The following is a 115,343-nucleotide window of genomic DNA, read 5'->3' on the forward strand; positions in this document are numbered from 1 at the left end:
TTCTCCACCAAGTGAAACAAATTTGCTTGCATTTTTTCTGAAGTCAGCTAAATCGGCATTAGCTGAGTTCTGACGAGACTCCTTAGAAACATTATAGTTGTCATGAGACAGATCTTTAACTCCATAGTTGAAGTTATGAGGACGGTATAACTTTACTTCAGCATATTGATATCCGTCCAATTCACCTCTAAACCATTGATCGTAATATTCACCATCAATTTCTCTAGAGTTTTGTGAAGGATCTGTAGTGTTAAAAGAGTTCTTATCAAAAGCTTGAGTAGAGGCCATATCCCCCCAATTATGATAAAGCGTATTGATCTCTTCACCGCTTTCATTTAAGATGATCATTTTTACATCATCTTTTACCACCTTACCATTTAAAGTTCTTAGTTGTAAATACTCAGAAAAGTGATGTGAGGTAAATACCATATTATCACCAGTTAGGGCAGCTCCTGTTACTCTACCTCCCATTTTTTCGGCGATTTTAGTATTTAAACCTCCAAAGATAGAACCAGCATTGAACTCTACTTTTAGATCATCCCAATCCCAATCCATGTTGTTAAGATAAATAGCTGTACCGCCTTTCCATTGAGAGAAAGAGATCAGTCTTTGTTCTTCGAAACCATCTGTTTCAGAAGAGTTTTGTGTGAATAAGATATCACCCCCTTGGAATTTCACTTTATTCAGTGCCTGAATCTCATTTTCTTCGAAGTAAGTATCATCTTCAAAGAATTGTTCGTCTTCTGAGCCTTCTACAGCAATATTTCCTGAGAATTGGAACTTTACAACATTTACCCATACTTGTCCTGAGTATTTTGTTCCTTGTAGAAAAGGATCTTTGTCATTCCAAATGTCTGATCCTCCATTTTTAGCAGGCCCCCAATCGGCTACTACTTTGTAAAACCCAGATTTTCCGGCAATAAATAAATATCCATCTTGATCGACATCGACTTGAGTAATCTTACCTCTAAATCTGTATTTCGAAATATTCGCTTTCATTTCTTGTTGTGTCACTTTAGGATTATATGCGAATAGCTGAATTTCTCTTACTTTTTTAGTAGCAATTTCTACCAAGTAGATTTTCTTTTTTCTACTAACAACTACTGTGATATAGTCGTTTTTTGGACTAATACACATGTGGCCACCTCTTGGGATGGTAAAAGGGCGACCATTTTTTGTTAGCTTCATTTCCGTTAGATAGGCTTCATCTTCTAGGCCTTGGAAATCATAATCAATCTCATAAATAACAGAGCCTTTGTTCGTAGAGTTAAGGAGATAGAGTTGTTGGTTAAAAGGCATTCTGATATTAGAGGCTTCTTGTTCGTTTACAGGTTCATCAATTTGTTTATGACAAGAAGTAATAGATAGAGCAATGAGAATAAAAACAAAGTTTATTCTCCACAGTAGGTTTTTCATTTGAGTCAAGTAATTAATTTAGATTGAATGAAGAACAATTTTAGATTTAATCGCAAGTACGAAGCATGTTAGTTTTTGTCGCTTTTTTTAATTGATAGGATAGCAATGTACTTGCAGTTGTCGTATTAATTGTCGCCCAAAGTAAGTTAAACTTTTTAACAACTTCAAATAAATAAAGAATTCAAATTGAGTGATTTATGTTAGTTTGTTCAATGAATTGTTAGAAAAAGTCTATTTTTTGAAAAAAGTTCCCACTTGGAAAAATTTAACTTAATGTAAGCTTATAGGTGTTTCTGATAATAAATTCCTAGATAACGGATCTATGCGCACATTTTTCTTATAAAACTAAGATTAATACAAGTAAGGTTAACGGTATTATTATAATCCTTAAGTGGAAATATCAATTCTTTACTATCTGTTATACTACCTAAAATATTGTCTTTTTAACCTATCATAAAAGTATCCGTAATTGAAATTAAACCTAACCCAAAACCAAATATCTATCTTTTATAGGTTTTATGTTACTGTATTATTTTTTAAGCGTGACTGCTTTTGCGATTAACTGAAGGACCATGATTAGATTATCATTTTTATTCGTTTTACAATTTTATTGTATAAACCTGTTTGCTACGTGTATCTCGCCACAAGATTTAAATTCTGACATGACTATTAGTAATAACTGTAGTGTTGTGTCTTCAAGTGGATCTTTTAAAGCTAAAGATAGCCATAGAACTCTTACTTTGGATAACAATTTTAGGTATGATGTTAATGGTAGTTTGACATTAACGGGGGATACCAAAAATGGTATCAGATTGTATGGAACAAACTTAGTAGTGAAAGACGGGGCAATTTTTTCAGTGAATGGAAATTTGATGCTGACGAACTATTCTACAATAAAAGTCGAAGCTGGAGGAATGTTAATTGTCAAAGGAGATCTAACCATTGGTGATAGTGACTCTGAAAATTCTGTTGATTCCAAAATTACTATTGAAGGCAATGGTGAAATCCATATTAGTGGCAATGCTAACCTCAATTATTCAACGGTTGATTTAAATGATAAAATGTATGTTTCTGGTACTTTGAGTATATCAGAAATCACAACTACAGAAATAGATAATGCGATTTCTTTTTGGCAAGGACTAAAAAGTTCTTTTTTAGGATTTATCCCCATACTAAATACTATTTTTCAGAATCAAATTGATAAAAACACTGCGTTAAAGAATGATATAGAAAACTACGAGCAAATTAAAAATGGAGGTGAAGAACTTAAAAGTAACAACACTTTAAGTAATGGCCCTTTTGGGAGTTTAGCATTAGATTTAGGAGCATCTGGAAGTAACGCTATCGGTGTTTCTGTAAATCTATGGGACAATTCACAATTGGATGGTCGAGAAAGCGATGCAGATCTAATTAGAGTTTCACTTTTGCCGTCTATTACTGTTAATTCAGCTTCGGGTTGGTATGGGAAATATTTAAAAGTAACGACTACAGGATTCCAGGAAAATGAAATTGTGATGAGTGATCAATCAAATGCATTGACTTCTTTAGAGGATATTCAAAGTATCTTACAATCCATAAAATGGAAAGTAATAGATTCTGATGCGAAACTTGGTTTAGATAGATACCATGATAATGGTAATAAAAACCATATGGAAAATGAGGATAAACTAAAACTATTAAATTACCTCAGTGCTGAAAGGACGATAACATTATCATTTGTAGATTCAAAAGAAGGCATTAGTTATACTAATAAATTTAGTCATGGTAGAGTAAAGGCAATTGAAAGTGTTGATCAGATTAGTATCACAAATAATACAGATGACCTTCCTATTGTACTTTCTTATTTCTCGGTATCGAAAGACGGTAGTCAGGTAGTTTTAGATTGGACAACTGCCCAAGAAATTAATAATGATTATTTTGAGATTCATAGATCCACCGATCAACAAAATTGGGAAATAATAGGGGTTGTTTCTGCCGAAGGGGGCAATAGTAATTATGCCATAGATTATAGCTTTTATGATGATTCGCCACTAGCTAGTGCTTATTATCGATTAGTTCAATATGATTTTGATGGTCAAAATGAATCTTTTGGTCCTATTCAAATGAAATTCTCACCAACCTTTACAAAGTTAGAATCGAAAATTTTCCCTAATAAAATAAGACGTAACGAATCTTCTCAGATCTCTATTGAAGGTGCCTTAAAAGGAAGTAATATATCTATCGAAATATTTAACCAACAAGGGTTGTTAATCGATAGAAACCAGATAGAGAATACTAATGCAGAAGTAGTTCTTCAACCGTTTGACTTGCCACTTCATTTACCTACAGGGATGTATTTTGTTGTAGTAAAGTCAGGACGAAATATTTCTAGAAATAAAATAGTTTTAGAGTAGCTCTAATAAAAAAGCATCACCGATTTATTATCAGTGATGCTTGTATTTTATTCTTTACTTTTCCAAGCTTCAATAGGGAGGTCGGTAGCAATAATATCAACACCTAAATCCCAAGCAGCTCTGTATTCTGATGTTCTTTTTTCGATATTTTTTTCTTTATCGGTCGTATGGAAAGTCGCGTTGATACAGAATATGCCTTCCTTATGTAATTTTTCATAGAGTGTTTTATCATTGAGACGAGTTCCTGTAAAAGCAATCATTCTATTGAAAGGAATTCCTGATGCTTTTGCTTTCTCCCAATGTTCGTCGTTCATAATAGTTACACTAATCATTAAATCAGGTGCGAGTTGATGTACTAATTTTGCATCTTCCCAATTGTAAGTAATTACTGCCGCGTACTTTTCTACTTTTGCCTTTTTAATAGCCTCAACAACCATTTCAAAAGGAACACCTTTTTTTACATCAACGGTAAGTACGGCATAACCTTTAGAAGTCCATTTTAATACTTTTTCGAAGGAATCAAACTTGAACTTTGTCAGATTCCCATCATCATCTTTTAGACGAATATCTTGTAACTCTTTCCAAGTATAATCTCTTACAGAGCCACTTCCTGTAGTTGTACGTCCTAGCTCGTTGTCATGCATTAAAAACATTACGCTGTCTTTACTCATCTCAACATCTAATTCAATAACAGGAGCGTAAATACTTTTAACAAGATGTTTAAATGTAGGAATGCAGTTTTCTGGATATCCAGGGTAAGGTCCACCTCTGTGTGCACTGACCAATTCTTTCGGGTTTTTCTTATAATCTAAGAATTGGTATAGATCTTCAATGGATTTGAAATTTAATTTTTGTGCCTGAAGTTGAAATGCACCAAATAATAATGTGATAATGATAATGGAACGTTTCACGATATTGGTTTTGATAATGAATAATTCAATAAGGGAAATAAAAGAAAAGCGTACGCCTATAAGCCGAGTTCTGTATCTCCATCACTATCTAAAAAAGAAAGTGATGTGATCCCTGTCATTTATCTAGACCTGCAATCACTCACAGGTTCCATCGACCTACCCATCTTACTTGTTTCGAAAAACTATGAAGCGAGCAACTTCACTCCCGAAGGAAAGTAAGACCTATTTGGTCTTTCATCTCACAAGGTTTACCATGCCATTTATGTCACCATAAACGCGGTGAGCTCTTACCTCACCATTTCACCCTTACCCGAAGGCGGTATACTTTCTGTTGCACTTTCTGTCATCCAAAAAAGGATGCCTTCCCGTTAGGAAGTGTGATGCTCTCTGATGCTCGGACTTTCCTCTTCAGTCAAGCTGAAGCGACAGAGCGGCGTACGCTGAGTGCAAAATTAGTAATTAGAAATTAGGATCTAGTAATTCGTAGAGATAATTAGGAAATAATTACAAGAGATGTGGAATAAAGAGCATTCATAAGGTGAGCTAAGGGATGATTTCAATGAAATAAGCTCTAGTGATCCAAATAATAGAACACAAAAAAGCCTTAACATTTCTGCTAAGGCTTATTGCTCCTCTTCTTGGACTCGAACCAAGGACCCTCTGATTAACAGTCAGATGCTCTAACCAACTGAGCTAAAGAGGAAGATATTCTTCCAAATATGTAATTTGTTGCTCTCCTTCTTGGACTCGAACCAAGGACCCTCTGATTAACAGTCAGATGCTCTAACCAACTGAGCTAAAGGAGAATGAATTTGAAAATAAGCTTTTGCTCCTCTTCTTGGACTCGAACCAAGGACCCTCTGATTAACAGTCAGATGCTCTAACCAACTGAGCTAAAGAGGAAGATATTTCAAACTCTACTTTTTAGGAGTGTTTTTCCTTAAAAGCGATGCAAAAGTAATGTGAGAAATTTAATTTGCAAAATCATTTCAAAAATAAATTGCAAATTAAATTAAATGTTATTGAAAATCAGTCTAAAAAAAACTGCTATTTTTCTTGTTCAAAGTAGAATTCATTAATCTGCTGAATATAATCAAGCAGATCTTTACAGCCTTGTCGGGTTTCCGAAGAAGTAATTAACATAGGAGGGAATTCTTCCCAAGTTTGTTTTAACACTCTTTTGTATTGAGCAATCATTTTTGAAGCCTTTCCTTGTCCTAATTTATCTGCTTTTGTAAATACAATACAGAAAGGAAGTCCATTTTCTCCCATCCATTGCATAAACGATAAATCATTTTGTAGAGGCTCATGTCTGATATCTACTAAAACGAAAGTATTTAATAAGTTTTGTCTTGTGGAAATGTAGTTTTTTACCATTCCCATAAACTTAGCTCGTTCTGTTTTGCTCACCTGAGCATATCCATATCCTGGTAAATCACATAAGTACCATTCATCATTAATTAAAAAATGATTGATTAGCTGTGTTTTTCCTGGAGTAGAAGATGTTTTTGCAAGTTTGTTCTGTTTTGTCAATGCATTTATAAGTGATGATTTCCCTACATTGGATCTACCAATAAAAGCATACTCTGGTCTATCAGGAGCAGGACATTTAGAAGCATCACTATTACTTACAACAAAAACGGCCTCTTTGATTTTCATAAACTCATTAAAATTTTTTGTGATTCACAAAGGTAATGAAGTACGAAGGAATAAATAATAAGTTCTTGTATAGAAGTACGATAAGGATCGTTAATACAATAAAAAATCCACTTTTTATCTTCAATTGGTGCTAATAATATGCTGAAATCAATAAAAATCAACCTTGCTAAATGATAATAGTCAATTCTAAAGAGATCCTCAGAAAACTCCTTACATCTTACTTCTTACTCCTTACTTTATTCATTATCTTTGCCTCCGCAAAATTGAAGAAATAACAATATTTGAATATATATATTTATGAAAGCATATGTATTTCCTGGGCAAGGAGCTCAGTTTACAGGTATGGGTAAAGACCTATACGATTCTAATCCAAAAGCAAAAGAGCTTTTCGAAAAAGCAAACGAAATCTTAGGTTTCCGTATCACTGACGTGATGTTCGAAGGAACTGCTGAAGAACTTAAGCAAACAAACGTAACTCAGCCTGCAGTATTTTTACATTCAGTAATTACAGCATTATGTGCAGATGAGTTTACTCCGGATATGGTTGCAGGTCACTCATTAGGTGAATTTTCTGCTTTAGTAGCTTGTGGAGCCTTAAACTTTGAAGATGCTTTATCTTTAGTAGCTAAAAGAGCTGATGCAATGCAAAAAGCATGTGAATTGAACCCATCGACTATGGCTGCTATCTTAGGTCTTTCTGACGAAGATGTTGAGAAAGTATGTGATGGTGTAGAAGGTGTAGTTGCTGCAAACTATAACTGTCCAGGTCAATTAGTAATTTCAGGTAGCAAGGAAGGTATCGAGAAAGCTTGTGAAGTAGCTAAAGAAGCTGGAGCAAAACGTGCTTTACCTCTTCCTGTAGGTGGTGCATTCCACTCTCCATTTATGGAGCCGGCAAGAGAAGAGTTACAAAAGGCGATCGAGGAAACTCAATTAAGCCAACCAACTTGCCCAATTTATCAAAATGTAAATGCTAAGCCGCAAACAGATCCTGAAGTAATTAAGGAGAACTTAATTGCTCAATTAACTGCACCTGTACGTTGGACACAGACAGTTCAGGCAATGATTGCTGACGGTGCTACAGAATTTATTGAGTGTGGTCCAGGAAAAGTATTATCAGGACTAGTTAAAAAAGTAGATCGTAAGATGCCAGTATCATCTTTATAAAAAGGTGAATTAGTATCGAAAGTAATATTTGTATAAATCCTTTTCGCAAGTAAGTGGAAAGGATTTATGCTATAGTCGCAGATTTTATAATTTCGCGTAGGTGCTTTTTATAAATAGGTGTACTTAGCGCAAATTCAACGCCCATACCTATAAGTTTCTTTCTTGCACCTGCTAAACTATAAGGTGTAGTACCCACTATAGTCACAGGATAGGAGATTCTTTGTTTAAGCTGGAAAATAGTATCCTCTAAATGTGATCCCAATGTTTCACTATCAAGGAAAACCATTTTAACTTCTTCCTCCTGAATAAACTGATAAAGTTGGATAGTATCCGATACAATAGTAATTTCCATCCCTTCATCTGCGAGCATTTTCTTTAAATAATGTGCGTTAATAATATTATTATCAACCACAATTGCTCTTTGTATAACTGGCTTGTCTAGGCCGTTTGCTAACGCCATCGTCATATATAATTGAATATTGGTCCTAAAAAAATCTAATCGCTTACTTTTAATAACGAAAAAACATACCAAAATAATATATGAGTATCATAAAAAAATTAAATAAAAGTGTAATTTATTATTTGTTGATTATTAGTGGGTTATCAATCTTATCAACATCTTGCAGCCCAAAAGGCGATGGTACTTGGGAAAAGGATAAAGAGGTACCTGTTGTGGTAGCAAATAACGACCTTGATTTCTTAGTCACGATACACACAGAATATGGTGAAATGAAGGTTGTTTTGTTCAATGATACACCACTTCATAGAGAGAATTTTATCAAACTAACTAGGCAACATTATTATGATAGCTTGCTTTTCCATAGAGTAATCAAAAACTTCATGATTCAAGGTGGTGACCCTGATTCTAGATTTGCTTCTCCCAATCAAGGTTTAGGTAGAGGCGAAATTGGTTATACCATACCTGCAGAAATAAAAGACAATCATTACCATAGAAAAGGAGCATTGGCCATGGCTAGGAAAGGTGAGGAAGTAAATCCTGACTTAGAATCTAGCGGTTGTCAGTTTTATATTGTTGATGGCAGAACTTATTCGAAAAGAGATTTGATAGATGCTCGACTAGATCATACGAAATTGAACAAATATTTTAATAGTATGATTGAAGACCCTGAATACTCTAAAATAGCATCATCTTACTCTTCATTAGGTGCCAATGGTGATATAGAAGGACAGAAAAGACTGATGAAGAAATGTATTCCAATGATTGAAAAGAAATACGATGTTGTATTATTGGATCGATTAAAAAGAGATGAGATTAAAGCATATACCACAGTGGGAGGAACTCCCTTCTTAGATGGGAAATATACAGTATTTGGTCAAGTAGTAGAAGGCTTTGAAGTGATAGATCAAATAGCTAATAAACAGGTGAATAGACAAAAAAGGCCAGTTGAAAGTGTTAAAATGTGGGTTTCTGTAGAAGAGATTCCTAAAGATGAAGTATCAGCAATGTTGAAAAGTATAAATATGTAATTCAACAGTCTTTTGCTCTCTTAAAAATAATAATGATTGGATTGTGAAACATATTTAACGGAAAAGGGTTTATTTTTTAAATTTTCGGAAAAATAAACCTTGGAAACTTTTTTATTGTTTGTGGTTTCCATATGTTTGCATTAGAAAAAGAAATACCTTTTAGAGAACTAGTTATACTTATCTACAAATCTGTTGGTTCGCTATCATTTTTTCTTTTTATCTGATACGAAATAATAAATTATCTCATTTTTAATAATCATTATCTAACTCATTTAAAACAATGGTGAACGATCAATTACGTATCCGAATCATTGAAGAAGCACGCAAACAATTCCAAACTTCAGGTATTAAGAGAGTTACAATGTCAGACATTTCCCAACAGTTGGGAGTGTCTAAAAAAACACTCTATAATGTATTTAAGGACAAGAAAGAACTCATCGATTTCACTTTAGAACATCATATCAACGAAGATATTGCTTTTGTTGATGCCGTATGGAAAGAAGATAAAGACGGTGTGTACAAGTTGGCAAGAATCTTCTTTTACTTCTACACGAGGATGAAGTCGATTAATCCGATGACTTTGTTAGACTTAAAAAAATTCTATCCTGAAATCTGGAATAAATTCGAATGTCATAAAAAAGGATGCTTCGATCAATCAATGATCAGTATTATAGAACAAGGTGTAGACGAAGAACTATTCTTTGATGACATGAACATTCCACTATTAGTAAGTATGCGTGTCTGGCAGTTGGAATCTGCTTTTGATTCTAACTTGTACGATCATTCCAAGTATTCTTTAGCGACAATACAAATGGAATTCTTCAAGCATTTTATTAGAGGAATAGCTACTGTCGAAGGTGTCAAATTACTAAATCAGTACCTATCAAGTTTTATTAAAGAAACTCAATCAACAAACATATGAAAACAACGGCCTTAAAATGGGTCACTGTACTAAGTCTACTCTTTAGTACAACTCAATTAATTGCACAAACAAATCCTGACCAGAATGGAGATTTGATGGACTTGCAAGACTGTATCGATTATGCTTTTGCAAATACAGGAACCATCAAAAATGCAGTAATCGAACAGGGTATCTCTCAAGCTAAAGTAGGTGAAATTATTTCAATGGGTCTTCCTCAAATTGATATGGAAGGTCAGTTGATCAACAATGCAAAAATCCAAAAATCGTATGTACCTGGAAATACATTTGATCCAGATGGTGACCCTAATGAAACCATTGGATTAGAATTCGGTACACCGTTTTTATCAAATGTTCAATTATCAGCAAATCAGCTATTATTTGATGGTACTTTCTTTATTGGTGTGAAAGCCGCTAAAGTTTACAATGAGTTATCAGCAAAAGAATTGATTAGATCGAAAATTGATGTTGTTGAAGCAGTAACACAAGCCTATTATTATGTACTAGTACAACAAGAGTATTTAGAGTTGATTAATAGAAATAAGGAAATTCTTGAATCTTTATATAACGAGACTAAAGCCACTTACGAAGCTGGTATGGTCGAAGAGATTGAATTCAACAGAATTGAGGTAACTTATAACAGTATCTTGATCCAGCAAACTCAATTGGAACAGATTCAAATTATTGCAAAGAAATTATTGAAATTCCAGATGGGAATGGATATAAATGAACCGTTGCAATTGTCACAATCACTAGAAGATTTTAGAGATTTTATCGTTACTCCAACAGATCTAGCTGAATCATCAAGAAGAATTGAGTATTCAATCATGATGACTAATATCAAATTGAATAACTATGATATTAAAGCTACAAAAGCGGAATACTGGCCTAAATTGTATGCTTTTGGTAACTATGGTGTCAATACAGCGAGTACTCAGTTTTCTGATTTATATGGAACAGCAGGAGATTTCTTATCAGTAGGTGTATCGCTTTCTTGGAAACTGTTTGATGGTTTTAATAGATCAAAAAGAATTGAGCAGAAGAAACTGAAAGGACAGCAGTTACAAAACACAAAAACTGATTTAGAGCGTCAGATTTCTATTGAACAGGAACAATCTAGAATCACTTACGAAACAAACCTGTCTACATTAAACTTACAGGAGAAGAATATGAATGTTGCTGATAAGGTATACACAAATACTCAAGTGAAGTTTAAAAATGGTGTTGGATCTTCATTAGAAATTACAACTTCGTCTCAAGATTATCAGACTGCTGCTAATAGTTTCTATACTTCTTTATATGATGTATTAGTAGCGAAATTAGCCTTTGAAAAAGCAAATGGTCGTTTGTTGAGCTATGTTGATGAAGAAGATCATAGCAAAGACGAGGAAGTTTTGAAAATGAATAACGAAAAAAAATAATCGAAGAATAAAATCATGAAACATAGATATAAATTTATTGCTCTTTTATCTGCGGCCAGCATTTTATCATCTTGTGGTGGCGATGATTTAGAATCAAAAAAGCAAGAGTTAAAAGACTACCAAACGGAGTTAGCTGACTTAGAAATTAAAATAGATAACCTTGAGAAAGAAATAGAGACTATTGAAGGTCCAAAAGAAGTAAAAGTTTCATTAAAACCTGTTACTATTTTTGATGTTCAAGAAATGACATTTAGTCACTTTGTTGATGTTCCAGGTGATGTTATCTCAAATAGAAACGTAGTGGTTGCTCCAGAGACTACTGGGCGATTAGTAAAAAGATATGTTGAGGAAGGTAACTACGTTAAACGAGGACAAAGAATTGCCAAGTTGGATGTAGAGATCTTACAGAAACAAATCGAAGAGGTTGAAACTTCTTTGGAGCTTGCTAACATTATGTATGAAAAGCAAAGTTCTTTATGGGAGCAAAATATTGGGTCTGAAGTTCAATATTTACAAGCAAAGAATAATAAAGAAAGCTTAGAGGCGAAATTAGCAAGTTTAAAAGAGCAAGAAGGAAAAGGATATATCTTGGCCCCAATTGCAGGTAAAATCGATGAAATCTATATGAAAGAAGGTGAAATGGCCCCAGCAGGTCAGCCTTACGCTAGAGTAGTTGATTTAAATAATATTGAAGTTGTAGCTGAAGTTTCTGAAAAGTACAGCCGTGATGTTAAAAAAGGAGACCATGTATCTGTGAAGTTCCCTATGCTTGATATCGAAAAAGATATGAAAGTGAGTATGGTCGGACAGACGATTAACCAGGTGAACAGAACTTTCAAAATTAGAATGAAGGTAACAGAAAGAGGTTTGAATCTTAAACCAAATACAATGGCTGTAGTTACTATTAATGATTACTCTAAAGATCATGCTGTAGCTATCCCTTCTAATTTAGTTCAAAAGAATACGAAAGGAGAAACATTTACATATATCTTGGCAAAAGATGGAGCTAAGAAAGATGTAGTAAAAAAGATTACTGTTCAGACAGGTAAATCTTATAAAGGAAAAACAATGATTACTGCAGGTATTGAACCAGGTATGAGAGTAATTGATAAAGGTTACTCTGAGGTAGTTGTTGGAGAAGAAGTTCGAGTTGTAGATTATCAAATCTAATTTTGACAAAAGATATGGAGTCAAATTTTAACAAAAACAGTAACGAGACGAAAGAGGAAAAAATCAAGGAATTTGGTTTAAGTAGCCTCTCGATCAATAATAGTACGTCCATTTTTATTCTTACAGTCATCATTGCACTGTTTGGAATTTTGGCGTACGTGGGTATGCCGAAAGAGCAATTCCCTGAGATTCGTATTCCGATGGTGTATATTAACACAATGCACCCAGGTAACTCACCTGTGGATATTGAATCACTAATTACTCGTCCGATTGAAAAAGAATTGAAATCGGTAAAAGGTGTAAAAGAAATTATTTCTACATCAGCTCAAGACTTTTCAGTTATTACTGTAGAGTTTAATGAAGATATAGAGACTTCTAAGGCACTTCAAGACACAAAAGATGCTGTAGATAAAGCCAAAAGTGAATTACCAACAGATTTGGATCAAGATCCAAACGTTCAAGAAATGGATTTCTCTGAGATTCCAATTATGGTAATTAACCTTTCTGGTGATTTCGAAATTCAAAAATTAAAAGATTATGCTGAAGATTTAGCAGATGATCTTGAAGAATTTAGAGAAGTATCAAGAGTTGATATTACAGGTTCTGTAGAAAGAGAAATTCAGATTAATGCAGACTTATATACAATGGATGCGATGCAAATTGCATTCTCAGATATTTCTGATGCAATTTCTCGTGAGAACGTAACAATGTCTGGTGGTGATGTTAAAATGGGTAATGGTTTCCGTAGATCATTACGTGTTGATGGTGAATTTAAAGAAGTATCAGAGATTCGTAATGTAATTGTGAAGTCTGAAGATCAAAACACAATTTACCTCAAAGACCTTGCTGATGTAGAAGATAGCTATGTAGAGCGTAAGTCATATGCTCGTTTAGCAACGAACTCTTTTAACGATAAAGGTGCATACCCAGTAGTATCATTAAAAGTGGTTAAAAGAGGTGGAGAAAACCTTATCGATGCAACAGATAAGATCAATGTTCTACTTGATGAAGCAAGAGCTACATATTTACCGCCAAACTTGGATATCGTAATTACTGAGTCTCAATCTAAAGAAATGAAGACTTCGCTAAACAACCTTGAGAACTCAATTATCTCAGGTATGATTCTAGTGGTAGTTGTATTATTATTCTTTATGGGATTAAGAAATGCCTTATTTGTTGGTATTGCTATTCCGATGTCGATGTTCTTGTCTTTCTTAATCTTGAGTGTATTAGGAGTGACAATTAACATGGTAGTTTTATTTGCACTGATTCTAGCTCTCGGTATGTTGGTGGATAATGCCATTGTGGTGATCGAGAATATCTACCGTTTGAGGGAACAAGGACTCTCTAAGAAAGAAGCAGCAAAACAAGGTACTGGTGAGGTAGCATTAGCGATTATTTCATCTACGGCCACAACTTTAGCAGCTTTCGTTCCTTTGGCATTCTGGGGAGGTATTATGGGTGAGTTTATGAAATACTTACCGATTACTCTAATTACTGTATTGGCCTCGTCATTATTCGTAGGTTTAGTGATTAACCCAGTGATCGCTTATCGTTACATGAAAGTGGACGATGAAGCTGCTTACAGAACAGTAAACAAAAAGAAAGTGACAGTTGGTTTAATCCTAATAGGATTATCAATTCCTGCTTATATTCTTCGCGATACTTATGCTTTAGGAAACCTACTAATGTTGGGTGCATTTATCGCATTATTAGATGGTATTGTACTAAAAAGAGCTGCACATTTCTTCCAACACAATATTTTGACAAGATTGGAGTCTGTGTATTTATCAACATTAGAATTTGCCTTAAAAGGTAAAACTCCATATGCTTTGATTATTGGTAATACATTTTTCTTATTCTTTGCGATTGCTTGGTTTGGTGCCCGTTTAGGTTCAGGTAATGTACCGATTGAGTTTTTCCCTGATTCCGATCCACGTTATGTTTACATGTATGTTGAGGCTCCTCAAGGTACAGATGTAGAAGAAACGAATAAGATTGCCTTAGATTTAGAAAAGCGTCTATACAAAGAATTACTTCCGTATAAAGACATCATTGAATCTATTGTAAGTAATGTAGGTGAAAATACGAATGACCCACAAGATAATGCTGGTAATTCTGTAACACCTAACAGAGCTAGAATCGCTGTAGGTTTTGTTCCTTACGAAGAAAGAGGTGGAGTAAGCTCTAAAGAAGTAAAAGCACTTTGTGAGCGTATTGCTAAAGATATTCCAGGTGTAGAAATTGTTACTTCTAAAGACCAGAATGGACCTCCAACAGGTAAGCCAATTAGTATTGAGCTGAAAGGAGAAGATTACATTGTCTTGATTGAAGAGGCAAATAAAATGAAATCTTTAATCGAGCAATCTGACATTGAAGGTGTAGATAAATTATCTGTAGATATTAGCGTGAGTAAGCCTGAATTATTAGTTAATATTGATAGAAATAAGGCTCGTCGTTTTGGTGTATCAACAGGTATGCTTGCAAACAACATGCGTACAGCTATCTACGGTCAGGAAGTTTCTAAATTTAAAGATGGTGAAGATGATTATCCTATTCAACTTCGTTTAAAAGATGAATATAGATATGATTTATCAACTTTAAATGATCAAAGAATTACTTTCAGAGATAATAAGGGAGCATTCCATCAGGTACCTGTTTCATCTGTGGCATCGTTGGATTACAGTACTACAGTAGGAGAAATCAAACGTAAAGATTTAGATAGAGTAGTTACTTTGAGTTCTAATATTACAGAAGGGTACAATGCACAGAAAGTTGTAGGTGAGGTAAAAGGTTTATTAGCAGAATATAAAATGCCTTCTCAATATAGCTACAAATTTGGTGGAGAGCAGGAAGATCAAGCAGAATCAATGGCATTCTTATCAAGAGCAATGATGATTGCGGTTTGTGCTATCTTCTTAATCTTAGTATCACAATTTAACTCTTTTGTGAAGCCATTCATTATTATTATTTCAGTAGTATTAAGTTTGATTGGTGTACTATTGGGATTAATTATCTTCAATGATCCATTTGTGATTATCATGACAGGTATTGGTATCATCTCATTAGCAGGTATTGTAGTAAACAATGCTATTGTATTGATAGACTGTGCAGATCAATTGGTAGAAAAGAAAAAGGATCAACTTGGTTTATTAGAGGATGAACGTTTACCTATTAAAGATTATATAGAATGTATTCAGCAAGCAGGTTTCACTCGTTTGCGTCCTGTATTGTTAACTGCGATTACGACTGTATTAGGTCTTATTCCTTTAGCTACAGGTATGAACATTGACTTCTTTGGTATGTTTGCACACTTCGATCCAGATATCTATTTCGGTGGTCCAAATGCAGATACATGGGGACCAATGGCTTGGACAGTAATCTATGGATTAACGTTTGCTACTTTCCTTACATTAGTAATTGTGCCTGTGATGTTATTATTAACGGAGAAAATGGGACAAGCTTTTGGAGGTTTATCAGCACCAAAAAAAGAAAAAAAGATCGTATAACTGGTCTAATCAGATAAAAAAAGAGCTGAAATCTTGTTGTGACAAGGTTTCAGCTCTTTTTGTTTATATATAAGTGAACTTATGCTTTCGACATTTCAGTTCTAGCTTCAATAACTTTTTCTAAACCATCTTCTAGTAATGTAAGAGGACGTTGAAGTACTTCTTTCATCTTTTCGATATCTGGTTGTCTTCTAGACATGTCACCTTCTTTTAAAGGATCTAGGTATACAATTTCAGAAGCAGAACCTGTAGTTTGAATGATTTTTTCTGCTAGTTCTTTAATTGTAGTAATTCGATCATTACCCACATTCATGACATCATTTACACACATGTCATTCTCAAGAAGTTGTATGGTCACTTCGATGTTGTCTTCAATAAAGCAGAATGTCCTCGTTTGGGAACCATCACCATAAATTGTAATAGGTTCGTTTTTAAGGGCTGCATCAATAAACTTCGACATTACAAAGTCAGTACTTTGTTTGGGGCCGTAAGTATTGAAGAAACGAAGAATAGTATAGTCTAAATCAAACTCTTGCTTGAAAGATCTGCAATATGCTTCTCCTAAGTTCTTAACAATTGCATAAGGAAGTCTTGAGTTTAATGGTGTAGTATGCTCATGTTGTGGTAAATGAACAGGTTCGCCGTACACCTCAGATGAAGAAGAATAGAAGACCCTTTTCACTCCTGTATTCTTGCATAATCTTAATACGTTTTCGATGCCTTGGATATCTTCCAGTACAAGTACAGGGTTTTCCAAAGTACGCTTTACGCCTACTACCGCAGCGTAATGAAATACGTAATCAAATTTATACGAAGTCATAATCGCTGCAATTTCTTCGTAACGATTGACATCACATTTAATGAATTTGCAGTTAGGATGTTTGGGTACTTTCCAAGCCTCGCCAGTAAGGAAGTTGTCAACACAGACAACAAAATTATCTGGGTTTTCAAGGAGTTTATCTGCTAGTGAACTTGGAACAAAACCAGCTCCACCTGTGATTAAAAATTTTCTCATATGAATGATGATAATGTGAGACTCTTAGCTTAAAGAAGCCTCTAGTATATTATTATGAGCTTAATGTGCTTAGCTATTTATTTCAATGAATTTCTTGATAGCATCTTTGGTTGCCAAGAGTACTAGTTTATCACCTTTTTGTAATGTGGAGTTAACTTCTTTTGGATTACGAATTAAGTGATCTCTATATTCGACAAAACCTAATGCATTGACCTCTTCATGTGTTCTTCTCAAGGCAATAACATCAGCTCCATAAGTGCCTTCTAAATCTAAATCATCAATAAACTTACCAATTGTACGTTTGGGCACAATAACTTCGACAACTTCATAGTCATCGGGTAATTTCATGAAAGATTGAATCTCTGGATTTAGAATCATTTCTGCGGTCATTTTACCAACCTCGTCCTCCGGGAGGAGAATTTCTGTTACCCCAAGCTTTTGTAAAATGATCTTCTGTTGATCACTTACAGCTCTTGCGATAATACGTTTTACTTTTAATTCTAATAGAAGTACAGTAGTTAGTAATAAACCTTCAACGTTTTCACCGATGGCTACCAAAACAGCATCCATTTCTGTGATTGATTGAGATTTTAACGCTTTTACGTCAGTTGAGTCTAAAGCAACAGCATAAGCTACATCGTCTTTGATAAGATCAACCAGTTCAATTTCTCTATCAATGGCCATCACTTCGGCTCCTAATGATGCTAAGTTTCTAGCAACTGAAGAGCCGAACTGACCTAAACCAATGATTGCATATTTTCCGTCTGCCATATTTCCTTCTTATTGAAAACTGAATTCTAACGGAAAATTATGACCTTATATCTTACCAAGCAAAAATGTTTTAACAACTTCTAAGGCTACATCGAAGTTTCTGTCATTTCTAACAATTAAATCGACATTTTCTTTATGAGGTTTGATATAGTTCTCATAAGCAGGCATTACGTGGTTTTCATAACGGTACAATACATCATTGATATCGTATCCTCTTTCCACATTGTCTCTTTTGATACGTCTACTTAGTTTTAGGTGAGCTTTAGCTTCAATAAAAAGCTTTAGGTCGATCATTTCTAAAACTCTTGGATCATGGAATACAAAAATACCTTCCAAGATGATTACTCTTTTAGGAATGAAAGTAAGCATTTTAGGTTCTGCCTCTGCGTTGTTGAAAGTATATTCTTTGATATGAACTTCTTCACCTTTCTTTAAACGCTGTAAATCTTGGTAGAACTTCTCTAAATCAATAGAATAGGGTGTGTCAAAATTTTTGATCCCTTTTGCATCTTCAGGCTGCTTTTCTTTTTCGATGTAGTAATTGTCTTGAGAAACTGTACAGATGTTCTCTTCGCCAATCATGTCCACTAGATTATTGATAAAAGTAGTTTTGCCAGATCCGCTACCGCCTGTGATACCAATGATAAAAGGAGTTTCCATTCTATTTTCTGATTCTAAAAGCTTTATGTTTATAATAAAGAGACAAAAGTAATCATTCATTTTCAGTTTATGTGTTTTCTATAAATATTCATTAGTAATTAAAAGGATAAATCTTAGTAATATTCAATTTTTAGAGATTGAAATATAACTTAATTAAGAAGGATGTACTAGACGACAGTGTATTGTTAAAAAAGTTTGAATCCCCAAATAGAAAATACCTATAAATGGTTATTGTTGTCAAAATCTGTTAACAGTACTTTTGTAGTGCAGGAAGGTTCTTTACCCTTAATTGTTTTTCCACAACTAGGAAAGGCAAAAATGCCAATGTTACTAATGTGTATAATTTTTTTAGCTAACAGATTATTTTTTGATTTATAACGTAATTACTATCACTAACGTAAACAAAAGAAACTAGGAGATCATTTGATGGTCTCCTTTTTTGTTTAAGAGCTTTTAAATCACTATCTTAAAAGGGAAATCAACAAGCCAACTACTACTATTTACTATGAGAAATCACTCTTTAATCAGGTGTCTGTTGGTGAATTTGCTATTCTCTATTTTCTCACCAATCGACCTTTTCGCCCAACAAGCACATCCTCATTTGAAAAATCTTGTATTTCAGAATGAGAGTAAAAAGTATGTGCAAATTCCTTTTACTATGGTTAATAATCTTATGGTTATTCAAGTAAGTATTAATCATTCAGATTCCCTTAATTTTATTTTTGATTCGGGAGTTACTTATCCTATCGTTAGTGACCCTACGATTATTGATGAATTAAATTTCGAACCCCGAAAAATTAGAGAGGTTGATATTAAAGGTTGGGGTACTGGTGAAGATGTACATGCATATCATACTTGGGGTAATACGATAGAAATAAAAGGGGTAGAAGGGCTTAATCAAGATATCATATATGCGAGTAAGGATGTGTTGTTGCTTTCTAAAAACATGGGTGTAAAAGTACATGGATTGATTGGAGCTACAATTTTTAATCACTTCGTTGTACAAGTGGATTATCAAAAAAAGGTAATAACACTTTACAAACAAGATTATTATGCATCCAAGAAAAGAATAAAATATAAAAAGCGATATGAGTGTTTTCCTGTGGAGATAAAAAGGAATAGATGTTATATGACAACGACAATATTCTCTTCAGAAACAAATTCGTTTGAAAATCTAAATTTATTAGTAGATACCGGAGCAAGTCATGCTTTATCAGTTTTTGAATCGGAAAATACGCCATTAAAAGCATCTTTAAAAGCAATTCGAGATCACCTTGGTGTGGGAATTAATGGAGATCTTTATGGTAAGGTAAATCGATTGGATCAATTAAAAATAGGAGATTTTCTTCTTGAAAACCCAATTGTGAAATACCCTGAATTTAACAGCCTTAATCAGAACCTGTTCGATAAAAGCAGACATGGAAGTATTGGTTCAGAGGTCTTAAGAAGATTTACTGTAGTTTTTGATTATCATAACAAGGAAATCCTATTAAAGAAAAATAATGATTTTAGAGATGAGTTTTCCTATAATCATTTAGGGCTTGAATTTAATAATCCATATCCTGGATTACCTTATTTTGAAGTTTCTCAGATTAGAGAATTATCCCCGGCGTTTAAAGCAGGAATTAAGAAAGGAGATCGATTGGTGCAAGTGAATGGCCAAGCGATATCATTAATGTCTGTAGATGAAGTTAGAACATTGTTTAGAGGTAAAGATGGTAGAAAACTATCCTTAGAAATCGAAGACAAATCAGGCAGTTATAAAGAGTATACATTAACGTTAGAAGATCCTTTCAAATAGCCTAATAGATGTGTTTTACTTCTTTGAAAGCATAGTGTTTTACTTCTTTGTTTTCTTTTGCAATAGAAATACAGCCATAATCATTCACGCCAAGAATTACTCCATTGAATCTTTCTCGAGTTCCATCAGGATTAACTTCTTCGAATAATCCTTCCTCTTGGAACCAAAACATATTATCGTAATACTCTCTTTTTAACCTATCAATCTCTCCATTTTTTAATTGATGATAGCGTTTGTCCAGATTCTCCAAAAGTAGCTGTGAAGCATAGTTCAGATTCATCTTTTTACCAGTTTCTATAAACAATGAAGTGGCAGGGAAGTTTCCATTAAAAGAGGTCTGATTAATATTTAAACCTATTCCAACGATAGAATTTGAAATTTTTCTACCACTCAAATAGTTTTCTATCAAAATTCCACATATCTTTTTATTGTCAATTAAAATGTCGTTCGGCCATTTTATTTTGACATTGCTTGAGTAAAGAGATGTTATAGTGTCATAAACACCAAGGGAAACTGCTATATTCATAGTAAATTGGTCCTTGGCTTCAATGAAATGAGGCTGAAGAAAACATGATAAAGTAATATTACTATCTGCTTGACATTCCCAAGCATTGCCTCTTTGACCTCTACCTTTTGTCTGATCAGAAGTAACGACAGTTGTTCCTTCTTCTATGACCTTATTAGAAATCAATTGGTTGAGGTAGTCATTTGTAGAATGACAAGACGGCACATATATGACACTTTTACCGATAATAGACGTATTGGCAGAAATTTTATACAACTATTTATTACTTTTGTTTAGAAATGACATGTAATTCAGCCTTATTAAATTTGAGTACTGAATTTGCAGTGCAATAATACAAGATTAGAAATTAAAATAACAAATCGGCAAATCCACCATTATCAGAAAAGATTTTATTGGGGGTAGCCCATTATAAAAATATGAGTAAAACAATAAATGTAGAGGAGTTAGCACATATCGTTGCTAAAGGGATGCAGGAGAAGAAAGCACAAAATATTGAAATATTAGATTTAAGAAAAGTTAAGAACGGAGTGACAGATTTCTTTGTAATCTGTACAGCTTCATCGGATACACAAGTAGATGCTATTGTTGATAGCATTGAAAAAGAAGTAAAAGATGCTAACGGAGAAAAGCCTTGGGCTACTGAAGGTACAGGTTCTCAAGGTTGGGCGCTTTTAGATTATGTGAATGTAGTGGCTCACGTTTTCCTTCCTAAGAAAAGAGAATTTTATGCTCTAGAAGAGCTTTGGGGAGATGCGAAAGTGTTTAAACTACCAACTGAATAAAAAGAATAATTAACATTTTAATATCAGTATTTTAGAATGGATCAGAACAAAAGGAATATTCCTAAGAATCCAATGCCGAAAAATAACTATCAAGTATGGATGCTTGTGGCACTTATTCTTGTAGTTGTGGGTTTGGCATACTTCAGTAAGAGCAGTACTACTGAGACAACAACACTTCATGAATTCAAGACGATGTTGAAAGATGGTGATGTAGAAGAAATCACTATCGTAAATAATAGATGGGTAGAAGTTGTATTAAATAACAAAGCCCTTCAAAAGTCAAAATATAGTAAAATCCAGCAAGAACGTAGTCCGTTTTCTGTAGTGACTAAGGAACCGAACTATCGTTTCCAAATCGCTTCAGCAGACCACTTTCTTAAAGAATTTGATGATACTCAAAGCGATATCCCTGAAAAGGATAAAGTGCCTTATAAAGTAGAATCAAGAGAAAGTTTTGGTACTTGGTTTATGAGTACAGGTTTCTTATTCGTACTACTTTTTGGTTTCTGGTTCTTAATGAGACGTATGGCAGGCGGAGGAGCAGGCGGACAGATTTTTAATATTGGAAAATCTAAAGCGCAAATGTTCGATGCTAATCATGTAAAAGTAACATTCAAAGATGTTGCAGGTCTTGATGAGGCAAAAGAAGAAGTAGAGGAAATCGTTGATTTCTTGAAAAATTCTAAAAAATATACTGACCTAGGTGGTAAGATTCCTAAAGGTGTTTTACTTGTAGGCCCTCCCGGTACCGGTAAAACGTTATTAGCAAAAGCAGTGGCAGGTGAAGCAGGTGTTCCTTTCTTCTCTATGTCAGGTTCTGACTTTGTTGAAATGTTTGTTGGTGTAGGTGCTGCAAGAGTTAGAGACCTTTTCAAACAAGCTAAAGAAAAAGCCCCTTGTATTATCTTTATCGATGAGATTGATGCAATTGGTCGTTCAAGAGGTAAAGGATCTATGCCAGGTTCTAATGATGAGAGAGAGAATACCTTGAACTCATTATTAGTTGAAATGGATGGTTTCGGAACTGATTCAGGTGTAATTATCCTTGCTGCGACTAACCGTCCGGATGTATTGGATAGTGCATTGATGAGAGCGGGTCGTTTTGATCGTCAGATTTCAGTAGATAAGCCAGATATTAATGGTCGTGAGCAAATCTTTAATGTTCATCTTAAGCCTATTAAAGTAAGCAAAGATGTGAATGCAAAAGAATTAGCGACACAGACTCCAGGTTTTGCAGGTGCAGAATTAGCCAACGTTTGTAATGAAGCCGCATTAATTGCAGCAAGAAATAACAAACCAGCTGTGGAGATGGATGACTTTATGGCAGCCATCGACAGAGTAATTGGTGGTCTTGAGAAGAAAAATAAAATAATCTCTAAAGAAGAGAAGCGTATTGTAGCTTATCACGAGGCAGGTCATGCAGTAACAGGATGGTTCCTAGAGCATGCCAACCCATTAGTGAAAGTAAGTATCGTACCTCGTGGTGTTGCTGCGTTAGGTTATGCTCAGTACTTACCAAAAGAGCAATACTTAAATACTACTGAAGAGATGATGGATGAAATCTGTATGACTTTAGGTGGTCGTGCAGCTGAAGAAATTATCTTTGGTCGTATCTCGACAGGTGCATTAAGTGATTTAGAGCGTACCACTAAAATGGCATACAGTATGGTGTCTATTTATGGTATGAACGATAAAATTGGTCACCTGTCTTTCTATGACCCAAATAGAAGTGAATTTAGCTCTAGACCTTACTCAGAAGCCTTAGCTGAAAAGATTGATGAGGAAGTGAAGAATCTTATTGATGCGATGTATAAACGTACATTGGCATTGTTAAGAGATCATTCAGATGCCTTAGAGTCTTTAGCACAACAACTTCTTGAGAAAGAGGTATTATATCAATCTGATCTTGTGAAGTTAATTGGTGAGCGTCCTTTTGATAAGAAGACAGTATACCAAGAGTTTACTGAAGGAACTGAAGAAGCAAAAGTTGTAGAAGTAGAAGCAACTGAAGTGAAAGCGGAACAACCTTCAGAGGTGAAAAGTGAAACTTCTACTGGAGAAGATTCAAAAGAAACTCCAGATACACCAAAAGAAGAAGTATAGTGATTGAAAAATCATAAAAGATATAAAGGTCATTCTAAGCAATTAGGATGACCTTTTTTGTGTACTAATGGTAGTTTTTTTGATGTTTTGTTCAAACAAAATTCGGAAAACTTGTTTTATTATTGAAATTATAGCTTATTGCGTGATTAACATATTTTGTTTAAACAAATACTATAGTACAAACAGCTATGTCGATCGAAACAGATATCAACCAAAAATCATTCAGAGATCCTTTTCAAAAGGCATACATAAATCTGATGTTTACCAACAACTGGCTTTTAAATCAGTCAAAGACTTGGTTTAAGAAGCAAGGTATTACCCACCAACAATATAATGTATTACGTATTCTAAGAGGAGCACATCCAAGTTGTATGAACCCTGGAAGTATAAAGGATGTGATGATTGATAAAAGCCCAGATTTGACGAGATTGATCGATCGTCTTATCGAGAAAGGTTTTGTTCAAAGAGAGACTTGTGGAAGCAATAGGAGGAAGGTAGATGTGATTATCACGCAATCTGGCCTTGATAAGCTCGCAGAACTTGATCCACATGAAGAAGAGGTGATGAGTTCGTTTAAAAATATCTCCGCAGGGGAAGCAGAGCAATTAAGCGATTTGTTGGATAGATTGAGAGGGTCAAATGACTAGAAAATATAAATGGTTGTGTAGTTCATCTTAATGTGAATTCACAACCATTCTTCTTGTAACTCTATTTGTGCCATTCAACACTGAAATAAAATATAACCCTTCAGAAACATTTGTTTTCGGCTTAAACTTAAAGTGTACTTGGTGTGAGTCTACAGATAAGTCCATACGATAAACTAAATTACCAATTGTATTGTATAATAGAATCTGAACTGAATATCCTCTGTCAATACCTTTGATTTCCATATCCACGTCAATATTGTTATTCTCTAAAACAACAGGATTGGGAAGAATTTCAAAAGAAAGAGGTTGGTTGTCTTCTACATAAATATTTTTTTGAGGTAAATCTAAGTTGCTTGCATTTGCTTGATGCAATGAGAAGATTCCAAAAAGAAATATCCACATGTAGTATTTTACGATGTTACGTGTTTTGAAAAAGTAACTTTCATGTGATTTCATAGTAATTAAAGCGTAAAAGTGTTGTATAGGCAGATTTCTTTGATGTTGATCTTTAATATCTGAAAAAACTCGCAGTTTTCAAACAAAAAAAGCCAACACATTGCTGTATTGGCTTTGTGATCCCGCTGGGGCTCGAACCCAGGACCCTCTCCTTAAAAGGGAGATGCTCTACCAACTGAGCTACGGAATCGTCGTTTTTCAACGAAATATTTTTTTGAAGTAATCTCTGTGCTCACGATTGGATTCGAACCAACACGGGATTGCTCCCACCACCCCCTCAAGATGGCGTGTCTACCAATTTCACCACGTGAGCTTGATATTAAATCATTTGTGATCCCGCTGGGGCTCGAACCCAGGACCCTCTCCTTAAAAGGGAGATGCTCTACCAACTGAGCTACGGAATCGTCGTTTTTCAACGAAGTATTTTAAAAGTGATCCCGCTGGGGCTCGAACCCAGGACCCTCTCCTTAAAAGGGAGATGCTCTACCAACTGAGCTACGGAATCGTCGTTTTTCAACGAAGTATTTTAAAAGTGATCCCGCTGGGGCTCGAACCCAGGACCCTCTCCTTAAAAGGGAGATGCTCTACCAACTGAGCTACGGAATCATAATTTTTCTAAAAGATCTACTTCAATTGTAAAAAATCAAAATGACCTATTAAATTTGAAAAACTCGTTTAGCTTTCCTTTTTTGCGAGTGCAAATGTAGAATGATTTTCAACATCAAGCAAATAATGAGATTAATTTTATCCTTAATAAGTTTATATATTCTGATATTCAGTCAGTTACTATTTGCAGAAACTTCAGTTAATTCGAAAATAGAAGAAGCTGATAATTTATTTTCTGAAAAACAGTACATAGAAGCCTTTAAAATTTACAATGATATCCTCGAAAAAGATAGAACTTTTTCTTCGAGAATGTTGTTGAGAATGGCATTTATCCAAGAAGGTCAAGGCAACTATTCTTCTGCACTTTATTTTCTAAACCTTCAATACCGTCTTACTGCAGATCGACAAACACTAAACAAGATGTCTAAGATTGCAGAAGAACATAATCTTTTAGGGTATCAATACTCGGATAAAGAGTTCTTCGTTTCAATGTTTAATAACATGCAGGGAGTTTTTGCTGCAGGTTTAATTATTTTATTGACGGCCTGTTTAGCATTGATGTACATTCGAAAACGACAAGACCATTCGATTACGACATTGACTTTCTTTGTAGTTATTTTTTCTGTGATAGGCTTATGGGCTTTTAATGGAGGGATTCATAGAGAGTTGGGAATTGTCAAAGGAAGTGGTGCAATTCTTATGGATGAGCCGTCTGCTGGAGGAAAAAAGTTGGTAGACCTAAGTGCCGGTGAAAGATTCCAGATTAAAGGAGAGAGTGATATTTGGTATAAAATAGAACTTCCTAATGAATCAGAAGGGTATATCAGAAAAGGACGAGTATTTGATATTCAATAACTCTTTCTTATGAGATCATAAAGAAAAAAGGCAGAAGTACGATGAAGTATTTCTGCTTTTTTTTGAATCATTTATTTTAAAGTGATAATCCATTTATCTTCTTCTTCAAAATAGAGTTGCTTGGTTTCTATTTTTAAGTTCAAGGAAGCACCTTTGCTATTCACAATCAAATGATTTTCTATAGCGTGTGATACTTGCCAATCGGTATTATCATTAAAATCAGGGATAAGTTCTCCTACAGGCTTTTGTTTTATATCTTCAACCTGATAGTCGAAATACTCGAGGAAAGACTGACTGCCAAACCAAATATTACCATTCGCTTCAACAATAATTAATCTACCCCCTGTAATATCTACAATTTCGTTCAACAGCTTTTTACTAGACTCCGTTTCTCGTCGTTCTCGAACAAGTTGCTCTTGAGTAGCCTGAAGCTCTTCCATATTTTGCTTCATTTCCTCCTCATTTGTCCTTAATTCATCTGTGAGGCGCTTACTGTCGTTATATAGTTTACTTACGTTAGAAGTATTCTCAGAAGTAACTACAGAGGTTGCTATGGCTCCACCTATCTCATTTAATAATTGTAATGATTTTGATTGAAGTGGATTGAAAGATGCCAATTCGATAATTACTTCTACCTCACCATGTGACTTGAATGGATAGATAGTTAAGGAATTTGGAGGAGCATCACCAAGACCTGAGCGTATTGTGATATAATTTTCAGGAATTTCTGTAAGATAAATCGGTTGAGCTTCTTGCCAAATTTCTCCGATAAGCCCTTCACCTAGTTTTACTTTCTTTTCATCAAATTCTTTGAATGTATCGAAGGCATATAAAGCAGCCAATTCCATAAACTCATCCTGTGTGATTGGATCTTTTTTGTGGATATAGAAAGCAGCATGAGAACAGTCCATAAAACGGGCAAGTTCTTTTACTAATGCTCTACCAAGTTCTTTTGCATCATTGCTATGGATACGTATCAGTTTATTGAGATTAGCAGATCCTTCATTTACCCATTCCCTTTCGCTTCTTTCTTCAGAGTTTTGCTGTAACCTTTTCTTTGTATCCATCAGTGAATGGATAAATGGGTCATCTTTATATTGGTCTTCGTTGATATTTTCGAATTCAACTTCGTAGTTTCCTTTACTAAATTCCATTACATAGACAGAAATATCTTGAAGCTTCTTTCTCATACTAATCAATGATTGCCTCATACGAGACATTTCCATAGTACCGTTATCATTAAATTCCACTTCAAGATTACCGTTGGCAATATCATTACTCTTTGCTGACAATTCTTGTAATGGAGAAATAATCAAACGGTTTAAAAGTATAGAAATAAGAATAACGACCACACAAATAAGAAAAATGGCAATTAGTATAAATCTTATTAGTTGATATTCAACTTCCTCTGAGTCGTTTACATATGCTTTTACAAGGTCTTGATTTACCTTAAGCATAGTACCTGAGTTTTTCTCTAAATAAGAAAGACTATTTCTTACCGTTGCATTTTCTTGTTCGAAGTGAGTTAACAAACCAATACTATCAGATTTAGCCAATTCTAAATCGATATTCATGTTGAATGAATAATTAGAGGTTTTTAGAGGCTCTTCAAGGATAGTTCTAATATTACTTCTGAAAGGTTTCCATACTTCTTCTATTCGTTCGATATAATCATCAACTCTATCACTAGCAGGTCTGATTTTTTTACTTTCCATTTCTGGTACAGTACCTCCATGTTTCATGACCAATAATGAACCGTCGTATAAGTTTAAAGCACTTTCTAGGTCTTGAAGAGCATTTTGATCGCCTGTATTGACATAAATGTTAGATAGCAGGACAATCCTTTGTGAGAGCATTGCATTTCGGGCTGATACATCCACTTCTAGACTTTCATTGGTATATAGACCAACCAATGTTAGCACAGTGAAGAGAATGGCACCGATGACAATACCACCAATCCAAAAGATAAGTTGCTTAATAGAAAATTGCTTAAAGTACTTATCAATCATTTTATTTGTAGCCCAGTATAGGGATGATTAAGGTCAAAAAAATGGAAACCGTAGGGTGGTTTCTTCTGAATTTAACAAAACTATAACGCTCAAATCCATCAAAATAATACATCGAATCGAGCTTTATTCTAAAAAATATAATGGTGTAAATTGTGTGCCAAACCGTTATCATTCTCAGATTAATAACTATTGATGTGGGTAATTTTGAATAAAATCTAGAATACCCACTAAAGCAAACTGAATTCCCATAGACAATACGATTAACCCCATGAATCTAGTTGTTACCTGATTAAGCATAGAAGGAGTATCGCTGGCATTTCTTGTTCGAATGGCAATAATAATCCATGTCAGCGCCAATACGGCTGCAATTGAAATAAGAGCGATCATAGGAACGGCGTCATCAGATTGGTTAATGGCAAGGGTGATAGTACCCGTAATTGTTCCTGGTGATGCGGCAAATAGAATAAGACGTATAATGTCTCTTTCTTCTTCAGAATGTGGAGTGACAGTATCTTTTTTAGATGGTCCTGTTTGTTTGCTTAACATACCAAACCCCATCCATGTAAGAACAATTCCTCCTGCTACCTGAAAGGCATCAAGTGATATTCCGAAAGCATGTAATAGTCGAGCTCCAAAAAATGCAGCACCTGCTAGGATAATCCCTACAATAAGAATCACCTTGGTTAAGTCTGTCAATTTATCTTTGAAAGACTTTCCGGATTCAATATGGTTAAATATCTGAGCACAGATGACAGGGTTCACTAAAGAGAAAATAGTTAAGAAACCTTGGAGGTAATGATCAATATGCATAGAATAAGTATCAATAAAAAAAGACTACTTCGTTGACACAAAGTAGTCTTAAGATAATATATTTTTAAGGGATTTACCTTTAAATCAAATTATGATTTTTTCTGATCACTGATTAATCCAACGCAAAGAGCTCCAATTAAAAGAATAACTCCAGCCATTGTTAATAGGCCTACTGCATTTCCGTTGAAGAACGTTGAAGCAATAGTACCACCAAACAATCCGGCAAAAATTTGTGGACCTGCAATTGTGATATTGAAAATACCCATGTAGATACCCATTTTCTCTGCTGGTAAGTTTTCAGATAAGATACTGAATGGCATTGCCAAAATTGCAGCCCATGCAATACCAACACCTGCCATAGAAGCAAATAATAGATATTTATCTTGAATAAAGTAGATACTGATAAGTCCTAAACCACCAAGGATTAAAGCAGTAGCATATACTGTTTTTCTATTTGTTGCTTTGATAAAGCTAGGCATAACCACAGAGAAGATAGCAGCTGCTAAACTGTACATCGCAAACATTAAACCTACCCAGTTACCTGCATCGTTATAGTCTGCTGAAGTCACATCTCCAGGAGCAGTGTGCCAGATATGTTGTGCAATAGCTGGAGTAGAATATACCCACATAAAGTAAAATGCTACCCATGAACATAATTGGACTGCAGCCAATTGGTACATCACTTTAGGTGATGAGCTTAATGTTTTGAAGAACTCAGAAATTGCATTTTTATCTTTTGCAGCTTCTTTTTCAGCCTTCTGTGCCTCGAAATCGATATTATTATATGCAGCATACTCTTCTGGAGGATACTCTTTTGTTCTTAAAGCAGTCCAAAGTACTGTTACCATCAATGTAGCTCCGCCAATATAGAATGACCAAACAACTGAGTCAGCTACTTTTTGTCCTTCAGCAGGTTCGTTGGCAACACCAATCATAGTTAAGATAAATGGTAAAGCAGAACCAACAACGGCACCTGTATTAATTAAAAATGATTGTACTGAATAACCTAAATCTCTTTGATTATCATTGACCATATCACCAACTAATGCTCTAAATGGCTGGAAAGTGATATTGAATGAAGCATCCATAATAAGAAGCATAGTTGCACCAAAAAGCATTGGAGGCATTAATGCGACAAAGAACTCTGAGTTTGGCATTAAAAACATTGCCAAAGTAGCAGCTATGGCTCCACCAATAATAAACGGTATACGACGTCCTAATTTAGTCCATGTACTGTCTGATGCTCCACCAATAATAGGTTGAATGATAATACCCGCAATAGGGGCAGCTAGCCAGAAATAACCTAAGTCGTGTACATCTGCACCTAAAGCTTGTAGAATTCTACTGACATTACCATTTTGAAGGGCAAAACCGAACTGTACACCTAAGAAACCAAAACTGAGGTTCCAAATTTGCCAGAACGATAAATCAGGTTTAGCAATTTTTGTTGACATATAAATAATGCTCTATTTAAGATTGTTGTTTCATACTTTACTAACAAATATATAAATGTAGAGGCAAGTTTTAGTATGACAATCGTTATGAAATCAGATAAATAACAGAATATTTTTACCGCAATCGGTTGATTCGACAAATAAAAAAAGTCTCTACTCCATAAAAATTGAAGTAGAGACTTTTAATTTAATCACTTTAAGAAGCCTTATGCACTAGCCTGCTTATTTTTACACTGACTAGGATCTTTACCACAGTAGCTGCAAGATTTTCCTTCAGGATTTAAAAATGGACTCTGAGATGCACAAGTTCCTTCAAACTTTCCATCTTTTTTGAAAATCAGCTTCACTGACATCAAAATGAAGAATAGACCTAAAACGCCTACACCTAGTAAGATAGTTTCCATAAATTATATATTATTGATGTCTATATAGACAAATGTTTTTATTCTTGATAGCACAAATGTAACTAAACTTAATGTTAATAGCTTTTCATGAGAGTGCTTTCATTTAATCTTTCTAACAAATTAACAAATGTTCATATGTTTTCCCTAATATTTTTAGCTAAAATGATGAAACATTGTACAATACACTATCTTAGTAGTTTCTTAGAAAATTGATCTATAACTGTTGCAATATCTTTAAAACCATCATGTTAGACCTATTTGATCTGGATTATATTTTTATTGAAATTTTTGATTATCCATTAAGTTATATCGAGCTTTTTGGTACTTTGATGGGAGTGGCTTGTGTTTATTATGCCTCTAAAAATAATGTGCTTACCTGGCCTACAGGCTTATTGAATGTCACCGCATCATTTATCATTTTCTATCAGGTATATCTTTATTCTGATATGTTTTTACAGCTATTTTTCTTTGCGACGAATGTTTATGGATGGTTGTATTGGAATAAACAAAGTGATACCACATCAAACCTAACTGTACTGTCAAATAATCAAAGAGTTGTAACGATTTTTACTATTGCTTTTTTGACGGTTTTGATAGGTTATTTATCAAGCAATTTGCATGTTTGGGCGAGCGAATTTTTTAAACATCCGGCTGCATTTCCGTACATAGATGCTTTTACAACAGGTATGAGTTTAGTGGCTACAGTATTTATGGCGAGAAGAATTGTAGAGTCTTGGGTGCTTTGGATTCTTATTGATATTGTAAGCTGTGTTTTATACTATCAAAAAGGCATATTATTTATTTCGTTGGAATTTGTGGTCTTTTTATTCCTTGCAATTTATGGGTGTTGGAATTGGATCAGGTTATATAGAAACGATCAGCTTAATCCAGTTTAGGTAGTGTAAGATGATATTTAATGGCTAATAAACGTATGCCAATCACTGTCGTAATACATGTCCATGTACAAATGGTATCATCAATATTGAATTGATGTAGGATAACGAATACAGAACCACCAACTAGACAAGCTGTAGCGTAGATCTCTTCTCTAAAAATTAAAGGGACGTCATTACATAATGTATCTCGAATAACTCCTCCTAAAACAGCTGTAAAAGTTCCCATTACAATACAAATTACAGGAGGAACACCTAATAACATGGCTTTTTGAGTTCCTATAAATGTGAATACACCAATACCAAGCGTATCAAATAGAAAAAGGGTTGTTCTAAGTTGAGCAACTATTTTTTTGAATAGGACTGAAAATGCAACAGCAACTGTTATAATAATTAAATAGTTGGGATCCATGATCCAGAAAACTGGTGTGGCACCTAAAATACTGTCTCTGGTTGTACCTCCACCAATAGCGGTAACACTTGCTACGAAAATAGCTCCGAAGATATCCAATTTCTTTTCCCTAGCAGCTAAAGTACCAGAGATAGCAAATACAAAGGTTCCGATAAGGTCGAGGACATTAATTAAAGACATATGATAAATTATTCAATCACGTTGGCGATTTTATTATATACCATTTCAGGTGTTACACCTTCTAAGCAAGCGTAATCTTCTCTGAGGCATGGTTTGTTACCAAAAACAGAACATGGTCTACATTCTAATTCATTGACTGATACTTCAGCTATATTATTTTCTGATTGTCCATATCCTAAGAAACCAGCATAATGATGTGTTGCTCCCCATACAGAAACGCATGTAGTTCCTCTTAAAGAGGCCATGTGCATATTGGCAGAGTCCATACTTATCATCACATCTAAATGCTCAATGATTTCTAACTCTTCCTTTAACTTAATATTACCGGCAAGGTTTACACTATTGGGAACTTCTTCCACACATTTGTCCAATATTTCTGCTTCTTGGCCAGGTCCTCCAAAAAATAGGATTTTTGCATTCAGTTTTTCTTGAAGCATCTTACTTAAGACTGTCGCTTTTTTCTCGCCCCATATTTTTCCTTTATGCTGTGCAAAAGGAGCGATACCAATCCAGGGTTGATTTTTACCACCTAGTAATTCTAACTCTGCTTGTTTTAATGCAGGAGAAGTTTTTTGAGGTAATTGATTTGATAAACTTACAGATAGACCAATTTTTCTAAATACATCGGCATACCTTTCAGGCATAGGTTTTAAAGGAGATAGAACTTTACCACTCTGTTTGATTAGTTGTTTCTTTGCTTTTCTGCCTTTGTCTAAGCGAACGACTTTTGTGCCAGTCGCCTGAAACATTGCATCAAGAATGAATGTACGAAGCACAGAATGAATGTCAGCAACTGCAGTAAAAGGCCCCATACCTTTTAGCATTTTATATAACTTTCTTAATCCTTTAAAGCCATTATGTTCACCATTTAAATCTGCTCCAACAAAAGATAACCTTGGGATATTTTCAAAAAATGGTTTTAAAAAAGGACGAGATACCATTACAATTTCAGTATCAGGGTTTTGCTCTAATACTTCTTTGAGTACAGGTACCGTCATGGCTACATCGCCCATGGCTGAAAATCTAAAGGCAAGAATTTTTTTCGACATATTTTATTTACTGATCTATCTTTATAATCAAAAATAAACGCTTTCTCTGTGAGTTTAATCAAAAAAGAAGTTGTTTCAAAACCATACTATTGGTATCTGAAACAACTTCTTTATCTATATCATTAAAGGATTACTTTCCTTCTTTGTACAATACAGGGTTCAATGAAGGATCATTGTACATTTTCATTTGCTTGTACACCTTCATGTATTTTTTGCCTGTTTCAATGTCTTGGATGAGTTCTTCGATGGCAGTAGATAAGTCTACTCGTTGCTCTAAAAGAATATCCAATTTAGTTTGACAAGCTGCTTTATGATCTGCAGAAGCATTTGGACGGTTTACTTCTTCTTGCATATGGTAGATTTTCAATGCAAGGATAGATAAACGGTCAATGGCCCAAGCAGGACTTTCAGTGTTGATTTTAGCACCATCAACGACCTTTACCTCTTTGTATTTATCCAAGAACCAGCTATCAATAAACTCAACCACATCTGTTCTTTCTTGGTTAGAAGCATCAATACGTCTTTTGATTTTTAATGCTTCATCTGGATTGATATTAGGATCTCTGATGATGTCCTCTAAATGCCACTGTACAGTGTCAATCCAGTTTTTCAAGTATAATAAATGTTGGATATCTTCTTTCTCGAATGGGTTTTCGATTGGAGTATCCACATGGTCTTTTATATGATATGTATCGATGCTTTGTGCAAAGATGTTATTACAATTTTCAGTGAACTGCATATTTTAATGTTTGTTGTTCTTGAATTACTGCAAAGATAGAAAAATCTATTATTGTCCGTTCATCATACGTTGTCTGTTTGCCTCAAAAATGATAATTCCTGCAGCAACACCAACATTTAACGAACTTACTTTTCCTTTCATTGGGATTTTAACCAATTTATCAGAAAGATGAATTAAATCGCTATTAATACCATCTTCTTCTGATCCCATAACAATTGCAGTAGGAACGTCTAATTCTACGTAGTATAAATCTTTAGAACCTTTTTCGGTACAAGAAACAACTTGAAGGCCACTTTCCTGAATCTCTAGCACTGTCTGAGTTAGATTATCAACTCTAGCTACAGGAATATGTGATAAGGCACCTGCAGATGTTCTTACAGCATCACTACCAATTTGAGCAGATCCTTTTTTAGGAATTACAATAAGGTCAACACCTGCACATTCAGCCGTTCTTGCAATTGCACCAAAGTTTCTAACATCAGTAACTCTATCTAAAATTAAGACTAAAGGTACTTTGCCTTCTTCGTATGCAGTAGCAATTACATTGTGAGGATCGACATAATCGATAGCAGGAACAAAACCGATAACTCCTTGGTGATTCTTAGAAGTAATTCGTTGTAACTTTTCTTGAGGCACTCTAGAAACTACGATTCCGGCTTTGTTGGCCATTTTATGAATCGCTGCAATAGATTCGTTTGAAGAGTCTCTTTGAATAAATAATTTTTCGAATTCTTTCCCTGCTTCTAAAGCTTCAAAGATCGGCTGAATACCGTACATAATGTCCTCGGCATTCGTTTTAGGACGTGGCGATCTTCTGAAATGTTTCTTTTTCTTGTCGTCGTACATTGTATTTAATTTGTCTTGGAAGAGAACCAAGTACATATTTAGCCATGCACGAGGTCCACAATTCTGCAAAGGTAATGGAACTTATTCAGAAGATATCATGAAAGTTGTAAACTTCTCATAATCATCAGCTCAAAATGTGGTTATTTTCTGCCTTATGATAAGTTTTAGTGACATAATGTGTTGAATACTAGTTCATCAAAGCATCACCAAAATCTGTGATCAATTGAAAGGCATTAGAAAAGTCACTGAGAGGAAGAGGTTGATCATCATAGATATCATGATAATGTGTCCATGATTTTCCCATTAAATAGAAAAAGAAACTAGGTACACCATTTTCAGAAAAGTAGTAATGGTCAGAATTAGCCGCTTTTCCTCTAGACTTTACAGCTGATAAATAGTGATTTTTAGTATTGATGTTAGATAAAAGTTCATATTGATCCGTATATACTTTACCATTAACAGCCATCATGCCCTCTTCTCCTGTTCCAAATAGATCGAGATTTACAAGAAACTTAATTTTCTCCAATGCTACAGTTGGGTTTTCTACATAGTATCTTGAGCCAATTAATCCTGCTTCTTCAGCGCCAAATGCTATAAAAACGACAGATGATTTAGGAGGGTTTGATTTGTAGTATTTCGCAATTTCTAACAACATGGCGACTCCCGATGCATTATCATTCGCACCAGCGAAATATTTTTGTTTTCCAATAGCACCTAAGTGATCGTAATGAGCTGTAAAGAAGATAAACTCTTTAGGGGTTTCAGTTCCTTTTATCTTCCCAATTACGTTCTGACTGATATAATTTTCTTTAAGTTGGGACTGAATGGTAAAATGACATGAATTGACGACTTCAGGCATTTTATTTCTTAACACATAAAATCTAGGCTTTGGCATTTGCCACCTAGCAACACCAAAGGTGAGTTTGTCATCAAAAAGAATAATAGATGCTTTCGCTTGAAGAATTTTTTCCATTAGTGGTCGACTCCATTGCATTCTTTTCTTCTCCTGTTCTTGGTCATATACAACGATACTATTACTTAAATCTTTTTTTGTAAATTCTTTAAGTGCTTCTTCATGCATAAAAATAGCATCATCCATAAAGAATAGTTCTCCATTGCTAGTTCCAGAACCAGAGTCTGTCGCAGGAATGTAATCAACGCCTACCTCTAATTTTATATCGTTAATGACTAACTCTACATTGTTCGGAAAGGTATTAACTGTAAGAGGAAAATTCTGGTAGTAGCTATTTTTTTCATTTCTTTCTAGTTCAATATCCTCAAATTTCTCTGCAATATATTCTGCTGCTTTTTTGTCGCCTTCAAAAACATAACCTCTGCCATGTAACTTAGGACTACACAATTGTTTTATGTTTTTCTTTACAGACTTTATATTTTGCCCTGATAATGTGAGTGATAGCGAAATAAAATAAAGGAAAAAGATTCGGTTTTTGTACACAGTTCTATTGCTTTCAGTTCGAAATTGTATTAGATTAATAAACAAATTAAAAGAAACGTTCGTTTTTTATAATAACTAATGAGGTATAAATCAATAATTTATTCTCTCAGTCCCGAAAAACCTGATATGATGTAACCCAATAAGCGAATGACTATTCTCTGTTTTGCTGATTTGAATAATTTATACACATCATACTAACTATACCAACTTTAAACACACATGGTACAACACACAATTGAAACACAAAAGATGATCGCCGAATCCGTACAGATGTTTGGCGAGAAACACATCGCACCTTTTAGAGAAAAGTGGGATGAAGAAGAACATTTCCCAGTCGAAGTTTTTAAGCAATTAGGAGAATTAGGCTTAATGGGTATTTTGGTTCCTGATCAGTACGGAGGTACAGGTTTAGGATATCATGAATATGTAACTGCTATTGCAGAATTAGCTTATTTTGACCCTGGTATTGCTTTATCTATGGCTGCCCATAATTCTCTTTGTACTAATCATATTCTTATGTTTGGCAATGAAGACCAAAAACAGAAGTGGTTACCAAAATTAGCTTCTGGAGAATGGATCGGAGCATGGGGACTAACCGAACCTAATACGGGTTCTGATGCGGGAAACATGATGACAGTAGCTGTCGAAAAGGATGACCACTGGGTATTAAATGGAGCAAAAAACTTTATTACACACGGTAAAAGTGGAAATGTAGCTGTTGTAATGGCAAGAACCGGAGAGAAGGGAGATAAGCATGCTATGACCGCTTTTGTTGTAGAAAGAGGAACTGAAGGCTTTGCAGGAGGTCGTAAAGAGAAAAAGTTAGGAATGAGAACCTCTGAAACTACTGAAATGATTTTCACAGACTGTAAAGTCCCAAAAGAAAACGTTTTAGGTAAAGTCGGAGAAGGTTTTGTTCAAGCACTTAAAATATTGGATGGAGGTAGAATTTCAATTGCAGCTTTAGGCTATGGTATCGCCAAAGGTGCTTTGAAGTGTTCTATTGAGTATGCAAAGGAACGAGAGCAATTTGGAAAGCCTATTGCGTCTTTTCAAGGTATCTCTTTTAAGTTGGCTGATATGGCTACTGAGGTAGAAGCTTCTTATTTATTGATTAAAGAAGCTGTAGAGAAAAAAATACGAGGAGAAGATATCAATAAAGCATCAGCAATGGCTAAGTATTACTCTTCAGAAGTTGCAGTAAGGACGTCCAATGAAGCAGTTCAGATATTTGGTGGATATGGTTTTACGAAAGATTATCCCGTAGAAAAATATTATCGCGATGCTAAATTATGTACGATTGGAGAGGGAACTTCAGAAATACAGAAATTAGTGATTAGTCGATGTCTAATTAAATAAAAAAATAAAGCGGTGAGTTTCGAAAAACTCACCGCTTTATTTTTACGAGCAATGCTCTTTTATTAATAGTAGAACTGATCTTCTTTTGGCATAACTAAAGCCATAACCAAATAGATCAATCCTGGAGATCCAAGACCGAAAACAAATGCACCGACAAAGCCCAAACGAACTAATGATACATCGATATTAAAATATTTGGATAAACCGCTACAAACTCCTGAGAAAACGGCATTTCGAGTAGAACGTACTAATTTTTTTGACATGTTGTTGATCTGTTAATAATTTAATTTGACACTTACTTTTTTATACGTAAATAAATGTCAAAGGGATGCAGAAAAAGCTAGTTTTTTCTTTAAAACCGGAGAATTATTTATTTCTGATATAATATACAATTTTAGATTCGGGCATAAAAAAAACCTTCAGAATTTCTTCTGAAGGTTTCCTGGCAGAGAGTGAGGGATTCGAACCCCCGGTACCTCGCGGTACAATGGTTTTCAAGACCACCGCATTCGACCACTCTGCCAACTCTCTGTGTCATTTTGACGAGTGCAAATATGCAAGGTTGAATTTAAATTTCCAACAACTTGATCAAGAAAAAATACAAATAATCGTAAATGAATTTTACCTGAACTCTTCGGGAGGATTAGCCTCAGACCATATTTGTGCTTCTTCTATGGTTGTATTGATTTGAAAACCAATTAATAAGATCATAGCAATAGTAAAAATCCAACCCATTAATCCCATAATTGCTCCAAGAGAGCCATAAAGAATATCATAAGAATTAAATGTGTCTAGATAAATTTCAAACAATATTGAAACGATTATTGACAAGATTGTTGCGACTATTGAACCCGGAGTAAATACTCTATTTCCTAAAATTTCACTTGGAGCATATCTAAATATCAAAGTGATATTAAAGAAAAAGATACCTACAACGATCAAAAACCTTAAGGATAACAGCATATATAGGGTAATCTCATTATTGAGGTATCCACTATCATGAAGGTATTCCAATAAATGTTTTCCACTAATCAATAAAAAGGAAGACAAGCATAGTGTGATGATAAATAAAAATGTCAAGTTTAAAGCGACTTGAAACTGTTTCCATAATGATCTTTTGTCTTCGAGATGGTAACAGCTATTGAAAGCATTCATCAGAGTTCTCATCCCAGTGGTAGCAACATAGGTTGCACCAATAAAACCAAAAGATAATAATCCACCTCTAGACCTTCCTGATAGGTCTTGAATGGGTCCTTCTATAGCTTGATAAACATATTCGGGTAACATTTCCTCTCTAAAAATCTTAAACATCATGTCTATAGATTCGAAAGGAATGTAAGATATTAAAGTAGAGAAAAAGATGATAAACGGTAACATGGCTAAACTAAAACTAAAAGCAATAGCCTGTCCCCTTTGAAGTAGGTCATTCTGATCCACTCTATGTATCAAAGCTATACCAAAAGTATAGAATGAGACTTCAGTGTGGGGAACTCTAGATGTAGATAGTTTCTCAATTATCTTTTTATAAAGTTCGTTATCCTCTAATTTCTTATGAAGATCTTTTTTAGTCAACTTTCTTTGCCGTTGGTTCAACAAAATACGGAGCAATTACCTCCATAAATCTTTGAGGAGCTCTGCATGGTTTATATGTTGATTTACTCATAAAAGCCAATTTTGTTTTGCCTGTATTGAGTAACTCACCTTCCTGATTAAACAATTCGTATTCAAACTGAATTTTAACTGTTGGTTTTTCAATTAGCTTGGTACGAATCGTTATCATATCATCGTATTTAGCAGGTTTTATGTATTTAGAAAAGTTTTCTAAAACGGGTAACATTACGCCATCCGCTTCCATTTCTTTGTAACTCATGCCTAAAGAACGTAATGCTTCTGTTCTGCCAATTTCATAAAATTTGGCATAATGACCATAATAGACAAAGCCCATTTGGTCGGTGTCAGCATAATTAATTCTTATTTGTGTTTCGTGAACTAGCATTGTGGAATGAGTTAACCTGATAAATTTGAATATCGTAAAGATACAATATTCGATTTTGTAGATATAAGCTTTAAGAAAAAAAAGCATTGTTCTTGACGATTCTCATCATAAGAACAATGCTTTATATATGAATTACTTCCCTCTATTATTGAGCGAAGAAGTCTTTCATTCTAGAGAAGAAGCTTTTACGCTTTTCTTCTTTATGTTCTGAAGTAGGGTTGAAATTCTTCGATTCTCTTAATTTCTTCAAGATGTCTTTTTCTTCAGAAGAAAGTTTCACAGGTGTGAAAACAGAGACATGAATCAATTGATCACCAACACCATATCCGTTAATGTCGCGGATACCTTTACCTCTTAAACGAAGTACTTTGCCACTTTGTGTACCTGCATCTATTGGAACTTTTACGTTGCCAGTTAATGTAGGAACTTCTACTGTAGTACCTAATGCGGCATCAGCAAAACTTAAATGAAGCTCATAGTGGATGTTTTCACCATCTCTATGTAAGTGCTCGTCTTCAATCGCTTCGATGACGATTAATAAGTCACCGGCAACACCACCACCTTTAGGCATGTTACCTTTACCTCTCATTGAAAGTTGCATACCGTCATCAACTCCTGGAGGGATATTGATCGATACTTCTTCTTCAGTATATACTCTACCTTCGCCACCACAATTATCACACTTGTGCTTGATGATTTTACCTTCACCATTACAAGTAGGACAAGTAGTATTAGATACCATTTGACCTAACATTGTGTTGACTACTTTTTGTACTTGACCACTACCATGACAAGTTTGACATGTGTCTAGGTCAGTACCATTTTTGGCTCCTGTACCATTACAAGTATCACAAGACGTATAACGTTTGATGCGGACTTTTTTCTCCACACCTTTTGCCATTTCCTGTAGTGTCAACTTTAATTTGATACGTAAGTTAGAACCTTTACGCTGACGGCGACCACCACCGCCACCTCCGAAGAAGTCGCCAAATGGGCTACCGCCACCACCAAAGATATCGCCAAAGTGACTGAATATGTCATCCATATTCATTCCACCTCCGCCGCCGCCGAATCCACCTGATCCGTCGAATGCTTGGTGTCCAAAGCGGTCATATTGACCACGTTTTTGGTCATCACTTAAAACTTCATAAGCCTCAGCAGCTTCCTTGAATTTCTCTTCAGCTTCACTATCACCAGGGTTTTTATCTGGGTGATATTTTATCGCAACTTTACGATAAGCTTTCTTAATTTCTCCACTGGAAGCATCTTTCGATACGCCAAGTACTTCGTAAAAATCTCTTTTAGACATTATTGGTGTTTCTTATTGTCCTACAACAACCTTCGCAAAACGAATAACTTTATCGTTTAATGTGTATCCTTTTTCAACAACATCAACAATTTTATCCTTAAACTCTTCAGTTGGAGCAGGGATTTGAGTGATTGCATCATGGTAATCAGTGTTTAACTCTTTACCGGTAGCATCTTCCATTTGTTTTAAACCTTGACCTTCCAAAGTTTTTAACATTTTGTCTTTAATCATCACTACACCGTCCAGTACAGGTTTTACCTCGTCACTGTCAGATTTAGTATTTGCAATAGCTCTTTCTAAATCATCGATAGTAGGGATAATTGCAGATAACACCTTCTCGCTTGCTGTTTTTGTTAGTTCAGATTTCTCTTTTAATGTACGCTTACGGAAGTTGTCGAACTCAGAATATAAACGAAGGTATTTGTCCTTCATTTCTCCTAATTCCTGAGTCAATTTTTCTACTTCAGTTAGTTCTTCACCTTCTGTTGTAGATTCTTCAGAGCTTGTAGCTTCAGTTTGATCCTCAGTTACTTGCTCTTCTTTATTTTCAATATTTTCGTTTCCTTTATTTTCTGCCATTTTGGTATTTTTTCTAGTTGAAATATACACTGCCGTTCAATCAACAATGTTGCCAACCGATTTTATAGGTCATTTTGTCGCGATTTTACTGACAAAAAGTAGAAATAGGAAGAAAATAAGTCAAATAACATCAAAATCAGACGAAAATATGACAGTTTTTTAAGAAAAGAAGCAGATAACGTATAGCTATCTGCTTCAAGTATATTTTATATTGTAGCTTGTCTAAGCTTGTGATTCTAGCTCGTTTACAGCTAACCAAGCCATTAATCCCACTCCAATTTCAAGAGCATCTTCATCGATATCAAAGGTAGGAGTATGAACAGAGGAAGTAATTCCTTTTGCCTCGTTTCTAGTTCCCAAACGGTAGAAACAAGCGTCCATTTCTTGAGAATAATAAGAGAAGTCTTCTGCCGCTAACCAAATATCTAGATCAACTACATTTTCTTCACCAAGATATTCAATTGCTGCTTTCTTATTTCTACGAGTAAGTTCTGGTTCGTTAACTAAGAAAGGGTAACCTTTATGAATATCCATCTCAACAGAACCACCCATACCTTCTGCAATTCCAGTTGCAATCTTGGTGATTCTTTCATGTGCTTCCGCTCTCCATTCTTCGTTCATCGTTCTGAATGTACCTTGAACTTTCACTTCATTAGGAATGACGTTAGTTGCACCAATAGCTCTAACATCACCAAAAGATAAAACTGATGGAATTTTTGGAGCTGCATATCTACTTACAATTTGTTGTAAAGCAACAATGATATGCGATGTGATAACAACTGGGTCAATATTTTTCTCTGGCATAGCCGCATGACCTCCCTGACCTTTTACAGTAAAGTAAATCTCGTCAGCACTTGCCATATACATGCCTTCTCTGAAGCCTACTTTTCCAGCGTCAATGAAAGGCATTACATGTTGTCCAATAATTTTTGAAGGGGATGGATTTTTTAATGCTCCATCTTTGATCATTAAAGATGCTCCTCCAGGTAATTTTTCTTCACCCGGTTGGAAGATTAGCTTAATAGTACCTTCGAATTGATCATTTAATGATTGTAATATTTTAGCAGCACCTAATAATGAAGTAGTATGTACATCATGACCACACGCATGCATAACACCTTCATTTTTTGATTTATAAGGTACGTCGTTTGCCTCAACGATAGGAAGAGCATCCATATCTGCTCTTAAAGCAATCACTTTTTTATCAGGGTTTTTACCCTTAATCAGGCCAACAACGCCTGTTTCAGCAACACCTGATTGTGTTTCAATACCATAACTCTTTAACTTCTCTGCTACAAACTTCGAAGTTTCATACTCTTGGTACGACAATTCTGGGTTAGCATGAAGATGATGTCTGATATTTACAATCTCTTCAATATTTTCTTTAACAGAAGATTTTATTTGTTCTTTAAGACTCATGATATTATGATTGCTTGTTGTTGTATCATTTTGTGATATTGTTAGTGATCAGTTGTTTTCTGTGTGAAAATCAAATAAATCACCTCGCAAATTTAATGATTTAATAAGAATCTATCATTACAAGAATATTGTAATTCTATCTTCTGGCATTTTTTGCAGCATTTCTGGCAGGGATAATCGATGCAAAAATAGTGATTGCAGAAACGGTAAGACATATCACTAAGAAGTCTTGCCATCGAGTTTCAACAGGGTAAGCATCAAGAATTCCATTGTTTGCACCAGTACTTATCCATTGAAATTTTTCTTGGGCAAAGCAGAATAAATATCCTGAAATAAGACCAAAATTAGCACCTGATAAAGCGACTAGGCCACCCTCATAAATGAATATCCTCTTGATCATGCCGTCTGTAGCACCCATTGATTTGAGAATATTCATATCATGGTTTTTCTCAATAGAAAGCATGGCAAGAGCAAAAAACACATTGAAAGAGGCAATGCCTAAAATCAATGCAAAAGTTCCATAAGTGAAGAATTTTTCAATCTTCAAAGCTCTTAATACTTGAGACTGTTGTTCGGGTCTTGTTTTAATGATGAAGTTATCTCCTAAAACTTCCATTAAATTATTTTTAACGGTTGTCGCCTTAAAACCTTCTTTCACTTTAATTTCTAAGCCAGTTCTTAATTGCCCATAATTCAATAATGAGTTGGCAAATTTTATAGGCACAATCACTGTTGATTGATCAAATTGAGGCTCGGCTACAAATACACCTCCTGCTTGAATAATCTTTTTATTAAATGCTTTTTCAGGATTTAAAGATGCTTTACCTTTTCTCTTAGGGTACCAGAATTGTAGCGGATACATACTGTCTCTTAATCGTAAGCCTAATTCTTGGTAAACTCCAGAGCCGACCAAAGCATATCGAGTGTCATTGTTATATAGGTTATTAGTACCTAAAACTACGGTAGTATCAATTTGTGTTTGAGTGGCAAAGTTCTCACTCACACCTTTCATTGTTACTACTTTTTGTTTGTTGTTGTATAGAATAAGGACTTTGTCTTCAATAACTTCTGTAATTGCCTCGACGCCTTCAACTTCTTCAATTTTATTTCTTAATGTCCATTCGTATGGAAAAGATTTACCTACATTAGATTCAATTTTTAACTCAGGATTGTGTCTATTAAACATACCTGTAAGCGTCCTTTCCATTCCGTTAAATAAAGAAAGTACAATCACTAAAGCTGCGGTACCAAAGCCAACGCCGACCATTGCAATATTGGATAAAGTCTGAATAAAGTTCTGCTTAATGAACTGTTCAGCCATCCCTTTATATGTTTTTCGGATCTTTTTAGGAGAAAAAGTAAAAAGCACTCCAATAGCTTTTCCTAAGAAAATAATTAATCCAAAAGTCATTTGAACCACCAAAACGAGTAGCATTAAAGGAATGCTCTTGATGTTACGTTGAGATAGAAAGTATCGTTTGGCGACAAAATATGGGAATCTTGACTTTGACATTAACAAATATGAGTTATAAATCTTTTTCCTGCCTTTGTAAAGTAATCAGACATGAAATTTTCACTACAAAGTTAACGGTAGAGTTGAATTCTCAACATAAATAATGAATTACTTCTTTTGATTTTTGAAAAGTTTGATAAAAATGTTCTTTAAGTTGATGATATTGCAACCCAGAGACAAAACAAACTTTATTGAAGAGAACAAGCTATTTTTATTCAATTACGATTTGAATCAATAGGTACGCGAAATATGAGGAGATTAGTACTGCTATTTATTATAAACTTGATACTTAATTATTCCTATGCCCAATCCTCAAAGCAATTTTGGAAATTGGCGGATAAAGGAGAGTACGAGAAGATTGTCAAGAAATTAGAAAAAGAGTCAGATCAGATAGATCGAAATATATCTTTAAACTATATATGGGGACTTTATTATGTGAGTAATGAGGCTGCATATAATTTAGATACTGCATACGCTTTTTTAGATAAAGCAGATAATTTATGGAATGATTCTTCGCCAACCCAAAGGGCAGAATGGGAGAAGTTATACGTAAACAATGATTCAATACAATATTGGAAACAAAATGTTGAAAAGTATGCTTTCAATGAATGTGTTGAAAACCTTAAAGAAGAGGACTTTATCACTTACTTGGAGAAGTTTCCTCACTCAGAATGGGTGCCGGAAGCAATATCATTACGAGATAGTTTAGGATATGAAAAGGCAAAACAAGAACATACCTACGAATCTTACCACCTATTTATAAGAAGTTACCCAGAAGCAAGGCAAGCGGAAGAAGCCCAAAATTATTACGAAAATCTTATTTATCATTCCAAAACAAAAGATGCTGACGAAAAAGCATTGAGTGATTTTTTAAAGGAGCATCCAAAAAATCAACATATCCATAAAGTAGAAAAACAACTTTATGAGTTGATTACAGAAGATAAATCTATTGTCGATTATTCTCACTTTGTTAGAGATTATCCAGAGACAATTTATGCCGATAGTGCAATTACTCAGATTTGGTTATTAAGTGAAGACAAAGATAGTGTTCTTAATACTTATAGAAACTGGGAAGAGAAAGCCTATTTTCAGGCATTAATGCTAAAGCAAAAGCAATTGTATTACCCTGTATTCCAGGAGGATTCTCTCTCGTTTATTAATGATCGTGGTAATGTAGTCTTTACTGAAGCCATCTCGGGAGTTAAAAAAGCATACAATTGTCATGGGACTTCAGACCTCTTTTTAGAGGTAGAAAAAGATGGGAAAAAAGGTTTAGTAGACCGTAACAATTCCATCGTTTTACCGTTCAATTACGATAAAATCAAACCACTTTTAGTAGGAGTATATGCCATTGAAAAAAATAATAAAGTAGGTGTTTATGCTCTTGGTGAAGGAGAATGGATTTCTCCAATCTATGACCAAATAGTCCCATTAAGTAGAAGGTTGTTTGGTGTTAGAAAACAGGCGAGATGGGGTATTGTTTCTGTTACTGGAGAGTTGAAGTTTCCGATAGAGGCAGGACAGTTAATCCATATTTCAGAGAATACCATTTTAGTAATGAAAAAAGGGCGTTGGGCTAAATATACTGAAAGTGATGTCTTTGGAAGTAAAATTAATACTGATGATGAGGAATTTATCTTTGAAGGGTATAAGCAATTAGAAGATCAATGGTTTGGTTTAAAAGAGAATTCTAAGTGGGCAATTTATACTCCTAATGGGAAAAAATATTCTCAGGATTATGATCAAATTGAAGATTTAGATAATAAACTAGGTTGGTCAGTGAGAAGTGACACCTTGTATCAGGTGATTAATTATGATAATGAACTTTTAATAGATTCTCTATTACTGCCAGAATTTTCAAAAGCAGGAGTTACTTCTCGTTGGAAAGATCAATGGGTAGCCTACAATTGGAAAGGAGAAAAGATATTTTTAGGGCAAGCGGATACAGTATTCTTCGATAAAATGTATCCAAATTTAATTCAACAAACTGATAAAAAGGAAAAAGTACTTTTCAAAGATGGAAATATTTTGGATCTCGAAAGATACTCGCAATGGAATGTAACTTATGTAACACAAGACTCATTAGTTCTTCCTTATATTGCGGCAATTAGTAGGAGAAACAAGAAATTTGCTTTGTTGGATCAAGGAGGAAATCAGATTATGACTCCACAGTTTTCGGATTTGAAAGTAGATGCAAACGGAATTGTCATTGCTAAATATGGTTCATTATATTATTTATATGGAACCAATGGTAAAAGAATCCTGCAAGAAGGATATACTCAAATAGTTGCTGATGGAACCTATTATCACTTAAAAGGTAAAGGGAAATTTGGTATATATAATATTAAAACTGGACTAAAAATTACACCTAGATATGAGGAACAATTACAACGAACAACTTTACAAAAAGAAGGAAACGCTTTATGGTTAGGAAAATATAAGGGGTTTGAAGGAGTTTTCTCGCTTTCTAATTATGAACAAGCTCGTTTTTATTATGAAGATATTAAGCTACTGAATCTAGATTCTACAAGTGTATTTGTCTTAGAAGATGAGAAACTAAAATTATTGGATGTGCAATCAAACGATATTAAAATGATTTGCGATTCTTATGAGGTAATAACAAAGTCACCTTCTAAATACTGGATTTTATATAAAAATGACGGTAGGTATGGTGCATATGTTTCCAATGTAGGAGATGTTATTTATCCAGAGTTTCAATCAATAGAAAATATTGGGTCATTGGAGCAACCTTTGTTTTTAGCTAAGCAATATATACAACAAGCAAAATTAAATATTCTATTATATATAAATGAGGAAGGGAATGTTGTATTTCAATCAATTTTAAATGAAAATCAATATAATGTGATAAGATGCGATTAACTTGAATGCTATTTACGAAATGATAAAATCGACTAAAGATTTGTTAAATAACTCTTAAGAGTTCGATATATAAACAGATGTTGAATTTAATCATTGTTTTTAAAATGGTTTATTTCCTAAAATAGCGAAACGAAAAAAATATAACAGAACAAACAATAGTGTGTATTTAAATTTCAACGAGGACTTTCTTAAAGATTAGCACAATCAACTTCACAAGTTAAAGTAGTGCGGGCAAGAGTATCATTGAGGTCACTTTGTTTTCGGTTTTGAAAGATTAAATTATAATTATGAAAAAAAAATTACTACTTCTAGTGGTAACGCTTATAGTAGGGCTTACAGTAGGAGTTTCGCCTGTATTGGCGTCTGGTGGCGGAGGACATCCTGAGGCTGCACCTTGGTCGGTTATTCCGTTTGCCACACTGTTAATCATGATTGCTACCGGTCCGCTTTTCTATGAAAAGTTTTGGCACCATAACTATCCGAAAGTGGCTGTTGGCTTAGCTGCAGTAGTGGTTGGATACTATATTTTTGGCTTGCATAATACGCACGGGCCTATCCACGCATTTTTCGAATACTTCCAATTTATAGCACTTTTATCTGGTTTATACATTGCCTCTGGCGGTATTATGATCAAAGTAGATCGTAAGGGTACACCAATGGTTAATGCAATTATCCTAGCGATTGGAGCTGTAATTTCTAATATTATTGGTACAACAGGTGCTTCAATGTTATTGATTCGTCCATTTATGAGATTAAATCAAGAGCGTTTACAGCCTTACCATGTTGTATTCTTCATCTTTATTGTAAGTAACGTTGGTGGTGCATTAACACCAATTGGTGATCCGCCATTATTCTTAGGTTTCCTAAAAGGTGTACCTTTTGAATGGACTTTGGTACATTCATTACCAATGTGGGTCTTTGCAATTATCGTCTTGTGTGTAATTTTCTTCTTCTTCGATAAGCGTTTTATCAATAAGACAAACTTATTATTTGATGAAGATGACAAGAAAGAATACTCTAATAAGATAACAATCACAGGTTCAAAAAACTTTGGATGGTTAGCAATTTTAGTTGCAGCTGTATTTTTTGATCCTTCAAAAATTGATTGGTTACCAGGTATTCTTCAGACTCATGAAGGTTTCTCAATTGGCTTTTTAAGTGATTTAGAACATCATGAAGGAGCAACATTATTCTCTTTTATTAGAGAGTTAATCATGTTAACTGTTGCTTATTTATCTTTCAAATTGGCTGATCAAGATGCGATTAAAGGAAACGAATTTAATTTCGAGCCAATTCGTGAAGTAGCATTTATCTTTATTGGTATTTTCGGTACCATGATGCCAGCATTGGAGTTGGTAGGTGGTTTTGCAGCATCTGAGGCAGGAGCAGCATTAATTAACCATAACTCATTGTATTGGGCAACAGGTGCTTTATCAGGTATATTAGATAATGCTCCAACTTATCTTAACTTTTTAACTGCTGCAATGGCATCTAAAGGGGCAGATATTGGCAGTGTTCAACAAGTATTAGACTTTACAAACGGAATTGTACAAGGTCAGCCAAATGCAGAAGCTGTGTTGGAATTAACAGCAATCTCTGTAGCGGCAGTATTCTTTGGAGCAATGACGTATATTGGTAATGGACCTAACTTTATGGTAAAATCAATTGCTGAGCAATCAGGTGTTGAAATGCCATCATTCTTTGGTTACATTGTAAGATATTCATTACCGATACTATTGAGTGTATTGGTGATCGTTTGGTTGGTGTTCTTCGCTTTTGCGGGATAATCAATTTTTAACGGATAAAAAACCTCTTGCATGTATATGTAAGAGGTTTTTTTGTATAATATTTGAATTACTTTTTTCTAGTTTTGTGATGATACATTCATATCATTCCATCTTAAAATTAAATCTACAATCAACTTTTCATGAGAACATTCAAACTATACCTGCTTTCGGTTCTTTGTCTAATGATGTTTACACAGTGTGATGATACCGAAAATCAAAAAGAAATTCCAGATGTTTCTAACATCAAAGTGAATGTAGAAGTAAGAAGATTAGAACAGGAAATTTTTCAACTAAAGACAAAAGATCAAATTGTTTCTTACTTGATTGAAAACCCGGAAATAGAAAAGAAATATTTCTTACAAGCAGGATTGTATCCAAACCGTCAAATATTAGTGGATGCTATTTTTGACTTTCTTTCTAAACCAGAGAATGATACATTAAAAATGGACGCAGACCGTGTTTTTGGAGACTTTGAAGGATATAAAAAACAGTTTGAGTCTGCTTTTAAGTATATCAAATATTATTATCCAGATTTTAAAGAACCAGTCATATATACATCAGTATCAGGTTTTGCGAACTGGGGTTTTGGTGGAGATGTATTGGATTTTGGAGATGCAATCGTAGTAGGATTAGATTATTTTGAAGGAGAAACAGCTACTTATAGAGTTCCTGAAGTGCCTGGCTACATCTTAAAACGTTATACACCGGAATATCTAGTACCATTTACTGTTCAGATGCTGTCTAATAGGTTTAATAATGTAAATGCAAACGATAGAACTGTTTTATCACATATGATTGCATGGGGGAAAGCCTACGAATTTGTAGACGATGTTATGCCATTTACACCGGATACAGTAAAGGTGGGCTACTCTTTAAGGCAATTAAAAGAAGTAGAATATAATGAAGGTTTTATATGGGGACATTTCGTAGAGAATGAACTACTATATAAATCCGAAAGAATGACAGTGAAACGTTATGTAGATGATCGTCCTGTTACTTCTGAAATTTCAGGTGATAGCCCTGGCCGTTTAGGTAGATGGTTGGGTTGGAGGATTGTACAGAGTTATATGCGATCTAATCCTGAGGTGACACTACCACAATTAATGGCTGAAAAAGACGCAAGAAAAATATTGCAACGCTCTAAGTATAAGCCAGAAAGTCGTAAATAATTGTAATTTAAGTTGTTGAAAGGTAAACAAATATTAGATAAATCTAAATCCTCTTAAAGGATTATGTTCACTCATGATTAATTTATAATATTGAATATGCCGATAGAAAAAGGCAACTTATCTATGATAATAAATCAGTAAACGAGAGGTAGAAATTTTAGCTATACTCGTTGGTTATTCTTCAAAGAAATTATTTATATCCTCGTTTACTGAGCCTCCCATCTTGACTTTCAGGGTGTGGAGGTTTTTTATTTATAAAATGTCTGTAATTTATTCCTTAATTATCATTATAATTTGATGATGAATATTTGAAAAATTATTTATAAAAAAAAGCGAGAATAAATTTTACTTTATTCTCGCTTTAGCATCTTTATTTATATTTCTTTAGGCTCAGTTGTAAAATAGGTCCTTACAGACTAAGCGCCTGATTTATCTAATAATTTTTCTTTATGTTTCTTTACCTGACGACGTAAAGACTCTGTTGCTTCGTCTACAGCTGCCTCAAAAGAAGTACCATGTTTTTTAGCTACCAGGGTATCTTTTGGTAGGTGTAGTTTGATTTCCACAACTTTATTGTCTCGACTATTGTCACCGTTCTTTTCTACTTTTAAGTATACTTCTCCCGCTGTAAATCTATCGTAAAAAGTTTCCAATTTATCCACCTTTTGTTGGATGAATTCAATTAACTTTTGATCTGCTGTAAAATGTATTGATTGGATGTCGAGTTTCATATTTCTAACAGTTTAATGTGTTGTGAAAAATATTTCCTTTAATAAGATGCCATTAAATACCTATTTTTTACAATTGATTGAAATTCAAAATATTGCCTAAAGTTTTTAATTGACCGTTTGTTTTATACTATAATTTAACGGTTTTTTTTGAACTTAGTTGTAATAAATTGAGATATTTTTAAACTAAATCTAACTTTTTTTCTGGGCTCTAGGATGAGCTTGTGCATGCACATTTTTCATTCTTTTTAGAGAAGAATGTGTATATATCTGAGTAGCAGAAAGATTGGTGTGCCCTAAGAGTTCTTTGATATCATTTAAGGATGCACCATTCTCTAACATGGTTGTAGCAAATGAGTGCCTTAAAATATGTGGACTTTTTCTGCTGACAGTTGTGTTTGTACTCAAATAGCGCTTTACTAAAGTGTAAAGCTGATGGTATTTCAAGGGGGTACCAGTCTCGGTAACGAATAATTGTGAAGTGTCAAACGCTTTTCTATAGCTAAGATAATTTTTGAGTTGTTGAACTAATATAGTGTGCAGAGGTATAATTCTTTCTTTATTTCTTTTGCCAAGCACTTTAATACTTTGGCTGTTGAAGTCTAAATCTTGTACCTCTATTCCTAATAACTCAGAAGCTCTCGTTCCGGTTCCATAAAGAAACTCCAAAATCAGCTTATCTCTTACACCTGTAAAAGAATCGTCAAAAGTTTCATTTTTAAAAAGCCCATCCATTTCACTGGCTTTCACATGTTGTGGAATCCTGCTAGGCGTTTTTATAGAGTGGATCGACTTAGAAGGGTCAATAGTAATAAGTTCATGCTTTCTAAGGTGCTTATAGAAGCTCTTAAGCGATGCGATCTTACGGTTGATACTTCTAGTACTTTTTTTTGTATCCATTAATGAGGCCACCCACAAGCGTATTTCAGCCTTATTGGCTGTTACAAGTGCTGCATTTTGATCTTCCTGAATCAAAAAACTTTGAAATTGTAATAGGTCAGTAGAATAAGCAGTAAGTGTATGCTTGCTCACTTTCTTTTCAAACTCTAAGTAATTTAAAAATGATGTGAGGGCTTTCGTCATAAATTGGAAATCATAAGTTATTTTATAGTTAACAAATTAAGGTTTTTATTGAAAAATTGAAAGTATAAAACGCAAAAAGCCTATCAATTTTTCATTGATAGGCTTTTCAAAGAACGTCAAAAGAGATTAAGCACCAGCTTCAGTTCTCATTTTGATTTTGTAAGCAGTTTTAATAGCTTTCTTTCTGTTAGCTACTGACTCTTTTTCATAGTAAGCACGAGCACGTAGAGTACGTAGTACTTTTGTTCTTTCAAATTTCTTCTTGAAACGCTTAAGAGCACGGTCGATTGACTCGTTGTCTTTTACTTTAATTTCGATCATTATATTCTCCTTGTTTATAAGGTATTTTCAAATTCAATTCATGATTTCGGACCGCAAATATAAATAAGTTTTGCATAAAACGAAAGTGATTTGAAAAAATATTGAAGGATATTTCTAAATGATTCTTATTGACTATCAAGATTGTAGCGCTAAAATTTGCTCTTCTACACTAGTCCAAGGGAAGCCATTAAAGGTCGAAATTGATAATAAATCGCCTTTTTCAAGTATTTCAGTGGATTTTGGACAAGAATTACTTTGCCCGTTTCTTATCAGTGACAACAAGTTACATTGATGTTCAGTTCCATCTAAACAATCAATTAAACCTATTTGTAATTGTTTCCAACTAAGCCCTGCTATTTTATTGACTTCTACAGTCATAGGGTTGGCTCCTTGAGAGTTGTAAAGAAGATCTTCTATCACAAGTGCTGAATATGGATCCTGACATTCTTGAACAATAGCTAGTACAGATAAGTCTGCATTCACATAAGTAGCATTATTGTTTTCAAACATCCATCCATTATTCATATCTACCAATACATATAATATACGTGTCTTTTTATGATCAATAAATCTCTCTAAAAGATCAATAGTTGTTTTGGTACTACCATCTGCAGTTCTCTGATCGTAATCTGTAGGGAATACAATTACTGTTTTATTAGATTTTACTCCCGAGCTGTAATATGTTTCTCTTTGTAGTGGGCATCCTTTTACAAAATGTATGTTTGGAAGGTTTTGGATTTCGTCTGGTAATTCTGAAATATTATCATCGACAAAGCAGATACCTACATTTTTTTCAACTTCTCTTAATTCATGGATAAAACGTTTAGCTACTGTTGTTCCAGGAAAATGAAAGATTACATAACCGTCTTTGTAGGGATTGTTCATAAAGCCAAGTTTTTTTTGTGTTTTGTAGTATTCTTTGTAATCAAATGCGGCACTGAATAGAGCACCTACGAAGGCGATACTTATTGTACTAAGTACCATAGTAATTATTCTGCCTGCTAAAGTTTCTGCAGGAGCATTTCCATAACCTACTGTGGTTGCTGTTTGCCATGTTTGCCATATGGCTTCATTCCAAGAAACACTCTCTACATATTTAAAAAGAATAGCAAACAGTATATTAATTCCGAGTGTGTAAAGGCAGACTTTCTTAAACCATTGGTATGGTTCACTCTCCCGGTGAAGTCGGAATCGTCTAAAAATGGTAAGTATCATTGATAGTGTGTTTAGTTTTAATCACCTAAGCGAATTTAATGTGAATCCATATCTGTGACAATGTTAATTATCATCTTTTGGGTGGTAATGGTACTTGAAATGCTCATTTTCTAGGTTTCTGTATCCTTCATAACTGATGTCTTCATCAACTTCTACTTGTTTCTGCTGAGAAAATGTCGTTTCTACCTTACGATAATAGTAGGCTAAAAAGAACCCTACAATACTACCTGATAGATGTGACTCCCAAGAAATGCCATCTTCTTGGGGTACCAATCCTACTAACATCCCATGATTTAATACAGCGATACATAACGAGATAATCAGTGAGCCGGGATTTTTTTGAAAAAGACCAATAAAAAATAGAAATGAAGCAATTCCATAAATAACACCACTTGCTCCAATGTGAAAGGATGGTCGAGCGAAGATCCATACTAGGATACCACTGTAAATACTTAACTTCCAAAGAACTTTTGTGGCAACTTTTGGAATAAAAAAGTAGAGGGAAAAGCAAAGAATAGCAAAAGAGACCGTATTACTAAATAGGTGTTTGAAGCCTCCATGGATAAATGGATGAAATAAAATACCAAACGTACCTAACCGATTTCTTGGATATATACCTAAATGATAAAGATCGACTCCTAAAGACCATTCAAGAATCTTTAGGAGCCATGCTATAGATATAAGAAGTAAAGTGACTTTTACTCCCTTATTTATTTTCATCTTTTTTGATAGCTTCTTTCTCTACTTTCTTTTTGTCATCAAACTTTTTGTAAGCAGAGATAATGTTTTTCACTAACCTGTGTCTTACTACATCTTTTTGAGATAAGTGTAAAACTTTAATTCCTTGAACGTTTTCTAATATTCTAGAAGCAGTTACTAAACCAGATTTTTGTCTAGGAGGAAGGTCAATTTGTGAAACATCACCAGTGATAATCATCTTTGAATCTAAACCCAAACGAGTGAGTAGCATCTTCATCTGCATTTCAGTCGTATTTTGAGCTTCATCCAAAAGTACAAATGCATTACTTAATGTTCTACCTCTCATGTAAGCTAAAGGAGCAATTTCAATTACTCGATTTTCCATATAGAACTTTAGCTTTTCTGATGGGATCATGTCATCTAAGGCATCATATATAGGTCTTAAATAAGGGTCGACCTTATCTTTTAAATCTCCAGGAAGGAAACCTAAACTTTCCCCAGCTTCAACTGCAGGTCGAGATATAATGATACGCTTAACTTGTTTATTTTTAAGTGCTTTTACAGCAAGAGCTGTGGCAACATATGTTTTACCTGTACCTGCTGGCCCTAAAGCGAATACAAGATCATTTTTCTTTACAGCATCAACTAATTTCTGTTGATTACTTGTTTTGGGACGAATAGCAATACCTTTTGCACCATAAAGAAGAATTTCGTCTTTAATATCAGCATCCTGTAGATCGGCATTCATCTCGACATAATCAAGGATATTGTCTACGGTAACTTTACCAAACTTCCTGTAATGTAATAGAAGCTCGTTAATTGCTTTGTGCACTTTGATAATCTCTGCACTAGCACCTTGAATACGAATTTCACTTCCTCTAGCAATAATTTTACTATTTGGAAATGCAGTAGCTAACTCTTTAATGTTACTGTTGTCAACGCCTAAGAAATCAACTAAAGCAACATCTTCTAATGGAATGACTTTTTCTATCAAACGATTTGGTATTTAAAATTTTCTATTCTGATGATAAATTAATTATCATTATGGACAATATATAAAATTGTATTTTCAAATTTACCGAGAATTTGATTTATAAACGAAATAATCCTCATGTCTATTACGATAAATTTAAAACCTATTCGAGTTATCTTTTGTTTTTTGTTCTTTGTGGCCGGGTGTATCACAAAAAATCCAATTCTTGCACAACAAAAACAACATAGTATAGACAAGGTGTTCAAAGAGTTTTTAGCTCATGATTGGATGAGAGGAGCTTCTGTTTCATTTAAAGTAAAATCACTCGAGAAAAAGAATATAGATTACGAGTATCAATCGACTACTTCATTAACTCCGGCATCTATTACCAAATTGTTTTCTACAAGTGTAGGCTTGAAAGTGTTAGGAGAAGATTATAAATACGAAACAAAAGTTAGTTATACAGGAGAAATTGTTGATGGTGTGCTAGATGGAGACTTGATCATTCATGGAGCTGGAGACCCAACCCTAACACTGAGAAATCTTGATAGTGTTATCGTTAGTAAACTACCTGATTTAAAGGAGATAAAGGGGGCGATAATTGCAGATGCTTCATTATATGGTAGAGTAACTACACCACCAAAATGGGTGTGGGAAGATTTAGGTAATTATTATGGAGCAGGTGTTTCTTCTCTAAATATTAATGACAATATCTATGGAGTTTACCTGAAGACTGGAAGTACAGGTTCTAAATCTACTATCAATGAGATAAAACCGATTACTCCATATTTAACTGTAGAAAGTGAGGTGTTGGCAGGTGAAAAAGGTACTGGAGATAATTCTTTTATATTTTCATCGCCTTATTCGGATAGCCACATTATAAGAGGTACGTTACCGCCTAATAGAAGTAATTTTAGAGTGAAAGGAGGAGTAACGAATCCGGAGTATCATACGATATGGATGTTGGCAGATACACTGGCCAGTCATGGAGTGAAAGTAGATGAAAATCAATTGAAAGTGGTGTATAATTCAGAAGAGCTTGAAAAAAGTTTACCACTTTGTTCTGCGTTTTCACCTACATTATCGCAGATTATTGATAAAACTAACAAAAAAAGTGTCAACCTATATGCGGAAGCGATAGCAAAGACCGTTAGTATAATGGAGACAAACTCTATTTTACCTGACAGTATCACTGCTTCATTAATTCGAAACCTTGAAGATTTAGAATTGTCCGATGAAGGTTTATTTTTAGAAGATGGCAGTGGGCTCTCACCATTTGATGCTTTTTCAGCGAATCATATGGTTACATTGTTAGAAAATATTCGATCAACAGATTATTTTGATACTTTTTATAATTCTTTAGCCGTAACAGGTACATCAGGTACTTTAAAATATTTCTGTCGTTACAATCAAGCTAAAGGTAGAGTGATTGGCAAGAGTGGGTCCATGCGAAGAGTCAAAAGTTATGCAGGGTATGTGAAGACTGTAAACAATGATACTCTGGTGTTTACGGTCATCGTTAACAACTTTGGGTGTAAAGGAAAAGAGGTTCGCAAAGCTCTTGAACCATTGATGGAAGAATTGGCGAAGTAGTACTTTTTTTAGTTGATCGAGAATTTTCGTCACGATATTTGCATATAATAATGCTATAAATAATTGGAATGATTATATATCTTTGCTTACATTGTAGGTATAGGGTGAAATGAATCTGATTTTCAGGTTGTTACTCCATTTTTTGGGATTATATTAGTATGAACTACCTTAAGTTCAAGACTGGCTAAGCTTATGTTATTGAAAAAAATTATCAGTTCATTTTTTGTATTATTTTGGCTTCTTACGTTATCTACATTAACCCAAGCTCAAAATATTAATGAGTTAAAGTCCGAATTAAAAGGAATGCCTAACGGTAAACGAAAAGTTGATAAACTTATCGAACTCGCTAGGTTGGAACTCGATCAGAGTAATTTCAATGCAATGAAAGAAACTGCTGATCAAGCGTTAAAGATTTCGCAGCAAGTTGACTACAAATTAGGAGAAGCTGACGCTTTATTGATGTACTCTACGATGTACAAACTAAAGCGTGACTTTGATACCGCTATTGAATACGGTATTAACTCGATCAAAATCTATGAAAATGTAAATGAAGATATTCCTTTGTATGAGGCATATGGTGAAATATGTTTCTTATACCAAGATTGGGGTATCTACGAAAATGCAATCGAATATGAGTTAAAAGCATTGAGAGTTGCAACAAGAATGAATGACAAAAAGCGTCAAAAAGAGATTTGGCACCTTTTGGGTAACTCATACTTGCGTCTCGATAATTTTGATCAAGCTTTATACTACTTCCGTTTGAGTGCTGAATACCTAAAAGAAAGAGAGCAGTATTATCATGATACAAATGATTTACAAGCTTACAATACTACTTTAGGTAAGATTGCTTCTATCGAAATGAAAAGAGGTAATTATGAAGAGGCAAAAAATATCAACGAAGAAATCTTAGCCAATAAAGAGAGACTTGGTGATGAGGAAGGAAAACACGTACCTCTAAACGATATTGGTGTATGTTATGAGAAATTAGGTAAAAGGGATAAAGCCCTAACTTATTTTAAAAGAGCCTTAGAAATTAACAGAAAGTACGGCCGTCCTGAATCCCAAAATACAACCTTACTTTTCAATATTGGTACTTTATCGAATAGTAATATGCGTTATAGTGATGCTTTAAGAGCCTATAATGACGTATTGAAAATTCGTATGAAGCAAGGTCAGCCAGGCCCAATTGCCCAAGCTTATACTTATATCGCATCAGTATATACTGGTAAGGGTAACTACTCAGAAGCTATCAAAAACTATAACAACAGTATTAGATATGCTAGAGAGGCTGGCGATTACAATCAAATCGAAAGAAACTTAAAACAAATCGGTGATATCTATAAGAAAACAGATGATTACAAAAAAGCATTGAATGTAATGAATCGTCTGATTTCATTGAAAGATAGTATTATCCGAAATGAGAAGTTACAATATCAGAAAATTGCAAATGCTCGTATTGCTGCAGAGCAGAAGGAAAAAGAAATTGACCTTCTGATCATGAACCAAAAAGTAAACGAAGCAACCATGAGACGTTTAGAAGAAGAAAATGCTCGTAAAGCACAGGATCTTGAACTTCTACAACGTGAGCAATACATTAAAGAAACAGAGTTAAGACAAAAAGAGTTAGAGCAACAGCAACAAAAGCAAGAGCTTAGACTTACAATGTCGGCACTAGAATCTGAGAAAAAGGCGAAAGAGATTGATCAACTTCAGAGAACTAAAAAGCTTAACGAGTTGAAAATCCAACAAACGGATGCCGTGGCCCTTCAAAAGCAACAAGAATTAGAGCTTTTAGAAAGAGCAAAAGAACTTCAGGAAAACAAACTGAGGGAAAAAGAAAATATGCAGCGTGTATATTTTGGTATGTTCGGTTTGCTTTTCGTTGTGTTAGGTTTGATTATCTCAGGTTACTTCCAAAACCGTAAGAAAAACTTTAAGCTTGCAGCGAAGAACGAAGAAATTTTAGGTCAAAACGTTGAGATTGAGAAGCAAAGAGATGAGCTTGTTTCAGCTAAGACACAAATCGAAAAGGCGTATGATAATATCCAAGTCTTATCGGAATTTGGTCAGAAAATTACAGCGATTTTAGATCTTGAATCTATCAACTGGACGGCTTATGCTTATGTAAATACACTAATGGATGCGGCGGTATTTGGTATTGGTATTTACAGAGAAAAATATGAGAAAATTGAATACATTAACTTCCTAGAAAATGGTTTAACATTACCATTGTTCAGTTATGATATCAATAAACAAAATAGTTTATCTACTTTGTGTTATAAGTCTAGTGAAGAGATTGTAATCAATGATTATGAATCTGAAATCAATAACTTCTTACGACAAGAACCTGAATTTAAAACATCCGCTAGACCGAATTCATTAGTATACTTACCACTAGTTACTGAGAAAAATCTAGGTGTTTTAACTGTTCAGAGTTACGATAAATTTGCTTATTCTCGTAACGAATTGAACATCTTAAGAACTTTAGCCTCTTATTGTGCGATTGCCTTAACTAACGCAAATGCATATCAAGAGATTGAAAATAAGAACAAGAGTATTACAGATAGTATTAGATATGCTCAAACAATTCAAAGAGCCATTCTACCATCTAATGCTAAGATTCAAACGGGTCTATTAGAGAACTTTGTTTACTTCCGCCCTAAAGATATTGTATCTGGTGACTTCTATTGGTTCTCTAAAGTAGAAGAGAAAATTAATAAAACATCTTTCTCTAAATCTGATGTAGCAGAAAGAACATTTATTGCCGCACTAGATTGTACAGGTCATGGTGTACCAGGTGGTTTCATGTCAATGATTGGTAATACATTATTGAATGAGATTATTAACCAGAAGCAAGTATTTGAACCATCAAAGATTCTTGATATGCTAAATGAAGGTGTAATTGATGCCCTTCACCAAGAGAACAAGAGTAATGATGACGGTATGGATGTTTGTTTATGTATGGTAGAGAAAACAGTTGCTGGAGCAACTAAAGTAGTATTCTCTGGTGCAAAACGTCCTCTATACGTAAAAGAACCAGGTGGAACAGAATTATTAGAATATAAAGGTGATAACAAATCGATTGGTGGTGTTCATAGAAGAAAATCATCAAAAGTCAGCTTTACAAACACTGTAATTAATGTTGATCCAGGTACTACAATTTATCTAACAACAGATGGTCTTCAAGATCAGAACAACAAAAATGGTCGTAAGTTTGGTAAAATTCAGTTAACTGATTTATTATTTGCTAATGCTGAGAAACCAATGTTAGAGCAGAAATCTGCATTAGAAAAAGCACTTACAGAGCACATGGGTGAGATTCCACAACGTGACGATATCACAATCCTAGGTGTAAGACTGTAACAAGAATATACCACTAAACAAAAAAGACAATCAGTGATGCACTGGTTGTCTTTTTTTGTTTTTAATCATTTTCATAGATGTTGAACTCAGAGAAAATTAATGGTTGTACTCTTTTTTTCTTTTCAAATGGAATATCAAATACTTTATCATAGTAGTAAGGGGAACTTTTAATGGGGTTCATAATATTTAACTCAACAGAATCATAAGAGATGATTTTAAAAGGAACATTGACTCGGCCCCATTTTCTTGCAATGACATCGTATTGATCTATGTAATATGTTTGACCTATAACTTTATTGTTTTGAGTGATTTGTATACGATTGTTTCCTAGACTGTCTTGATGATAATTATATGACCAAAAAGTAAGCTGATATTCTTCTGTAGTAGATAATGAATCAGGTTTGAATCTTATAATATTTTGTTTGCCTAGATAATCCACTATAATATTATTTGGATTACTTAACGAAAGTTTTAAGTCAGAAGGCTGAAGGTTTAACTTAGCGTTTTTACGTAATTCATTGATACTTGTTAAAGGTGAAATAAAGTCTCGCAGTTTTAAACTATAGAGATTTGAACTGATTACTTCAATGTTCCTCCACCGCATATCTTTATCCAAAGAGTAAATAAGTATTTTTTTATCTAAATCTATCTTTGAAAAGAGCTCATCAGATCTCTCAAGTGTTGGTATTAATAACTGTAATTGTAAGAAAATCTCTTCTTTACTTCTTCTAGAAAGGTAGGTATTAATACAAGGAATATGATAATGGTAAGAGATATTGTATACGTTCTTTATTATTTCATGGTATGAAGAACGATCATTGAATCCATAGATAGTAGCATAATGTTCATTACTATTTATATGAAGGTTTTTTTCAGATGTTTGGAAAATATTGATGTTTTTTTCTGAGTGTTCATAAATATTGTGTTGATAGTTTATGGCCTCAAAGAATCCGAATATTAAAATAGGAGCTAAAATCTTGTTGTTTACTTTGTTTGTGATCAGACTTAAAGATGGAATTAAAAATAAAAAAAATGACACCCACCCGAAGCGTAATAGATCTCTAATCTGTTCTAATTGAGGTATAAGAACTAGGAGCGTTTTTATACGAATGAAAAAAGTTAATCCATATAATAGGAATATTGCTCCAACTGTATAGAAGGAGATATATATAAATAAGTGTTTTACTTTTAATTGGCGTTTTATACTCTTAACTAAAATGTAAAAAGTTAGAATTATTATACACCAGAAATAGTAATTAAACTGTAAGCTATCATGGATATAAATATCTTCAAAATACAATTTGTGGAAGATGTTTTTGAAGAAAATTCTAAAGTCATATAGAATTGTGGTATGTGCTGATCTCCAAAGATGATTGTCAAGTAAAGAAATAGATAGAGTGTAAATGACTGTTGGAATTACGCCAAGAAAAGAATAAGAAAGGTATTTATATCTATTTTTTTTGAAGGCGATTGAAAAGCATAGAAATATAAAAATAGTAGTTCCAGCCCATAGAGTTCCGGTATATCCATGTAAGTAAAATCCAATGAGATTTAAAAAGAAAATAGAACTTAAGGTAATCGTTTGTTTATTATTTTGGGTAGCCTTTATGATTAAGTATAACAAGCAAGGGGTTAAAATGATAAAGAATAATCCAAAATGAATTAGAATTCTACTATTTACTGGGCATCCTAATACAATGACGAGTGCTCCTATTGAATTAATAATAGCGTTTTTATTAAAAAATTCTAAGGTTTTGTATGTGTATAAATAACTAATTGGATAACAACCAAATAGTATGATATGTAATATGGCAATAGAATAATTAGTAATATCAAACCCTAGGTATTTTAGAAAGTAGATTATGCTTCCAATAAAAGGAACCGAATCAGATAGCAGAACAATCTCTCCAAATGGAAAGTTTAAACCATTGGAATTACCATATTTTGCAAGCCAAGCGAATAAGTAATAATTTTTTAGCCCATCATCACCATGGTCATACATTAGATAAGTATTGGGCGTCAGTATAAATTGATGGAAAATGATTATTAGTGTTAAAACTAAAACCAACATTCCAATAAGAAAGGGAGTAAGTTTAATTTGTTTTGTTTTGTAGTTAATAAGATTCATTTTTGATATTCAAAATATGGCTAAATGATTTATGAAGTTATTGCTGAATTCCTTTTTGATATTTTTTATTCTTTCAGGCTGTACAATACAACAGACTCCTAGCATTAATTTATCATTTGATGATAGGTCTATTGATTCGTGGTATAACATAAAAGATCTCTTTCAAAAATATGATGTAAAAGTAACTTTTTTTATCACACAAATAGATTCCTTATCTGTTTCAGATATTGTAAAATTAAGAGAACTAGAAGAAGAAGGTCATGAGATAGGGTATCACGGTAATATTCATGTTGTTTCAGAGTATTACATCAAAGAAAACTCATATATAGATTATATTGAAAATGAAATAAACCCAGGGTTGGATAGTTTAAAAAGTTTAGGGTTTAACCCCATATCATTTGCCTATCCGTATGGTTCTAAGTATTGGTTTACAGATTTTCTTCTTTATCTAAAAGGGTTTGAGTATACAAGAAATGTCACACCTAGATTTGGAGAGGATGATTTAACTAAATTAGATATATACTCATCACAAAATAGTTGGGATTTTAGAAAATCAGCATTAGAGATTGATGCAAATGCAAAAGTGAGTATTGAGATGTTAGACCTGGCATTTCAGAAGGTTGTTGATGAGCATAAAATCATTTATTTGTATGCACACACACCAACGAAAGAAGAAAACCCAAAGGCATATAACATTAATATTAAATATTTAGAATCGGTTTTTGTCTTATCGAAAAAATATAATTTAAAATTTACTACGTTTAAGAATTTTGCAAATGAATAGAATGGTAGTTAAGGATAAATTACTAATACCTATTTTATCAATAATAGTATTTTCTGTCTTATTTTTTATTGCTGTAAAAACAGGGTTGGGAATAGATTATGATTCAAAGATTTATATAAAAGGAGCAGAATATATTCAAAGTTATGGTATTATTTCCTTTCTCAATGAACCGTCTTTTGCAATGTGGCCACCTTTAGAGTTTGTGGTAATTTCAGGTATAAAGAGTTATTCATCTTTATTACTTTTTCAGTATCTCATGGTTGTTATATCAATACTATATTGGAATAACTTCTATTCTTCTTTTTATGAACCTGATAAATTAAACCAATGGGTATTTGCATTATTATTATCAACAAATGTTGGTTTATTATTGTGTGCAAAATTTCTTTGGTCAGAAAGTCTATTTCTATTTTTAGTTTCCACAATTATATATTATGTTTTTAAGTATGTAAAGACACAGAAGGTAGCCTATTTATTTCTGATCGGTTTATTGTCGATACTTCTACCTTTACAAAGAATATCAGGTCTATTTATTATTCTTTCAATTATAGCAGTCACTATCTTTTTTTTGAATAATTATCGACTTATCCTATTTGAAAGTCTTGGTTTATTTTCATTTACAGGTTGGTTTTTAATAACTAATGCAGGTCTATCAAGAAGGGAGGGAATAGAGCTTTCTTTTGGTTTATTTAGTGATGTCATTTTCAATTATTTTGATGTAGTTCAAAAAAACTTTTTTCCTTCAATTTTACCTTATCCTGTTCTTGGTGTTCTAATTTCTTGTCTGGTACTCATACCCCTATTTGTTAAAGCGATAGGTAACATCTATATACCAACATTATTTATATGGATGACTAATACAGCTTTAATAATACTTAGTATTTTTTTAAAAAAAGCAGGTAATGATCAACAAGAAATAATGAGGTTTCTAACCCCCATAATTCCACTTCTATTAATTTTGGTCTTAGAGTCTATCTCAGTTCTAGGTGTTAAATGGAAAATTGATCGCAAACTATTGATACTGATACCGACTTTATTATCGATATATTCGTTTGTAAGAGCAATCAAGAACTCAATATTATTTTCAGAATTATGAAGCGACCCTATTTATTATTTTAATAGGTAAAGCTTTCCAATATTATGTTTAAATAGGTTGTCTTTACTTGTTTCTCTATGTTTGAAAGTTTGATTAGCTTTCTGAGGAATAATTACTCTATATAGGTAAACACCATTAGCCAGTTGATCTCCAAATTCATCTCTTCCATCCCAAGCATATTCAGAAATATTGGTTCCTATACGTATCGGGCCTAATTCATCTTGGAAAATTTCTTTTACAACGCGACCTGTTACTGTCATAATTTGAATTTTAATTTGATCAGGGACTTCGGTCCCGGTGATTTGGAAAACAAACCTTACATTATCAGAAAAAGGATTTGGATATGGATAGAAATTAGTGATAGCAGCTTCTTTATTTACCTCAAACTCCACTCTTAACTTGTTAGCCCTCTCATCAGTTCGATCATAACCAGAGTTATTACCAGTAGCATCTTGTCCTAATACTTCAATAGTATATCGGCCAGAAGATAAAGTACCGTCATCATCAAGGTATTTTACGGGAGCAACTTCATTAATATCAAAAGAAGAGACAATTTGGTTTTTATTATTGAAGCTTTCAATATCAGCATTATTTACATCTAGTAAGGTGGGGTTTTCATCATCTCCTTCTTGTTGTAAAAAGATAGTTAATAATGATGTAGTATCATTTTCAGAGTCTTGTGTATAATTATCCTTCAATGATAAATAATCATTTTCATCAATTAAACTAACATTAATATTTGCACTAGGAGACACGAAATCGCCATTGATAATTCTTTGACCGTCGAACAGTACTTCAATAAGCGGGTTGGTTGAATCACTTTGAATAAGAATACGTTCTACTGATGAATTATTATTGTAATGTAATTCATTGATCGCTCTATCTGAGTTGACATAGGTAGTGATTTCTGTTTCTCCTGATAGTCTTTTTGTGATGTCGTTTTTACTCCATGAATCAGGACTTAATGAAATACTTCTTGTTGAATTTGGAGGTAATGGAGCAATTAATAAGCTATCTGTGAAACTTTGAAACTGAGCGTTAACAGGCTGATAAATGAAAGTGATTAAAACGCTATCTTGAAAAGCTCTTGTACTAATATTATGAAAATCATAACTGTAGGAGAAACTTTCTCCTTGTTGAACAACGTCTTTAGTTTCTTCAGATGTTTGTATAAGTACACCCTCAGCTGATGGTTCATAAGCAACTCTCCAATTTTTTAACTGGGCCACACTTGGATTTGCACTATTATCGGTTAATTCCATACTAAGACTTATTTCATCATAGTTTCGGATGCTTGCAATAAGCCCAAGGTCAAATCCATTCGAAGGAGATACTCCATCAAATTGAAATAATGAGTCGAAAGTGATGTTAGTAGAATTTGGATCTCTTTGAACACCATATAATGTAGTTTTAATAACATCATTATTATCTGTATCTACATTAAACCATAATCTTGAGAATTGTGATGAAGGTCCAATCGGTAAAGTGGTGATTCTTGCTGTGTTTACATCTCTTTGTATACTAAAGCTTTCAGTTAATAATTGATCAGTAGATGTTCCGTAAAATGTCTGGCCACTGTTTGGTATTTGGAATTGACTCCAACCAATAAATGCGAGGCCTTTTTGTGTTAAATTAGCTTGCATATCCAAAGTATCTAATCCTATTTCACTGAACCCTTGAAGGTGTGAATGATATGCAGCCCTTTGCCCTGTACCTGGATTAGGTAGAGACTCTTGGAAATCAAAACTTCCTGCCATAATTGTTAATACATAGTCTCCTTGAGCAATAGATTCGAATTTATACTCGGGGTCTATGAACAGTGAGTAAGGGCCATTTCTAGTTAATGGATCACCACAGCAAATATTACCACCTCTAATATCTGATGAATTAAATAATACAGCAACGGGAGGATTTCCTTCTCCACATTGTAATGGATCCCAAGATCTAGCTTGAGCTCCTTTAAATTCACCAGTAAATTGATCAAATACTAAGAACAATAGTTTATCTCCACCGTTTCCGCTTCTGATACAAGTTCCTTCAAATAGATAAGTAGTGCCATCAAGTGAAACCTCATAAGTTTCGCCATTATTGTATGTTGCTCCGCCAGCCTTTACCGAAATTTGGGCATCATTTTGAGGATATTCCCATCGTAGATCTGTTTCATTACCAGTTAAAGTGACTCCACTGATGCTATTGTTTTGCATTTGGTAAATTGAGCTTTGCATCCATCCATATCCACTACTGTTTGTGATTTTTGTAAAGGAAAGAACGTCCCAATTTCTATTACTGTCGCTATTTAATGATCTAACTCTAGCATAATATACAGTAGTGTCACTGGAGTTATTTAGTGGAAGTGACCAGTTAAATAATTGCTCTCCTTTTATCGTTTCTTCAGCAATTAAACTACTAAATGCACTGTCAGCAGCTATCTGAAATTGAACGTTTTGTTCTTCTTTAGCTAAGCTGTAGTCATATGCGTAAAGTTGAATAGAATTGTCATGAATGACAGACTCATCTTGTGGAAAGATAAAATTGACTTTATCAGAAAAGAATTGAGCATTTACGGTAGCTGTATTATTATTTAAAGTTAATTCATCTAATGTTGAAATGACTCTTCCATCTGCATTTACAGAGTCGCCAATGGAAACAATAATTTCATTTGTACCAAAACCTAAGGTTTTGTCGTCAGCACTATTTAATACCTGTATTAATACATCTTGATTATTGTATGGAGCACTAATAGCCTCACTCACATTGACATTAGCGGATAACTGTCCGTTAGAATATTTTCTTTCTACTTGGATATAAACGTTATCACTAAATGTTTTTCCAAAATTTTTGATATTGATATTCAAAGTGAAGTAATCATCAGCAGCATTTAGAGATCCAGACTGAGGAATGATAGTTATATGATCTGTCTCTAATGCAAAATCAACTTTTTCAGGTGAAATAAAGATGTAAGGGTCTCCTTGTAACTCATATTGTTCCATAGTTGAATATGTAAGGGCTGAATTAAAGGTAGCATTGCGGAGAAAATTTTCTTGTGTCTTATTAATGTGTCTACCAATATGATTACCAATTTGGTTTTGGAATGTTTCAGCATAAAAAGATGTACCGAAATCTCTAAGAGCATTTCGTTCACCAAATCCTGATTTAGCCATAAAACCTACAGCACCTTTATCTGGAGTTTCAATCCAATCTTCCCCCCAAGATTTACTATTAGTAAGGTAGTTACCACCACCACAACCACTCATCAAAATGAATGGATACCTGCCTTTGTTAGCATATCCTTTTGTTGGGTCACTAGCTTCTCCAATGTCAATATCAGCATAATCGGCAGAGGCATGTCCATAAAAAGCCATCAAAGTAATACCTTCATTGACAATATCCGAGACATCAATAAATTCAATAGATCCGTCAGTTTCTCTGCTTATTGTTTGTACAACACCACCTTCTAAGGTGTCCACGAAAACATCTTTATAACTATTTACTATAGCCTTAAATGATTCTTGATCTCGAGCATTAGAACCTCCACTTAAGTGTAGAGCATCTTTTCTCCATAAATCATCAAAATCCAATGCATCATGTTCTTGTACTTTAGCTAAATAGTCAAGTAACTGATCATTGTTTATTGCACTCATTCTTCCTATTAGAATTGCAGGTACCTCTGTGATATTTCCTGTGCCGTCATCTAATCCCATAGAGTAAGCTACATCAGAGCCAGGATATCCAAATGCAGGTATGTAATTATAGCCTCTTGTACCATTAGGAGTTTCATCATAATTATTTTCGTAGGGATCGTAGTTTAAGTCGAGGCCTTTTCCTAGAAGCAATACAAACTCTAAGTTTTCATTATGAAGTAATTTAATACAGTTTCGGATAGCTAAAGGATTTTCTTCTCCCCAAGAGAATGTATTAAATAGTTTGTTGATATCTGCTAAGTAAACGGAGTTACTACCGCCTGCATTAGATTTTCTATAATTAGAATAACTTGTAGCACCACTCATTAAGTCTGAATGAGTAACGATGAGATAATTATAGTTTAAAGTGTTATTAGTGAATTCAAAATTGGCTATTTGAAGATTTGAAGGAGATTTAAATTGAGCACTGTAATAAATATCTATTGAAGATGGAGAACTATCTACGATTGCCTCTGTTCTACCAGAGACGACTGAAGTACTAAGTGAAATAGGATTTTCTATATCTGTAACATCAAAAAATCTACCTTCATTATTCTGTCCAATTGATAATCTAAACTTCTTATTAGGATCTAAAGTGAACTTCCTGTCATTTGTAGGGTCAATGTTTGCATGAACTTGAGGGTAGGTTAAATTAATATATGCAGCAGCAACTTGATCCTGATTGGTACCTGTTCCGTTGTTTGAATCTACAAAAACTAAAGAGGTGCTTCCGTTAGAAGAATTAAAATCAGAAGACGTTAGATTCATGTTCAGTTCGTCTCCGGCTTCATATCGTGTAATACTTTGACTTTCTTTTTCTGTGGCACTAGTATTATCAACTCCTACTCGGATGGATAGATTTGCATTGCGGTAAGCAAAGTTGATGATGCGAACGCTTAATGTAGCGTTGCTGAAAGTAGAAGCGAGGTCTGTAGTATTCAACTGATACGACATTTGCCCTCTTGTTTGCCCTTCATTGTATGCTGTCCATGATCTTGGTCCTCTAAAAGTCGAACTAAATTTATTACGATTTCCATCTGTAGCTTCACCTCTACTAAAAGAACGTCGTAATCCTCCAAAATTATCAGTGTCTTCTGCACTTCCTCCAACTGGTTCTCCTCTATAGGTTTCAGTATACCAATGGTTAACTATATTTTCAGCTCCTGTCGGGTCTACATTGACAGGCGTCATTCTTAAAGGAGGAGTTGTTTCAGAAATTACAGCACCAGCAGATAAGAAGTAAACTGCAGTTCTTGAATATACTGGCTCGTATGGGTTAATAAAGTCATTTTCATTTCTAAATAAATCTTGATCTGTCTCTCCATCATTTCTCTCACCATAGAATTCTAAATAGTCAATTCTATCATTAGATGTAGCGACCACTCGAATAGCAATTTCTTCTCCTCGACGATACATCCTAACAACTGAAGCACTTGTAGAGTTTACTGGATATCCTGCAGTTTGAAGGTCTGAACTAGTTATTCTATAAATTCCTCTTTCTCTTACTTCCATTCGATAAAAGGAAGTGCTATTAATTTTCTCCCTCCACGCATCAAGACGATCCTCAGACGATTGAGCATAAGCAGAAAGACTAAAAAAGTTGATGAGTAATATTAGAATGACAATAACTTGTCGCATATTAATGTGTGTAGAATAATGAATTAATTTAGAAACCCTTTATTTAAATTTAATAGTTTTCGATAGATTTCTACTAATTTCGAGCCATAGTCTATCAATTAATTTGGCATAATAAAGTTATCGATTCAAGTGAGTACTGTTTTTGATACCAAAATTGAGTTTTTAAAAGGGGTTGGAGCTGTTAGAGCAGAAATTCTGAATAAAGAACTAGGGGTATATACCTTTGGTGATTTATTAGAACAATACCCTTTTCGTCATGAAGACAGAACTAAGTTTTATAAAATAGGTGAAGTCTTTGATGATACTGCTTATGTACAGATGATTGGCAGATTGACCTCTTTAAATAGTGTGGGTGACGGCAGGGCCAAACGATTGATGGGTATTGTATCTGATGAAACAGGTGAAATGGAACTTGTCTGGTTTAAAGGTGCAAAATGGATAGAGCGAAAGTTAAAAGTAGGGAGTTGGTATATCGTATATGGTAAACCACAACGCTACGGTTATAAATTATCGATTGCTCATCCAGAAATGGATGAATATGATCAAGGTGTATCACAAGCGAAGTCGGGAGGTTTACAGCCTGTGTATCATACCACAGAAAAAATGAAAGCGAAAAGTTTTGATAGTAGAGCACTAGCTAAACTTACTCGTACTTTATTGGAAAAAGTCTATCATGATATTTCTGAAACTTTACCTGAATACTTAATCAAGGAAAATAACCTTATTTCAAAAGGTTTAGCGGTGGCATGGACCCATTTTCCTAAGAATCCTCAAACTTTACAACAGGCTAAAGATCGACTGAAGTTTGAAGAATTATTCTTTCTTCAGATGAAAATTATAGCGTCTAAAGTTGGTAAAAGAACAGATAAGTACCGAGGACAGATTTTTGATAAAATTCCAACGTTTAATATTTTTTATAAAGAACACCTTCCTTTTGACTTAACAGGTGCCCAAAAAAGAGTGGTAAGAGAGATTTATGATGATATGAGAAAAGGATATCAAATGAATCGATTACTACAAGGAGATGTGGGGTCTGGTAAAACTATTGTTGCATTTATGTGTATGTTGATGGCTTTGGATAATGATGCTCAGTCAGCATTAATGGCTCCTACTGAAATCTTAGCACAACAACACTATAATGGATTAAAACCATTTGCAGATGACATGGGTGTAACCATCGAATTGCTCACAGGTTCATCAAAGACTAAAGATAGGAGGAGGATAGATGAGACGCTTAGAGATGGAAGCTTAAAAATAATTGTAGGCACGCATGCTCTAATTGAAGATAAGGTAGATTTCTATAATCTTGGTTTATGTGTCATTGATGAACAACATCGCTTTGGTGTAGCGCAGAGAGCTGCTCTTTGGAAAAAGACTAGTAAGGAGAAGCCTCATATGCTTGTAATGACAGCAACACCAATTCCTAGAACTTTAGCGATGACAGTTTATGGAGATCTTGAAGTGTCGATCATCGATGAACTTCCTGCTGGTAGAAAACCTATTATTACTTGGCATAAGTTTGATAAAGGCAGATTAAGAGTTTTTGGTTTTATGAGAGAACAGATAGAGTTGGGAAGACAGGCTTATATTGTTTATCCTCTAATTGAAGAATCCGAAACACTCGATTATAAAAACCTTGAGGAAGGGTATGAAAGTGTTTCAAGAGCTTTTCCAGACTATAAAGTAAGTATTGTTCATGGTAGAATGAAGCCGGCTGATAAAGATGCCGAGATGCAAAGGTTTGCTGAAGGGAAAACTCAAATAATGGTGGCTACTACCGTAATTGAAGTAGGAGTGAATGTTCCTAATGCAAGTATTATGGTGATCGAGAACGCTGAGAAATTTGGCTTGGCACAATTGCACCAGTTAAGAGGAAGAGTAGGTAGAGGAGCTGAACAATCGTATTGTGTATTGATGACTGGAGACAAGCTATCAAAAGATGGAAAAGTACGTATACAAACGATGGTAGATACTACAGACGGATTTAAGATAGCTGATGCGGACTTAAAATTAAGAGGACCAGGAGATATTGAAGGCACACAACAGAGTGGAGTGTTAGATTTGAGACATGCAGATATTGGACAAGACTCGGCGTTATTGCAAAAAGTTCGAAATATTGCAGAGAATATATTAGATGAAGACCCTGACTTAGTAAAGGAAGAACATGCTATTATTAAGCAACAGCAATCTATGCTGGTAAGAAAGTCAGTGACGAATTGGAGTAGAATTAGTTAAAAGCAAATGATATAAAAAAAGCATCAAACCTTTCGATTTGATGCTTTTTGTTAGCAGAGAGTGAGGGATTCGAACCCCCGGTACCTCGCGGTACAATGGTTTTCAAGACCACCGCATTCGACCACTCTGCCAACTCTCTGTGTGCTATCTTTCTGTGTTAGCGGGTGCAAATATGTGAGAAGTTTTCGTTACTTCCAAATACTTTGAGTGTTTTTTTTATAAAAGAATGTAAATTTTTCTTTTTAGAAGAATTCATATAAAAATAAAAAAGCATCAAACCTTTCGATTTGATGCTTTTGTTAGCAGAGAGTGAGGGATTCGAACCCCCGGTACCTCGCGGTACAATGGTTTTCAAGACCACCGCATTCGACCACTCTGCCAACTCTCTGTGTGCTATCTTTCTGTGTTAGCGGGTGCAAATATGTGGGAAGTTTCCATTACTTCCAAATGGATAATTGATAAATTTCAATAAAAATGAATCTTATTTTATATTATATTGATTATCAATTTAATAAATTATGATTTAAATAAGCTTAGATTTTACCCTACCTTTGTTTAAATATCAAATTATTGAAAATGGAAGAAAATAAACAAAACAAGGATCCTTTACATGGTGTAAAGCTTGCTGAGATTGTTGAGTTCCTTGTAGACTATTATGGTTGGGAAGAACTGGGAAATAAAGTAAGGATAAATTGTTTTAGAAATGATCCATCCGTAAAATCAAGTCTAAAGTTTCTGAGGAGGACGCCTTGGGCTAGAGCAGAAGTTGAAGCATTGTACCTAGATAAAGTAAAGTACAAGAGATAATATTATAAACAAGAAGAGCGTATCACTTTAATGATACGCTCTTCTTGTTTTTTAGAAGTTAGGAGGGAAGATCCTGAGGAATGCAGCTATAAAAGGTGCTGACAATAATAATCCATCAAAACGGTCTAAGAAGCCTCCATGTCCAGGCAAAGTGGTTCCTGAGTCTTTAATACTCATGCTTCGCTTGAATAGCGATTCTACTAAATCACCATAGGTACCTGTTACTACAATAATGATTGCGATAGTTACCCATCTCCATGCTTCTAAAGAATTAAAGAAATGTGAGAAGACTAAACTTACAGTGACAGCTAAAGCAGCTCCACCGATACTACCTTCCCATGTTTTCTTAGGAGATATTCTTTCAAACAGCTTTCTACGCCCGAATGTTTTGCCTGAGAAATAGGCACCTGAATCATTTGCCCATAAAATCAACATGGCACCAATTAAGATTTCATAATGGTACTGAGTATCAAAAAATACATAAGTATGTATTAGAGCAAATGGAACAGAGCAATACATTACTCCGAGGAAAGTATATGCTAGGTTTTTAAAAGGCTGTTTGTCCTCCTTATTGTATAATTTTATGAGATATGCAGAGGTAAATCCTACAAAGACCAAATACATCCATTTGGTGGATATTATATTTAGTTCCATAAAAAATGTAAGACAATAAATTAGGATACCTAAGCAAGTACCGTACGTTCTAAGTGGTAAGTGTTCTTCTAGTCTAAGCAGTTTATAAAACTCAAGGATTGTTGCAACACTAATGATCAAGAATAGACCAAAGTATGTCCAAACCCCAAAGTAAATAGCTCCAATCATTCCAACACCTCCAAGTGCACCTACGATGACTCTTTGTGTAAGTTCAGAGCGGTTATTCAAATTCAACATCTTGTTTAATAATTAAAGTGGCCTTTTCCATATTGGCCTTATCTACGTAGACTTCTCTATAACCAAAGTTATTATATGAGGAGTCTCTTTTATCTAAAATAACGGCGTTAATACCTCTTTCTTCTAATGTCGCTTTTACGATTTCAGCTTTGTATACTTGTTCCGTTGTATAAACCTTTTCCCAATTGACCATAATAAAGACTTTAAGATGTTTTTAGATTTTTCAGTTTACGATAGTAAAAAAGTATACCAAAAGCGATCAGAGTTGTAATTATTATTATATACCATTCTGGTGCTTCTGCTGAAAAAGGGTCTTTCATTTCAGGTAATAATTCATCCTTATTTACGTAAACGCTGATTACAGTTATAGCATTATTCGTTATATGTGCTAAAATAGAAGGGTATAAACTTCTACCTGACCACAAAAATAAATATCCTAACAATACTCCCAAGAACATTCTTACAAAGAATCCATAAAATTGCATATGTATAGCAGAAAAAAGTATGGCTGATAGCCAAATTCCCACATGAACATTATTGAACATTCCTTCTAAGTACCTTTGAATATAACCTCTAAAGAGTATTTCTTCTCCGATACCCGCTAAAAGAGCAATAACAATAAACCCAAAAAGGAACTCCCATATACTCTGGAAGTCAACTAAGAAAGCGGTAACTTCTGCTAAATGCATTTCCGATGCCTTAAACGAAGCTTCTAAAGCTTGGAAGGTAGGGGGAAACTCAATATGTTGGTTCCATACTAAAATAGCTGATCCTAAAGGTAGGAATGCCGCCATTACAAGCATTGCCAGTAAATATTGTTGTGTATTTGTAGATGGTCTTCTTAAGTTTTTGGTGAAAGTAAGATCGTATTTCCATCCAAATACTACAGGTCCTAATATAAATGTAAAGATAGCAGAAATTGCTTGGGATAATAATACCTCGAAGCGACTTTCATAGTTACCTAAACTTGAAAAAACCTCTGAAATTTCATAATGATGTAATGGTAATAATAATGCAACAATTACGAACTGTCCTACAAATGTAAAACACACTACGGATAGTATTACCAGAAGAAACTTTTTAAAGTATTCAAATGGAGTGGATTGAAATGTATGGTCTGTCATCTACTTTTTATAACTTTGCATTCCAACTGAAAATAGGTTTTTCCTAATAGATGTTATATAAATATCTAATTATTAGGATTTTAAGAACCTATATCGTTTTTATGTAGTTCTCTAATATGTAGCAAAGATACTTTTTTCTTTAAGAGTAGAAACTACATTGTTTGCTAAACCTTTAAAATGCTTTAATATCGTGGTAAAAATTGGCGACTTAGAAATAAAAGATTTTCCCTTGTTACTGGCTCCTATGGAAGATGTAAGTGATCCTCCATTCCGTGCTGTATGTAAAGAAAATGGTGCTGATTTAATGTACACAGAATTTATTTCTGCTGAAGGATTAATTCGTGATGCTGCCAAAAGCCGTCAGAAATTAGATATCTATGACTATGAACGTCCAATTGGTATTCAGATTTTTGGTGAAAAAATTGACTCAATGAGAGAAGCAGCTGCAATTGCAGAAGAAGCTAATCCAGAGATTATTGATATTAATTATGGCTGTCCTGTGAAAAAAGTAGCAGGAAAAGGTGCAGGTGCTGGTATTTTATTGGATATCGATAAAATGCAAAGCATGACTGAAGAAATCGTTAAGCAGGTACAAAAACCTGTAACAGTTAAAACTAGATTAGGCTGGGACGATAAAACAATTCGTATTGTTGAAGTCGCTAAAAGATTACAGGATGTTGGTGTTCAGGCTTTGACTATTCACGGTCGTACGCGCCAACAAATGTATAAAGGAGTGGCAGATTGGACCAAAATCGCTGAAGTGAAAAACCACCCAGATATCCATATTCCTATTTTTGGTAATGGAGATATTGATTCTCCTCAAAAAGCCTTAGAATACAAAAATAAATATGAGGTTGATGGTATCATGATTGGTAGAGCTTCTATTGGTTATCCTTGGGTATTCCGTGAAATCAAACATTTTATGGAAACAGGAGAAATCTTAGATGCACCAACTTTACAGGAAAGAATTGATACGTTACGTCGTCATCTAGATTTTTCTGTAGAATGGAAAGGTGACAGAACAGGTATTTTTGAAATGAGACGTCATTATACAGCTTATTTCAAAGGAATTACTCACTTTAAGCCTTTTAGAACAAGACTTGTAGAAGCAATGACACATGAGGAGGTATTAAACATCCTTACTGATGTTCAAGAATACTATGATAAACAAGCTGTTTTGTAAAATCAGACTTTGTTTATAAATCAATATTTAGCCAACAGTTAGTGATAATTGTTGGCTTTATTTTCTTTATACTTATCTATGTTATTCACATGACTTGTGAATAGATAGTGTAAATGTGAATAACTTTTTATAAAGAAATACAGTATACTTAATAAAAATCAAAAGTTATTCACAATAACACCCAAGAATTAACAATGAAAAAGTATATAATATTTCTGCTTAGTCTATTTTCAATATTATTAGTAAGCCAAGTATCATATTCACAAATAAAGAGTGATTTAAACTTAGAGAAAGGTGATGTTGCCGTTGGAGGCTATGATCCAGTAAGCTATTTTGAAAATAAAGTTGAGAAAGGAGATCGACATATTACTACTGTTTATCAAGGAGCCCATTATTATTTTGTTTCACAAAAGCATTTAGAAGCTTTTAAAGCAAGTCCTCAGAAATATTCTCCTGCATATGGAGGATGGTGTGCATATGCCATGGGAGTAAAAGGGGATAAGATAGATGTAAATTATGAAACTTATAAAATTCAGAATGGGAGACTTTTCCTTTTTTATAATAAGTTCTTTTCGAATACTCTAGAAGATTGGGAAGAAGAAGGAGCTGAAAGGTTAGAAAAGCAAGCTGATAAGAACTGGAAAAAATATTTAGCACAATAAAAAAAGGACTCAATAAGAGTCCTTTTCGTTTATATAGTTTTACCTGAATTGGTACGTTAGTAAGTGCTTTTTATAGAGGCAACCTCATTAATTCGTTGCTGAGCGATGTCAATTGCAACTTCTTGAGCATTCTTGCCTGTAGCTTCAGATTGTTCAAAAACTTTTAATGTCTGATCATAGACAAACTCACATTTGTTCCAAGACCATTCTTTAGAAGTTTTGATCACTTCAGCATATACGTTGATTACACCACCAGAGTTGATTAAAAAGTCGGGAGCATATAAAATCCCTTTAGATTTTGCTAAATCACCATGAACTTTTTCATCAGCTAGTTGGTTGTTGGCACATCCAGCGATGATAGAACACTTCAATTTCTCAAGTGTTTCATCGTTTACAGTTGCACCTAATGCACAAGGAGAATAGATATCCACATCTAAATCATAGATTTCATCTAACCCTACTCCATTAATGCCATATTTATTAACAACATCTTTTACTCTATCTTCATAGAAGTCAGAAACATAAATTTCACAACCTTCTTTCTTTAGATATTGAATGATATATTCACCTACGTGGCCAGCACCTTGGATCGATACTTTTTTACCAGCAAGGCTATCTGTGCCGAATTGTTTTTTAGCAGCGGCTTTCATCCCCATATAAGTAGTATATGCAGTGAATGGTGATGGATCACCTAGACCACCTCTTGTTTCAGGCATACCACTTACATAAGATGTTTCAGCAGCAATATGTTCCATATCACCTGCATTCATTCCAACATCTTCGGCAGTGATGTACTTTCCATTTAAGTTTTTCAAGAAACGACCATAAGCTCTCAACATCGCTTCTGATTTATGTTTTCTTGCGTCACCGATAATTACGGCTTTACCTCCACCAAGATTTAATCCAGCGATAGAGTTTTTAAAAGTCATACCTCTTGACAAGCGGAGAGCGTCGTTTGTCGCTTGTGCTTCATTTTCGTACATCCACATTCTTGTACCACCTAAAGCAGGTCCTAATACAGTATTATGGATAGCAATGATAGCTTTTAATCCAGTAGATTTTTCATGGCAATAAACCACTTGTTCGTGTCCCATTCCTGAGACTTGCTCGAAAACTGAGATATCTTCCATTTATTTATTGTTGTCTTGTCTTTTGATTAATGCTGATCAATTTAACTATAAAAGTCGATGGCAATTTACATTTTCAAAACAGTAATGCAATAGGGACTTAATGAGTTTAAATTTTAAGTAATTACAAAATATTATATCAATCTGAGTGATTTTTAAATTATTTATAAGATGTTATGATTATTAATTAATGATTTTGTAAAATATTGTTTTGAAAAATAAAAAATTGATTTTTTTTTGAAAAAATGGTTTTAATTACGATTTCTAAGGTATTAGAGGGAATAATCAAATATAATTGTGTGGAGTATTAATACGATTTAATAGTGAGTATTCTAAAAAATTCAAACAATAGATGCATTTTTGTATTTCTAGGAGATACATTGTACTCATTCGAAAGCGATTGTTTCTCTTTTTAACCAACAAAAGAGATTTTATTATCCGAGTGAATCAATTAATTTGTGATGTCACTTTCATCAGTAACTCATTAATCAGTGGATAAAGAAAATAATAAAGGACAAATATTTGACAAAGAAGTACTCTCAAGGATGATGATCTTTGTCAAACCACATCTTAAGTATTTTATATTATTAGTAGTTCTAACGGTTTCGTTAGGTGTGTTAGCTCCTTCAAGACCTTACCTAATTCAGTACACAATAGATAATTACATTGTAGAAAATGATATGCCCGGCTTAAATCAGATGATCGTTATTCTGATTGCTGTGCAGTTACTACAAGCGTTAGTACAGTTTTGCCATACCTACTTATCAGGTTGGTTAGGGCAACATATTGTAAAAGATATGCGAGTGATGTTGTATGAGCATATTCTTAAACTGAAACTAAAGTTTTATGATAATACCCCAATAGGTAGATTGGTAACAAGGGCTGTTTCTGATATTGAAACATTATCCGAAGTATTTACCAATGGAGTGGCAGCAATGTTAGGTGATATTCTTCAGCTAATCTTCATTTTCCTAGTAATGTTGTATACGGATTGGAGATTAACCCTTATAAGTTTATCAGTTTTACCAATTCTTTTATTCTCTACTTACGTTTTCAAAGAAAAAATTAAAGTAGCTTTTAATGATGTTAGAAATGCAGTTTCTAACCTAAATACATTTGTTCAAGAACATATTACAGGGATGAATGTAGTACAATTATTTTCTGCTGAAAAAAGAGAACAGGAAGAGTTCAAGAAGATCAATAAGGAACATAGAGATGCGAACATCAGTACAGTTTTATACTACTCTATCTATTACCCGGTAGCAGAAGTAATTGCTGCTTCAGGAACAGGTTTATTAGTATGGTGGGGTGCACATAGTGTTTTAGATGGGTATGCTACGTTGGGTACATTAATCGCTTTTATCATGTACATCAACTTATTCTTCAGACCTATTCGAATGATTGCTGATAGATTTAATACATTACAAATGGGTATTGTATCTTCTGATAGAATATTAAAACTATTAGACGATAAGGATTTTATTAGTAATGAAGGTACTTATGAGACAGATCATATCGATGGTTTTGTAGAATTTAAGGATGTGTGGTTTGCTTATAAAGAGGAAGACTACGTATTGAAAGATATTTCATTTAAAGTAAATCATGGGGAGACTGTTGCTTTAGTAGGAGCTACAGGAGCTGGAAAGTCTTCGATTATTAATTTAATCTCTAGATTTTACGAAATAAATAAAGGAACTATCTGTATTAACAATAGAAATGTTAAAGATTATGATTTATATAATCTTAGAAAACATATTGGTGTAGTTTTACAGGATGTATTCCTTTTCTCATCATCGATTAGGGAAAATATTACACTCGGAGACACTAAAATTACAGATGATCAGATTTTAGAGGCAGCGGAATTGGTAGGAGCGAGATCTTTTATTGAGAAACTTCCTGGAAAATTAGATTACAAAGTAATGGAAAGAGGTTCAACGCTTTCGGTAGGACAAAGACAATTATTATCTTTTGTAAGAACCATGGTGTATGACCCTAAAATTATCATTTTGGATGAGGCAACATCCTCTGTAGATTCAGAAACAGAACAGCTAATTCAAAATGCAATTAATTCTATGATGAAAGGAAGAACGAGTATTGCTATCGCACACCGTTTAGCGACAATAAGAAATGCTGATAACATTATCGTTCTAGATAAAGGAGAAATTAAAGAGTCAGGTACACATGATGAGTTATTAAAGAAAAAAGGCTTCTATTCTAAACTTTATCAAATGCAGTATAAAGAAGTTGAAGGAGTCAATTGAATTTAGTAATTAATTGAGTACCTTTGCAATAACGTAACAAACAATAAATTTACAACCATGGAATTGAGTACAATTTTGTTATTCGGTATGCCAGGAGGTTTCGAATGGGTAATCATCGGTTTAGTAGTACTTTTATTATTCGGTGCTAAGAGAATCCCTGAATTAGCTCGTGGGTTGGGTTCTGGTATTAGAGAATTCAAAGATGCTAAAAATCAAATCTCAGAAGAGATTGAGAAAGGTATCAAGGAAGAGGAGAAGAAAAAAGAAGAAAATTAATCATTCTTCATTTGTCTTGATATATTTTTAATGAAATGTATTTTTCGTTAAATATTTCGTAATAAAGTAGAGAAGTTTATCTTTGTCATATAGATGAGGATAAACTTCTTTTTTTATGAAGTGTTGCTTGATATTCTGACTACTGTTTCAGAGAAATACTTCGAACGATATCCTTTTTTTTAGACTTGACAAACGAAACAATATGTATAAATCATTTGAAGATATAAAAAAGGCGATTGCTGAAGGTAAAACTTCTTGTGTGGCATTGGTGGAATCATATTTGGCTCGAATTGAAGAGAAAAAACATTTAAATGTTTGGAACGAGGTTTACCCAGAAGAAGCTTTGGCTCAAGCAAAGTTAGTAGACCAGAAAATCTCAGAAGGAAAAGCGGGAAGATTAGCAGGTATGGTTGTTGGTCTTAAAGATGTTATTGCTTACAAAGACCATGGCTTGCAGGCTTCATCAAATATGTTAGATGGATATGTATCTCCTTTTTCAGCTACAGCAACAAATCGTTTATTAGCAGAAGATGCAATTATTATCGGTCGCCAAAGCTGTGATGAGTTTGCAATGGGATCTTCAAATGAAAATTCAGCATTTGGTGTAGTAAAAAATAACATTGATGAAACAAGAGTTCCAGGAGGTTCTTCTGGAGCATCAGCAGTAGCAGTTTCAGATGATCACTGTCTTGTGTCATTAGGATCAGATACAGGTGGTTCAGTAAGACAGCCAGCAGCATTTACAGGGACTGTTGGATTAAAGCCGACATACTCTAGAATTTCTAGATGGGGACTTATTGCTTATGCTTCATCATTTGATACAATTGGAATTATTTCCAATAATGTACCTGATGCTGCTTTAGTATTGGAAATTATTGCTGGAGAGGATGAAAATGATGCTACAGTATCACAAAGACCTGTACCTGCATACTCTGCATCTGTATCAAAAAAATCAACAGAGAAGTTAAAGATAGCTTACATCAAAGAAACGGTTGAAAGTGAGCATCTAAATAAAGATATCAGTGAAAAAACTTTTGCCAAGATTGAAGCACTAAGAGCTGAAGGTCATGAAGTAGAAGCAATAGAATTTCCATTACTAGATTATCTTTTACCAACATATTATATCTTAACCACAGCAGAAGCAAGTACTAACTTAGAACGCTTCGATGGAGTACGATATGGTTATAGAACAGATAACCCTAAAGATTTAGAGGCTTTATATAAAAAATCTAGATCAGAAGGTTTTGGTGATGAAGTAAAGAGAAGAATTATGTTGGGTACATTTGTACTGTCTGCTAGTTATTATGATGCATACTTCTCAAAAGCTCAAAAGGTAAGAAGAATGATCAAAGAAACGACAGAGAAGATTCTTTCTGATTATGATTTTATCTTAATGCCAACAACTTCAGCTCCATCTTTTGAAATTGGTAAATACGGAGAGAATAACCTATTGGAGTTATACCTTGGAGATTTATATACTGTACATGCTTCATTAGCAGGTTTACCAGCGATCTCTATTCCAAACGGAACAGATAAAGATGGTCTTACAATTGGTTTGCAAGTGATGGCCAACCGATTTGAAGAAGATAAAATGTTAGCCTTTTCTGAGTACTTAAGCTCACTAAACTAAAAGGATTGACAAAAATATATTGAGAAGGTACTATGAAACTATCATAGTACCTTTTTTTAATTGATCATTAAACTATTTCTATGTAAAAGCTGCTTTAATTCATCTATTGAGCAGTTGTATTCCCAATACATCATTCGTCCATGTGATGAAGTGACCAATAAATATTGTTTACTGATGGATTGAATTCTATCAATTGATATCAGTTTTCTGACATAATCTGTTTCTTGAACTCTTTCTACAATCTCTTGGTTGTTTTCATCAAACCCATGAACTATTAATGCTGTTTTTACTTCTAAGTCGATATACATAATGATTAAAATTGAAGTGAGAATTTGTTGTTTTAGTAACGTGATTGTGAAAGATAAGTAAAGCCAGAAGAGGAAGTAAATGATAATCAGAAAAAATGCTAATCGGGGCAACATAATTTCCAATTCTTAATCCTTAATTATTAAATCATATTATATTTGTCGTAGCGTCATCGTCTGATTATTCGATTCATTTCATTATCTAAGATATGCTATCTTTTTCCCTAATTATTTTAACCGAAAATGCAGTTGAAGAGCTTTAAGGTTTACACCCTTCTCGTATTTATTATAACTTTTATTTCTTCTAATGCCATTGCCCAAGATGAAGGTGATGCAATGATGACATGGCAAGATAGTATTTATACTGTAGCATTACCCGAAGGGTATTTGTTGCCGTCTGATACTTTAGAAGTAGTAGAAGCTGCTCCATATGCACCATGGTTTGAAAATTATGATGAATTTGATACAACATCAGCAATTCTGATAGATGTTACTGATAAGTCGTACGACTATGTTCCGAATGTATCTGATAGTTTAGTCATGGAAAGACTAAAAGCAATGGAGAATGTTATTCCATTAGAATATCATGAAAGGGTACGTTTATTTATCGATTATTTTGCTGTAAGAAATAGAGAATACACTTTAGGCATCCTTCAAAGACAAAATATATTTTTTCCAATGTTTGAAAGAGTATTGGCAGAAGAAGGAGTTCCTGTAGAATTAAAGTATTTAGCTGTTATTGAATCTGCCTTAAAACCTGTAGCATTATCAAGAGTAGGAGCAAAAGGTTTATGGCAGTTTATGCCAAGAACTGGTAGAGCGTATGGATTAAAGCAGAGTTATCAGATCGATGATAGGATGGATCCTGAAAAAGCAACAAGAGCAGCAGCCCGTTATCTGAAGTTTTTAAGAAATTATCATGGTGATTGGGAATTAGCTATTGCAGCATATAACTGTGGTCCAGGTAATATTAGAAAAGCACAAAGAAGGTCTGGAAAGAAGAAGTTTTGGGATATTTACAGAAAACTACCAAGAGAAACTCGCTCATACCTTCCTCAATATGTGGCAATGGCTTATGTATTAACCTATGCTGAAGAATATAACTTAGTACAGGAAATGCCAATGTATGAGATTCCTGCTGAAGATATTTTTGTTAGCCAATCTATTGATTTGGGTAAGTTGGCGGAAGAATTAACAGTGTGTAGAGAGGATTTGGTACAATTGAACCCGTCATTACGATTTGGTTATGCTCCTAATTATGTCAAAAACTTCAGAATTAAGATTCCAGAAGCAAGATTTGATTATTACTTGGAACATCAAGATAGCATTCTGACAAAAGTGAAGTACACTGGTAAAGGAGCAAATGTAGGAGATGGATTTTATTATCACTATGTAAGAAGAGGTGAGTCTTTGGGATTGATAGCTAGTAAAAACCGTGTTTCTCTGTCAAGTTTGAAAGCTTGGAATAACCTTAGAAGTAATACAATTTACCCTGGTCAAAAGTTAAAGATATATGGTAATGCTTACAGTCCGGGTCCTCAAACTAGTACATCTTCAACAACTAAAAAGTCTTCGACAACTAAAACTAGTGGAGCAAGTATTTACCATACAGTAAGAAGTGGTGAAACTTTAGGGACGATTGCAAAAAAATATAGAGTATATGTAGCTGATATTAAAAATCTAAATAATATCTCTGGTTCTACGATATATAAAGGGCAAAAGCTCTTGATAAAGAAAGGGAAATATTCTGCCCCTGCTCAGTCTAATACTTCAGCATCTACAAAGACTACATCAATATCTGTTCAATCGACTTCACCTAAAGGAGAATTACAGTATCATACAGTAAGAAGTGGAGAAACTTTAGGTGGAATAGCCGAACAATATAATACGACAGCTTCTAACCTAAGAAAGTGGAACAATATCAAAGGTTCAACAATCTATAAAGGACAAAAGTTAAAGGTATATTCGTCTGTAAAAGTGACGACTGCATCTTCAACCAATAAAAAGTCGACCTCAAGTGCTTCTAGTAGTACTTATGGACCTTCATCTAAAACTAGGTCTCATACAGTAAAAAAAGGAGAGAACTTAGTTGAAATAGCAAAAATGTACAGAGTGTATGTCAACGATATAAAAAGAGCCAACGGTTTGAAATCTTCAAGCATTCAAGCAGGACAAAAGTTGACAATTCCACCTTCACCAAGTAGTGTTTTAAATACAAAAACTACTTCAACTGGAACTGATAATACGAAATATTATACAGTAAAAAGTGGAGATACATTATGGAAGATATCTCAGAATTTAGGCATTAGCGTAAATGAGATTAAGCAATTGAATGGACTAAAAAGTAATAATTTAAAGGTAGGACAACGTCTAAAGATAAAATCTTAAGCATCTTTAAATAATGATTTGATGATTTCCTTGTAAATTGCGCATTCAAATTTGAAACAACAGAAAAATGGCAGATATAAAAACAAATCTTATCGAGGAGTTGCAGTGGAGAGGAATGCTGCACGATATCATGCCAGGTACTGAAGATCAATTAAACAAAGAGATGACGACAGCATATGTAGGTTTTGACCCTACTGCAGACTCTCTTCATATTGGTCATATGGTATCTGTAATGTTGCTAAGACATTTACAAAAGGCAGGGCACAAGCCATTAGCTATTGTAGGTGGTGCAACAGGTATGATTGGTGATCCTTCTTTTAAAGATGCAGAAAGACAACTTTTGGATAATGACGCTATCCAAAAGAATATTGCAGGAATGAAAGGACAGTTGGAAAAGTTTTTGGATTTTGATTGTGGTGAAAACTCAGCTGAGATTCTAAACAACTATGATTGGTTCCAAGACTTTAGTTTTATCGACTTCGCTCGTGAAGCAGGTAAACACCTTACTGTAAATTATATGATGGGTAAAGAATCTGTAAAGAAGCGTTTAGCAACAGGTTCAGGTATCTCATTCACTGAATTTACATACCAATTGTTACAAGGATGGGATTTCTATCATTTATATAAAACGAAAAACTGTCGTTTACAATTTGGTGGTTCAGACCAATGGGGAAATATTGTAACTGGTACTGAGTTAATCCGTCGTAAGGCACAAGGAACGGCTTATGCTGCAACTTGTCCATTGATTACTAAATCTGATGGAACGAAATTCGGTAAGACTGAAAGTGGTGCAGTATGGTTAGATCCAGAAAAAACATCTCCTTACCAATTCTACCAATTCTGGTTAAATGTTGCTGATGATGATGCAAAAAGATATATCAAGATCTTTACTTTCATTGAGAAAGAAGAAATTGATCAACTAATTGCTGATCATGACGAGGCTCCTCATACTCGTATTTTACAAAAAAGATTAGCTGAAGAAGTAACTAAAGCAGTTCATGGACAAGCTGAATTAGATACTGCTATAGCAGCTTCAAATATTCTTTTTGGTAAAAATGTAACTGAACAGTTAAAATCTCTAGACGAACGTACACTTCTTCAAGTATTTGAAGGCGTTATGCAGTCTGAAATTTCGAAAGCTGATTTAGAGGGAATGGCTGAAATGGCTGATTTACTATCTGCTGGAACAAATAATCAACTTTTTGCTTCAAAAGGTGAGGCAAAGCGTATGATCAAAGGCGGTGGTATTTCTATTAATAAAGCAAAATTACAAGGTAGTGAACTTCCTAAAGAAGTTGAGTTACTTCAAGATAAATATATTCTTGCTCAAAAAGGTAAGAAGAACTATTGCTTAATTAAAGTAGTAGACTAAACAGATTTATCTGTAATAAACGAAAAGGGACTTTTTTCAAATATGAAAAAAGTCCCTTTTTTATTTCGATGGTTAGTAAATAATGTTATTTGGCAATTTGAACTTCTCCGTATTGATCTTCAAGGAACGCTTGTAAATAAATTATCCTTGGAGAATCAGTAACAATTGAAGCTTTATATAATGATAATTGGGCCTCAGGCATATTACTATTTCTGTAAGCATATACTGCTTGATTATAGTATTGTAAACCTGCAATGTCTATGATTGATAAATCTTCATTTAAGTTCATACCATACTTCTCATATAGTAATGAATTTTGTAAACGAGATTCGTAAGATTTTATCTTTTCATTAATATCTCTCTCATTATTGATATATCCATATACATCTGTTGACTCGATTAATGTTTCACCTAAAATCGGATCTTGTAATAGAATATAAACATGACTATTTAATTGCTTTATTTTATACTCGTAGCCTAGTTCTTCAAAGACATGAGCAAACAATAAAGTTCCAGTTAAACAGTCATACGTTCCTGTTTCCAACATATTAGAGAAAGTACTACACTCACTGTAATTTTTGAAAAACTGTTGACGTGTTTTGTTGAATAACTTTTTAACGATAGACTTATTTGTAGAAGCCTGTTCTGTTTTCCAATATGTTATCCAATTCTCTACTTCGTCTTTTAACTCTTTAAATTCTTTTCCTTTAATGTTCTCTTCTGGAGAAAAGAAAAGATTATATCGATCAATTTTCCAAGCTTCTTTAAACTGATTTAAAGTGTAATACTCTAACATAGATTTTGACTGTTGCTTAGAAACAAGAATATCTTGAGCATACACGGCGCTTCCTCCAAATAGAGTGAATAATGTAAAGTATAATATGGCCGTGTATTTTTTCATGTATTAAGTAGAAATGTATTATCTACTTCTAATATACGGATATTATTCATGTTTAGTTAACATTAAGTTCATATTTAAATGAATAAATTAAAAAAATAGAAATATTATAGTCATTTCTACGGATTCTACAATCTGTTATGTGAATTTAATGTTACAAAAAAGGTTCTTGATTTTTTTATCAAGAACCTTAAAGTATATATTGTTATATGTACTATGTGATGTATTAGAAATCGTAGTGTCTATTTCCAATGTTCCAACGTACAGCTGCACCAATGTAATTTTCATCTTGGTTATAACTGGCATTGTCATCACTACTTACTTTTCTGAAAGTGCCTCTTAAATCCACAAATATATTATGGAATGGAGAATAAGTTAAGATTGCATCAATATAGAGTGTTGATACTTTTTCACCTTGTAATAATGAGTTGCCATAAGAGTCAGGAGAACCTGGGGCAGTATTATAGTCAAGGAATATATTCGAACCATAATTAACAAGAGGATTACCATTTTCGTCATAAGTGTTCATTCCTTGCTCTCTCCAAATACCTTTAACAACGGCAGAAAGTTTTGGCAAGAAGTGAGGACGATATCTTACAATTCCTATTAATTCATAAAGGTTGGCACCATTAGGATGTGCTAACTCTTGATAATAATGAGCTTGGTTACCATATAACTGACCATTTGTGATCCCTTTTTCATTTTTATGAGAATAAGTATATGGATCAATCACGTTCATTTCACCTTGTAAATCGAGGTTAGGTAAACCAAATGCATCAATATATTTAGCACCGAACTGGTAGGCAAATTTATTACCATAGAACCCTTTTCCAAAGTTTGCAACACTCATATCATCAATCATTATTTGAGTGTAAAGTTGTACTCTATTCCAGATATTCCATTTGGCATCAAAACCTAATTGAACATTATCAACATCACCTAAACCATGCTCAATTGATCTATAAAAGATTAGTGGGTTGAGGTATGAAAGGTCAAAAGAGCCATTTCCTGTAGAATCAGCTCTACTAAAGATAACTTGTTCAAATACACCAATATTAAAGTTTTTAGTCACATTCCACCCTAAGTGATGCATTGCACTATATTTTTTAGGAAGTGGGTATCCTGGAGCAACAGCTACATTACTTGCATTCATTTGTGCAAAGATGTTTGTGTACTCTAAATGCCAAACTCTTGTATTAAGTTTTAAATATGTATAGTCATTAGCATGTGTAGATAAGAACAATGATCTATAACCATTACCAATAAAGTTCTTTCCTCTACCAAATTCTGCTTGGATATATTTATCTACAAGCATAAAGTTTACATAACCTTGTGCATTGAAGTATTCATATTTACCACCTCCATTGTCTTTATACCATTGTTGACCTGGGATAGTTCCATTATGAGTATCTGAGTATTGTTGAACATAAAAAGGTAGTCTTTCCATGTTGTCGCTAGCCTGGAAGTAGAATCCTACTTTATTGGCAATAGATCCGTACATAACTGCACCTCTCTGATTAACTAATGGACGAGATGTATTCAAATTGTCATCTCCTGTACTTAGATATAAAACAGGGTTAATATGTACTTCGAAGTCTTTTTCGTCTACATTAACAAAATCAATTTTACTTCTATAAAAGTATTTAAGGAAAGGCTTTTTTACGTCTGCAATAGTAGTATCAGACATATACTGCCAGTTATCTAATGCTAAGTAAGACAATTGATATTTATCTGCTTCAGATAATGTTCCTGTGTATGTTGAATCAAAATTTTCAACGAAGTTGGCAATATCTTGGCGACCGTAAGGTTTAATGTTTGAATAGATTTTACCGAAATCTTTCATTTTGATCTCATATCTATCAATTAGATGATAATATTCAGGGTCGTACTGAACTGTGGCGGTCTGAGAGAATACATTTTGTAATGAAACAAAAAATAGGAGTCCGCATAACAGACCTTTAACAGTTAAAAAATATTTATTCATTAGGTAGAAATCTTGTGGTCAAACCAAAGACGAAGAATATGTCTATAAATAACTTATATAGAAATCAAATAACTTGCCAAGCTATAATTTCTGTTAAATTATAAATAGATCTACCGCAATTAATGCTAAGCATATTCTTTATTGTTTGAGGTTATCATGCTAGATAGAAATTGTTTACAAGATGAACCTATCTCTATTATTTCCTTTTTTAATCTATTTCGGTGATAATGTTTAAATGTTTTTGAGCTGTAAAAACCACTGTCATCAACATAAAATGTATCAGGGATTTTTTTCCAAGAACTATCATAGTATCTCACATTCTTGAATTTGAATAAAGATTCCAAGTTGATAAATGGGTAACGAATTCTCTTATGGTAATCTACTATTTTACCATTGTTACAATAGAATAATGATTTCGCTTCTGTTTCAAAAATTAGATTTATTCTCGTACTCTTTTGAATCTTATCTAATCTGTTTTTATGGTTATTTTGAGTGATCAATAATTCTTCTTTATTGACTTTTAAGAGAATAGAAGAATTGTATTTTGGCAATTGACGAACAAAATAATTAAGCTGACCATATAGTAGCTTACAACTGCCTAAAATCCAATAAGTGTACTTTTCAATGAATGAAGACTTTTGTTCACTTAAGTAGTGAAGTATCTCTTTATTATTCTTGAAGTCAATAATTACTGAACTAATATTTTGAGGTAGTTGGATTGGGATATTAAAATTTGAAATTAATAATACATCAAGATTTTTTTGAAGTGATAACTGTTTAATGAAAAGTGGAAAATGTACAGGTAAGGTATCAGAAATAGGGATAATTAAGCAAATAGAAGAGTAGTGCATTTCGTATAATTTATAGATGAGAATGTTTCTGGGGAAAGTTATTTTTCTTTACGTAATAATATTTAAAAAGGTTAACAAAAGGTGCTAAGCCTTGATAGATTTAGATAATGGTTACAATAAAATATTAGAAAACATCAATTGTAAAAAATAGATCTTGTATTGGTTTATGAAAATTTTCATATAAAAAAAGGTACTCTGAATTTCTTCAAAGTACCTTTTAAGTATTAATATATTGAGATTATTTGTCTCTTCTAATCATACCTGCAGCAACAGTGTTATGTGTCGCTTCATCAACTAAGATGATTGAACCAGTTACCCTGTTTGATTTGTAAGGATCAGCCAGAATAGGTTTAGTAGTTCTAATTTTTACTCTAGCAATATCATTCATATTTAATGATTTATCACCTTCGATTCTACTCAAAGTATTGATATTCATTTTATATGTAATGTCTTTAATCATACATCTAGCCTCATTGGTAGTGTGCATAATGATGTATTTTGCTCTTGGTCTAGGAGGTTGATCATCCATCCAACATAACATGACATCAAGATCTTGAGTTTGTTGAGGTTGGTTGTTTGGACGAACTAACATATCACCTCTAGAGATGTCAATGTCATCTTCTAATGTGATTGTTACTGATTGAGGAGGGAAAGCCTCTTTTACCTTTTCTTCTCCTAAAAAGATATCTTTAATCTTTGAAGAAAACCCTGAAGGTAAAGCTAAGATATCATCACCAGGTCTAAAGATACCTGAAGAAATACGACCTGCATAACCACGGAAATCATGGAACTCATCAGAATGAGGACGAATGATTGTTTGAACCGCAAAACGAGGGTCGATATAATTGTTATCACTAGAAATATAAATTGTTTCTAATGTATGAAGAAGAGTTTCTCCACTATACCAAGGTGTATTTTCAGAACGATTTACTACGTTATCACCTTTTAATGCAGATATAGGTACAAAACGAATATCTTTAAGGTTTAATTTTGCAGCAAATTCTTTAAAATCTTTCTGGATTTGCTCAAATTTCTCTTCACTATAATCCACTAAGTCCATCTTGTTTACACAAACAATCATGTGAGGGATTTGTAATAATGAAGCAATGATAGCATGACGGTGAGTTTGCTCAACTAAACCGTTACGAGCATCAACTAGAATTAAGGCAAGGTTAGCAGTAGATGCACCTGTTACCATATTTCTAGTGTATTGAATATGACCAGGAGTATCTGCAATAATAAATTTACGCTTTGGTGTAGCAAAGTATCTGTATGCTACATCAATTGTAATACCTTGTTCACGTTCTGCTTTTAAACCATCAGTTAATAAAGAAAGGTCAACATGCTCTAAACCTTTTCTTTTTGATGTTTCAGAAACCTGCTCAATTTGGTCTTCAAAAATTGATTTTGAATCATATAATAAACGGCCAATCAATGTACTTTTTCCGTCATCGACAGAACCGGCTGTTGTAAATCTTAAAATTTCCACTTTTTGATGATGTTTTGTTTGATTCTAGAAATAACCCTCTTTCTTACGATCTTCCATAGATGTTTCAGAACGTTTGTCATCCGATCTGTTACCTCTTTCAGTTTGACGCATAGCTGATACTTCTTCAACTACTTTTTCAACTGTGTCTGCTTCAGACTCGATACCACCAGTGATTGTAATATCACCTAATGTTCTAAAACGAATCTTTTTTGTTTCTACTTTTTCACCATCGCGAAGTGTAGTGTATTCAGATACAGGCAACCAAGTGTTGTCTCTCCAAATCACTTCTCTTTCATGAGCTAAATACAATGATGGAATTTCAATGTTTTCTCTCATGATATATTGCCAAACATCAAATTCAGTCCAATTAGAAATAGGGAACGCTCTGAAGTGCTCACCAGGACTGTATTTACCGTTGAATAAGTTCCATAATTCTGGGCGTTGACGTTTTGGATCCCATTGTCCAAACTCATCTCTATGTGAGAAGAAACGTTCTTTTGCTCTCGCTTTTTCTTCATCACGACGTCCACCACCAATACATACATCAAATGCTTCGTCTTCGATAGTATCTAATAGGGCAGTAATTTGAAGTTTATTTCTACTAGCATTTGCACCAGTTTCTTCAACTACTCTACCATCATCGATTGCTTCTTGAACAGAACCAACAGCAAGACGAACACCTAAATCTTTGATTAAATCATCACGGAATTGAATTGTTTCCGGGAAATTGTGACCTGTATCAACATGCAAAAATGTAAAAGGAATTTTCGCAGGATAGAATGCTTTCTTAGCTAAATGTGCGACTGTAATTGAGTCCTTACCTCCTGAGAATAATAGTGCAGGATTTTGAAATTGGGCAAAAACTTCACGTAATACGTAGATCGCTTCTGCTTCCAATTCGTCCAAATGTGAAAGTTGATAATTACTCATTTGATATATGTAATGTAAATAATCGTTTTTCGTATGAATTTGCTTTTCCTAAAGTATAGACGTAATACTAGGACATAAGTTACAAAGATATACCCTAGTAATTTACTATGGAAATAATCAGAACAAAATTAAATAAATATATTAAATTATAACTTGATTGTAATACCCAATTGATTGGCAATATCTTTTCGTTGTTGAGTTAATAGAGTCATTAGGTGTAATGCTTCCATCATTTTCTCATCATCCATAGCCTTTTCAGCTTCTGTTAGACCTATATGACACTTATCAATTAGATCTGTTAGGTATGTCATTTTGTAGTGTAATAAAGAATTATAGGCTAAGCGACCTAAATTCTCATCTTTATTTGGTATTACAATCCTATGGCGCTTGAACCATTCCACACTAGGTTGATGACCACCTGTATTGGTAATTCTATTTAAGTTTCTTAGATCATTTTCACTACTATATCTTTCTTTAAAATGTTGTAGTGATGGAATTTCTCCCATGGCAGTTTCATTTTTATAATCAACAAGAATTTGTTGGCAGAATTCATCTTCCAACATCATTGATCCTAATTCATTAAAAAGATATTCATAAATATATCCAACATTCTCATCTACATATTGGTCGCCATATAACAATAAGATACGAATAAATTCCTCTTCATGAATGCCAAGTTTAACGAACTTACCTTTAGGATTAGATGAGTCTTGTTTTTTATTAGCTTTCTCATGTTCTTCACCTAATGGAGGAAGAGTAGGAGGTTGAGCATCTATAAATTCGGGAGAAAAATGAGTATCTGGTTCTATAGCCGGAGGAGGCATATCCATTGGAGGTGGCATATCCGATGGAATATCAGAAGGGCTCATTGGAGGAGGTATCGATGCTACAGAATTTCCTACCGAACCACCAGTAGGATTTTCATATGGTCTTCTTGCTCTATTCTTTTCTTTTTCAATACGCTCAATTTCTCTCTGTTTGATCTCGTTTAAGTTGTTGATCAAGCTTTCGACAGAAATATCAAATACGTCAGCACATTCCTTAATAAAAATTTCTTGTTGAATTGTGTCCGGAATAACTGCAATACTTTTAAGTACTTCACGTATCTTCTCAGCTTTATTTAAAGGATCATTTTTAGCTTCTTCGCTGTATAGTCTCGCCGCAAATAAGATAAAATCAGTTTCTTCCTTCTTAAGAAATTCAGCAAACTTTTCTCCTCCAAGTGTGTCACAGTAACTATCAGGGTCTTCTCCTTCTGGTAAACGAACGACCCTAACATTAAGCCCTTGTTGTAAGAGCATATCAACACCTCTAATTGCTGCCTTTAAACCTGCCGCATCACCATCAAAGACTGCGGTAACATTATTGGTGAATCGCTTGATCTGCTTTATTTGTCCTTCTGTCAGAGCTGTTCCAGAAGAAGCGACAACATTTTTTATACCTGCTTGATGTAGAGAAATTACATCGGTATAACCTTCAACTAAGTAGCAACGATCTTTTACTCTTATCGCATCTTTGGATTGATAAATACCATATAGAGCATCACTTTTATGGTAAATTTCAGTTTCAGGAGAGTTTAAATACTTAGGTTTTCCATCCTTTTTAAGGGTTCTTGCTCCAAAGGCGATAACTCTACCAGAAAGATCATGAATAGGAAACATCACCCGACCTCTAAAACGGTCATATTTTCTCCCCTTTTCATTTTCAGATCTTAACCCTGCTAGTTCTAATGCTTCAATTGTATACCCCTTTTGAGTGGCATCTTTTTCTAGTGAGTCCCAAGAGTCTAGACTGTAACCTAAATCAAAAGTATTAATAGTATCTCCATTGAACTTTCTATTTTTGAAATATCCTAAACCTAAAGATTTTCCTTCATCAGAAATTTGCATCATTCTCATGAAGTAATCTTTAGCATAGTTCATTGTTACGAAGATACTTTCTCGCCTTTTATGTTTTTCCTCTTCCTCAGGTGAACGTTTTTTCTCAACAATTTTGATCCCATATTTTGCTGCTAAGTATTTTAAAGCTTCAACATAGGATTTCCCCTCTTTTTCTTGAACAAATTTAATAGCATCACCAGAAGCACCGCATGAAAAACACTTGTAAAGATTCATGCTTGGTGTCACATACATTGAAGGCGTATTATCTACATGAAAAGGACATAGTCCAATCCAAGATTTACCTTTCTTTTTTAAAGGGACAAAATCTTCGACAACTTCTACAATATCCAGTGTACGTTTTATTTCTTCTACGGTCTCTTGAGGGATCATTTTTTAGATTCTAAAGGGTTGAGTTACAAATTTAGGATTTTGTAGTTAACTTCATCAGTAGAATTAGTTAAGAAACTTATGATTGCATCGACAAAGGGTATAGTTTTAAGTAATATGAGGTATCAGGAGTCTTCTTTGATCGTACATATTTACACTAAAGAATTTGGAAGAAGGGATTATATAATAAAAGGAGCTTACAGTAAACGTTCGAATAAAGCATCTTTCTATCACCCTTTAAATATCTTGGATTTACAGGTGTATGAAAGACCAAATATGAATCTACAGATGGTGAAAGAAGTCCGTATTGATCAAGCTCTATTATCTTTCCAAATCCAACCACAAAAATCGATGATTCTTACGTTTCTTTCAGAACTACTTGAAAAAGTATTAAGATCAGATGAAGTAGGTAGTGATGAATTATATGAATTTCTAAGGTATAGCTTGGTATCTCTAGATAAGATGTCTAGTAATTGGAACTGTTTTACTTTACAGTTTATGTTGAGGTTAAGTCATCATTTAGGTATAGGTATTTATTCCGCTGAAATGTTATTGATAGAAACCGAGGTATCTGCTCATGTAGATGAAGTATTAAAGGGACAAATAGATCAGTTGATTAAGTTGGATTATCATGAAGCTCCCGTTCTACCTTTGGTAACTAGAAGAGAAATTATGGATAAACTTGTGAAGTTTTATTCTATGCAATTACAAAACTTCGGAGAGTTGAAAACTTTAGAGGTATTAAGGAATATTGGCAATTCTCTTAAGAGGAATTAACGATGTATTTACAGTTGTGATGAAACATTTTATCGTATAAACTATTGAATTAAAATTAAATACGATGAAAATAATCACAAATCTTTCTAAGCTATTTCTAGGTGTTCTATTGTCATTAATGTCAATCATCTCTTTTGCTTCAAGTGATGATGTTGGGATTTCATCAACCATTAATACAAAAAAAGTAGACAATCCTGAGCAATTAATCACGTCATTAGAGAAAGCAATTGATACTCAATATATCTTGTCTTACAGTGATCAGGAAAAAGCAATATACAGATCTGAAAAGAATGTTGTGATATTTAATACATCAAAAGAGGAAACATCAATTCAGGTTTTATGTGGATCAAGAAAGCCAAATAAAGAATACCGTTCTACTTTGGAATTCTTTGGAAAAGAGTTAGAATAAAAGTTCTTATATACATAAAAAAGCCATTTGAGTTTAAATTCAAATGGCTTTTTTTAATATGCATTGATTACAATTTCTTTCTGATAGATTTCAGTTTCTTTGTTCTCATTACTTTTATTTCTCAAAGTAAGCGTTACAGTATGCTTTCCTTCTTCTTGTATTTTCTTATTGATTAAATTTTTAAGATTAATAATTGTAGCCCTTTGATGATTTATTAATGGAAATGTTAGCCCAATCAAATAAAGATTAGCATTTGATTCATCATGCGAAGCAGCATGAATCGTTGCTTCATTTATAGAAACATCAAGTAGTTTAATTTCATTGGTACTTGAAATTTTAATAAACACATTATCAAACTCACCAACTTTTCCTGAGATAGCCTCAGAAAGGTTCAAATTGATACCAGAAACCCGTATGGATTCGTTATTTACTTTGTAAGAAAAGTGGTTATAAAAATTACCTTTTAAGAAGAATAAGTTTGTTGTTACGAGCCCAATGACAATACTACTCATCAAAATATGGAGTGATTTCATAGTTTGTCGTTATTAAGAAGTTAAGTATAATTCTACTATGTATATATAAAACGATTAAGAATTGCTTCTTGACAAACCATTGAGTATCAATTTACAAATATTAGCTATTTATAGCATTTTTATTAGGTTTAATAAGGCATGAAACCCAAAGGCCCAAGAAGGTAAGAAGTCCATTTAATAATAGTATCTCATAACCAAATTTATAACCATTGAACCAATTACTAGAATTTGTTTGTAAAAGATAACAAAGAATTGGGGCCACTAAGCAAGTAATAGGAATCCATCTTGGTTGGTATTTTTCCTTCATGAATATCCCAAAAGAGAACAAGCCTAATAATGGACCATAAGTAAAAGAAGCTAATTTTAAAATTGTATCCATCGCATTTGAGTTATTCATAGCATCAAATGAAATAACAAAAACAAATAGTATAAAAGCGATTAAGAAGTGTATATTCTTTTTCGTTTTTGTCATATTTTCTTCACTAAGTGTTCCTTTCCCAAACTTCAAAAAGTCAACACAAAATGCTGTAGTTAATGAAGTAATGGCTGAATCTGCACTAGAAAATGCAGAGGCAATAACACCTAATAAGAAGATACTTGCTCCTAGGATCCCTAATTTATGCTGGGCGATAAGAGGATATAATTGATCTGATTTTTTAGGTAATTCAAATTGAATACTATCCGTATATAAGTATAAAATGGCTCCTAAACATAGAAATAGAGCAAACGTTACAAACAGAATAAAGCTAAAAGAAACCATATTAAGTTGTGCTTTTTTTAGCGTCTTAATTGTAAGGTTTTTTTGCATCATATCTTGATCTAAGCCTGTCATCACAATGGCAAGAAATGCACCTGAAATGAATTGTTTCCAGAAGTAGCCAGGGGAGTTGATATCCCAATTGAAGATGGTAGTATATGATGTTTCCTCATGTGCTTTATACATCAATTCAATAGGAGTGGAATCCAATACATTAGAAATGATAGATATGGTAATAATCGCAGCAGCTAACATAAATGTAGTTTGAACCGTATCTGTCCATACTACTGTTTTAATTCCCCCTTTTAGAGTATATAAACTAATAATTAAGAGAAGAATAGCTGTGTTGACTATATATGATATTCCAAGAGGTTCATAAATAAAAGTTTGTAAAACTGTAGCCATAATAAATAGTTTACCAGCAGCTTGTAAAGCTCTAGAGACTAAGAAAAATGACGATCCAGTTTTATATGCTGTTGTATTAAACCTTTCTTCTAAATACCCATAGATAGAAATTAAGTTTCTACTGTAATAGATGGGCATAAGTACGTAAGCGATCACAAAATACCCTAGTATATAACCAAAACAGACTTGTAAATAACTGAAATTGGCAGCTTTCACCATTCCAGGTAAAGAAATAAAGGTCACTCCAGATAAAGTCGTTCCGATCATGCCATAAGCAACTGCATACCATGGAGAGTTTTTATTACCATTAAAAAAGGTGTAGGTAGTGCTTTTTCTACTTGACAAATAAGCGATCAAGAATAGAAACACTACGTACACCGTAAATATTGTTAAGCTTTGTAAAGGTGAAATTATCATTTGATTGTTAGATGTGGTCTAAGCTACAAATTAGATGAAGATTTTTTTAATCCTCAAATTTCCCTTTAGTTAAAACTCAAAATTATTAGAATCCGTAAGAAGCTGTTTGCGGAGCAAAAGAAGACAATGTGTAATAAGGTAATACTACTGTTTCACCTTTTACAAATTTAGGTAACTCGATTGTTCTTTTTTCCTTACCACCTTTGATGTTGGTAAGCTCAATATCAATACTTGTTTGTCCTTCTTTTAGTGGAACTCTTACGTAAGAAATATCTTTTGGAAGCGATTGCCATGATCTAGTATCCGCAGATTCAGTAGCAGAACCAAGAATACTTAATGCAGCACCCCAACCTTCATTCTCTTGTGATACTTTTGCAGCAATACTTTGTTTCATTGCTACTCGTAATAAGGTTTTAGAGAACTCCAATAACATTCTTTCTTCTAAAACTTTAAATGAAATCGCATTAATATCTTCTGCATGAGAGAACAGATAGGTATGGTCCTGATCTGATAACTTGGCACTTTTATAAAAGCTTTTTCTTTCAACATATTTTGGGAATACAGCTTTTACCCAAGTTACAGTAGGCTTATCGTTACCACAGTAGAAAGGGAAGCTCATTCCTAGCTCTTTATTAACGAAAGTAACCCAGCCATTTTTACCTTGGATGACGGCAAAGTTAACTCCCCATTCATCTTTTACAGGAGACATACCATTATTCCAAAGTAGTACTAAGTTGGCATACGATTCATCTTTACCAACTTCTAATTTGAATTGTTTTGAATATCTGGCAGCATCATCATAAAGTCCAGTTTCTTGGGCTGTTCTTACAAGGTCCAATTTCAACTGTTGAGGTACTGGAGTATTAAATAATGCAGCGTATTCATTTTGGTAAATGTCCAATGCATTTCTGTAAGCGATAAATGCATTGTTTGGATCATTAAATGCTTCATAGATAATACCCATCATTACATGGATAAAAGCATCTTTCTTGTATTTTTTATCTGATTTGTATTTATCACTAAGTTGCTGAAGACGTAGGTTCATACGCTTACACTCTACTAAAGCTTCATTGTATTGTCTCATTTCAAGGTAGTTTAAGGCCTTGAAATAGTTGATCATTAGCTTTTCGTGGTCTTCTCCAGGATAAGTAGTTAGATTTGGATTGAGAAGTAGTGCCCCTCCTTCCTCAAATACATTTTTTTTGTGATCCTCTACAAATAGATCAGCTTTTTGAAAATACTGATTACTTTGATCGAAATTCTCTTGCAATGAAGCGACCATACCGGCATTTACATAGTATAGGAATTCCAAACGGCCAGAGCTCATTTTCTTTTCACTCTGCTGCATAATAACAGCTGCCTGATCGTAGTTCCCTTCTGCTAGTGCCTTGTTAAGCTCGAATGTCTTTTCATAAAAAGTAGGAGCACAAGCCACAACAATACATGCTACGATTGCACAAATAAGAATACGTAGGTAATACTTCATCTATTTTTTAATTGAGGCAGAATTACGGTAGAAAAATAAATAGTGAAATCTCCTTACTGTTCGAAAACAATAAGGAGATATCTAATTTTAAGGGTAATCAAGATTAGTTCTTGATGTATTTCTTAATTTCTTTGTCACCAATCCAAACCTTCTCAGTAGATTCTAGATCAGCTAACTCTAAGTTGATTTTGTAGTTCACCAATTTTTCTTTTTTCAATTGGTCAACTGTAGAGTTGATAGTACCGAACATGATAAAGTCAGCACCTAACTCTTGAGCGATTCTTTTTTGAGTTTCCTCAGAAGCATTTACTTGTTGAGATTGTTGCTCAGCTCTGATTTGAGCTCTGAACTGATCATTTTCAACAACTCTTACTTTACCAGAGTTAACGAATTCACGCTCGATATCTTTAATAAAAGTTTCAGCCTCGATGTGTTCATGAGATTTATTGATAACACCTCCAACAATCACTACAGGCTTTCTATTTTTTGAATTTTCAAAGTTTGGTAACCACGGACGGCTCATTACATCAGAGATCATATCTTTTGATACTTGTCTTGAGTCAGTATCATTCCATCTACCACTAATGTCGATTTGCTGATTAGGATCAACTCTTGTAACAGATCTAGAGCAAGCTCCAGCAAATAATAAAGATAGAATTGCGATAGCTAATGTAAATGTTCTAGTGAACTTCATTGTGTATAAATTTTATAAATTTAGGATTGATAGATTTTTATTGTAAAACGAATTTGCCCTTCGGTTTATCCAGTTTTTTCAAAATGATTTTACTCTCAGAAATCTTTACTATTTTGAACCTTGATGAAGCAGTATCGTTGGAACCATCACCTTTACCATGTGTTAATAAAAGTTCTTTTTTGCTTCCCATGATCCATTTTCCTGCTAAATATTCATTGGTATTGTTCTTAAAACCAAATTTCTTATCAATAGAAAAATGTAAATGATTACCTGCATCTAAAGCATATACTTCTTGTTCTGTTAGCTTGTCACGCTTTACCTCAGTAATTGTCCAATCTTTACTGATCAATATCTTTTTTCTAGTTTCAAGGTCTTGGGCCTTGCTCTCAATTGATGACAATAAGGTTAAAACAAAAAGAAGAGTAAAAACGCCTCCGAGTTTAGTAAATGTTTTCATAGTAATTGATTATTATTTTTAAAGCGAAACGGTTAAACCGCAATTATGTTACACAAGAAAGGATTATTAACGTTTAATTGTTAATATGAAGTTATTCAAGATTATGTTATTCTCCTAAATTTTTATTCCAAGTTATCTTAAACTCTTCATAAAGTGAGAAGACATCATCGATATCAGACATTAAATTTGTTTGATCATTGTTCTTAAGTTTTTGTTCAGATTGTTTCGCTTTATCTGCCAACTTCATAATACCTATGGTTGCTGCAGTGCCTTTAAAGGTATGCATCACAGATCTTATTTCTTCAATGTTCAGGTTATTTTTTGCTTCTATCAAATCGTGTATTAGTTGATCACCTTCTGAGATAAAATCATCAAAAGAAAGTTGTATCAACTCTACTCCTCCATATTTAGCTAACTCTGCAGAAATAGCATAGTCAATAATTACAGCACCATTTAGATCAACGTCTTGATCTGTTCTTGGACTGTCTTCTGCTACTGCTGCTAATTCTGATTCTTGAATTTCTTCGTATTCTACTTGTTCACCACTATTTATAGAAGTGCTATCGTTAGAGATAATCTCTTCTACTTTTTGTAACAGGTCATGAGCTTTAATAGGTTTTGGTAGGAATCCATCCATACCGGCATTTAAAAATTCTTGTTGCTCTTCTACCAAAGTAAATGCAGTCATTGCAATAATTGGTGTAGGAAGAGTAGGGAATAATTCATGTATTTTTTTCGTTGTTTCCATTCCATTCATATTAGGCATCTGAATGTCCATAAATATGATATCAAATGTATTCCCTTCTTCTAGAATCTCAATGGCCCTATTTCCACTATTGGCAGATGTCGTATTACATCCTGCTTTTTTAAGGATGCTTTCTGCTACCATTACATTGACACTGTTATCATCTACGACAAGTATGTTCGGCTGTTGGACAGCAATTTGGTTAGAAAATATTTCCTGAACTTCTTCTGTGGAGTTTGTAGGTGTTAGATGATTTACTTCTTTTATCTCTATGGTAAACCAGAATGTACTACCTTTTCCTATCTCAGATTCTACACCAATATCACCATTCATCATATTACATAACTCCTGTGATATTGAGAGACCTAGCCCTGTTCCTCCTTTTGTTCTATTGTAAGAATCCTCTACCTGACTAAACTGTTTAAAGAGGCGTTCTTGACCTATCTCAGAGATACCACACCCGGTATCAATGACATCAAACATTAGGGTGAAAATTCCATTAAATTTTTGAACCCCGTTGATATTAATTGTTACAGATCCATTTTCTGTAAACTTAATTGCATTCGAAGTAAGATTAGATAAAATCTGTAGAAGACGTGTTTCATCTGCTAATATTACTTGAGGAACAGTATCGCTTACATTCGAACTGAGAATAGTATTTTTATTTTTAGCATTCTGATGGAAAAGAGCAATCAACTTAGAAATTGTAGTTCGAATATCTATTGGTAGAGGGCGTAATTCCATCTTACCAGCTTCTATTTTCGAAAGGTCTAAGATGTCATTCAGAATATTTAATAGAATCTCTGATGAACGTTTGATTGTAGAAACATATTTCTTCTGTTCTGTACTAAGAGAGGTTGTTGTTAATAAGTCAACCATACCAATGACACCGTTCATAGGAGTTCTAATCTCATGTGACATATTGGATAAGAATTGTCTTTTCACTTCAAGCGACTTTTCTGCTAAGTCTTTTGCTTCTCTTAATTCATGCTCAGATTGTTTAATAGGAGTGATGTCTCTTGCAAGTCCTTCCACTCCCATAGGCTCTTTATTTTTATTATAAATCAGACGGAAGTTGGATAGAATATACCTTACTTCTCCTTTTTTATTCCTTACTGTACTTTCATAGTTCTTTACAAAACCTCTAACAGCAAGTTCTTTCATTAGTCGAGATAAGTGAGATTCACTGATATAATATTCTGTGACATGTTTGTCTACAACATCAATGGCCTCTTCACCTAACATGTCCTTAACTGAAGGAGAGATTAGGGTGAACTTACCTTCTAAATCTGTTCTGAAATAAACATCTTGTAGCGTCTCAAAAATATTACGGAAAAGTTCCTCGCTATCCGCAAGGTGTATTTCCATTCTTTTTCTGTGCGTAATATTCTGAGTTACACCGGCAATTTCTTGGATGATTTCACCATCACCACTATGCATTCTAACAGGATTTAATGTGATAGAATGCCATTGTTCATCGCCAGTGAAAGTAGTGAACTTGTATTCGAATGTTACAGATTCACCATCAAATACTCTTTTTAGAATACCTTCCCAATCGTCCTCTAGAGTTGGAGTGAACGGAATGATATTTTTTAAAAGCATCCCTTGCATCAACTCAATATTCGAATATTGCTTGATGTAATCAGAAAACTGTTGATTAAACCTAGTGATTGTACCACTTTTATTGAAAGTCCATATTGCTTGAGCTCCACTTTCGAAGATTGCTTCTAACTGAGCTCTTTGTGTACGTACTTTCAATTGACTTTGATCCCTTATAATCGCTGCAGCTAATAAACCGGTGGCTAAATCAAAAAGGTTCAAGTCTGGTTTACTAAATGCTTTTCTATCAGTAAATGATTGAACGACAATCATACCCATTTTCTGATTATTAGTAATCAGTGGGAGTCCCATCCATATTTCGGGAACCTGATTGAGTTTTATATTGTATTGTTTTGCTAACCTTTCAATCACTTCTTTGTACATAAACATCGGTCTGTTTAGTACATCTACCATGGCTAATGCAAAATCTCCGGCAGGGATTTCAACACTTTTATTTCCTGCTCTTGTATGGCTACTGAAAGGAATGTGCATTCCAACACCTGATACTTTTCTTCTAATCAATAAAAAGCTATCCATATCCACGACCATTTTCATGGCTAGGAATACTTTTTCATAAAGCTCTTTGATATTGAAATTCTGTTGAAGCAGTTTCGCAAAAGTGATACTTACTTCTTGTTCTCTTTCTTTACGTTTCTTGTCAGTAATATCGAAGAGGTGAAGACGGTAGCAATTTTTAGAATCAGGACGATAATTTATATGGCAGTCAGTAATTCTCTTCTGAGAATCATTTTCCAACGTTAGTTCCATTTTGTGTTCGATAACAGATTCCTCTGCCATTTTCAACCCGACCAATAATCTTGATTGTTGTTCGGATGGAACTAAATCTATAAATCGATGTTGCTTTAATTCAGTATCTGAAAGTTTTACCAAGTTTTTAAAAGGTTCACTGGCAAAACTGATGTTTCCTTTTCTGTCAAAGACAACAACCATTTCTCTAGAAGAACTAAAGAGCTCTTTCATGAGAATATTGTTCTTCACTAATTCCTGAACGTGAAATGTCTCTTTTGTAATGTTTTGAACATTGATGTAGGCGTGTTGTACATCACCATTGAAAACAGGAACACCTCCAATTTTTAACTGCAAAACTTGTCCTTTTCGGTCTTTAATTTTTGCAGGTAACGATTGCATTAAACCATTGAGAGAAAATTTCTGCTCAAAATGGAAAATATGTAAGTAGTCTGAGTAATGTTTTCCAACCGTTTCTTCTGGATAGAAATCAGATAAGTTTACCATTGCTTCATTCCAGAATACAATAATCCCATCCTTATTCAAACCAAATGTTGGTAATTCACTTGATTGATAAGCTTCCTCAAAAATTTTAAAGGTATTGGTAGAGGTGTTTAGATTGGGTGATTGATCTGTGTTATTCATTGTTGTTGATCAGCAATATGGATGTCGTTATCATGATTTTGAGCAATATGGATAGTCTGCGTAGGAAATGCAAAGTCAATTCCTATTTGCTCAGCTATACGTAAAATCTTAAGCATCAGGTACTCCCTAGCCTGTAATTCCTCGCTCCAATCTTTTGTGATAAAGAAAATATACAAAAGAATATCCAATGATGAGCTAGAAAAGTTGTTCAATCTTACTTCATAGAAATCTTTTCTTGTTTTAGGGTGGTCTTCTACAGCCTTTTTTATGGACTTGATAAACAATTCTATCTGATCCGGAGGCGTACCGTAAGGAATAGAAAGGTTTGTTTTAAACCTTCTAAACTGTCTTTTTCCAAGGTTATCAATATCACTATCTGCCATAGAACCATTAGGAATATTTAAAATGGAATTGGCAAATGTTCTAATTCTAGTTGTTCTAAACCCAATCTCTTCCACTATGCCTTCTTGTCCTCTTACATTCACCCAGTCTCCCACTTCGAACGGTTTATCTGCAAAAATCATCACAGAACCGATGAAATTTTTCAAGGCATCTTGTGCGGCGAAAGCAATTGCTACACCACCAAATGAAATACCTGTAATAAGGTGTGTAATATCATACCCAAGAAGATTCAGAATAAATAAGATCCCTAAGGAAATAGCAATAATCCTGAATATTACTTTAAGAATTGGTAGTAGGTTGGTGTCTATTCTTTCAGACTTTTGTGAAAACGAACCAATTCTAATAATGATGATATCTGCTAATTGATATAATAATATCCCACAGTTTACTCCAAAAATGATTTTGAAAAGTAAAGTGAGTATGTATGATATATTGTTGGGTAATAGTAAAAATGCGATAGAATAGTAAGCAATCAACATGATACTAGCCCATGCGATTGGTTGTCTTAGTTTTGGGATAATAATATTGGCCAACTGTTCTTGTTTAATGCGAAGTAATAGACGCTGAACAATCTGCTTTGTAAACCAAATACTAAAGAAATAATAGATGTAACTGATGATGATAAATCCTAAGAAAGACATCCATTGCCATACTTTTAAGCCAAGAAACTTTTCTTGAGATCTTTGTAATTGAAAGGTATAGACAATGACATTTCTGGTAAAAGAGGGATAGGTATCAACAAACAATTGGTGTATTGCTTTGCAAGAATAGTTGGAATACTTCCATCTACCATTTTGATATTCTAAATAGATACTTGGAATCTTAGAACTGATCTGAAACCTTTTCGTTTTTGTCTTGGGATCTTTAAAGTCTTTTGTTAGAGGAAGTTCTATATTATTTATATAAATATTGTTGGCTAAGTAAATCATTTTGAGTTCTATAGCCATTTTTTTACGCTCTTCTAATGTTCCTACAGAAAGAGGAAATACTTGTGCAGCTATTTTTGGATAATAACTATCGTCCTCTAAATTATCAATATGTGTATGGAAAGAATGATAAGGAGTACTCAAAGAGTATTCAATACTATCCAAGGTGAGAAATTGATAGAAACTATGGTCATTAGGGTAACTTTCAATAGCATTAGCATCGTCCTTTTCGATAGGTTCTTGTGCTTGAGCTATGAATGAAAACAGTAATAAAAAGAAACTAATCAGCAATTTATTCATGTAAAATGATTGTTCGTAAAAGTTCGTTTTTTTCGTAAAGCTTCTTGAAGTAAATATACTTGCAAAAATAAAAAAATACTCTTCATTTACTCAATACTGTCATTAAAGTAAATGAAGAGCAGAACTTCTAAACTTCTTTGTCTTCTGAACTCAGGTGAATAGTTTGTGTAGGGAAGGCAAAATTGACACCTACTTTATCAGCTATTTCCATGATGGTAAACATGAGTTCTTCTCTTGATTTTAATTCGATGTCATAATCGTCAGTCACAAAAAACACATTGAGTAAAACGTCTATCGAACTAGGAGCAAATTGATATAATCTAACTTGATAACCTTCTTTTTTTGTGATTTCATGTTCATCAATAGCAGTTCTAATTTGTTGAATAAACTCTTTTACTTTATGTCTGTCGGATCCATATTCTAACGAAAGCATAGTTCTAAATCTTCTGAAATGCCTTTTTCCCATATTATTGATGTCATTGTCTGCAGCAAGGTTATTGGGTAGACTCACTAAAGAGTTGTCGAAGGTTCTGATTTTGGTCGTTCTAAACCCAATTTCTTCAACAATTCCTGATTGACCTTTGACAATAATTGAATCGCCAACTTTGAAAGGTTTGTCTGTGAATAACATAATTGAACCAATGAAATTCTTAACAGTATCCTGAGCAGCAAAAGCAATAATTAAACCTCCGAAAGAAATACCAGTAACCAAGTTATTGATATTGTATCCCATTACTTTTAAAATACTTAGGATGCCCAACATCAATGCGACTAATCTAAATGAAGATCTTAGAACTGGTGCTAAATGTCTGTCAATTGAAAAACGCTTTCTTGAAAACATCAATTGAGCAACTAAAATATCAGCGGTTCTAAACAGGAAAGTGGCTATACAAAGTCCAAAAACAAATTTTACGGCAATAGACAGTCCTAACATAATGTAACTATCTAAAAGCAGTAATGGTAATGCTAAATGGAAGAGTAGACAGAGTAGTGCAATAACAACAGGAGAACTATATTTCTTTATCAGTAAATGGATAATATTAGGGTTTTCCTGTTTAGAAAATAAGACCCTAATTATAATCGAGAATAGCCATTGACTGATGTAATATGTCAGATATAATGCAAGTAGAAGCACTAAAATTGCTCCCCACTGCCACACTTTGAGCCCTAAGACATATTTTTGTCCTTTATGAACAGAGGAAATAAATTTGATGAACTCTCTAGAATAAGAAGGATAAACTTCTTCAAAGATTGACCTCACCTTTAAAGCAGAATAGCTCGAATATCTCCAACGATCACCTACTTTTATCAAGTAGATATCGGGAATCTTGCTATCTATGATATAACGCTTTTTCTGTGTGTTTTTTTCTATATAATTCTTCTCTAATGGAAGATCTAGAGTATTCACATAAATTCCTTTTGCAGCAAAGACTAGTTTTAATTCATTGGCCAATTCGATACGATAGTCTAGGTTTCCTACTTTGGTTGGAAAAACGCGAGCAGCAACTTTAGGATGGTAATTATCTTCTTTCAGAAAATCTAAATGAGTGTGTAAAGCGTGGTAAGGAGTACTCTGGGAATACTCTACACTATCATAGATATAGAAGTTGTAAAAATCATGGTCATTGGGATAGCTTTCCATTAAAACTTCTTCTTCATCGCCTGTACTATTTTGGCCAATAGATGTGAAAGGGATAAGAAAACTTAAAACACATAAGAGTGTCAATAAATAATTAGTCATAAATATGAAAACAGTGGTATCTTTAAAGGGTTAAATAGAATTGTTTCAATTCTAACATATTGATTTTAAATAGACAATAATTTTACTTTAATATATTAAAATGACTTACGAAACGATCATTTTTGATTTGGGAGGAGTAATTCTCAATTTAAGATACGAAAATACATTAGAAAAATTCTCAGAAATTATCGGAAAACCAGTAGAACCTTTCTACACTCAAAAGGAACAAACTGAACTTTTTGATGAATACGAAAAAGGAAATATTTCTTCTGATGCATTTAGAAAAGGAATTAAAGAACTACTAAATGAACCCATTACAGATGATCAAATAGATGAAGCTTGGAATGCCATGTTATTAGATTTACCAGTTGAAAGGGTAGAGATGTTAAAGGAAGTGGCTAAAAACTATAGAATATTCTTATTGTCAAATACTAACGATATTCATATTCAGGCTTTTGATAAAATCGTTGCAGATACTTTAGGAAATGATTTTGGAGACTTTAGAGGTCTATTTGAAAAAGGATACTATTCATATGAAATGTCGGATAGGAAACCTCATCCAAGTATTTTTGAAAAGGTTGTCGCAGAAAATAACCTTGATAAATCAAAAACATTATTTATTGATGATTCTATTCAACATGTAGAAGGAGCTAAAAAGGCAGGCTTACATGCACATCATTTATCGGATTTAAATGTCATTGGATTTTTAAAATCTATTGGTATTTATTAATAAAGTATGTTAAAAAACTTCAAACTAGACCAAGAAACAAGCGATTTTGAATAGGTAACTGTGTGCAGGTGTTATCAACTGCAGAAATTCCCCTATTTTCGCTCATTGTAAAAAGCAAAAAGAATGAACGAATTCAAGCGACTAAACAATTTGATTGGTTGGACAGCCTTTCTAGTGTCACTAGCTGTCTATACTATTACTATGGAAGAAACTGCATCCTTCTGGGATTGTGGTGAATTTATTGCCGTATCTTATAAGTTAATGGTTCCTCACCCTCCAGGTGCTCCATTATTCTTATTGATCAATAGACTATTTTCTTTCTTAGCCTTTGGTGATGTATTAAAAGTAGCCTGGTGGATTAATTTCCAGTCTGCCTTTATGAGTGCACTTACTATTTTGTTCTTATACTGGACGATAGTAATGTTAGGTATGAAGATTCTTAAGCCTAAAAAAGAAGGATACGGTGCAAAAGATAAAATTATCTTATTTGGATCAGGCCTTGTTGGTGCTTTAGCCTACACTTTCTCAGATTCATTTTGGTTCTCAGCAGTAGAGGCAGAGGTATATGCCATGTCTTCAATGTTTACGGCATTGGTATTCTGGGCTATCTTAAAATGGGAATATATCGAAGATAGTGCGTCTTCTAATAGATGGTTAATCATGATTGCATATATCATTGGTTTATCTATTGGTGTCCACTTAGAAAACTTACTTTGTTTACCGGCTGTAGCAATGATTTATTACTACAAAAAGTATCCAAATAATATTACTTGGAAAGGTACGATCGCTTCAATGGCCGCAGGTGGTGCTATTATTCTTGGTATCATTATCATTATCATTCCTGGTTTACCATCATTTGCCTTCTTTATTGATCGCATTTTTGTTAATACATTTGGAGCATCTTTCGGTACAGGTGGTTTATTCTTCTCATTTACTTTAGTTTTTGCTTTAGCTTACGGTATATATTATACTCAGAAGAATGAGATGATTACCTTGAATAACTTACTTCTAGGTACGACTTTCATTTTAGTGGGCTACATGAGTTATACATTGGTTATTATTCGTTCAAACCAATTGACTCCAATTAATGAAAATGCTCCCGATGACCTTTTAGGTTATGTATCATATCTTAAACGTGAACAATATGGTGATAGACCATTGTTATACGGTCCAACATATGATGCTGAACATGTAGATACTGAGATTGTCGGAGACAAATATAGAGAAGCAAATAGAGCTGGTCAGGATTATTATGAAGTATATGATCAAAAGACAAAAGCTGTATATGCTAAAAAAGATATGATGCTGTTACCTAGAATGTATTCTAGACAACCACATCATGCAGAGCTATATCGTCAATGGGCAGGTATTGAGCCAGGAAAGAAACCAAATATGGTGGATAACCTGAAGTTCTTATTTAGATACCAAATTGGACATATGTATCTAAGATATTTTATGTGGAACTTTGCTGGTAGAGAAAGTGATGAGAAAGACGCAGCTTTCTTATACCCATGGGATGATATGCAAAAACTCCCTGAATTATTAGAGGAGAATAAAGCAAGATCCAATTTCTATTTCCTTCCTTTACTTTTAGGATTATTGGGAGTAGTATTCCAATACAAAAAGGATGAAAAGAATTTTTATGTAGTAGGTATCCTATTTATTACAATGGGTGTGGCCTTGGTTGGTTACTTAAACTCACCTCCAGTAGAACCTCGTGAACGTGATTATATTTATGCGGCCTCCTTCTATGCATTTGCCATGTGGATTGGATTTGGTGCTTTTGCATTAGCAGAAATGCTATCCAATAAGATGGGTAAAAATGGAGCCATTGCAGGTGTTGCAATAAGTTTCATTGTGCCAGTAATTATGGCATTTAATGGATGGGATGGTCATGATAGATCTAACCGTTGGCATTCAGTAGATCAAGCAAGGAATACTTTAGCTTCATGTGCTCCAAATGCTATTCTATTTACAGGAGGAGATAATGATACTTTCCCATTATGGTATGTTCAGAATGTAGAAGGTTTTAGAACTGACGTTCGTGTAGCTGTATTAAGTTACTTTAGTACAGGTTGGTATTTAGATCAGATGAGAGAGCAACAATATGAATCTGCTCCTCTTCCATTATCGATATCACCAGAGAATTACATTGAAGGTAAAAACGATTATATACCATTAGTAGAAGATGATAGAGCAAAGAATGGTGTAAACCTAACTACGTTCTTACATTATGTAAATGAAAACAATCCTGCAGTTCAAGTTCAACTACAAGGAGGATCATCTACTACTAAATATCTATCGAGAACATTTATCTTGGATGTTGATAGTGCTGCTGTAATTAAGAGCGGTATTATTCCAAAAGGAAAAGAGGCTCTAGTAAGACCAAAGATGGCTTGGCAGTTGAAAGGCAATAAAACGTATACATTCAAAAATGAATTAGCATTATTGGATTTAATCTCAACGAATAATTGGGAACGTCCAATCTATTTCAATAATACTTCAGCGAATACAATTAATATGGACCTAAGAAGATACTTATATCTTGAAGGTATGACATATAGATTGTTGCCAGTACCAATTGATGGTGTTGGAGGTGAAGTAGGTGAAGTGAACACTGAAGTGATGCTTGATAATATCAAGAAGTTTGCTTTCAGAGGTTTACAAGATGAAAGTGTTTATTATGATGACGAATACCGTAAGTTTGGTGCAAATACTAGAAATAACGTTTATCGTCTTGCTGAAACACTTTACTATGATGCATTAATCGAAGACTCTCCAGAAAAGCGTAAGCAATCTAAGGAAGTATTAGACTGGATCTTAGAAATGGTTCCAGATACTACAATTCCTTATAGTTTCTATGCTCCGAAATACATGGACTTGTATTATAGATTGGGAGAAATTGAAAAGGCGAATGCCATCTTCAACCTTTTAGTAAATAGAGATGCAGAGAATGTAGCTTACTATTCACAAACAGGTAAAGGAACTGAAAATGTAGCAAGAAGAAGCTTGATTACATTACAACAACTTTCTCAAATTTTTAAATCTAATGTAAGTGATATTACAGAACGAATTAAAGCTGTTGAAAGTGGTCAGGAAGATGTTGAAGGTAAGAGTCTTACTGAATTGATGAAGTTGAAAGAAGTTTATCAAAACAACTTAAAAGTAGCTCAATCTACTTTCCAAACTAGCTATCAAGATATGATGGGTAGATAATTGATTTGATAAAAAATAAAGGAAAGACCTACTCTAATAGTATTGGAGTAGGTTTTTTTTGTGTCTAATTATGAGTGATTTATGAAAGAAAGATGAAAAAAATCATCCTTTTTGTCACAAATACGAAACCTATACTGTTTTAGGGTAGAATCAGTTCATTAATTGAAACGACTTTCTGTTCCTTAAACACTATATTTATGTATGTAATTATCGCATTTTTCATAATACATTGGTACACTTCTTTATTCTTCCAAACATTTTTCTTGCATAGATATGCAGCACATCAAATGTTTACAATGTCTAAAGGGTGGGAGAAAGTATTCTTTGTACTTACGTACATTTTCCAGGGCTCTAACTATTTAAGTGCCTATGGTTATGGAATTATGCACAGAATGCACCATGCATTTGCGGATACTGAAGAGGATCCTCATTCACCGAAGTATTCACCATCGTTATTTGCAATGATGTGGACAACAAAAAATATTTACACTGATATTTGCAAAGGTAAAGTTGAGGTAGATCCCAAATTCACGAAGAATGTTCCAGAATGGCACTCATTTGATAAAATTGCAAGTAGCTGGTACTCTCGTTTGGGTTGGAGTTTTGCATACATTGGATTTTATGTATACTGTTACTCTACATTCGATTTATCTCCATGGATCTTTTTATTATTACCAATCCACTTCTTAATGGCACCAGTACATGGAGCAATTATTAACTGGTTTGCACATATCTATGGTTACAGAAACTTTGAAGTAAGTGATACATCGACAAACTTTTTACCTTTTGATTTCCTAATGATGGGAGAGTCATACCATAATAACCACCATGCACATGGTTCTAGACCAAATTTTGGAGGTATTAGATGGCATGAAATCGATCCAACATATATTGTTATCAAAATACTAGATGCAACAGGAGTGATCCAGTTGAAAAAGAAAAAATCATCAGGCAAAGAAAAGGCAACAGAACCGAAAAAAGGAAATGTTGCAGCAGCCGTTTAGATAATATAAAGGTCAGGTTTAGTTTTAAGCCTGCCCTTTTTTTGTTAGCGATTCAATAAACTAATTATTTTTATTAATTTCTTGGGTGAAATAGATACCAAGAAAATGAAGAATTATAAAATAGAATCTAGTGAGTATACACCTCATAATAGCTATGAGATCTTAGCAGATGATTTTGAGGGTACTTGGAATGGCGAAGAATTAGAAATAGATAATGAAGACCTCAACATAAAAATAACATCCTTTAAATACATGGATGGAATGTATGTTGGTTACCTAAACTTTCATAGTAATATACAAGTCACTTTCTCTAATGAACCCAACGACGATAAACACTTTATCATTTTAAGAATTGGTTATTCTGGTACTTACTCTAAAGAAGATAAGTTTAGAAAGTTTAATCATGACGGCATTTTTATTTATAATGCTAATCAACAATTTAATATCGAGTACCCATATCAGATCAATTGTCAGTGGGTAACAATTCGATTTCCTCTTGATGTATTTAATTTTTTTGATGAAGGTTTTGAATCAAAACTGAAAAAGCTTCTTAGCACTGAAGGGACATGGTTTCATTACTTTACACTAGATCCTGAGATTGAAGGTTATGTCAATGAGTTAGTAAAATCGAATGAGAATAAAGTGAAACGGAAATTTTCTTTTTTCTCTAGAGCCTTAGATATTCTAGGAGCTTTAAAAGAAAAAATGGAGAATGATCTGATGACAAAATCTAATATCAAGATCCATCCTGATGATTTTAGTAGTATGGTTTTATTGAAGGATAAAATCCTAACAGATTACACCGAACCACCCAACTTAAATGACCTTAGTATGGAACTAGGTATGAGTGTGTCTAAACTCAATAGAAACTTTAAAGCTGTTTATCAATTACCAATTCTTCAATATTTCAATCAGCATAGAACGGAAGAGACCTACAGACAAGTAAAATATACGGATAAAAGTCTAACAGAGATTGCTAGTGACTTAGGCTATAGCCATGTAGGACATTTGAGTAGAACATTTAAGAAGCATTTTGGTTATGCTCCTTCTAGTATAAGAGGAACGTTAAAGTAAGGAAACCCAAAAAAGTATCAACTTAACCGTTTTGATTTTTTCATGTAAATAGATTTTTATTTTATGTAAATCATTCTATACCAATTTATTGACTTTTGTATCAAGGGAAATAAGAAGCCTCTTTAATAAAATAAAAGTCAAAAAGTAATAGAATGAAAAATCATAAAAAAAATTTCTAAGCAGTAAAGAAGCATATAGTTTAGAATGGACAGGTGAAAAAGGAGAAAGAAATTCTGCACAATGGGACCATGTATGGGCAGATGGAGGTATGTTCAAACATGGAAATATGCACCAAGGTATTTATGTAGATGCCGATAGAGATTTCTGTGCCTTTGTATTTTCTAATACACCAAATGAAAGATCTGACAAAGCTCCAGGTTTTATGAGAGCAGTAGCTAAAAAAGTAGCTGGAAAATAAAATAGATTAAATGTTTAGATAGGTAAATCGCTCATTATAAGAGGTATTCGTACTGATTTTAATGGGCTTTTTTATACAGTAATTAATGTGTAGTCAAATTGCTGTAATTTGATTAATACGTGTAATTTCTATCAGTTTTTGTGCAATTGATTGGTTGTTTAGAGTGGGATATTTGTTCTATCAATCAATCTTAATTACAAAATGAAAAAAACACTATTATCCTCATTGTTAGTAGGAATATCTATTTCTCAACTGTTCGCACAAGGAGCTAATATTCATGAGCAAAAAGGAGATTATAGAACTCCAATTTCAGAATTTAGAAATGGTTTTACTCAAAATCAAGTTCAAAAATTTAGAGAAAATTATAACCTGTCTCATTTATTAAAAGGTGGAGATGATGCAGTTTGGTGGGGCTTAAGAACGTCAGAATTATTTCCTACATCCATCTTGGAACCTACACAAGAAATAATGGAGCTAGGGATTAACCTAGATACTAAAATTGGAGAAGTTAAAGCCAATACAAAGCACTTTGGAGAAATATCTTTAGATGATTTTATGGTACATCCTCACAGTTATGCGCAAGGGTTTCTTGTAGTACATAAAGGTGAAATCGTTTATGAGAATTATCAGGGGATGACTGAAAAAGACCACCATGTTTGGATGTCATGTGCTAAAATAATTCCAGGTTTAGCCGTTGATCTATTGATCTCAGATGGAAAAATAAATGAAGAATTACCCATAGAACATTATATCCATGAATTTAGGCATACTGCTTATGGTAAAATTAAAGTGAAGGATATAATGGATATGACAGCAGGGCTTAATTCAGAAGAGAATGATCTAACACGTTCAGATTCAAATTCTATTGCGACAAGGTTATTTCTAGCAGAGTTTGGTTTACCATTTAAAGGAGAGCATCAGAAAGTAAAAGATGTACTAAAAAGTGCAGAATATCAGAATCTGGCAGGGATGAAATTAGAATACAGTTCATCAAATACTGAGATGCTAGTTTTATTGGTAGAGTCTGTGACAGGAAAACCATTTTCAGCATTTGTAGATCAAAGGATTTATTCAAAAATAGGAGCTGAATCCTCTTTAAATATTCACTTATCACCTGATGGTATAGCATTAGGACATGGTGTCGTTTCAAGTAGATTAAGAGACATGGCTCGAGTGGGTATGTTGTATACGCCTAGTTGGAATAAAATAGCTACTGAGCAAGTTGTGTCATCAGAGATTTTGGAGAAAATACAAAAAGGTACAAGGTCGAAGGAATTTTATAGGAACGGATATGATGGTCCTGTTTTTATAGATCGATTAGGGGATGATAGCATGATTTCTA

The 115,343-nt window shown here is 33.8% G+C and carries 89 protein-coding genes, 11 tRNA genes, 1 other RNA gene and 1 pseudogene (2 of these 102 only partly in view); 38 read left to right on the forward strand and 64 right to left on the reverse strand.

What is annotated here, in order from left to right:
• Nucleotides 1-1,416: the 5' portion of a hypothetical protein gene (locus tag HGP29_RS18260; protein WP_168883868.1), read on the reverse strand. It extends 831 nt beyond the left edge of the window; 1,416 of the gene's 2,247 nt are visible here — the first part of the coding sequence; the start codon lies at nt 1,414-1,416; the stop codon falls past the left edge of the window.
• Between the two features lie 662 nt (nt 1,417-2,078).
• Between HGP29_RS18260 and HGP29_RS18265 the strand changes: the two genes are divergently transcribed.
• Nucleotides 2,079-3,809, forward strand: coding sequence for a T9SS type A sorting domain-containing protein (locus HGP29_RS18265; protein WP_168883869.1), 1,731 nt, complete (start codon nt 2,079-2,081; stop codon nt 3,807-3,809).
• 47 nt (nt 3,810-3,856) lie between these two features.
• Here the strand turns inward: HGP29_RS18265 and HGP29_RS18270 are convergent, their stop codons facing one another.
• From HGP29_RS18270 to yihA, 6 genes are all read right to left on the reverse strand, one after another.
• Nucleotides 3,857-4,720, reverse strand: coding sequence for a glycerophosphodiester phosphodiesterase family protein (locus HGP29_RS18270; RefSeq protein ID WP_168883870.1), 864 nt, complete (start codon nt 4,718-4,720; stop codon nt 3,857-3,859).
• A 43-nt stretch (nt 4,721-4,763) separates the two neighbouring features.
• An RNA gene (rnpB, locus tag HGP29_RS18275) (RNase P RNA component class A) lies at nt 4,764-5,162 on the reverse strand.
• Nucleotides 5,163-5,349: 187 nt separating this feature from the next.
• Nucleotides 5,350-5,423: transfer RNA gene (locus HGP29_RS18280), tRNA-Asn, on the reverse strand.
• 29 nt (nt 5,424-5,452) lie between these two features.
• A tRNA-Asn gene (locus HGP29_RS18285) sits at nt 5,453-5,526 on the reverse strand.
• Between the two features lie 23 nt (nt 5,527-5,549).
• Nucleotides 5,550-5,623 (reverse strand) — tRNA-Asn (locus tag HGP29_RS18290).
• 144 nt (nt 5,624-5,767) lie between these two features.
• On the reverse strand, nt 5,768-6,379 hold the full coding sequence (gene yihA, locus HGP29_RS18295; protein WP_168883871.1) for a ribosome biogenesis GTP-binding protein YihA/YsxC: 612 nt from the start codon (nt 6,377-6,379) through the stop codon (nt 5,768-5,770).
• A 297-nt stretch (nt 6,380-6,676) separates the two neighbouring features.
• Between yihA and fabD the strand changes: the two genes are divergently transcribed.
• Nucleotides 6,677-7,546: an ACP S-malonyltransferase gene (gene fabD, locus HGP29_RS18300; protein WP_168883872.1), complete on the forward strand. Its 870-nt coding sequence runs from the start codon at nt 6,677-6,679 to the stop codon at nt 7,544-7,546.
• Nucleotides 7,547-7,610: 64 nt separating this feature from the next.
• On the opposite strand, the gene HGP29_RS18305 is transcribed toward fabD, so the two are convergent.
• A complete protein-coding gene (locus HGP29_RS18305; RefSeq protein ID WP_168883873.1) occupies nt 7,611-8,006 on the reverse strand; it encodes a response regulator in 396 nt (131 codons plus the stop codon).
• A gap of 80 nt (nt 8,007-8,086) precedes the next feature.
• Between HGP29_RS18305 and HGP29_RS18310 the strand changes: the two genes are divergently transcribed.
• From HGP29_RS18310 to HGP29_RS18330, 5 genes are all read left to right on the forward strand, one after another.
• Entirely contained in the window at nt 8,087-9,034 is a 948-nt protein-coding gene (locus tag HGP29_RS18310) for a peptidylprolyl isomerase (RefSeq protein WP_168883874.1), read from the forward strand.
• Between the two features lie 280 nt (nt 9,035-9,314).
• Nucleotides 9,315-9,956 (forward strand): TetR/AcrR family transcriptional regulator, encoded by a 642-nt coding sequence (locus HGP29_RS18315; RefSeq protein WP_168883875.1) that lies wholly within the window; start codon nt 9,315-9,317, stop codon nt 9,954-9,956.
• Complete coding sequence (locus HGP29_RS18320; RefSeq protein ID WP_168883876.1) at nt 9,953-11,374, forward strand: TolC family protein; 1,422 nt, start codon at nt 9,953-9,955, stop codon at nt 11,372-11,374. Before HGP29_RS18315 ends, HGP29_RS18320 begins: the two co-directional genes overlap by 4 nt.
• Nucleotides 11,375-11,389: 15 nt before the next feature.
• Nucleotides 11,390-12,544 (forward strand): efflux RND transporter periplasmic adaptor subunit, encoded by a 1,155-nt coding sequence (locus tag HGP29_RS18325; RefSeq protein WP_168883877.1) that lies wholly within the window; start codon nt 11,390-11,392, stop codon nt 12,542-12,544.
• 14 nt (nt 12,545-12,558) lie between these two features.
• Entirely contained in the window at nt 12,559-16,053 is a 3,495-nt protein-coding gene (locus HGP29_RS18330) for an efflux RND transporter permease subunit (RefSeq protein WP_168883878.1), read from the forward strand.
• 79 nt (nt 16,054-16,132) lie between these two features.
• Here HGP29_RS18330 and HGP29_RS18335 read toward each other — a convergent pair whose 3' ends face one another.
• From HGP29_RS18335 to udk, 3 genes are all read right to left on the reverse strand, one after another.
• Nucleotides 16,133-17,068 carry an NAD-dependent epimerase/dehydratase family protein gene (locus HGP29_RS18335; RefSeq protein ID WP_168883879.1) on the reverse strand — a complete coding sequence of 312 codons (936 nt, stop codon included), beginning with the start codon at nt 17,066-17,068 and terminating at the stop codon, nt 16,133-16,135.
• A 69-nt stretch (nt 17,069-17,137) separates the two neighbouring features.
• Complete coding sequence (locus HGP29_RS18340) at nt 17,138-17,839, reverse strand: potassium channel family protein (protein ID WP_168883880.1); 702 nt, start codon at nt 17,837-17,839, stop codon at nt 17,138-17,140.
• Nucleotides 17,840-17,884: 45 nt separating this feature from the next.
• Nucleotides 17,885-18,499, reverse strand: coding sequence for a uridine kinase (gene udk, locus HGP29_RS18345; RefSeq protein WP_168883881.1), 615 nt, complete (start codon nt 18,497-18,499; stop codon nt 17,885-17,887).
• 505 nt (nt 18,500-19,004) lie between these two features.
• Between udk and HGP29_RS18350 the strand changes: the two genes are divergently transcribed.
• On the forward strand, nt 19,005-20,300 hold the full coding sequence (locus HGP29_RS18350) for a PDZ domain-containing protein (RefSeq protein ID WP_168883882.1): 1,296 nt from the start codon (nt 19,005-19,007) through the stop codon (nt 20,298-20,300).
• Between the two features lies 1 nt (nt 20,301).
• On the opposite strand, the gene HGP29_RS18355 is transcribed toward HGP29_RS18350, so the two are convergent.
• Nucleotides 20,302-21,081, reverse strand: a complete 780-nt coding sequence (locus HGP29_RS18355) for a biotin--[acetyl-CoA-carboxylase] ligase (RefSeq protein ID WP_168883883.1) — start codon at nt 21,079-21,081, stop codon at nt 20,302-20,304.
• 161 nt (nt 21,082-21,242) lie between these two features.
• Between HGP29_RS18355 and rsfS the strand changes: the two genes are divergently transcribed.
• From rsfS to HGP29_RS18370, 3 genes are all read left to right on the forward strand, one after another.
• On the forward strand, nt 21,243-21,608 hold the full coding sequence (gene rsfS / locus HGP29_RS18360) for a ribosome silencing factor (protein WP_211093327.1): 366 nt from the start codon (nt 21,243-21,245) through the stop codon (nt 21,606-21,608).
• Nucleotides 21,609-21,644: 36 nt separating this feature from the next.
• Nucleotides 21,645-23,711 carry an ATP-dependent zinc metalloprotease FtsH gene (gene ftsH, locus HGP29_RS18365; protein WP_168883884.1) on the forward strand — a complete coding sequence of 689 codons (2,067 nt, stop codon included), beginning with the start codon at nt 21,645-21,647 and terminating at the stop codon, nt 23,709-23,711.
• A gap of 188 nt (nt 23,712-23,899) precedes the next feature.
• A complete protein-coding gene (locus HGP29_RS18370) occupies nt 23,900-24,358 on the forward strand; it encodes a MarR family winged helix-turn-helix transcriptional regulator (RefSeq protein WP_168883885.1) in 459 nt (152 codons plus the stop codon).
• Nucleotides 24,359-24,385: 27 nt separating this feature from the next.
• On the opposite strand, the gene HGP29_RS18375 is transcribed toward HGP29_RS18370, so the two are convergent.
• The 6 genes from HGP29_RS18375 to HGP29_RS18400 form a co-directional block, all read right to left on the reverse strand.
• On the reverse strand, nt 24,386-24,814 hold the full coding sequence (locus HGP29_RS18375) for a hypothetical protein (RefSeq protein ID WP_168883886.1): 429 nt from the start codon (nt 24,812-24,814) through the stop codon (nt 24,386-24,388).
• A gap of 117 nt (nt 24,815-24,931) precedes the next feature.
• A tRNA-Lys gene (locus HGP29_RS18380) sits at nt 24,932-25,004 on the reverse strand.
• A gap of 39 nt (nt 25,005-25,043) precedes the next feature.
• A tRNA-Leu gene (locus HGP29_RS18385) sits at nt 25,044-25,127 on the reverse strand.
• 18 nt (nt 25,128-25,145) lie between these two features.
• Nucleotides 25,146-25,218: transfer RNA gene (locus HGP29_RS18390), tRNA-Lys, on the reverse strand.
• Nucleotides 25,219-25,246: 28 nt separating this feature from the next.
• Nucleotides 25,247-25,319 (reverse strand) — tRNA-Lys (locus HGP29_RS18395).
• A gap of 28 nt (nt 25,320-25,347) precedes the next feature.
• Nucleotides 25,348-25,420: transfer RNA gene (locus HGP29_RS18400), tRNA-Lys, on the reverse strand.
• Between the two features lie 126 nt (nt 25,421-25,546).
• Between HGP29_RS18400 and HGP29_RS18405 the strand changes: the two genes are divergently transcribed.
• Nucleotides 25,547-26,275 carry an SH3 domain-containing protein gene (locus HGP29_RS18405; protein ID WP_168883887.1) on the forward strand — a complete coding sequence of 243 codons (729 nt, stop codon included), beginning with the start codon at nt 25,547-25,549 and terminating at the stop codon, nt 26,273-26,275.
• Between the two features lie 71 nt (nt 26,276-26,346).
• On the opposite strand, the gene HGP29_RS18410 is transcribed toward HGP29_RS18405, so the two are convergent.
• The 4 genes from HGP29_RS18410 to HGP29_RS18425 form a co-directional block, all read right to left on the reverse strand.
• Nucleotides 26,347-28,284: a GAF domain-containing protein gene (locus HGP29_RS18410; RefSeq protein ID WP_168883888.1), complete on the reverse strand. Its 1,938-nt coding sequence runs from the start codon at nt 28,282-28,284 to the stop codon at nt 26,347-26,349.
• 186 nt (nt 28,285-28,470) lie between these two features.
• On the reverse strand, nt 28,471-29,094 hold the full coding sequence (locus HGP29_RS18415; RefSeq protein WP_168883889.1) for a MarC family protein: 624 nt from the start codon (nt 29,092-29,094) through the stop codon (nt 28,471-28,473).
• An 89-nt stretch (nt 29,095-29,183) separates the two neighbouring features.
• Nucleotides 29,184-30,548 carry an MFS transporter gene (locus HGP29_RS18420; RefSeq protein WP_168883890.1) on the reverse strand — a complete coding sequence of 455 codons (1,365 nt, stop codon included), beginning with the start codon at nt 30,546-30,548 and terminating at the stop codon, nt 29,184-29,186.
• A 206-nt stretch (nt 30,549-30,754) separates the two neighbouring features.
• Nucleotides 30,755-30,952, reverse strand: a complete 198-nt coding sequence (locus HGP29_RS18425) for a hypothetical protein (RefSeq protein WP_168883891.1) — start codon at nt 30,950-30,952, stop codon at nt 30,755-30,757.
• Nucleotides 30,953-31,197: 245 nt separating this feature from the next.
• Here HGP29_RS18425 and pnuC point away from each other — a divergent pair, with 245 nt between their 5' ends.
• Nucleotides 31,198-31,848: a nicotinamide riboside transporter PnuC gene (pnuC, locus tag HGP29_RS18430; protein ID WP_168883892.1), complete on the forward strand. Its 651-nt coding sequence runs from the start codon at nt 31,198-31,200 to the stop codon at nt 31,846-31,848.
• Here pnuC and HGP29_RS18435 read toward each other — a convergent pair.
• The 5 genes from HGP29_RS18435 to HGP29_RS18455 form a co-directional block, all read right to left on the reverse strand.
• The gene (locus HGP29_RS18435; protein WP_168883893.1) at nt 31,835-32,437 is read right to left on the reverse strand and encodes a trimeric intracellular cation channel family protein; all 603 of its coding nucleotides are present in this window, start codon (nt 32,435-32,437) and stop codon (nt 31,835-31,837) included. The two genes, pnuC and HGP29_RS18435, sit on opposite strands and share 14 nt — an antisense overlap.
• A gap of 8 nt (nt 32,438-32,445) precedes the next feature.
• The gene (locus HGP29_RS18440) at nt 32,446-33,486 is read right to left on the reverse strand and encodes a glycosyltransferase family 9 protein (RefSeq protein ID WP_168883894.1); all 1,041 of its coding nucleotides are present in this window, start codon (nt 33,484-33,486) and stop codon (nt 32,446-32,448) included.
• A 130-nt stretch (nt 33,487-33,616) separates the two neighbouring features.
• Nucleotides 33,617-34,225, reverse strand: coding sequence for a DUF4254 domain-containing protein (locus HGP29_RS18445; protein ID WP_168883895.1), 609 nt, complete (start codon nt 34,223-34,225; stop codon nt 33,617-33,619).
• Between the two features lie 48 nt (nt 34,226-34,273).
• Nucleotides 34,274-35,107 (reverse strand): 23S rRNA (guanosine(2251)-2'-O)-methyltransferase RlmB, encoded by an 834-nt coding sequence (rlmB, locus tag HGP29_RS18450; protein WP_235958321.1) that lies wholly within the window; start codon nt 35,105-35,107, stop codon nt 34,274-34,276.
• Between the two features lie 151 nt (nt 35,108-35,258).
• The gene (locus tag HGP29_RS18455; RefSeq protein WP_168883897.1) at nt 35,259-36,431 is read right to left on the reverse strand and encodes a M28 family metallopeptidase; all 1,173 of its coding nucleotides are present in this window, start codon (nt 36,429-36,431) and stop codon (nt 35,259-35,261) included.
• Nucleotides 36,432-36,746: 315 nt separating this feature from the next.
• Between HGP29_RS18455 and HGP29_RS18460 the strand changes: the two genes are divergently transcribed.
• A complete protein-coding gene (locus HGP29_RS18460; RefSeq protein WP_168883898.1) occupies nt 36,747-37,886 on the forward strand; it encodes an acyl-CoA dehydrogenase family protein in 1,140 nt (379 codons plus the stop codon).
• 62 nt (nt 37,887-37,948) lie between these two features.
• Here HGP29_RS18460 and HGP29_RS18465 read toward each other — a convergent pair whose 3' ends face one another.
• From HGP29_RS18465 to HGP29_RS18500, 8 genes are all read right to left on the reverse strand, one after another.
• On the reverse strand, nt 37,949-38,149 hold the full coding sequence (locus HGP29_RS18465; RefSeq protein WP_168883899.1) for a PspC domain-containing protein: 201 nt from the start codon (nt 38,147-38,149) through the stop codon (nt 37,949-37,951).
• A 180-nt stretch (nt 38,150-38,329) separates the two neighbouring features.
• A tRNA-Ser gene (locus HGP29_RS18470) sits at nt 38,330-38,417 on the reverse strand.
• 90 nt (nt 38,418-38,507) lie between these two features.
• Nucleotides 38,508-39,458, reverse strand: a complete 951-nt coding sequence (locus HGP29_RS18475; RefSeq protein ID WP_168883900.1) for a YihY/virulence factor BrkB family protein — start codon at nt 39,456-39,458, stop codon at nt 38,508-38,510.
• A complete protein-coding gene (locus HGP29_RS18480; protein WP_168883901.1) occupies nt 39,451-39,882 on the reverse strand; it encodes an acyl-CoA thioesterase in 432 nt (143 codons plus the stop codon). Before HGP29_RS18480 ends, HGP29_RS18475 begins: the two co-directional genes overlap by 8 nt.
• A gap of 145 nt (nt 39,883-40,027) precedes the next feature.
• Nucleotides 40,028-41,191, reverse strand: coding sequence for a molecular chaperone DnaJ (gene dnaJ, locus HGP29_RS18485; RefSeq protein ID WP_168883902.1), 1,164 nt, complete (start codon nt 41,189-41,191; stop codon nt 40,028-40,030).
• Nucleotides 41,192-41,203: 12 nt separating this feature from the next.
• Nucleotides 41,204-41,770: a nucleotide exchange factor GrpE gene (locus HGP29_RS18490; RefSeq protein WP_168883903.1), complete on the reverse strand. Its 567-nt coding sequence runs from the start codon at nt 41,768-41,770 to the stop codon at nt 41,204-41,206.
• Between the two features lie 222 nt (nt 41,771-41,992).
• Nucleotides 41,993-43,189: a M20 metallopeptidase family protein gene (locus HGP29_RS18495; RefSeq protein ID WP_168883904.1), complete on the reverse strand. Its 1,197-nt coding sequence runs from the start codon at nt 43,187-43,189 to the stop codon at nt 41,993-41,995.
• Between the two features lie 136 nt (nt 43,190-43,325).
• Nucleotides 43,326-44,702: an ABC transporter permease gene (locus HGP29_RS18500; RefSeq protein WP_168883905.1), complete on the reverse strand. Its 1,377-nt coding sequence runs from the start codon at nt 44,700-44,702 to the stop codon at nt 43,326-43,328.
• Between the two features lie 282 nt (nt 44,703-44,984).
• On the opposite strand from HGP29_RS18500, the gene HGP29_RS18505 reads away from it, so the two are divergent.
• From HGP29_RS18505 to gldB, 3 genes are all read left to right on the forward strand, one after another.
• Nucleotides 44,985-47,582 (forward strand): WG repeat-containing protein, encoded by a 2,598-nt coding sequence (locus HGP29_RS18505; RefSeq protein WP_168883906.1) that lies wholly within the window; start codon nt 44,985-44,987, stop codon nt 47,580-47,582.
• 287 nt (nt 47,583-47,869) lie between these two features.
• Nucleotides 47,870-49,369, forward strand: coding sequence for a sodium:proton antiporter (locus HGP29_RS18510; protein WP_168883907.1), 1,500 nt, complete (start codon nt 47,870-47,872; stop codon nt 49,367-49,369).
• Nucleotides 49,370-49,509: 140 nt separating this feature from the next.
• Nucleotides 49,510-50,538 (forward strand): gliding motility lipoprotein GldB, encoded by a 1,029-nt coding sequence (gldB, locus tag HGP29_RS18515; protein ID WP_168883908.1) that lies wholly within the window; start codon nt 49,510-49,512, stop codon nt 50,536-50,538.
• A 416-nt stretch (nt 50,539-50,954) separates the two neighbouring features.
• On the opposite strand, the gene hpf is transcribed toward gldB, so the two are convergent.
• From hpf to HGP29_RS18545, 6 genes are all read right to left on the reverse strand, one after another.
• Complete coding sequence (gene hpf, locus HGP29_RS18520) at nt 50,955-51,269, reverse strand: ribosome hibernation-promoting factor, HPF/YfiA family (protein WP_168883909.1); 315 nt, start codon at nt 51,267-51,269, stop codon at nt 50,955-50,957.
• Nucleotides 51,270-51,458: 189 nt separating this feature from the next.
• Entirely contained in the window at nt 51,459-52,349 is an 891-nt protein-coding gene (locus HGP29_RS18525; RefSeq protein ID WP_168883910.1) for a tyrosine-type recombinase/integrase, read from the reverse strand.
• A gap of 126 nt (nt 52,350-52,475) precedes the next feature.
• Nucleotides 52,476-52,670 (reverse strand): 30S ribosomal protein S21, encoded by a 195-nt coding sequence (rpsU, locus tag HGP29_RS18530; protein ID WP_168883911.1) that lies wholly within the window; start codon nt 52,668-52,670, stop codon nt 52,476-52,478.
• A 135-nt stretch (nt 52,671-52,805) separates the two neighbouring features.
• Entirely contained in the window at nt 52,806-53,885 is a 1,080-nt protein-coding gene (locus tag HGP29_RS18535; protein WP_168883912.1) for a potassium channel family protein, read from the reverse strand.
• 63 nt (nt 53,886-53,948) lie between these two features.
• Entirely contained in the window at nt 53,949-54,605 is a 657-nt protein-coding gene (locus HGP29_RS18540; RefSeq protein WP_168883913.1) for a rhomboid family intramembrane serine protease, read from the reverse strand.
• Nucleotides 54,592-55,578, reverse strand: a complete 987-nt coding sequence (locus HGP29_RS18545; protein WP_168883914.1) for a PhoH family protein — start codon at nt 55,576-55,578, stop codon at nt 54,592-54,594. The genes HGP29_RS18540 and HGP29_RS18545 overlap by 14 nt, the downstream gene beginning before the upstream one ends.
• Before the next feature lie 117 nt (nt 55,579-55,695).
• On the opposite strand from HGP29_RS18545, the gene dacB reads away from it, so the two are divergent.
• Both dacB and HGP29_RS18555 read left to right on the forward strand, forming a co-directional pair.
• Entirely contained in the window at nt 55,696-57,150 is a 1,455-nt protein-coding gene (dacB, locus tag HGP29_RS18550; protein WP_168883915.1) for a D-alanyl-D-alanine carboxypeptidase/D-alanyl-D-alanine endopeptidase, read from the forward strand.
• A gap of 192 nt (nt 57,151-57,342) precedes the next feature.
• Nucleotides 57,343-60,513, forward strand: coding sequence for a tetratricopeptide repeat protein (locus HGP29_RS18555; RefSeq protein WP_168883916.1), 3,171 nt, complete (start codon nt 57,343-57,345; stop codon nt 60,511-60,513).
• A 61-nt stretch (nt 60,514-60,574) separates the two neighbouring features.
• Here HGP29_RS18555 and HGP29_RS18560 read toward each other — a convergent pair whose 3' ends face one another.
• A complete protein-coding gene (locus HGP29_RS18560) occupies nt 60,575-62,641 on the reverse strand; it encodes a hypothetical protein (protein ID WP_168883917.1) in 2,067 nt (688 codons plus the stop codon).
• A gap of 31 nt (nt 62,642-62,672) precedes the next feature.
• On the opposite strand from HGP29_RS18560, the gene HGP29_RS18565 reads away from it, so the two are divergent.
• Nucleotides 62,673-63,425, forward strand: a complete 753-nt coding sequence (locus HGP29_RS18565) for a polysaccharide deacetylase family protein (RefSeq protein WP_168883918.1) — start codon at nt 62,673-62,675, stop codon at nt 63,423-63,425.
• Entirely contained in the window at nt 63,418-64,521 is a 1,104-nt protein-coding gene (locus HGP29_RS18570; protein ID WP_168883919.1) for a hypothetical protein, read from the forward strand. The genes HGP29_RS18565 and HGP29_RS18570 overlap by 8 nt, the downstream gene beginning before the upstream one ends.
• A 14-nt stretch (nt 64,522-64,535) precedes the next feature.
• Here the strand turns inward: HGP29_RS18570 and porU2 are convergent, their stop codons facing one another.
• A complete protein-coding gene (gene porU2, locus HGP29_RS18575) occupies nt 64,536-69,839 on the reverse strand; it encodes a putative type IX secretion system sortase PorU2 (RefSeq protein WP_168883920.1) in 5,304 nt (1,767 codons plus the stop codon).
• A gap of 129 nt (nt 69,840-69,968) precedes the next feature.
• On the opposite strand from porU2, the gene recG reads away from it, so the two are divergent.
• Entirely contained in the window at nt 69,969-72,074 is a 2,106-nt protein-coding gene (gene recG, locus HGP29_RS18580; protein ID WP_168883921.1) for an ATP-dependent DNA helicase RecG, read from the forward strand.
• A 54-nt stretch (nt 72,075-72,128) separates the two neighbouring features.
• Here the strand turns inward: recG and HGP29_RS18585 are convergent.
• Together HGP29_RS18585 and HGP29_RS18590 are read right to left on the reverse strand one after the other, a co-directional pair.
• A tRNA-Ser gene (locus HGP29_RS18585) sits at nt 72,129-72,213 on the reverse strand.
• Nucleotides 72,214-72,377: 164 nt separating this feature from the next.
• Nucleotides 72,378-72,462, reverse strand: a tRNA-Ser gene (locus HGP29_RS18590).
• 188 nt (nt 72,463-72,650) lie between these two features.
• Between HGP29_RS18590 and HGP29_RS18595 the strand changes: the two genes are divergently transcribed.
• The gene (locus HGP29_RS18595; protein WP_168883922.1) at nt 72,651-72,881 is read left to right on the forward strand and encodes a VF530 family protein; all 231 of its coding nucleotides are present in this window, start codon (nt 72,651-72,653) and stop codon (nt 72,879-72,881) included.
• Between the two features lie 51 nt (nt 72,882-72,932).
• Here HGP29_RS18595 and HGP29_RS18600 read toward each other — a convergent pair whose 3' ends face one another.
• Genes HGP29_RS18600 through HGP29_RS18610 form a run of 3 tightly spaced genes read right to left on the reverse strand, consistent with a single transcriptional unit; the run spans nt 72,933 to nt 74,896 of the window.
• Nucleotides 72,933-73,772, reverse strand: a complete 840-nt coding sequence (locus tag HGP29_RS18600; protein WP_168883923.1) for a phosphatidate cytidylyltransferase — start codon at nt 73,770-73,772, stop codon at nt 72,933-72,935.
• Nucleotides 73,756-73,965 (reverse strand): putative signal transducing protein, encoded by a 210-nt coding sequence (locus HGP29_RS18605; protein WP_168883924.1) that lies wholly within the window; start codon nt 73,963-73,965, stop codon nt 73,756-73,758. The genes HGP29_RS18600 and HGP29_RS18605 overlap by 17 nt, the downstream gene beginning before the upstream one ends.
• 10 nt (nt 73,966-73,975) lie before the next feature.
• Nucleotides 73,976-74,896, reverse strand: coding sequence for a CPBP family intramembrane glutamic endopeptidase (locus HGP29_RS18610; RefSeq protein ID WP_235958322.1), 921 nt, complete (start codon nt 74,894-74,896; stop codon nt 73,976-73,978).
• 190 nt (nt 74,897-75,086) lie between these two features.
• Between HGP29_RS18610 and dusB the strand changes: the two genes are divergently transcribed.
• Nucleotides 75,087-76,079, forward strand: coding sequence for a tRNA dihydrouridine synthase DusB (gene dusB / locus HGP29_RS18615; protein ID WP_168883925.1), 993 nt, complete (start codon nt 75,087-75,089; stop codon nt 76,077-76,079).
• Nucleotides 76,080-76,273: 194 nt separating this feature from the next.
• On the forward strand, nt 76,274-76,741 hold the full coding sequence (locus HGP29_RS18620) for a YHS domain-containing (seleno)protein (RefSeq protein ID WP_211093329.1): 468 nt from the start codon (nt 76,274-76,276) through the stop codon (nt 76,739-76,741).
• A 56-nt stretch (nt 76,742-76,797) separates the two neighbouring features.
• Here the strand turns inward: HGP29_RS18620 and HGP29_RS18625 are convergent, their stop codons facing one another.
• Nucleotides 76,798-77,871 (reverse strand): Glu/Leu/Phe/Val family dehydrogenase, encoded by a 1,074-nt coding sequence (locus HGP29_RS18625; RefSeq protein ID WP_168883926.1) that lies wholly within the window; start codon nt 77,869-77,871, stop codon nt 76,798-76,800.
• Nucleotides 77,872-78,413: 542 nt separating this feature from the next.
• Here HGP29_RS18625 and HGP29_RS18630 point away from each other — a divergent pair.
• The 3 genes from HGP29_RS18630 (at nt 78,414) to gatA (ending at nt 82,035) form a co-directional block, all read left to right on the forward strand.
• Nucleotides 78,414-80,129 carry an ABC transporter ATP-binding protein gene (locus HGP29_RS18630; protein WP_168883990.1) on the forward strand — a complete coding sequence of 572 codons (1,716 nt, stop codon included), beginning with the start codon at nt 78,414-78,416 and terminating at the stop codon, nt 80,127-80,129.
• A gap of 63 nt (nt 80,130-80,192) precedes the next feature.
• Entirely contained in the window at nt 80,193-80,405 is a 213-nt protein-coding gene (locus HGP29_RS18635) for a twin-arginine translocase TatA/TatE family subunit (protein WP_394354072.1), read from the forward strand.
• 202 nt (nt 80,406-80,607) lie between these two features.
• Complete coding sequence (gene gatA / locus HGP29_RS18640; protein ID WP_168883927.1) at nt 80,608-82,035, forward strand: Asp-tRNA(Asn)/Glu-tRNA(Gln) amidotransferase subunit GatA; 1,428 nt, start codon at nt 80,608-80,610, stop codon at nt 82,033-82,035.
• A 56-nt stretch (nt 82,036-82,091) separates the two neighbouring features.
• Here gatA and HGP29_RS18645 read toward each other — a convergent pair whose 3' ends face one another.
• Complete coding sequence (locus HGP29_RS18645) at nt 82,092-82,343, reverse strand: hypothetical protein (protein ID WP_211093331.1); 252 nt, start codon at nt 82,341-82,343, stop codon at nt 82,092-82,094.
• A gap of 240 nt (nt 82,344-82,583) precedes the next feature.
• Here HGP29_RS18645 and HGP29_RS18650 point away from each other — a divergent pair, with 240 nt between their 5' ends.
• Both HGP29_RS18650 and tyrS read left to right on the forward strand, forming a co-directional pair.
• Nucleotides 82,584-84,728 carry a LysM peptidoglycan-binding domain-containing protein gene (locus HGP29_RS18650; RefSeq protein ID WP_168883928.1) on the forward strand — a complete coding sequence of 715 codons (2,145 nt, stop codon included), beginning with the start codon at nt 82,584-82,586 and terminating at the stop codon, nt 84,726-84,728.
• Between the two features lie 67 nt (nt 84,729-84,795).
• Nucleotides 84,796-86,100 carry a tyrosine--tRNA ligase gene (gene tyrS / locus HGP29_RS18655; RefSeq protein ID WP_168883929.1) on the forward strand — a complete coding sequence of 435 codons (1,305 nt, stop codon included), beginning with the start codon at nt 84,796-84,798 and terminating at the stop codon, nt 86,098-86,100.
• Between the two features lie 85 nt (nt 86,101-86,185).
• Here the strand turns inward: tyrS and HGP29_RS18660 are convergent, their stop codons facing one another.
• From HGP29_RS18660 to dnaG, 6 genes and pseudogenes are all read right to left on the reverse strand, one after another.
• The gene (locus HGP29_RS18660; RefSeq protein ID WP_168883930.1) at nt 86,186-87,001 is read right to left on the reverse strand and encodes a hypothetical protein; all 816 of its coding nucleotides are present in this window, start codon (nt 86,999-87,001) and stop codon (nt 86,186-86,188) included.
• A gap of 223 nt (nt 87,002-87,224) precedes the next feature.
• Complete coding sequence (locus HGP29_RS18665) at nt 87,225-88,982, reverse strand: hypothetical protein (protein ID WP_168883931.1); 1,758 nt, start codon at nt 88,980-88,982, stop codon at nt 87,225-87,227.
• Between the two features lie 125 nt (nt 88,983-89,107).
• Entirely contained in the window at nt 89,108-89,833 is a 726-nt protein-coding gene (locus HGP29_RS18670) for a hypothetical protein (protein WP_168883932.1), read from the reverse strand.
• A gap of 238 nt (nt 89,834-90,071) precedes the next feature.
• Nucleotides 90,072-91,334: pseudogene (cysN, locus tag HGP29_RS18675) on the reverse strand (sulfate adenylyltransferase subunit CysN); the annotation flags it as partial.
• A gap of 12 nt (nt 91,335-91,346) precedes the next feature.
• On the reverse strand, nt 91,347-92,252 hold the full coding sequence (gene cysD, locus HGP29_RS18680) for a sulfate adenylyltransferase subunit CysD (RefSeq protein WP_168883934.1): 906 nt from the start codon (nt 92,250-92,252) through the stop codon (nt 91,347-91,349).
• Nucleotides 92,253-92,398: 146 nt separating this feature from the next.
• Entirely contained in the window at nt 92,399-94,522 is a 2,124-nt protein-coding gene (gene dnaG, locus HGP29_RS18685) for a DNA primase (RefSeq protein WP_168883935.1), read from the reverse strand.
• A 78-nt stretch (nt 94,523-94,600) separates the two neighbouring features.
• Between dnaG and recO the strand changes: the two genes are divergently transcribed.
• Both recO and HGP29_RS18695 read left to right on the forward strand, forming a co-directional pair.
• Nucleotides 94,601-95,296 carry a DNA repair protein RecO gene (recO, locus tag HGP29_RS18690; RefSeq protein ID WP_168883936.1) on the forward strand — a complete coding sequence of 232 codons (696 nt, stop codon included), beginning with the start codon at nt 94,601-94,603 and terminating at the stop codon, nt 95,294-95,296.
• Between the two features lie 64 nt (nt 95,297-95,360).
• The gene (locus HGP29_RS18695; protein WP_168883937.1) at nt 95,361-95,705 is read left to right on the forward strand and encodes a hypothetical protein; all 345 of its coding nucleotides are present in this window, start codon (nt 95,361-95,363) and stop codon (nt 95,703-95,705) included.
• Between the two features lie 53 nt (nt 95,706-95,758).
• Here HGP29_RS18695 and HGP29_RS18700 read toward each other — a convergent pair whose 3' ends face one another.
• The 8 genes from HGP29_RS18700 to HGP29_RS18735 all read right to left on the reverse strand — a co-directional run bounded on the left by HGP29_RS18700 (nt 95,759) and on the right by HGP29_RS18735 (nt 107,559).
• A complete protein-coding gene (locus HGP29_RS18700) occupies nt 95,759-96,238 on the reverse strand; it encodes a hypothetical protein (protein WP_168883938.1) in 480 nt (159 codons plus the stop codon).
• 100 nt (nt 96,239-96,338) lie between these two features.
• Complete coding sequence (locus HGP29_RS18705; RefSeq protein ID WP_168883939.1) at nt 96,339-97,817, reverse strand: sodium:solute symporter; 1,479 nt, start codon at nt 97,815-97,817, stop codon at nt 96,339-96,341.
• Nucleotides 97,818-97,902: 85 nt separating this feature from the next.
• On the reverse strand, nt 97,903-99,303 hold the full coding sequence (locus tag HGP29_RS18710; RefSeq protein WP_168883940.1) for a COG3014 family protein: 1,401 nt from the start codon (nt 99,301-99,303) through the stop codon (nt 97,903-97,905).
• Nucleotides 99,304-99,406: 103 nt separating this feature from the next.
• A complete protein-coding gene (locus tag HGP29_RS18715; RefSeq protein ID WP_168883941.1) occupies nt 99,407-99,997 on the reverse strand; it encodes a penicillin-binding protein activator LpoB in 591 nt (196 codons plus the stop codon).
• 37 nt (nt 99,998-100,034) lie between these two features.
• Entirely contained in the window at nt 100,035-100,454 is a 420-nt protein-coding gene (locus HGP29_RS18720; RefSeq protein ID WP_168883942.1) for a hypothetical protein, read from the reverse strand.
• Between the two features lie 106 nt (nt 100,455-100,560).
• Entirely contained in the window at nt 100,561-104,190 is a 3,630-nt protein-coding gene (locus tag HGP29_RS18725) for a PAS domain-containing hybrid sensor histidine kinase/response regulator (RefSeq protein ID WP_168883943.1), read from the reverse strand.
• The gene (locus tag HGP29_RS18730; protein ID WP_168883944.1) at nt 104,187-105,818 is read right to left on the reverse strand and encodes a mechanosensitive ion channel family protein; all 1,632 of its coding nucleotides are present in this window, start codon (nt 105,816-105,818) and stop codon (nt 104,187-104,189) included. Before HGP29_RS18730 ends, HGP29_RS18725 begins: the two co-directional genes overlap by 4 nt.
• 127 nt (nt 105,819-105,945) lie before the next feature.
• On the reverse strand, nt 105,946-107,559 hold the full coding sequence (locus tag HGP29_RS18735) for a mechanosensitive ion channel family protein (RefSeq protein ID WP_168883945.1): 1,614 nt from the start codon (nt 107,557-107,559) through the stop codon (nt 105,946-105,948).
• 100 nt (nt 107,560-107,659) lie between these two features.
• On the opposite strand from HGP29_RS18735, the gene HGP29_RS18740 reads away from it, so the two are divergent.
• From HGP29_RS18740 to HGP29_RS18765, 6 genes are all read left to right on the forward strand, one after another.
• Nucleotides 107,660-108,289 carry an HAD family hydrolase gene (locus tag HGP29_RS18740; protein ID WP_168883946.1) on the forward strand — a complete coding sequence of 210 codons (630 nt, stop codon included), beginning with the start codon at nt 107,660-107,662 and terminating at the stop codon, nt 108,287-108,289.
• Between the two features lie 123 nt (nt 108,290-108,412).
• Complete coding sequence (locus tag HGP29_RS18745) at nt 108,413-111,505, forward strand: glycosyltransferase family 117 protein (protein WP_168883947.1); 3,093 nt, start codon at nt 108,413-108,415, stop codon at nt 111,503-111,505.
• A 197-nt stretch (nt 111,506-111,702) separates the two neighbouring features.
• Nucleotides 111,703-112,509, forward strand: a complete 807-nt coding sequence (locus tag HGP29_RS18750; protein ID WP_168883948.1) for an acyl-CoA desaturase — start codon at nt 111,703-111,705, stop codon at nt 112,507-112,509.
• A 105-nt stretch (nt 112,510-112,614) separates the two neighbouring features.
• The gene (locus HGP29_RS18755) at nt 112,615-113,583 is read left to right on the forward strand and encodes a helix-turn-helix domain-containing protein (protein WP_168883949.1); all 969 of its coding nucleotides are present in this window, start codon (nt 112,615-112,617) and stop codon (nt 113,581-113,583) included.
• A 268-nt stretch (nt 113,584-113,851) separates the two neighbouring features.
• A complete protein-coding gene (locus tag HGP29_RS18760) occupies nt 113,852-114,001 on the forward strand; it encodes a hypothetical protein (RefSeq protein WP_168883950.1) in 150 nt (49 codons plus the stop codon).
• Between the two features lie 201 nt (nt 114,002-114,202).
• Nucleotides 114,203-115,343: the 5' portion of a serine hydrolase domain-containing protein gene (locus HGP29_RS18765; RefSeq protein WP_168883951.1), read on the forward strand. It continues 176 nt past the right edge of the window; only the first 1,141 of its 1,317 coding nucleotides appear in the window; it begins with the start codon at nt 114,203-114,205; its stop codon lies off the right edge, out of view.

Origin of the sequence: Flammeovirga agarivorans (assembly GCF_012641475.1) — a bacterium.
Lineage (GTDB): Bacteria > Bacteroidota > Bacteroidia > Cytophagales > Flammeovirgaceae > Flammeovirga > Flammeovirga agarivorans.

Bases quoted from the DNA above. Each gene is read 5' to 3' on its own strand.
- HGP29_RS18320 (WP_168883876.1), top strand. From the start codon at position 9,953: ATGAAAACAACGGCCTTAAAATGGGTCACTGTACTAAGTCTACTCTTT.
- HGP29_RS18760 (WP_168883950.1), top strand. From the start codon at position 113,852: ATGTTCAAACATGGAAATATGCACCAAGGTATTTATGTAGATGCCGAT.
- HGP29_RS18700 (WP_168883938.1), bottom strand. From the start codon at position 96,238: ATGAAATCACTCCATATTTTGATGAGTAGTATTGTCATTGGGCTCGTA.
- HGP29_RS18460 (WP_168883898.1), top strand. From the start codon at position 36,747: ATGGTACAACACACAATTGAAACACAAAAGATGATCGCCGAATCCGTA.
- HGP29_RS18435 (WP_168883893.1), bottom strand. From the start codon at position 32,437: ATGTCTTTAATTAATGTCCTCGACCTTATCGGAACCTTTGTATTTGCT.
- HGP29_RS18480 (WP_168883901.1), bottom strand. From the start codon at position 39,882: ATGCTAGTTCACGAAACACAAATAAGAATTAATTATGCTGACACCGAC.
- HGP29_RS18570 (WP_168883919.1), top strand. From the start codon at position 63,418: ATGAATAGAATGGTAGTTAAGGATAAATTACTAATACCTATTTTATCA.
- HGP29_RS18565 (WP_168883918.1), top strand. From the start codon at position 62,673: ATGAAGTTATTGCTGAATTCCTTTTTGATATTTTTTATTCTTTCAGGC.
- rsfS (WP_211093327.1), top strand. From the start codon at position 21,243: ATGAGTAAAACAATAAATGTAGAGGAGTTAGCACATATCGTTGCTAAA.
- dnaG (WP_168883935.1), bottom strand. From the start codon at position 94,522: ATGATCCCTCAAGAGACCGTAGAAGAAATAAAACGTACACTGGATATT.
- dacB (WP_168883915.1), top strand. From the start codon at position 55,696: ATGTCTATTACGATAAATTTAAAACCTATTCGAGTTATCTTTTGTTTT.
- HGP29_RS18305 (WP_168883873.1), bottom strand. From the start codon at position 8,006: ATGGCGTTAGCAAACGGCCTAGACAAGCCAGTTATACAAAGAGCAATT.
- HGP29_RS18735 (WP_168883945.1), bottom strand. From the start codon at position 107,559: ATGACTAATTATTTATTGACACTCTTATGTGTTTTAAGTTTTCTTATC.
- HGP29_RS18695 (WP_168883937.1), top strand. From the start codon at position 95,361: ATGAAAATAATCACAAATCTTTCTAAGCTATTTCTAGGTGTTCTATTG.
- HGP29_RS18705 (WP_168883939.1), bottom strand. From the start codon at position 97,817: ATGATAATTTCACCTTTACAAAGCTTAACAATATTTACGGTGTACGTA.
- HGP29_RS18725 (WP_168883943.1), bottom strand. From the start codon at position 104,190: ATGAATAACACAGATCAATCACCCAATCTAAACACCTCTACCAATACC.
- HGP29_RS18410 (WP_168883888.1), bottom strand. From the start codon at position 28,284: ATGATTGATAAGTACTTTAAGCAATTTTCTATTAAGCAACTTATCTTT.
- HGP29_RS18600 (WP_168883923.1), bottom strand. From the start codon at position 73,772: ATGTTGAATTTGAATAACCGCTCTGAACTTACACAAAGAGTCATCGTA.
- cysD (WP_168883934.1), bottom strand. From the start codon at position 92,252: ATGAGTAATTATCAACTTTCACATTTGGACGAATTGGAAGCAGAAGCG.
- HGP29_RS18540 (WP_168883913.1), bottom strand. From the start codon at position 54,605: ATGAAAATAAATAAGGGAGTAAAAGTCACTTTACTTCTTATATCTATA.
- HGP29_RS18670 (WP_168883932.1), bottom strand. From the start codon at position 89,833: ATGCACTACTCTTCTATTTGCTTAATTATCCCTATTTCTGATACCTTA.
- tyrS (WP_168883929.1), top strand. From the start codon at position 84,796: ATGGCAGATATAAAAACAAATCTTATCGAGGAGTTGCAGTGGAGAGGA.
- HGP29_RS18625 (WP_168883926.1), bottom strand. From the start codon at position 77,871: ATGGAAGATATCTCAGTTTTCGAGCAAGTCTCAGGAATGGGACACGAA.
- HGP29_RS18645 (WP_211093331.1), bottom strand. From the start codon at position 82,343: ATGTATATCGACTTAGAAGTAAAAACAGCATTAATAGTTCATGGGTTT.
- HGP29_RS18555 (WP_168883916.1), top strand. From the start codon at position 57,343: ATGTTATTGAAAAAAATTATCAGTTCATTTTTTGTATTATTTTGGCTT.
- HGP29_RS18620 (WP_211093329.1), top strand. From the start codon at position 76,274: ATGAAAAAGTATATAATATTTCTGCTTAGTCTATTTTCAATATTATTA.
- udk (WP_168883881.1), bottom strand. From the start codon at position 18,499: ATGGAAACTCCTTTTATCATTGGTATCACAGGCGGTAGCGGATCTGGC.
- HGP29_RS18310 (WP_168883874.1), top strand. From the start codon at position 8,087: ATGAGTATCATAAAAAAATTAAATAAAAGTGTAATTTATTATTTGTTG.
- HGP29_RS18315 (WP_168883875.1), top strand. From the start codon at position 9,315: ATGGTGAACGATCAATTACGTATCCGAATCATTGAAGAAGCACGCAAA.
- HGP29_RS18745 (WP_168883947.1), top strand. From the start codon at position 108,413: ATGAACGAATTCAAGCGACTAAACAATTTGATTGGTTGGACAGCCTTT.
- HGP29_RS18375 (WP_168883886.1), bottom strand. From the start codon at position 24,814: ATGAAATCACATGAAAGTTACTTTTTCAAAACACGTAACATCGTAAAA.
- pnuC (WP_168883892.1), top strand. From the start codon at position 31,198: ATGTTAGACCTATTTGATCTGGATTATATTTTTATTGAAATTTTTGAT.
- HGP29_RS18750 (WP_168883948.1), top strand. From the start codon at position 111,703: ATGTATGTAATTATCGCATTTTTCATAATACATTGGTACACTTCTTTA.
- HGP29_RS18720 (WP_168883942.1), bottom strand. From the start codon at position 100,454: ATGAAAACATTTACTAAACTCGGAGGCGTTTTTACTCTTCTTTTTGTT.
- HGP29_RS18330 (WP_168883878.1), top strand. From the start codon at position 12,559: ATGGAGTCAAATTTTAACAAAAACAGTAACGAGACGAAAGAGGAAAAA.
- HGP29_RS18595 (WP_168883922.1), top strand. From the start codon at position 72,651: ATGGAAGAAAATAAACAAAACAAGGATCCTTTACATGGTGTAAAGCTT.
- HGP29_RS18730 (WP_168883944.1), bottom strand. From the start codon at position 105,818: ATGAATAAATTGCTGATTAGTTTCTTTTTATTACTGTTTTCATTCATA.
- gatA (WP_168883927.1), top strand. From the start codon at position 80,608: ATGTATAAATCATTTGAAGATATAAAAAAGGCGATTGCTGAAGGTAAA.
- HGP29_RS18445 (WP_168883895.1), bottom strand. From the start codon at position 34,225: ATGCAGTTCACTGAAAATTGTAATAACATCTTTGCACAAAGCATCGAT.
- HGP29_RS18560 (WP_168883917.1), bottom strand. From the start codon at position 62,641: ATGAATCTTATTAACTACAAAACAAAACAAATTAAACTTACTCCCTTT.
- HGP29_RS18755 (WP_168883949.1), top strand. From the start codon at position 112,615: ATGAAGAATTATAAAATAGAATCTAGTGAGTATACACCTCATAATAGC.
- HGP29_RS18350 (WP_168883882.1), top strand. From the start codon at position 19,005: ATGAGAAATCACTCTTTAATCAGGTGTCTGTTGGTGAATTTGCTATTC.
- gldB (WP_168883908.1), top strand. From the start codon at position 49,510: ATGAGAACATTCAAACTATACCTGCTTTCGGTTCTTTGTCTAATGATG.
- HGP29_RS18495 (WP_168883904.1), bottom strand. From the start codon at position 43,189: ATGAGTCTTAAAGAACAAATAAAATCTTCTGTTAAAGAAAATATTGAA.
- HGP29_RS18500 (WP_168883905.1), bottom strand. From the start codon at position 44,702: ATGTCAAAGTCAAGATTCCCATATTTTGTCGCCAAACGATACTTTCTA.
- HGP29_RS18715 (WP_168883941.1), bottom strand. From the start codon at position 99,997: ATGAAGTTCACTAGAACATTTACATTAGCTATCGCAATTCTATCTTTA.
- rpsU (WP_168883911.1), bottom strand. From the start codon at position 52,670: ATGATCGAAATTAAAGTAAAAGACAACGAGTCAATCGACCGTGCTCTT.
- HGP29_RS18340 (WP_168883880.1), bottom strand. From the start codon at position 17,839: ATGGCAGACGGAAAATATGCAATCATTGGTTTAGGTCAGTTCGGCTCT.
- HGP29_RS18425 (WP_168883891.1), bottom strand. From the start codon at position 30,952: ATGGAAACTATCTTACTAGGTGTAGGCGTTTTAGGTCTATTCTTCATT.
- HGP29_RS18710 (WP_168883940.1), bottom strand. From the start codon at position 99,303: ATGAAGTATTACCTACGTATTCTTATTTGTGCAATCGTAGCATGTATT.
- HGP29_RS18465 (WP_168883899.1), bottom strand. From the start codon at position 38,149: ATGTCAAAAAAATTAGTACGTTCTACTCGAAATGCCGTTTTCTCAGGA.
- HGP29_RS18740 (WP_168883946.1), top strand. From the start codon at position 107,660: ATGACTTACGAAACGATCATTTTTGATTTGGGAGGAGTAATTCTCAAT.
- HGP29_RS18265 (WP_168883869.1), top strand. From the start codon at position 2,079: ATGACTATTAGTAATAACTGTAGTGTTGTGTCTTCAAGTGGATCTTTT.
- ftsH (WP_168883884.1), top strand. From the start codon at position 21,645: ATGGATCAGAACAAAAGGAATATTCCTAAGAATCCAATGCCGAAAAAT.
- HGP29_RS18440 (WP_168883894.1), bottom strand. From the start codon at position 33,486: ATGTCGAAAAAAATTCTTGCCTTTAGATTTTCAGCCATGGGCGATGTA.
- HGP29_RS18420 (WP_168883890.1), bottom strand. From the start codon at position 30,548: ATGTCAACAAAAATTGCTAAACCTGATTTATCGTTCTGGCAAATTTGG.
- HGP29_RS18415 (WP_168883889.1), bottom strand. From the start codon at position 29,094: ATGCATATTGATCATTACCTCCAAGGTTTCTTAACTATTTTCTCTTTA.
- dnaJ (WP_168883902.1), bottom strand. From the start codon at position 41,191: ATGTCTAAAAGAGATTTTTACGAAGTACTTGGCGTATCGAAAGATGCT.
- HGP29_RS18660 (WP_168883930.1), bottom strand. From the start codon at position 87,001: ATGAAAAAATACACGGCCATATTATACTTTACATTATTCACTCTATTT.
- recO (WP_168883936.1), top strand. From the start codon at position 94,601: ATGATTGCATCGACAAAGGGTATAGTTTTAAGTAATATGAGGTATCAG.
- hpf (WP_168883909.1), bottom strand. From the start codon at position 51,269: ATGAAACTCGACATCCAATCAATACATTTTACAGCAGATCAAAAGTTA.
- porU2 (WP_168883920.1), bottom strand. From the start codon at position 69,839: ATGCGACAAGTTATTGTCATTCTAATATTACTCATCAACTTTTTTAGT.
- HGP29_RS18325 (WP_168883877.1), top strand. From the start codon at position 11,390: ATGAAACATAGATATAAATTTATTGCTCTTTTATCTGCGGCCAGCATT.
- HGP29_RS18605 (WP_168883924.1), bottom strand. From the start codon at position 73,965: ATGGTCAATTGGGAAAAGGTTTATACAACGGAACAAGTATACAAAGCT.
- HGP29_RS18490 (WP_168883903.1), bottom strand. From the start codon at position 41,770: ATGGCAGAAAATAAAGGAAACGAAAATATTGAAAATAAAGAAGAGCAA.
- HGP29_RS18525 (WP_168883910.1), bottom strand. From the start codon at position 52,349: ATGACGAAAGCCCTCACATCATTTTTAAATTACTTAGAGTTTGAAAAG.
- yihA (WP_168883871.1), bottom strand. From the start codon at position 6,379: ATGAAAATCAAAGAGGCCGTTTTTGTTGTAAGTAATAGTGATGCTTCT.
- HGP29_RS18510 (WP_168883907.1), top strand. From the start codon at position 47,870: ATGAAAAAAAAATTACTACTTCTAGTGGTAACGCTTATAGTAGGGCTT.
- HGP29_RS18535 (WP_168883912.1), bottom strand. From the start codon at position 53,885: ATGATACTTACCATTTTTAGACGATTCCGACTTCACCGGGAGAGTGAA.
- HGP29_RS18370 (WP_168883885.1), top strand. From the start codon at position 23,900: ATGTCGATCGAAACAGATATCAACCAAAAATCATTCAGAGATCCTTTT.
- HGP29_RS18630 (WP_168883990.1), top strand. From the start codon at position 78,414: ATGATGATCTTTGTCAAACCACATCTTAAGTATTTTATATTATTAGTA.
- HGP29_RS18665 (WP_168883931.1), bottom strand. From the start codon at position 88,982: ATGAATAAATATTTTTTAACTGTTAAAGGTCTGTTATGCGGACTCCTA.
- HGP29_RS18405 (WP_168883887.1), top strand. From the start codon at position 25,547: ATGAGATTAATTTTATCCTTAATAAGTTTATATATTCTGATATTCAGT.
- HGP29_RS18610 (WP_235958322.1), bottom strand. From the start codon at position 74,896: ATGACAGACCATACATTTCAATCCACTCCATTTGAATACTTTAAAAAG.
- rlmB (WP_235958321.1), bottom strand. From the start codon at position 35,107: ATGTACTTGGTTCTCTTCCAAGACAAATTAAATACAATGTACGACGAC.
- HGP29_RS18650 (WP_168883928.1), top strand. From the start codon at position 82,584: ATGCAGTTGAAGAGCTTTAAGGTTTACACCCTTCTCGTATTTATTATA.
- HGP29_RS18335 (WP_168883879.1), bottom strand. From the start codon at position 17,068: ATGAGAAAATTTTTAATCACAGGTGGAGCTGGTTTTGTTCCAAGTTCA.
- fabD (WP_168883872.1), top strand. From the start codon at position 6,677: ATGAAAGCATATGTATTTCCTGGGCAAGGAGCTCAGTTTACAGGTATG.